Raw genomic sequence first — 112,288 nt, 5'->3', positions numbered from 1 at the left:
CGGGTCACCGCGTCGCGGAGCTGTTCCGTCGACGCGACGTCGTGCGCGTCGTCGGGCAGGGTCCGCACGAGGCGGTCGAGGTCGGGGCGCAGACCCCCGTCGAGCACCTCGCGGCGTGCGTCGAGCTCGAGCTCGGAGAAGGGGCGGTCGTCGACCTGGGCTCGCCAGGCCCCGGAGAGGTGCCGCTCGGCCGAGGGGTCGAGCAGGGTGTGCTCGGTGAGCGTGATGTGCTCGTAGCCGGTCGTCCCGTCCACGGGCCACGACCGCGGGAGATCCTCGCCGGGGGCGAGGATCTTCTCCACGATCAACCACCGGTCCCCGATCCGGTCGCGCAGCCGCTCGAGGTACCCACCGGGATCGGCCAGGCCGTCGACGTGGTCGACGCGCACGCCGGTGAACGCCGGGTGCTCCGTCAGCTCGGCGGGGAGGGTGTCGACGGCGTCGGCGACCTCGGGGTGCTCGACGCGCACCGCCACGAGGTCGTCGATCGTGAAGAACCGGCGCACGTTGCGCCGGGGGTCGCGCCACCACGCCAGCCGGTAGTGCTGGCGGTCGAGCGCCTCGCGCGGGTCGAGGTCCTCGGTCCCCTCCGCCAGGGGGAACCGCAGGGGGCCGTAGCGCACCTCCGGTCCGAGGTCGCCCGTCCCGATCTCGATGCCTCCCGCGTCGAGCACGTCGTCGAGGGGCGAGCCGAGCTTCGGGACGATCACCCGTCCGTCGGCGGCGTCCCAGTCGATGTCGAACCAGCGGGCGGCCGGCGACGCGGCTCCGTCGCGCAGGGTCTCCCACCAGGGGGCGTTGAGCTCGGCGCGCTCGACCGAGGCGTGGTTCGGGACGTGATCGATCACCACGCCGAGGCGGTTCTCGTGCGCGGCGTCGAGCAGGCGTCCCAGCCCGTCCCTCCCGCCGAGCTCGGCGCGCACCCGGGTGTGGTCGACGACGTCGTAGCCGTGTCGGCTCCCCGGGACCGCCTCGGCGATCGGCGAGAGGTAGAGGTCGGAGACCCCGAGTCGCACGAGCACGTCGAGGATCCCGATCACGTCGTCGAAGCCGAGATCGGGGGTGAGCTGGATGCGGTGGGTGGCGATGCGCGTCATGGGTTCCGTCCTGCCGGGGGGTGCCCGGTCATCATCTCCCCCGGCACGGCCCATGACACCTGGCCCGGGGAAGTCGGTCGGGGACGAGTCGGCTCGGGGAGCGGCGGGGGCCACCGGCAGGGAACGGCCGGGTGGAGAGGCCAGATCGGCCGACGACGCCGGGCGGTCCCGGCGAATGGCGCGGGCGGGGGAGGGGTACGTGCTGTCGGGCCGGCGCGGCGGAACGGCGCGGATCTCCGAGGCCCACGGCTGGAGGAACACACATGAGCATCCCGACGACGACGTCGGCGACGCGGCCCGAGGCGGCCCGACGCCCGGCGCGCCCGCCCACCGGGACCCGCACCGGTCGCGACCGCGCTGCGCAGCCCACGACGGGCGGGCGGCCGTTGGTCGGTGACGCACGGGCCGGGGTGACGATCGAGGTGCTCGAGGCTCGAGGGATCTGGCTGGCGCTGCACGGCGCCCTCGTCGATGGCGGGTGCGCACGGGTCGACGACCGCTTCGCCCGCCTCGAGCGCCTCGGCTTCGAGGTCGTCGTGGTGGACCTCACCGCGATGGAGGACGCCGACCGGCGGGGCCGGTCGCTGCTGGGCCGCTTCGTCGAGGGCGTCTCCGGGACCGGAGGCCGGGTGATCGCCGTCGACCCGCTCGGGTACCTCGCGTCGTGGAGCCCGCGACCGCCTGACCTCGCGCTCGAGATCATCGGCTCGCGCCCGACCGGGACGTCGTGGCTCAGCTCGAACTGAGCGGCGCGCACGGCCCGAATGGACGTGCGCGCCCGTGGGTACCTGCCGATGTGGACGCTCGGAGTACCCTCGGCCGCGATGGGCGGACCCGTGCGATGAGGTGGGGTCCTTCTGCGCCCCTGACGGTCCGCTGCCGCTTCGGCGGGAGCGATCCGTCGCTGCAGCGCCGGGTCGTCATGGCCACGGTCGACCAGCTCTGCGCCGCGACCGACATCGGCATCGACGTGCTCGAGAGCCTCGAGATCCCCCTCGGCGAGGTGATGACGACGCTGTGGCCGTACGGGATCGAGAGCGTGGTCGTGGCCGTGACGGGCGGTGACCTCCACCTGACGATCGAGCTGCGCACCGAACCCGCGCTCCACGACCGGGCGCTCTTCGCCGACGTCGACGGAGTGGTCGAGGCCTTCTTCGACGTCGAGAGCGGGTCGAGCGCGTCCGAGATCGAGCTCGTCGGCTCCCTCCGGTGAGCGGCCCGGTGCGCTCGATCCCCGCAGCCGCCGGCGGTTCCGCAGCCGACGAGGACCCGGACCCCGAGGTCGAGCGTCGCTTCGAGCGCCACCTCGATCTCGCCGACCGCCTGGCCAGGCGCTACAGCCACGGCGGCATCGTCGACGACGACCTCCGTCAGGTCGCCCGTCTGGGTCTGCTCCTCGCCAGTCGCCGGTTCGATCCGGAGCTGGGCCACTTCGTGCGGTTCGCGAGCGTGACGATCATCGGAGAGCTGAAGAAGCACCTGCGGTCCCACGGGTGGGCGGTGCGCGTGCCGCGCGCGCTCCAGGAGGACTCGATCACGGTCGCCGCCGCGAGCGAGCGGCTGACGTCGAGCCTCGGTCGAGCTCCGTCCGTCGGTGAGGTCGCCGACCACGTCGGCTTCGAGCGCGAGCGGGTGGCGGACGCGGTGCGCGTCCGTGAGGCCCGGTTCGGGTCACCGGGCGACCACCTCGAGCAGACCGTCCTCGGCACCGACGACCCGGCGGCGAGCGCGATGCTGTCGACGGCGCTGTCGCACCTCACCGAGGACGAGCGTGCGCTGATCGAGTACCGCTTCCGCGACGGGCTCACCCAGGCCGAGATCGGCGAGCGCATCGGGATCTCGCAACCGCAGGTCCACCGGCGGCTGGCAGCCGTCGTCGACCGACTCCGCGACGAACTCCACGAGCACCAGGGGGCACCATGACACGCACGGCTGCACGACCCGAGCCGATCGTCGCCGACGGCGACGACGACGACTGGTTCTGCCTCGAGCTGCCGCCCTTGGCGGTGGCCGCGACCGTCGCGCGCTCGGCGATCCGGCGCGTCTTCACCTTCGACGACCCCGATCGCGAGAGCTCGTTCCTGGTGGCGCTGACCGAGATCGTGACCAACGCGATCGACGAGCACCGGGTGCACGCTCCCGACCGCGCGGTCGTGGTCGAGGTCGGTCTGGGCCGGTTCCCCGAGGTGCGCGTCATCGACGAGGGACGAGGTCTGGACCTGACCGACACCGACGACGTCGCCGGCGAGGGCCCCGCCCCGACCGATCAGACCGGACGAGGCTTGGCGCTCGCGCGGGCGTTCGTCCCGAGCCTCTCGTTCGTCACGTCGCCGAACGGGACGACCGCGATCCTGCCGCTCGACGGCTTCGGTTCGCCGCGCTGACGCGCCCGCTCCTGGCCGAGCGGGCGCCGCCGGTCGGCCCGGGACGGGTCCCGCCCCGGGCGCCGGTCAGTCCGAGCCCTCCTCGGGCTTCGACCTCTCGTCGTCGGGGACCTCGTTGTCGGCGCGCTGCTTCGGGGGTGGGGTGTCGTCGTCGGGCTGGTCGCCCGGCATGTTGCGGTTCGTGTCGTTCAACGACCCGGGCATCGTCTCGTAGTCGTCGTCGGAATCGTTGCGCGGGTCCATCGAGTCGTCGCCGAGCTCCTCCTTGGGGTCCGGCATCAGGTTCCCTCGGTCCCGCGCCCGGTGGCCTCCTGCAGGCGCTCGATCTCCTGCGAGGCCTGGGCCTTGGTCAGGTTCGAGTCGAACTCCTCGCCCGCCTCGCGAGCGAGCGTCTCGAGGTAGGACGCCTGGGGTCCGGTCATCGTCTCGTCACCGGTGACCCAGTCGTCGGGGTCCTTCTCGACCCCGGGGAGGCCCTGGTCGGCGGGCGCCGCCGAGCCGTCGGGATCCTGCGCAGCGTCCGACACGATCAGTCGACCTCGAAGGCGACCTCGACGGTCACCTGCCAGCGGTCGACGCCGCCGCTCTCGTCGATGTTCGCCCGCAGGTCGGAGATGTGCGCCCACGACTGCCCGTGGACGTTCTCCGCCGAGGTCTTCAGCGCCTCACGCACCGCCGACTCGATCCCGTCGGGCGATTCCCCGACCAGCTTCTCCATCTTGAACGTCGTGTTGGCCACGTGGACTCCTTCGTCTCGTGAGTGGTGCCAGCGGATACCCGATCCGGGAGAGGCCAAACGGCGTCCGCCGTCGGGTCAGCCCGGATCTCCGTCGGGTCCGTGCTCGTCGACCCACGCACCCAGGTCGCCCTTGCGGTTCAGCGCGGCACGGGTGAACGGGCGCAGCTTGCCGGACACGTCGCGCTCCTGGAACCCCTGGTCGTGGAGGCCGAAGCACCACCCGACGTTGGCGAACGAGCTCTCGTCGCGACCGTCGAGGAACCACCGGTTGTTGATCTCGAGGAGGGTGCGGTGGGCGTGGCGCGGGGTGTTCGTCCACCGGACGAACTGCTTGCCCCAGTACATCCGCAGCTGGTTGTGGACCCATCCCCGCTCGCGGATCTCGTGCATGATCGCGTTCCACACCTCGTCGTCGGTCTCGCCGCGCTCGAGCTCGCCCGCCGTGTAGACGTCGTCGCGCTCGTCGTCGCGGTGGGCCTCGAGGGAGTCGCGCGCCCACTCGGGCAGTCCCGCCCAGGAGTCGTAGTCCGCGCAGTGCTCGACGTAGTTCTTCGCGAGCTCGCGACGCACGATCAGCTCCTCCAGGTAGGGCTCCGCGCGTTCACCGGCGCGGTCGAGCACCTCGAGCGCGATCGCGACCGGGGAGATCTGACCGAAGTGCAGGTACGGCGACATGAACGAGATCCCCTCCTCGTCGGTGTACCGGTTCCGCCGGTCGTCGTAGTCGCCGACGGCGTCGAGGAAGTCGTCGAGGCGGGCGTGGGCGCCGGCGGTTCCCGGGGTGATCCAGTCGACCGGTCGCGGTTGGCCGTCGCCGTCGCCGTCGAGGCCGAGGTCCGCGAGCAGGGCCTCGACGTCGTCGAAGGCGTCGAGGTGGATGTCCGCGCTCGGCCCGTCGACGGCGTCGGTGCGGTCGAGCGACGTCGTGCCCAGGTCGACGAGGAAGCGGTCGCGGTGCTCGGCGATCTTCGGCCGGATCGTCCGGGCGGCGTGCTCGCGGTGGTCGGACACGACGTCGACCGGGACGACGACGTCGCCCTCGACCTCGGTCACGGCGCGCCCGGCGCGCTCGGCCAGTTCGCGGCGCCAGCGCTTCTGGTGGCGCAGGTAGCCGCGGTCGCAGACGACCTCGACGGCGTCGTCGCACAAGCCGACGATCGACTCGACCGGGTCGCCCGAGCGGACCACGACGGTCGCGCCGCGACGCTCGACGGCGCGCAGGGCTTGGCCGAGGCCACCGAGCATGAAGGCGAAGTGGCGCGCCGATGCCTCCGGGTAGTCGGCGATCACGACCGCCGCCACCACCAGCGCGACGTCGTGGTCGTTCGCCCGCTGGATCGCGAGCTCCAGCGCCGGGTTGTGCTCGGCACGCTGCGACGACTGCATCCAGTGCAGCACGTAGCGACCGTCGGGGTGGGGGTCGTCGTCGTTCAACGACCGGATCCGCTCCGGCTCGATCTGGGTCGTGGACATGGTGCGGATCGTGCCCTGGCGACCGACGCGGTGAAACGGACGGGTGCGCCCGCTCGCGTCGACGAGCGAGCACCTCGGACCCGTGGGTCCGTCCGGGGCGGGCGGGGTACGTTGCGGTCGTGACCGCTCCCGCCACGTTCGAGTTGGACGCGGTCGTCGCCGGTCCCGCCGACGCCCCGATCCTGGCGGGCCTCGACCTCTCGATCCCCTGCGACGGCATCCTGGCGGTCGCCGGCCCCTCCGGGGCGGGCAAGTCGACCCTGCTCCGCCTGCTCAACCGCCTCGACGATCCGACGTCGGGCACGATCAGCTGGGACGGGCGTCCGCTCGGGGAGTGGGATCCGCGCGAGCTGCGGCGCAAGGTCGCGATGATCTTCCAGTCGGCGCCGATCTTCCCCGGGACGGTGATGGAGAACCTCGAGGTCGCCGACCCAGGGATCGGCGTCGAGCGGGCCCGGCACCTGCTGGACCACGTGGGGGTGCCGCGTGAGCTGCTCGAGCGGGACGCGAGCCGCCTCAGCGGCGGGGAGGCGCAGCGGATGTGCATCGCCCGAGCCCTCGCCACCCGTCCGTCGGTGCTGCTCGCCGACGAGCCCACCGCATCGCTCGACACGGCCAGCCGGCGGACCATCGAGGAGCTGGGCCGCGAGATCGCCGACTCCGGTGTCCCGATCGTGTGGATCACCCACGACACCGCTCAGCTCCGTCGCCTCGCCGATCACGTCGTCGTCCTGGTCGGCGGCCGGATCGCGGCGTTCGGCCACCTCACGGAGCTCGACGAGCACCCCGACCCGGTGGTGCGCGAGCTCGTCGGAGCCGGTGCACCTCCCACGGGGTCGAGCGGGTGAACCGCGCCGACATCGGGACCGCCGGCCTGGCCGCGTCGAGCATCCTGATCGCCGTCGCGCTCGCCATCTCGCTGTGGCGCCAGCTCGGGCTCGAGCGCGACCTGGTGTGGTCGGCGCTGCGTGCCCTCGTGCAGCTGCTGATCGTCGGGTTCGCCCTGCAGCTCGTCGTCGACGAGGACGACCCCCTCTGGCGCTCGTCGGTGTGGCTGGTGGTGATGCACGTGTTCGCGGCCTACACGACCTGGCGGCGAGCGCGCGACGTGCCGGCGGTGTTCCCGCTGTCGCTCGCGGCGTACGCCTGCTCGGCCGTGGTCACCCTCGGGGTGCTCTTCGGTTTCGGGGTGTACGAGCTGGAGGGGCGCACGATCGTCCCGCTGGCCGGGATCGTGGTGGGCAACTCGCTGTCGGCGACCGTGCTCGTGTCGCGCCGGCTGTTCGACGCGGCCGTCGAGCGGCGCGCCGAGATCGAGGGGCGCCTCGCGCTGGGCCTGTCCGCGCGCGAGGCGTTCCGGCCGATCCTGCGCGCGTCGCTGCGCACCGCGCTCGTGCCGCAGATCGAGACGACCAAGGCCGTGGGGATCATCGCGCTCCCCGGGGCGATGGTCGGACTGATCCTCGCCGGGACCGATCCGGGTGACGCGGTGCGGGTCCAGGTGTCGGTCATGTACCTGGTGCTCGGCAGCGTGGCCACGACGACCGCGGTGATGAGCCTGGGGATCTCGACCAAGCTGTTCACCCGCGCCGACCAGCTCATCCGGACCTGACGCCGGTCGGGCGCGCCCGGCGTCGGTGGTGCGCGGGGTCTAGGTTCGGCGCGTGCGTCGCTTCCTCCCGTCCGACATCGACCCGATCGACTCCTACAAGTTGATGACCGGGTTGATCGTCCCCCGCCCGATCGGGTGGATCGGCACCCGGTCGTCGGACGGTGTGGGCAACCTGGCTCCGTACTCCTTCTTCAACGGGGTGGCGGCGACCCCGCCCACCGTCATGTTCGCGCCGACGGGCCAGCCGGGTGCCCGCAAGGACACCCTCGCGAACGTCCGCGAGACCGGGGTGTTCACCGTGAACATCGTCAACTTCGCGCTGGCGGAGGCGATGAACGCCACCTCGGGCAGCCATCCCCCGGAGGTCGACGAGTTCGAGGTCGCCGGGTTGACCGTCGCCGAGGCCGGATCGATCGACGCGCCGACGGTCGCCGAGGCTCCCGCGACCTTCGAGTGCCGGGTCGTGACGATCGTGGAGATCGGCACCGCCCCGATGGGCAGCGAGGTCGTCTTCGGTGAGGTCGTCGCGTTCAACGTGTCCGACGACCTGCTCGACGGCACCCGGGTCGACCAGATCGGGCTCGACGCGATCGGCCGTCACGCGGGCGACGCGTACTCGAGGGCGCGCGAGCTGTTCGAGCTCGAGCGCCCGGGGTGACGAAGCGCACACGGCTGAGCACGTGCGTGCTCCGGCTCACGTCGGGGGCCTAGCCTGAGGGGAGGATGATCCCGACCCCCACCTCCCAGGTGGCGAGCCCGCCTCGGGTGACGCTGGCCAACGACGTCGAGCTCGTGATCGTCGGGTTGCGTGAGATGCTGAGCCCGTACGCGGATCGCATCTCGCTGATCGAGGGCGTCGACCGCGACATGCCCACCGAGGGGTGCGACATCGTCCTCTTCGACGCGACCACGGCCGACGAGTCGTCCCTGGAGCGCCTCGAGAGGATGATCGCCGACCCGTCGTTGGGCAAGGTCGTCATCTACACGTGGGACGTCGACGGGTGGTTCGCCGAGCAGGGGCGCGTCGCCGGGGTCGACGCGGTCGTCTCGAAGTCCGCCACCGCCGCCGAGCTCGTCGAGCTGCTCGAGCAGGTGCACGTCGGTGAGTGGACGGTCGTCGTCGACGATGAGCGGCCGCGGCTCGACGATCCGATCGCCACGTTGACCGGGCGCGAGCAGCAGGTGCTGGGGATCCTCGCGGCCGGCCGGTCGAACAAGGAGATCGCCGACGATCTGTTCGTCTCCCCCGAGACCGTCAAGTCCCACGTGCGGAGCATCCTCGTGAAGCTGGGCGCACGGAACCGCACCGAGGCGGCACGGATGGCCCTGCAGCGCGCGCGGTGACGCAGCGCGTGCGGTGACGGCGCTCAGCCGGTGTCGCCGAAGGCGTCGCTGAGCTGGTCGACGGCGGAGTCCGACATCGAGGTGTAGAGCAGGCGGGCGCCCTGGAAGCGCTCGGCCTCGTCCGCGAGGGCGCGGACGTGGACGTGCTCGGCGAGGATCACGATGGTCGAGGTGCTCGGGCTGACGGCGTCCTCGAACCAGGCGACCCACTCGTCGGGGATCCCGAGGTCGATGACCTTCGCGGCCACGGCCCCGGCTCCGGCGCCGATGCCGATCCCCGCGAGCCAACCGACCGGGCCACCGACGAAGAGGCCGAGCAGACCGATCCACATGCCCCCCGAGAGGGCCGCACGCCCCGGGGTCGGATCGATCGTCTCGGTGACGTTCACCCCACCGTCGGCGTCCTTGGTGACGGTGACCGCGTCCTTCAGGTCGAGCGCACCGTCGGAACGGAGTCGCGACATCGCGAGCAGGTACTCCTGGGCCTTCAGCGGGCTGTCGAACGAGACGCCGATGATCACGGGGGCATCCGGATCGGACACGGCGCGCGACGAGTCGTCGAGGCCGATCCGCAGCGACGGGTCGGGAGGATCGAACGCCGACGAGGACGACGGGTCGCCCGATCCCGTCGGCGCATCGGGGGTCGGGACGGATCCCTCGGAGGTCATGGCCCGACCGTGCCCGTCGCGCCCGGCGGCGAACCCTCGTCACCCGGGTCGGTCGGGTCGGTCGACCGTGTCGCCCACACGGCGTACAGCGGGTCCCCGACCGCTCCCGGCTCGCGGATCTGCACCACCGGCTCGTCGAAGCCCGCCGTGGCGTCGAAGTAGGCCGCGACGATCGCGCACCGACCGCGATCGTCCGTGCCGAGCCAGCCGCGGATCGCCTTGGTCGGGAAGCACCGGTTCGAGAAGGTGCACACGAAGAGCCCGCCGGGGCGCAGGGTGCGTGCGACCTCGGCGAAGACCTCGAGCGGCTTCGTGAGGTAGTCGACCGAGACCGCGCAGGTCACGAAGTCGGCCGACGCGTCGGCCGACGGCAGGGTCGGCGACGCGTTGAGGTCGGCGACGATGCGCTCGTCGGCCATCGGGTTCGAGGCGAGCTCGGCGCTGTTCATCCCGATCACGGTGAGGTGGCGGGGTCGGCGGGGGAGGTGCGAGATCCACGACGAGCAGATGTCGACGACGTCACCGGAGACGTCGAGCTCGTCGTACAGCGCGCTGATGCCGCGGAGGGCCCGGTCGTCGACGTGGGCGACGAAGCGGTCGACGGAGTAGAACTCGGCGTCGTCGCGCTCGTCGGCGCGCTCGAAGAAGCCCGGCGGGAAGGTGCCCGGGGAGCTCACCGGGCGTGCGCGCCGTCGCCGGCCGCCTCGTTCAGCGACGTGACGCCGAGGCGAACCGAGGTGCGGACGTCGCCGTGGGACCGGCCGGTGATCGACGAGATCTCCTCGACGCCGAGGTCGAGGACCAGCCAGAGCAGGACGGCCTCGGCCTGGACGGGTGGGAGCGTCGACAGCGTCCGGATCGCCTGGTCGATCGAGTCCTCGTCGTCGACGTCGGACGGACCGTCGCTTGCGTCCGCGACGCCCGGTGCGTCGGCGGCGTCGTCGTCCGCGGGGTCGCCGGAGGGGCGATGGCTCGAGGGGCCCGGCCGGTCGAACGGGGTGGGTCGGCGGTCTCCCTCGTGCCGGGCCGAGCCGCCCTGGTCGGGCTCGACGGCCCGGCGCTCCGCGGCGGAGCCCAGTCGACTGGCCGCCCTCAGGATCCGACGGCGCAGGTCCCGCCCGTCACCGGAGAAGTCGGCCATGGACCGTCCGACCTGCTCCCAGACGCGTCGCGCGACGATGTCGACCGAGTCGACGCGACGGGCGCGCAGCAGTCGCACCACCTGCGGGTGGTGGATCTCCCAGATCGTGGCCAGCGCGTCCTCGTCGCCCGCTCGTGCTCGCACGATGGTCTCGCTGGCCGCGAACCCGCGATCGGGTTCGACCGGTCGGGCCACCTCGTCGGTCGTCGGCCCGTCGGACTCGGCCGGGGACGGGGTCGCCGTCATCCGTCGCGCGAGGCCGCCCGGCCGGACTTCCCGGCCTTCCCGGATCGGCCGGGGCCGTCCTCGCCCGCCGGTCCCGCGCGTCCGGCCCGGGCAGCGTCGCGCTCCGCCTTCTCGGCGGCCTTGCGCGCATCTCGCGTCGCCTTCTCGGCGGCCTTGCGCTCGTCGCGGGCTGCCTTCTCGGCGGCCTTGCGTGCCTTGCGGTCGGCCGTCGCCGCCTGCTCGCGGGCTCGCTCGGCCGCCCGCTCCTGCGCGGCGCGCTGCGCCGAGGCCCGCGCGGCGGCGGCCCGCTGCTCGGCAGCCCGCTCGGCGGCCGTGCGCGCCTCTCGTTCCACCCGCTCGGCGGCCTGGCGTGCGTCTCGCTGCGCCCGCTCGGCGGCCTGGCGTGCGTCTCGCTCCGCCCGCTCGGCGGCCTGGCGTGCGTCTCGCTCCGCCCGCTCGGCGGCCTTGCGCGCATCGTCGGCGGCCTTGCGTGCGGCGCGCTCGGCCGCTGCGCGCTCGGCGGCGTCGGATCCTCGCCCGCCTCCGTCGTTCGAGGGTGCGGCGGGACGACCGGGGGCCGGGGTGGGTCGTGACGGTGCGGGTGCGGGTCGTGACGGTGCGGGTGCGGGTCGTGACGGTGCGGGTGCGGGTCGTGACGGTGCGGGTGCGGCGGGACGACCGGGGGCCGGGGTGGGTCGCGACGGTGCGGGGGTGGGTCGCGACGGTGCGGGTGCGGGTCGCGACGGCGCCGGGCGCGACGGTGCCGGGCGCGAGGGCGCCGGACGTGAGGGTGCCGGGCGCGACGGTGCCGGGGTGGTGGGTGCCGGCCGCGAGGGTGCGGGCGCCGACGGGGAGGCCGGACGGGGAGGCGCCACCGTCGGGCGGGGATCCGGAGCGGCCGGGCGAGGGGCGGCCGGGGCCGGGGACGGCCTCGCCGTGGCTCCTCCGGGACGCTGCGCGGGCGGCGTGGCCTCGCCGGGGGCGGGCGACCTCGGACCGCCGGCGTCGGTCGGCGAGCGATCGGCCGCGTCGTCGCCGGCCGAGGTGGGCGTGCGCGGGGTGGCCGAGCCGGCGCGCGATCCGGGTGCGGTGTCGACGGTGCCACCCGCCGACGCGGATCGGTCGTCCGTCGAGCGGTCGCCCGTGGTGACCACGGCTCCCCCGTCTCCGTCACCCGAGGCACCGTCCCCGTCGGCCGCTTCGGGGAACGGGGGCTCGCCCAGGCTCGACGAGTCGCCGTCGCGATCGGCCGAGTCGAGGTCTCCGGTGGAGACGAAGTCGTCGCCGGCGTCCACCGCGACGTCGCCGTCCTTGCCGCGCTCGACGAAGACCACCGCCGCCGTCGCCAGCATCCCGCCGGTCAGCAGCACGGCCGCCGCGATCGCTCCGACGCGCCGCCGACCGTCGGGGGCCGCCACGGGCGTGGTCCCGACACCGGAGCGCAGGGCCCCGATGTAGGTCGCTCCGCCGGCCAGCTCGGACCGGGTCGCCGGCTGCCGGAGCGCAGCCACCAGATCGCGGGTCGACGCCCCGACGGCTGGGGAGTCGGGGCCCAGGTCGGTCGGACCGGAGCGCGCCTCACCCGGGGTCGGCGGTCGCAGCGGTGAGTCCATCTCCCGCACGGTATGGCCGTTCGCCCGCGACCGCAAGGTGTGCGCCCGTCTGGTCGGCGGTCGCGGACGACTCGCCTCGTTCAGTCGGTGCCCTGGGTCCCGACCTTGAGCTCCTTGAACGGGACGCCCTTGTCGACCGCGGGCTCGCGGGGGAGGCCGAGGACGCGGTCGCCGATGATGTTCCGCTGGATCTCGTCGGTCCCGCCCGCGATCGACGACTGGAAGCTGTTCAGCACGATGCGCTGGCGGTCGGCGCCGGACTCGTCGTCGGGGTCCCAGGCGATCGACGACGGTCCCGCGATCTCGAGGGCGAAGTCGCGCATCCGCCACGCGATCTGGGACCCGAACAGCTTGCCGAGCGACCCGGCGGGACCGGGCGTCTTGCCCGCCTTCTGCTCGGCGCGGTTGCGCATCGCCACCATCGCCTTGCACGTCTCCATCGACCAGATCTCCGCCAGCTGCTGGCGCACGACCGGGTCGGAGAGCTTGCCGGTCTCCTCCGCCGCGCTGCGCAGCAGCTTGAACGTCGGCTGGTTGATCTTGCCGGCGCCGGCCGAGCCGATCGCGACGCGCTCGTACATCAGCATCGCCGTCGCCAGTCGCCACCCGGCGTTGTACTCGCCGAGGAGGTGGTCCTTCGGGATCCGGACGTCGGTGAAGAACACCTCGTTGAAGTGCGACCCGCCGTCGATCTGGTGGATCGGGCGGATCTCGACGCCGGGGGCGTTCATGTCGAGGATGAACATCGACAGGCCGGCGTGCTTGACCTGCTCGGGGTCGGTGCGCGCGACGACGATGCCGTAGTCGGACTTGTGCGCCAACGTCGTCCACACCTTCTGGCCGTTGAGGACCCACTCGTCACCGTCGAGCTCGGCGCGCGACTGCAGGCTGGCGACGTCGGAGCCGGCGCCCGGCTCGGAGAACATCTGGCACCACATCGTCTTGCCCGAGATCGCGTCGGCCATGTAGCGCTCGCGCTGCTCGTCGGAGCCGTACTCGGCGAGCATCGGCAGGCACATCCCGTGGCTGATGACGAACTCGTTGTCCATCATCCGGTAGTCGCCCTTGACCTCGCGCCAGATCTTCTCGTGGGCGAGGGTCAGCCCGCTGCCCCCGAACTCCTCGGCGTACGGGAGCCCGGCGAGGCCGGCGTCGGCGGCCGCGGCGAGGAACGCCTTCTGGTCGTCGAGCGTCGGAGCGCCGCTGCCGGACCTCCCGGCGAACTGCTCCATGAAGTCGACGCACTTCTGGCGGAACTCGGCCGCCTCGGCGTCGCTCAGCCCGTCTCGGGTGGTCGTCGTGTCGGTCATCGGAGACTCCTCGTGGATGTCGGTGTGCGGATGTCGGTGTGCGGATGTCGGTGTGCGGTGGGTGTCGGTGCGGGTGAGGGCGTCGTGGGTGCGGGCGCCGTGGTGGGCCGTTCGCGAGACGTGGTGGGGCGATCTCGGGCGCAGCGAATTGCGACATACTGTATGTCGCCGTACAATCGCTGTCCAGCCGGCGGGCACGACGGGAGCCCGTCCGGCGCCACCTCCCGATGAGCAGCCTCACCAACAACGAGCTCGACGCACCGCCGTGGCTGCGCGTGGAGTCGACGTTGATGGCCACCGCCCGCCTGCTGCGCGACGCGTTCGACGCCCGCCTCGCCGAGCTGGGGCTGAACCTCACCCAGGCGAGCCTGCTCGGCTACGTCGACGAGTTCGGTTCGTCCACGCAGAAGCGGCTCGGAGACCGGCTCGGGATCGGGCGCGCCGCGATCGGCTCGGTCGTCGACCGGCTCGAGCGCCTCGGTCTCGTCGAGCGCCACCCCGATCCGGGCGACCGCCGGGTCTGGCTGGTCGACGTCACCGATGCCGGGCGCGAGATCGCTCGCCGGGTGACCGAGATCGACGAGATCCTGCGCGGCGAGCTCCGCCACGGGATCGGTCGCGAGGAGCGCCAGGCGCTGAGCTGGGTGCTGACCCGGCTGCAGGTCAACCTGACCGCCGCCATCGCACGCACCGATCCCGCCACCGACGCGGTCGACGACCACCCCGCGGTCGCGACCCCCGGCGCTCGCGCCGTCCGACCCACCCCCCATCCCCACATCCCAGGAGAACCCACATGACCGAAGCAGTGATCATCGACGCCGTGCGCACCCCCGGCGGCAAGCGCAACGGGCAGCTGAAGGACCAGCACCCCGCCGCCCTGGCCGCCCACGTCCTCAAGGCGCTCGAGGAGCGCAACGGCCTCGATCCGTCGATGGTCGACGACGTGATCATGGGCTGCGTGATGCAGGTCGGCGAGCAGTCGCTGAACATCGGCCGCAACGCCGTGCTCGCCGCCGGCTGGCCCGAGGAGGTCCCCTCCACCACGGTCGATCGCCAGTGCGGCTCCTCGCAGCAGTCGATGCACTTCGCCGCGCAGGGCGTCATCGCCGGTGCGTACGACGTCGTCGTCGCCGCGGGCGTCGAGGTCATGACGCGCACCCCGATGGGGTCGTCCATCGTGCAGGGGATGGGCTTCCCCTTCCCCCAGGAGCAGCAGGACCGCTACGCCGAGACCGGGCTGCCGCCCCAGGGCATCGGTGCCGACATGATCGCCGACGAGTACGGCCTCACGCGAGAGGACCTCGACGCCCTCGGAGCCCAGAGCCAGCAGCGCGCCGCGGTGGCGCGCGACGAGGGCCGCTTCGAGAACGAGATCGTCCCCGTCGAGGTCGACCTCGACGGCGAGACGGTGACCGTCACGAACGACGAGGGGATCCGCGAGGGCACGACGTCCGAGACGCTCGGCAAGCTGAAGCCCGCCTTCGCCGAAGACGGCAAGATCACCGCCGGCAACTCCTCGCAGATCTCCGACGGTGCGTCGGCCGTGCTGATCATGAGCGCCGAGAAGGCGGCCGAGCTCGGGATGAAGCCCCGCGCCCGGTTCCACTCGTTCGCGCTCGCCGGCACCGATCCCGTGACGATGCTCAAGGGGCCGATCCCGGCGACGAAGAAGATCCTCGACAAGACGGGTCTGTCGATCGACGACATCGACGTCTTCGAGGTGAACGAGGCCTTCGCCTCGGTCGTGCTCGCGTGGCAGAAGGAGACCGGCGCCGACATGAGCAAGGTCAACGTGAACGGCGGCGCGATCGCCCTCGGGCACCCGCTCGGCGCATCGGGCACGAAGCTGATGGCGACCCTGCTGAACGAGCTCGAGCGCACCGGCGGCCGCTACGGCCTGCAGGTCATGTGCGAGGGCGGCGGCATGGCCAACGCCACCATCATCGAGCGCCTCGACTGATCTCGGCGCTCGCGGTGCGACCGGCCCCGCCCGCCCCGTCCCGGGGAGGGCGGGGCCGGTGCGCGTCCGGTGGCCGGAGCGGAGGCGGCTCGGGTCCCGGCGGCACGGGGTTCAGAGCGGTTCGGGACGATCCCCGAACGCCGGCGCTTCCTCACGGGTCTTCTTGAGCTCGTAGAAGCCGTCGATGCCCATCATCGTCACCAGGGCGTCCCACATCGCGAGGCTCTGCTCGGTCGGCGGTGTCTTCGTGATCACCGGTCCGAAGTACCCCGACCGGATGCCGTCGGCGTCCTCGACCGCGATGATCGGGGTGCCGACGTCTTCACCGACGAGGCGGAGCCCCGCGTCCATCGACGCCCGGATGACGCGATCCCACGCGTCGTCGTCGGCGGCCTGCGCGTGCGACGTGTCGAGCCCAACGGCGTCGAGCGCGTCGGCGACGTCGAACTCGGTGTCGCCGTCGTGGTGGATGCGCGACCCCAGCTCCCAGTAGAGCTTGGCGACGTCGTCGTTGCCCTGGTGCTCGTCCTCGGCCGCGGCGCGGACCTGCTCGACGACGCGCAGCATCCGGTGGCTCCTCGTCACCGGGCCGTGGTGGTCGGAGCCCTCCTCGGGCTGGTTCTTGAACAGCAGGCTGATCGGACGCCACGTCACGCGGACGTCACGGTTGGGCAGCACCTCGTCGACGACCCACCGGGCCGTCTGCCAGCAGAAGGGTCAAATCGGGTCGAACCAGAACTCGATGTCGGTCCGCTCGTCGTGATCGCTCATGCAGCCGAGCCTTCCCGCTCGACGGCCCGGCAACCCCTCGCCGGGAGGACCCGGAGGGGCTCAGTCGCGGGCGGCGGAGCGGCGACGGCGGTGGCTGGCGGTGTGGGTGCGGCTGGCGCAGCGGGGGTCGGCGCAGAACCGCTTCGAGCGGTTCCGGGTCGAGTCGTAGAAGAGGTGATCGCACCCGCTCGCGTCGCAGGTGCCGAAGCGGATCGTGCCGTTGTCGCAGATCTCCTGGGCGAGGGCCATCATCACGTCGGCCATCATCTGGTCGTCGAAGCGGGCCGTCGGCGGCGTCCAGTGGATGTGCGGCCCGATGTCGCCGTGGTCGACGATCGACGGGTTGATCGGCAGCTCCGTGAGCTCCTCGGTGACGCGCGACGCCGCGGCGGTGGCCTCGGTCGTCGGCAGATCGGCGAGGAAGGGCGACAGCGCCGCCATGCGCTCGACGACGCGCTGCATCGAGGCCACCGACGCGTCGCCGGCCCGGCTGAAGCCCGCGTCGACGAGCAGCGCACGGACGTCGAGGTCGTCGTCGCCGAGGGCGTTCACGATGTCGACCATCACGTCGAGGGTGATGCGGTGGTCGTCGTGGGCGGCGGAGGTGACGTACACGACACCGACCCTATCGACGGTGCACGTTGCGTCAGGAGCGACCGGGTGTTAGACCCTTACACCCTTGTCAGGACCGAATCAGCCGGACGGTCCTGACACAACATGTGATCGCCGTCCCACGCGATCGCCGAGTCGTCCGAGGAGGCGAAGAACGTGACCGCAGCTCTGGTGTCCACCGCGATCGTGATCGCCAACGTGCTCGGAGCGTCGATGGCGCTCCCGCAGACGCTTCGCCTGGTGCGGACCCGCGACACCCACGGGGTGTCCTCCGCCTGGGCGGGGGTGAGCATCTCGATGAACGGGTGGTGGCTCGCCTACGGGCTCACCAACGACCTGTGGGGCCTGGTGCCGGTGTCGGCCGTGGCCGCCGCGCTGTACGCGATCATCGCGGTCGTGCTCGTGCGCGTCGGCGGGCGAACGGCCCTGCGGTCGCTGTCCGCGGGCGCGGTGGGGATCGGCGTCGTGCCGGCGGCGTTCCTCGCCGTCGGCGGGTGGTCGGTGGCCGGGGTGGCGATCGGGGTCTGCTACGGCCTGCAGCTCGCGCCGGCGGTCGTCGCGACGTGCCGCACCGCAGACCTCGGCGGGGTCGCGCCGGCCACCTGGGTGCTCGCCTGGGCCGAATCGGTGATCTGGCTCGCGTACGGGGTGTTCGTCGTCGACGCCGCACTCGTCGTCGGCGGGGTCAGCGGAGCGCTGATGGCGACCGTCATCCTCGTGCGCCTCGCCGTGACGGGGCACCGTCCGCTCGAGCTCTGTCGCCCCTCGCCGCGCCACGTGTGAACCGGGGCGTGGACCAGCGGGTGGACCGGGCGGGTGCAGGCGCGCAGGCCTCCGCGGGGACCGATTCGAGTGGCATCGGCCTACACTGGACGCGTACACCGGGAGTCATCATGAGGCTCTGCAGATCACAAGGAGCCGACATGGCGACAGGCATCGTGAAGTTCTTCAACGACGAGAAGGGCTTCGGTTTCATCACTCCCGACGAAGGCGGCAACGACGTCTTCGTGCACTACTCCAACATCGTCGGCACGGGCCGCCGTTCGCTCAACAACGATGCGAAGGTCGAGTTCGAGGTCGCTCCGGGCCGCAAGGGTCCCGAAGCCGTCGACGTCAAGGAGATCTGAGCCGGAGAACCGTTCCGTGCCAGCAACTCGAGAGGAGGCGGTTCTGCATGGCATCGAGCCCGCAGAGTTACCAGAAGAGGCAACGTGAGCTCCGCAAGAAGGAGCGCAAGGCCGAGAAGCAGGCGATCCGCCACGGGCGGAGCGCCGCGAAGAAGGAAGACGACGGCGAGGGCCCCGACGAGGACGCCCTGCTCGAGGAGTTCCGGATCCTGAACGAGAAGTTCGCCGCGGGGGAGGTCGAGGAGGGGGACTTCGAGTTCCGCAAGGCCGAGATCTTCCACCAGATGGGTCTGGGCGAGGCGCCCGAGCCGCGCGAGGACACCGAGGAGCCGGTCGAAGCCGGATCCTGATCAGCACCACGTTCGTGGATCGATGCCCCCGGCGCCCCGCCGGGGGCATCGTGCGTTCCGGGGTCGCTCAGGCGCGGCGGGCGGTGACCCAGAACCCGGTCCCGGCGCGGGCGGTCCGCGCGACCCACGGCCCGGGGAGGGCGTCGAGGACGTCGAACGGGGGGAGGTGGATCGGCGTCCGGTCGCCGAGGGTGTTGACCCACACCACCTGGCCGTCGCGCGCGAGCACCCGATCGACCTCGTCGGGGAACAGCAGCACGTTGATCATCAGCACGACGTCGACCGAGCCGTCCGCGATCGGGAGCCGTGAGGCGTCCGCACGCACCCGTGGCGAGATGTCGGGGGCGTTGCGGAGCATCTGCTCGGACAGGTCGAGGCACACGAGCGACCCGGCGTGGTCGGACACGACCCGGGCGCCCGCCCCCGTGCCCGAGCCGATCTCCAGCCACCGGGCCGCAGCGGGGAGCTGCCCCCGCTCGAGCGCGTCGACGACGGCTGCGGCCTCGATCGCGTCCACGTGCTCCTCGCTCCAGCTCGGCGCCAACCCGTCGAACAGGTCGCGGACGCGCTCGGACCGCTCGGCGGTCCACTCCTCACCGAGCGCGACCGCGGGTCAGCCGACGCATCGGGTGGTCGGGGCCGGCGAAGGGCTCGGGGTCGACGACGCTCGGGTGATCGGCAAGCTCCTGGATGCGGTCGTCCATCGTCGAGCTCAGCTCCCCGCTGCCGTGCGGGTGTCGACCGAGCGCGCCGCGCCGCTCGCCGGTCGCGCCGTGGCGGCGAAGGCGATCGCCGCGGCGTGGCCGACGTTGAGCGAGTCCACCGCCGGGTCGATCGGGATGCGCACCCGCCGCGAGGCCCGGCGCATCGTGTCGCGATCGAGTCCCGGACCCTCGGCGCCGAGCACCAGGGCGAGGCGGCCGGGGACGCCCTCGGCCGTGATCGACCACACGTCGACGGCGTCGGGGGCCGGCGTCATCGCCCACGACTCGAACCCGGCGGCGTGCAGCACGTCGAGGTCGTCGGGCCACGTGGCGGCGCGCGCCACCGGGAGGTGGAGCACCTCGCCCATGCTCACGCGAACGGTCCGGCGTGAGTACGGGTCGGTGCAGCGTGGATCGAGCACGACGGCATCGACGCCCAGGGCTCGAGCCGAGCGCGCGATGACGCCGACGTTCTCGGCGTCGTTGAGCCCGACGAGCACGGCGACCCGTCGTGCGGCCGAGGCGGCGACCTCGGCGACGTCGAGCACCCGTCGCCGCTCGGCGGACGCGACGACGCCGCGGTGGAGGTCGAAGCCGACCGCCGAGCCCAGCGCGCCGCGCTCCATCACGTAGACGGGGACGTCGTCGAGCTCGATCGACGGGTTGCGGCGCAGCAGCCGCTCGACGCGCGACGGCGTCACCAGCACCGACCGCAACCGGTGCCCCGAGTCGATCACCCGGTCGATCGAGACGTAGCCCTCGGCGATGAAGAACTCGTCACCCTCCCGGTCGCGACGTGCCGCCTGGTCGTCGAGCAGGCAGTAGTCGTCGAGGCGGTCGTCGTCGGGATCGTCGATCGCGACGATCATCGGGTCACGACAGATCGGTGATCGTCGAGCGCAGCACGTCGATCCCGTGGTCGAGGTCCTCCTCGACGATGTCGAGCATCGGCGCGAGGCGGATGACGTTGCCGTACAACCCGCCCTTGCCGACCAGCAGCCCGCCCGCCTTGCACCCCTCGAGGACGGCCGCGGTGCGGTCCCTGTCCGGCTCGAGGGTGCCCGGGTGGCAGATCTCGAACGCCCACATCAACCCCCGCCCGCGCATCTCGGCGATCCACGGGGTGTCCGCCACGACGGGGGTGAGCGCCTCGGCGAAGCGGGCCCCCATCGCCTTCGCGTTCGCCTGCAGGTCGTTGTCGAGCACGTAGCCCAGCGTCGCCGCACCGGCTGCGGCCGACAGCGGGTTGCCGCCGAAGGTGGAGAAGTTGAGCACGTCGATCGTGTCCATGATCTCGGCGCGCGCTACGCACCCGGCGAGGGTGATGCCGTTGCCGACGCCCTTGGCGAAGGTGAGGATGTCGGGGACGATCCCGTGCGCCTGGTAGCCCCAGAAGTGGTCGCCCGTCCGCCCCCACCCGGTCTGCACCTCGTCGGAGACGAACAGGATGCCGCGGTTGTCGAGCTCCTTCTTCAGCGCGCCGAAGAACCCGTCGGGCGGCACGGTGAACCCGCCGACGCCCTGGATCGGCTCGGCGATCAGGCACGCGACGTCGCCGGCCGACGTCATGTCGAGGAGCTGGACGAGGTCGCGGGCGCACGCGTCCGTGAACCCCTCGTCGTCGAGGTCGGCGAAGGGGGAGCGCAGCTTGTAGCCGCCCTGGACGAAGCCGACCTGCAGGCCCGACAGCGAGGTCGACGACCACGACGCGTGCGAGGTGATCGCCTGCGCGGTGAACGACCGGCCGTGGTAGCTGTTGCGCATCGCGAGCACCTGGTTCGACCTGCGGTAGCTCGTCGCGAGGAGCAGCGCGGTGTCGTTGGCCTCGGTCCCCGACGTGGTGAAGAAGACCCGTGCGTCGGGGATCCCCGAGAGCTCGGCGATCTGCTCGGCGAGGTCGAGCATCGGCGCCGAGAGGTAGAGCGTCGACGTGTGCAGGGTCTTGCCGGCCTGCTCGCGGATCGCCTCGGTCACGGCCGGGTTGGCGTGGCCCACCATCGTGGTCAGCACGCCGCCGAAGAAGTCGAGGTAGCGCTCGCCCTCGGTGTCGAACACCCAGCTCCCCTCCCCGCGCTCGATCGAGATCGGCTCGTCGAAGTACGGCGACAGGAACGACGGGAGCACCCGCCGGTACTTCTCGAGCAGTTCGGCGCTGGAGGTCATCACGCGACGATACGTCACCGTGCCGATGCGCCGGCGACGTCGATCCGTCGATGTCGTCGCCGAGGGCCCGGACGCCGTCGCCGCCCCACGGTACGGTCCGGGCGATGGGCGACGGGAGCACGAACGAGCCGGCGGATCCGCCCGTGGGAGCGGCGCCGGGCCCGGCAGCGCCAGGCCCGGCGACCCGGGTCGGCGAGGCGGCGGCACCCGTGCGGATCGACGTCGACGCCGAGGTGGCGCGGATCGCGTCGACCGTGCCCGGCGACGCGCCCCTGGGGTCGGTCGAGGTGGACGGTCACGGCGGCATCGCGTCCGCGTACGACGTCAGCGGTCTGCTCGTCTCCGCGGCGGCCCACCTGGCCGTGGCGGCCGACGACCTCGCCCGGGTGCGCGGGATCTCGACGCCGCCGCGCCGCCTCGATGCCGACCACGTCCGCTCCTACGCGACCAGCCACGTCGAGGTCGACGGTCGCCCGATCCCGGCGTGGGCCGATCTGTCGGGCGTCTACGAGGCGCGCGACGGTCGGCACCTGCAGCTCCACTGCAACTTCGAGCACCACGCGGCCGGGATCGTGCGGCTCCTCGGCTGCGAGCCGGACCGCGAGTCGCTGGCCGGCGCGGTCGGGCGCCACGACGCGCACGAGCTGGAGGCTCGGTCGATCGCGGAGGGGATGATCGCGGCCGTCGTGCGCACCACCGCCGAGTGGGACGATCACCCCCACGCCGCGGCCACCCGCGACCTCCCCCTCGTGTCGGTCGAACGGATCGGTGACGCGGCACCCCTCGACGATCGTGAGCACGAGCCGCTCGACGCCCCCGGCCCGCTCGACGCGCTGTCGGGGCTGCGCGTCCTCGACTGCTCGCGCGTCATCGCCGGCCCGGTGGCGGGCCAGTTGCTGGCGGCGCTCGGCGCCGACGTGCTGCGCGTGGGGGCCGACCACCTGCCCAGCGTCGACGTCGGCGTGCTCTCGACCGGCTCCGGCAAGCGGAGCACCTCGATCGACCTGCGCACGGTCGACGGGCGATCCGCGATGGGCGACCTGCTCGGCGGAGCCGACGTGTGGATCGACGCCTACCGGCCCGGAGCGCTCGCCGGCCACGGGTTCACCCCCGAAGGGGCGGCGAGGGGGCGTCCGGGGATCGTCATCGTCCAGATCAGCGCCTTCGACGTGGTGGGTCCGTGGGCCGGCCGACGCGGCTTCGACTCGATCGTCCAGTCCACGACCGGGATCCGTCTCGCGGGTGGTGAGCACGCTCGGGACGCGGACGGAGCCGCGACGGGTTCGGGTCCGCTCGGGCTGCCGGTCCAGGCCCTCGACCACGCGACCGGGACGCTCGCGGCGGGCGTCGCCGCTCAGCTCCTCGCGCACCAGCGTCGAGCCGGTGGCTCGTGGCTCGCCCGGCTGTCGCTGCTGCGCACGCGCGACGAGCTGGTGCGCCGGGGTGCCCCCCGTCCGTACGTGCCGAGCGGCGTGGAGGTGGATCGGCGCGTGACGACCACCTGCGCGAGCGAGTTCGGCGAGGTGACGACGGTCGATCCGTTCGTGGGCGCGTGGCGATCCGCTCCCCGCCGGCTGGGCACGTCGCCACCGCGGTGGGCCCGATGACCGACGGGGGGCGGGTGCTGTGCATCGGCGACCTCGTGGCGGACGTGACGGTCACCTCCCGCGGGCCGATCGTCGCGGGGTCGGACACGCCGGGGGTGGTCGAGCTGTCGTGCGGGGGGTCGGCGGCGAACGTCGCGGTGTGGGTCGCCACCTGCGGCGGCACCGCCCGCTTCGTCGGCGTCGTGGGCGACGATCGCCTCGGTGAGCACCTCGTCGGCGAGATCGGCGACCACGGTGTGCACCTCGACGTCCTGCGCCGCCGGGGCGCGCGCACCCGAGCGATCGCGGCGCTCGTCACCGCGCCGGACCGCGAGCCGGACCGCCCTGGCGCCGATGATGGGGCCGGCGCCGGCGCCTCTGGAGAGGCGGCCGCCGCCGGCGAGGCAGGGGATCGCTCGATGGTGTCGGCGATCGACGCCGCGACGGACCTGCGCGTCGCGGAGGTGTCGGAGGACTGGTTCGACGGCGTCGACCGGCTCCACCTCACGGCCTACACGTGGTTCCGCGCCGACGGCCCGGCGCTGTGGGATCGGCTCACCTCGATCGCTCGTGAGCGGTCGATCCCGTGGTCGGTCGACCCGTCCTCGGCCGAGATGATCCGCCGGACGGGTCGCGTCGAGGAGCTGGCGGCGGCGATGTCGGGAGCGGACGTGGTGTTCGCGAACCGCGACGAGGCGGCGGTGCTCACCGGCGCGCTCGACCCGGCGATCGCCGCCGGTCGACTGGCCCGGGGCGAGACGACGGGCGTCGTGACCGTCGGCGCCGCCGGGGTGCACGTCGCTCCTGCCGGCTCCGCGGCGTTCCACCTGCCGGCCGGCCCCGCCGAGGTGGTCAACACCCTCGGGTGCGGCGACGCGTTCGCCGCCGGGTTCCTCACCGCTCGATCGCGCGGAGCGTGCGTGCGCGCGAGCGCCCGGCTCGCGATCGAGACGGCGGCGCGCGCCGCCGAGCTGGCATCGGCCGTCCCGACCCCTCCCGGGCGCGGGCGGCCCCACGCCGGCTGAGGTCGCCGTCTCGTCGACGGTCCGTCCGGCGACCGGACGGGTCGGAGGGGGTACGGTCCGCGGATGGACTACGTGCGTCTCGGTCGGAGCGGTCTGCAGGTGTCGGAGCTGTGCCTGGGGTGCATGAGCTTCGGGTCGTCGTCGTGGCGGTCGTGGGTGCTCGACGCGGACGACGCGGAGCCGTTCTTCCGACGGGCGCTCGACGCCGGGATCAACTTCTTCGACACCGCGGACATCTACTCGATGGGCGCGAGCGAGGAGGTGACGGGCAGGCTGCTGCGCGAGCACGGCGACCGCGACGAGCTCGTCATCGCGACGAAGGTCCACCTGCCGATGGGTGACGGACCCAACATGGGCGGGCTGTCGCGCAAGCACATCGAGCAGGCCTGCGAGGCGAGCCTGCGACGGCTCGGCGTCGACGTGATCGACCTCTACCAGATCCACCGGCTCGACGCCGAGACCCCGCCCGAGGAGATCCTGGCCGCGCTCGACTCGCTGGTGCAGAAGGGCAAGGTGCGCTACCTCGGCGCCAGCTCGATGTACGCGTGGGAGTTCGCGACGCTGCTGTCGACGAGCGAGCGCGAGGGGTGGGCGAGGATGGTGTCGATGCAGGACCACTACAACCTGCTCGCACGCGAGTCCGAGGTCGAGATGCACCCGCTGTGCGCCTACGAGGGGATCGGCGTGATCCCGTGGTCACCGCTCGCGCGCGGCCACCTCGCCGGCACCCGCAAGGGCGTCGGTGACGAGTCGAACGAGACGACGCGGGGCCGGACCGACGGGCTGGATCGCCGCCTGTACACCGACGACAGCGACACCGCGATCATCGACGCCGTGCGCGCCGTGGCCGACCGGCACGGGCGCCCGATGGCGCAGATCGCGCTCGCCTGGGTCGCGGCGAGCGAGGTCGTCACCGCCCCGATCGTCGGGGTCACGAAGCTGGAGCAGCTCGACGACGCGATCGCCGCGACGGAGATCGAGCTCACCGACGACGACCGCTCGGAGCTGGAGGCGCCCTACGTGCCCCGCCGCTCCACCGAGCTCGGTCGCCCCTCGCTGCGCTGAGCGCGCCGGGGCGGGGACGCTGCCCGTCCGCCCCGCTCAGAAGTGCGGCTCGAGGCGGCACGCGACGGTGAGGCGTGCCACCGATGCGCTGTTCGGCAGAGCCACGACCGTCGAGACGACCTCGGCGAGATCGTCGGGGTCGATCATCGTGGCGGGGTCCTCGCCGAAGCCGGCCGTCATGTCGGTCGCGACGAAGCCGGGGCACACCGCGGTGACGCGGATCCCGTCGTCCCACGTCGCCTGCTTCGTCGCCTCGGACAGGGCGATCACGGCGTGCTTGGTCATCGCGTAGCCCGGGGCGAAGGTGCCCTTGACCCGCAGCCCCGACAGCGACGCGACGTTGACGATCCGCCCCGTGCCGCTCGCTCGCAGCTGCGGCAGGGCGTCGCGCACGAGGCGCAGCGGCGCCTTCACGTTGACCTCCCACATCGAGTCGAGCGCGTCGTCGGTGAGATCCTCCAGCGACGAATCGTCGAGGGTGCCGGCGTTGTTGACCACGACGTCGATCGACCCGAACCGCTCGGTCGTCGCGCCAACCCACTCCGCCCCGCTGCCGGCGTCGGCCGCGTCGAACCGGTGGGCGAGGACGCGGTCCGCGTCGAGGCCGTCCATCGCCGTGCGCAGCGCCGCGAGGTCGCGACCGCCGACGCTGACCCGGTACCCGTCGGCGTGGAAGCGGCGCGCGAGCGCCCGGCCCATCCCGCGGTTCGCCCCCGAGACCATCACCGTGCGCCCGTCCGGATCGATCACGAGCGCGCCGACGGCCCCGGCTCCTGCCCCGTGAGGGGCGCCCGACCGGTCATCCGCCCGAGTCCACGTTCACCGAGTTCGCGGCGGCGGTGAGCGCACGGTCGGTCTGCGGTCCGACCACGCCGTCGACGAACAGGGCGTAGTCGGTCTGGAAGCGGCGGACCGCGGCGTCGGTCGCCGCGTCGAAGACCCCGCTGTCGGTTCCGACCGGGAGGTAGCCGAGGACGCCCAGCTTGAGCTGGACGACGGCCACCCGCGACCCCTGGTCGCCCTCGCGCATCCGCACGAACTCGACGACGGTGGTGCTGGTGGTGGTGGTCGTCGTGCTCGTCGGAGGAGCCGTCGTGGTCGCGCCGCCCCCCTCGCCCGTCTCGGCACCGGTGCCCCGTGGGGGGACGGGATCGGTGGTCGTCGGACCCGAGCCCGGGTCGCCCGTCCCGCCCGATCCGGTCGCGCCCGTGCTCGCACCGACCGTGCCGCCTCCGGCGGTCGCGGTCGTCGCGTCGTCGCCGACCGTCGGGACCCGGACCGCGTCGTCCGACCCCGAGCTGCACGCGGCGAGCGTGGCGATCGCGGTCGCCACGACGGCTCCCGTGCGCGCGGCGCGACGTGCGGCGGCCGTGCGGAGCGGGGTCGGGGTCGGGGTCGTCATGGGGGATCGCGGGCGCGGCCGGTGCGACCGGGCGTGGAGCCGATGGTGCCACACGAGGGCCTCGTCGAGGTGGCATCGTCGCGACCGGTCGTGCGTGGGACGTGGCACGGGAGCGCACGCCCCCCTCCGTTCGACCGTGCGAGGATGGGGCTTGACGGGGGCGGCTCCCGTTCGCGAGGATCGAACACGTGTTCCGCCAGGCGTCGCTCTTCGGGTCGGAGGACCCCTCCTACGACGACACGTTCGCGGGCTCGGCGCGCAGCGCGCTGAGCGGCGCGTCGTGGATCGAGCACGTGCCGGCCTGGCTGTCGGGGTCCGATGCCCTGTTCGACGACCTGATGGACGTGCTCGACTTCCGCCAGCGCACCGCGATTCCGATGTACGACCGCCTCGTCGACGAGCCGCGCCTGACCTGCTGGTGGAACGAGTCGGAGTCCTCGCGGGTCCCGGTGCCGATCCTCGACGACGTGCGCTGGGAGCTGGGGGAGCGCTACCGCTGCCACTTCGACTCGATCGGGTTCAACCTGTACCGCGACCAGTCCGACTCGGTCGCCTGGCACGCCGATCGGCACCGCCGGGTGGTGACCGATCCGGTGGTCGCGATCCTCAGCGTCGGTGAGAGCCGTCCCTTCCAGATGCGTCGCTCCGACGACGGCGACGGTCACGGGGCGTCGCTCACGTGGGGTCTCGGGCACGGCGACCTCTTCGTGATGGGCGGCGCCTGCCAGCACGAGTGGCAGCACCGGGTCCCGAAGCGCCGTCGCCCCACCGGGCCCCGCCTGTCGATCACCTTCCGCCACGACGCCCGCTGACCGTCGATCGACGCACCTCTCAGACGGCGAAGACCTGGCCGTCGTCGGCGAACGCCTTGAACTCGAGCGCGTTGCCCGCCGGGTCGCGCAGGAACATCGTCGACTGCTCGCCCGGCTGCCCCACGAACCGCGTGCGCGGCTCGACGACGAAGTCCGTCCCGGCGGCGACCAGTCGATCCGCGAGCGCGCGCCAGCGGCCCGGGTCGAGGAGGACGCCGAAGTGGGGGATCGGCACCTCGTCGCCGTCGACCGGGTTCGACGTGCGGTCGCGCGCACCCGAGGATCCGTGCGACGAGCTGCCGAGGTGGGCGACGAGCTGGTGGCCGTAGAGGTCGAAGTCCACCCACCGCTCGGAGCTGCGGCCCTCGGCGCACCCGAGCACCCGGCCGTAGAACCACCGGGCGGCCGCGAGGTCGTCGACCTCGACGGCGAGGTGGAAGCGGGGACGCGGTGCGGAGTGCACGGCGGTCAGCGAGGGGCGGGCATGACGTAGGTGCCCTGCCCGATCGAGGTCGGCTTCCGCTCGCCGTCGTCGCACCAGGCGTGGACCGTGCCGACGATGTTGCGGCGCCCGGCCGCCTCGACGGTGGCCCGCGCCCACAGCACCTCACCCCGGGCGGGCCGCAGGAAGCGCATCGACAGCTCCGACGTCATCGCCATCGGCTCGATCCGCCCGGTGGCCACGAACACCACGTACCAGAGCGCGGCGTCGGCGAGGGCGAACTGGGTCGGGCCGGACACGAACCCGCCGGGCCGCAGCGAGTCGCTCGCCGTCGGACGACGGGCGATCGCGTAGTCGGAGCCGATCTCGGCGCACGAGTTGCCGCTGCCCGGGAACTCGCGGCCGATCATCTCGTTGATCTCGTCGACGCCGAGAGGGGTCGGCGCGTCGGCGCTGTCGGGACGGTCGGGACGGTCGGGCACGCCTCGACGCTAGCGAGCACACTGTCGGGGTGCTGGAGCTCATCGCGCAGGACGAGATCCGCTCGACGCCGCGCTGGCTGGTGATCGTGCTCTACGTCGCGGCGGTCGCGTTCTTCGTCGTGCGCGTCGTTCGCCACCGGCGGCGGTGATCGATCGGCTCGGCGCCGATCGGGTGTGCCAACCTCGGAGCGCATGGAACTCGACCGCGTCGTCGTCGTCGGAGCATCGCTGGCCGGTTTGCGCGCGGCCGAGGCGCTGCGCACCGAGGGGTTCGCCGGCGAGGTGGTGGTGATCGGGGCCGAGGAGCACCGGCCCTACGACCGGCCGCCCCTGTCGAAGAAGCTCCTCGCCGGCGAGTGGGAGGCCGACCGGATCCAGCTGCGTCGCCCCGACTCCTTCGACGAGCTCGACGTGGAGTGGCGCCTCGGGCGCACCGCGGTGGCGATGGATCTCGAGCGCCGGGCGATCACGCTCGACGACGGCACCACGGTCGGGTTCGACGGGTGCGTGGTGGCGACCGGGGCGCGGTGCCGTCGCCTCGCCGACCAGGAGCGCCACCGCCACGTCCACGAGCTGCGCTCGCTCGACGACGCCACGGCGCTGCGCGCGCAGATCGCGAGCGGTGACCGCCACGTCGTCGTGATCGGCGCCGGGTTCATCGGCCTCGAGGTCGCCGCCACCGCGCGCGCCCTCGGCAACCGCGTCACGGTGCTCGAGGGCGGGCCGGCACCCCTGGTGCGCGGCCTGGGGGCCGAGATGGGCGCCGTCGTCGGACGGGCGCACGCCGCGGAGGGCGTCGACGTCCGTTGCGACGTCACCGTCGAGCGCCTCGATAAGCGCGGGGTGCTCCTCGACGGCGGCGAGCTGATCGAGTCGGACGTCGTCGTCGTCGGCATCGGGGTCGAGCCGAACACCGGCTGGCTCGAGGGCAGCGGCGTGCGCACCCGCGACGGCGTCGTGTGCGACGAGACGTTGCGCGCCCTGTCCGACGACGGCACGCCGATCGAGGGTCTCTACGCGGCGGGTGACGTCCTGCGCTGGCCCAACCCCCTGTTCGACGAGGAGATGCGCCTCGAGCACTGGACGAACGCGGCCGAGCAGGGTGCGGCGGCGGCGCGGAACCTGCTGGCGGTCGCGGCCGATGCCGAGCCGGAGCCCTACGCCCCCGTCCCGTTCTTCTGGAGCGACCAGTTCGCCCACCGGATCCAGTTCCTGGGCAGGTCGTCACCCGACGACGAGGTCGTCGTCGCTGCCGGATCCGTCGACGACGGCAAGTTCCTCGCCCTGTACCGCTCCGGCGACCGGCTGCACGGCGCGTTCGGGTTCAACGCACCGAGGTGGGTGATGAAGATGCGCTCCTCGCTCGCCGATCGAGCCTCGTGGGACGAGGCCCTGGGCGTGGCGGGAGGGTTCTCGTAGTCCGTGAGCAGGGTATTCCCGATCGCCCTGTGAATCTTGAGCGGATGCGACTCATCTTTCGTGCCATAGCATGTGAGGCATGACCGACGAGTCCGGCTCCACCTCGACCCTCGACACCTCGACCCTCGACACCCGCCTGCGCCTGCCCCTCGCCCACCTGCCGAGCACCGTCCTCCCCGGCGCCACGATCACCCTGACCGTGCTCACCGACGAGATCCGCGGCGCGATCGACGCGGCGATCGCCGGCACCCGTGGTCGCATCGCGCTCACCGGGGGCGCCGAGCGCGAGCTCGCCGTGATCGCCCGGGTCCCGAACGTGGCCGACCTCCCCGGCGGGGAGATCGCGGCGATCGTCCAGGCCGAGCGTCGGGCGCGCATCGTGTCGGATCCCGAGTCCGCCGACGGGATCGGTGCGCCGCCGCGCGGTGAGGCCGCCGACGGGTCCCGACCGGACGATCCCGCCGGGGTCCGGTTCGCGCTCGTGGAGCCGATCGTGGACCCGCCGGTCTCGCCGCGGGTCGAGGCGGCGACGCGCGAGCTGCGCGCCACCCTCGAGCTGATCGCGCCGCTGCGCGGCTCGCGACGTCTGCCCCAGCTGCTGCGCAGCGTCACCGCCCCCGGCGACCTCGCCGACGCGGTCGCCCTGTGGGCCGAGTTCGGCGACGAGGACCGCCTCCGCGTGCTGCAGGCCGTCGACGTGGGCGACCGGGTCGACGCGCTGCGTTCCTGGGCGCGCTCCCACCTCAACGAGCTGCAGGTCGCCGAGACGATCCGCAACGACGTCAGCGAGGGGATGGACCGCCAGCAGCGTGAGTTCCTGCTCCGCCAGCAGCTCGCCGCGATCCGCAAGGAGCTCGGTGAGGGCGACGACGACGTCACCGACGACTACCGCGCACGCCTCGCGACGCTCGACGCCCCCGCCGGGGTGCTCGCCTCCGTCGCGAAGGAGATCGACCGCTTCGAACGGATGAGCGCGCAGTCACCGGAGCACTCGTGGGTGCGCACGTGGCTGGACCGGATCTTCGAGACGCCGTGGGGGCGCCGCAGCGACGACACCCTCGACCTCGCCGCGGCGCAGGGGATCCTCGACGCGGACCACCACGGACTCGACGACGTCAAGGACCGCATCGTCGAGTTCCTCGCCGCCCGCAAGCTGCGCCACGACCGAGGTCTCGACGTGTCCGACGACGCGCGGCGCGGCGACGGCTCGGTCGTCACCCTGATCGGTCCGCCCGGGGTCGGCAAGACGTCGCTCGGCGAGTCCATCGCCCGAGCGATGGGTCGCGAGTTCGTGCGCGTCGCGCTGGGGGGCGTGCGCGACGAGGCGGAGATCCGTGGCCATCGCCGGACCTACGTCGGCTCCCAGCCCGGTCGGATCGTGAAGGCGATCCAGGAGGCCGGGACGATGAACCCCGTCGTGCTGCTCGACGAGATCGACAAGCTGACCGCGGGCGGCTGGTCGGGCGATCCGACCGCCGCCCTGCTCGAGGTCCTCGATCCGGCGCAGAACCACACCTTCCGTGACCACTACCTCGAGGTCGACCTCGACCTGTCCGACGTCGTGTTCATCGCGACGGCCAACGTCGCCGACACGATCCCCGGCCCCCTGCTCGACCGGATGGATCTGATCCGCCTCGACGGCTACACCGAGGACGAGAAGGTGCACATCGCGCGCACGTACCTTCTGCCGCGCCAGATCGAGCGGGCCGGTCTCACCGACGGCGAGCTCGTCGTCGGCGACGACGTGATCGCCGCGATCGTGCGCGGGTGGACGCGTGAGGCCGGGGTGCGCTCGCTCGAGCGCGAGCTCGCACGGCTGGTGCGCAAGGTCACCGCCGAGGTCGCGACCGGCACGACCACCCCCGTGACCATCGATCGTGACGAGCTCGACGACCGGTTGGGCCGGCCGAAGGTCGACGACGAGATCCCCGAGCGGACGGCGGCGGCGGGCGTCGCGACGGGCCTCGCCGTGACCGGCGCGGGCGGCGACGTGCTGTTCGTCGAGACCACCGCGTTCCCGACCGGGCCCGACGCCGAACCCGGCCTGACCCTCACCGGCCAGCTCGGCGACGTGATGAAGGAGTCGGCGCAGATCGCGCTGAACTACGTGCGCAGCCACGCGGACGCGCTCGGCCTCGACGAGTCGGCGCTGCGTCGTCGCTTCCACGTCCACGTCCCCGCCGGCGCCGTGCCGAAGGACGGGCCCTCGGCCGGGATCACGATGACGACGGCGCTGGTCTCGCTGCTGACCGATCGGCCGGTGCGCTCCGAGGTCGGGATGACCGGCGAGATCACGCTCCAGGGCCAGGTGCTGCCGATCGGCGGGGTGAAGCAGAAGGTGCTCGCCGCGCACCGGATGGGTCTGACCGAGGTCGTGCTGCCGAAGCGCAACGGCCCGGATCTCGACGACGTCCCCGACGACGTCCGCGACGCGATGACGTTCCACCTCGCCGCCGACTACGCGGACGTGATGGCCGTGGCCTTCGCCTGACCCCCGCCCGCGTCCGCTCGCGCCGGGTCGGCGTCGGGTCGGGTCGGAGCGGACCGGGAGGGGGACGACCGACGGGTGGGGCCGGTGTGCGTAGGCTCGTGCGATGACCGGAGCTGGAGCACACCTGTCGGGCGTCTGGTCGCAGGTCACCGACATCCAGGTCGAGCGCGGCGTCGGGTGCCGCGTGATCGACGTCCACGGCCACGAGTACCTCGACTTCACCGGGGGGATCGCAGCCGCGTCGACCGGCTTCTCGCACCCCCGCGTCGTCCAGGCGATCGCCGATCAGGCGGCGAGGATCATCCACAGCCAGATCAACGTCTACCGCCACGACAAGCTCGCGGTCCTCGCGTCGAAGCTGGCCGAGATCACCCCCGCCGGGATCGACACCTTCTACTTCGGCAGCACCAGCGAGGAGGTGCTCGAGTCCGCGGTCAAGCTCGCCAAGCACGCCACCGGTCGCCGCAACGTGGTGGTGTTCGACGGTGCGTTCCACGGTCGGACCCACTACACGCTGGCGATGTCGTCGAGCCGCTCGATCGACCGCGACGGCTACGGCCCGCTGCCGGCCGGGGTGTTCATCTCCGCCTTCCCCGGACCGCACGCGTCCGACCAGGAGGCCGAGGTGAGCCGGGCGCTGTGGGCCCTCGACCGGATGTTCGCCACCCAGGTCGAGCCGTCCGAGGTCGCGGCGATCGTGATCGAGCCGGTGATCGGCGAGCGCGGCTACATCCCCACCCCGCCGGACTTCATCGCGGGCCTCGCGGCGCGCTGCCGCGAGCACGGGATCATGTTCGTCGCCGACGAGACGCAGAGCGGCTTCGGTCGCACGGGGCGGATGTTCGCGGTCGACGCGCTCGACGTCGAGCCCGACATCGTGTGCATGGCCAAGGGGCTCGCGTCGGGGTTCCCGTTCGCTGCGCTCGGCACCCGGCGCGAGATCGACGACCGGTGGCGGCCGGGGAGCCACAGCGGCTCGTCGAACGGCAACCCGATCGGGTGCGCGGCCGCCCTCGCGACGATCGAGGTGCTGACCAGCCCCGGGTTCCTCGACAACGTGAAGGCGCGCGGCGACCAGCTGATCGACTCGCTGCGCGAGATGCAGCAGCTCGACCAGGCGCTCGCGCACGTGCGCGGGCGGGGGCTGATGGTCGCCACCGAGTTCGACTCCTCCGAACGGGCCGTCGCCGTCGTCGATCACTGCCTGCGCGAGAGCGACCTGATCCTGATGGTCGCGGGGACGCGCAACCGCACCATCCGGTGGAGCCCTCCGCTGGTCGTCACCGCGGAGGAGATCTCCGAGGCGACGACGGCGTTCGCCGCCGCGATCCGGGCGACCGGCTGACGATCGGGACCGGTCGCGTGCCCCGACTCGACAACGTCCGGGTGGGGGCCTGGCGCGACCTGCAGGCGGTCGTGCGCGAGGTGGAGCGCCGCATCGACGACGAGCTGCGCGCCCACTGGGACATCTCGATCGCCTGGTTCGACGTGCTGACGACGCTGCAGCGCCTCGGGGGCTCCGCCCGCCCCCACGACCTCTCCGAGGAGCTGCGGCTGCCGGCGTCGAGCATCAGCCGACGCCTCGACCGGTTGGAGGAGGAGGGGTGGGTGGCGCGGCACCGCCACGTGATCCCCGACCGTCGCGCCGTCGAGGTCGAGCTCACCCGGTCGGGCCGTCGACTGTGGCGGGAGATGAACACCAGCTACCGGCGGGCGGTGCAGGACACGTTCGCCGCCCGGCTGGACGACGACGACGTCGCGGCGTTGCGACGCGTGATCTCGATGTTCGACGACCGATCGACGCCGACGTCCCGAGGGGGCGGGGAGGCGACCGGCGCCTAGGCGTACATCGCCTCGATGTCGTCGTGGTAGTGCTCGTCGACGCCGCGCCGCTTGAGCTTGGAGGTCGGGGTGAGCATGTCGGAGTCGGGGACCCACTCCTCGCCGACGAGGGTGAACCTCTTGATCTGCTCGACCCGGGCGAACTTCTCGTTCGCGGTGTCGACCCCGCTCTGGACCTCGGCGATCACGTCGGGGTCCTCGGCGAGCTCGGTGAGCGACATCTCGCCCTTGCCGTTCGCCTCGGCCCACATCGGGGCGGCCTCGGGGTCGAGCACGAGGATCGCGGAGACGAACTTGCGCCCGTCGCCGATCGCGGCGGCCTGGCCGATCAGGTCGATCGTCTTGAGCTCGGCCTCGAGGTTCGCGGGGCTGATGTTCTTGCCGCCGGCGGTGATGATCAGCTCCTTCTTGCGGTCGACGATGCGGTAGTACCCCTCGTCGTCCACCTCGGCGATGTCACCGGTGTGCAGCCACCCGTCGACGATCGTCTCGTCGGTCTTGTCGGGTTGGCCGCGGTAGCCCTCGAACACGTTGCCGCCCCGGCACACGAGCTCTCCGTCGTCCGCGATCCGCACCTCCATGCCGTTGCACGCCCGGCCGACCGAGCCGACCTTGTTGCGCTCGGGTGACCAGGTGAGCGGGCCGGTGGACTCCGACATCCCGTAGATCTCGGTCAGGTTGACGCCGATCGCGTGGAACCACTCGAGGATGGACGACGGGATCGGCGCCGCGCCGGTGACCCCGACGCGCAGCTCGTCGAGGCCGACGAGCCCGCGCACGTTCGCGAACGCGACCTCGTCGAGGAAGTCGAGCGTCTGGCGCTCCTCGTCGGTGAGGTCGCGCCCGAACGCATCGTCGTGGATCTTCTTCGCGGCATCGACGGCCTCGTCGAACTTCTGCTTCCTCTCCGGGTCGGCGCCCAGCGCCGCGTTGACGCCCGAGTGCAGCTTCTCCCACACGCGCGGCACCCCGAACAGGATCTGCGGGTGCACCTCCCTGAGGTAGGCGCTGAGCTCGGCGGGGTCGGGGCAGCAGTGGACGTCGTAGCCGAGGATCGCGGCCGAGTAGTGGCTCATCGCCCGCTCCGCGATGTGCGCCATCGGCAGGTAGGAGACGGTGGTCAGGCCGACGAACTCGTCGAAGGTGCGCTCCATCGACGAGCGGAGGATCTCGATCGCGTACACGACGTTGTACTGGCTGATCATCACGCCCTTCGGCGGGCCGGTGGTCCCCGAGGTGTAGATCAACGTGGCGAGGTCGTCGGGCTCGGTCGCCGCGGCCAGCTCGTCGAGGTCGACCTCGCCGTGTTCGAACAGCTCGCTCGCCGGGAACACGCCGTCGGGGAGGTCGCCCTCCGGCGGGTGCAGCACGAAGATCCTCTCCAGGTTCGGCAGGTCGTCGCGGACCTTCAGCACCTCGCCGAGGAAGTGCTCGTCCTCGAGGACGGCGATCTCGGCCTCGGCGTGACCGGACAGGTACCGGATCTCGTCGGCGGACGAGGAGTTGTAGATGCTGACCGGTGTGGCGCGCAGGAACTGCGCGGCGGTGTCGAACCAGTGGAAGTCCGGGATGTTGCGCATCATGATCAGCATCCGGTCACCGGCGTCGAGGCCGGCCGCGCGCAGACCGGCAGCGGCGTGGGCGACCTTGTCGGCGTACTCGGCGAAGGTCGTGTCGACCCATCCGCCGTCGCCGTCCATCGCGTGCAGCGCCGGCGCGGTCGGGTGGTCGGCCACCGTCGTGCAGAACCGCTTCGGGACCGTCTGGCCCGAGACCGCCCGGTCGATGTCGTCGATGGATGTGATCTCGCGGAGCCCCGTCATGGGTCACATCTTCGCGCGCTGCCCCGTGGGGCTCCGCATCACCACCGGGGGTCGGCCGTGGACCGCGGACTCGGCCGACGGCGTCCGGCGCGGCCCGGTTTGTCGGCGGGGGGAGCTCGCGTCCAGACTGGCCGGACGGGATCGGGGGATCCGTGACGACGAGCAGCGAGGCGGCCAGGATGCAGCGACCCATGCGCGACGCGGTCGTCGTCGACGCGATCCGGACCCCGTTCGGTCGCCGATCGGGTTCGCTGGCGCACTGGCACCCGGTCGACCTGGTCGCCTCGACCCTGACGGCGGTCGTCGAGCGGGCGGGCATCTCGCCCGACGTCGTCGACGACGTGATCATGGGTTGCGTCATGCAGGTCGGCGAGCAGGGGACGAACATCGCCCGCAACGCGGTGCTCGCGGCGGGATGGCCCGACACGGTGCCGGGCACCACCGTCGACCGCCAGTGCGGATCGAGCCAGCAGGCCGTGCACTTCGCGGCCCAGGGGGTCATGTCGGGCGCGTACGACGTCGTGATCGCGTCGGGCGTCGAGGTGATGACCCGCATCCCGATGGGTGCGACCACCGCGGATGGTCGCTACGGCTTCCCGTTCGGTCCCAGCGTCAGCGCCCGCTACGCCGACTCCGGCGGCCTCGTGCCCCAGGGCGAGTCGGCCGAGCGGATCGCCGAGCGGTGGGGGTTCGATCGCTCCGAGCTCGACGAGTTCGGGCTGCGCAGCCAGACCCGCGCGATGCGCGCGATGCGTACGGGGCGCTTCGACGCCGAGATCGTCGCGGTCACCGACGAGGACGGCCGACCCGTGACCACCGACGGCGGGGTGCGCGAGACCTCGCTCGACGCGCTGGCCGAGCTGCCGCCGGCGTTCCGGCAGGCCGACGGTCGCTGCACGGCGGGCAACTCGTCGCAGATCACCGACGGCGCGGCGACCGCGCTGATCATGTCGGCGGAGCGGGCGCGCGAGCTCGGTGTGCGGCCCCGGGCGCGCTTCGTCGAGTTCGCGGTCGTCGGTGACGACCCCCAGCTGATGCTGACCGCGAACATCCCGGCCACCCGGCGGGTGCTCGAGCGCGCCGGGTTGGCGATGGACGACATCGACCGCTTCGAGGTGAACGAGGCGTTCTCGGCGGCGGTCCTCGCGTGGCTCCGCGAGCTCGGCCCCGACGACCCCGAGCTGATCGAGCGGGTGAACGTGAACGGCGGAGCGATCGCGCTCGGGCACCCGCTGGGCGCCTCGGGGGCGCGGCTGCTCGCGACGCTGGTCAACGAGCTCGAGCGGATCGAGGGGCGCTACGGCCTGCAGGTCATGTGCGAGGGCGGGGGGATGGCCAACGCCCTGGTGATCGAGCGCTGCACGCAGTGAGCCCGCGACCGGCCGGCGCGAGCGGGCACGTGACGCCGCGTCGATAGGATCGAGGTGTGCTCCCCGAGTTCTCCACCGTGATCTGGGTGGGCTCGGGGCTCCTGCTCGGGTGGCTCGTGTGGAAGACCGGGATCGGGATGCTGCGGAGCTTCACCCAGCTCCCGCCCGACCCCCCTCCGTCGGGTGAGCTGCGCAAGGTGAAGCGCAACTTCCGCTGCGACGTGTGCGGCGTCGAGCTCCGGATGACGATGGCGCCCGACGAGGACCCGCCGCCGCCGAAGCACTGCCTGGAGGAGATGACCGAGGTCGCTCCGCTCTACGACTGAGGGCGGTCGCCGCGCGACGCGCCGCTCACCGTGCGCGGGCGGTGATGCGCCCTCGGCGATGATCCACATTCTGTGGACAAGGTGTGTGGACGAGGGTCGGACACGCCGTGCCGGTCGTCTCGCCCCGACGGTCGCGTCGGGCGCGTCCTCCCACGCCTACTCCCACTTGGTGGCGGCGAACAGGCCGCCCATGATCATCGCCAGACCGATCAGGGTCGGGATGTTCGACGAGCTCCACACGAGGTAGCGGGCCATGATCACGAGCCCGCCGCCGACGAGGAGCACGAGCATGATCACCGGGATCCAGTTGGGGGGCACGAGCTGGCGACGGCTCCGGCGCGGGGTGTAGCGAGACGAGGCAGCCGGCGAGGTCCGCGACGCGGGCTCGTCGCTCGACGACGACGGCCCCGCGGCCCGCTCACCCGGGCGCGTGCCCTTCGGGGTGACGCGTCCGCCGCCGGTCTTTCGCTTCGGGGGTGCCATCGGTTCGAGAGTGTAGGTGATGGCGAACCGCGGGGGTGACCGAGGTCCCGATGCGCCACACTGGGGTCGTGCGGGTCCTCGTCATCGATTCCTACGACAGCTTCGTCTACAACCTCGTCCAGTACCTCGGCGAGCTCGGTGCCGAACCGATCGTCGTCCGCAACGACGCCGTCACCGTCGACGAGGCGTGCGCGCTCGAGCCCGACGGGGTGCTGCTGTCGCCGGGCCCGGGACGTCCGGAGGGCAGCGGGATCATCTGCGCCGCCGTCGAGGCGTTCGCGCACCGCTCGGTGCCGGTGCTCGGGGTGTGCCTCGGGCACCAGGCGATCGGCCACGTCTACGGCGCGCGCGTCGTGGGCGCGCCCGCGCTGATGCACGGCAAGACGTCGACGATCGAGCACTCGGGCGGCGGGATCTTCGCCGGGACGCCGTCCCCGCTGACGGCGACGCGCTACCACTCGCTGACGCTCGACCCCGACTCCATCCCCGACGTGCTCGAGGTCACGGCTCGGTCACCCGGCGACGGCGTCGTGATGGGGGTGCGCCACCGCGAGCTCGACGTCGAGGGCGTCCAGTTCCACCCCGAGAGCATCCTCACCGACGCCGGGCACGACCTGATGCGGACCTGGCTCGCCCGGCTCGCTCCCGCCGCCGCGCCCGCGAGCTGACGTCGAGCGGGTCGGAGAGCCGGCCGTCGCACGCAGGTGTGCCCGTGTCTCGGGCCGCCGCCCGTCGTCGCTCGTGGTCGCTCGCCCGCCCGGTCAGGGCGCGGCCGTCGTCGGCGGCGCGGTCGTCGGCGGCGCGGTCGACGGCGCGACGGTGGTCGGGCGGGCCGTGGTCGGCGCCGCGGTCGTCGGCGCCGCCGTGGTGGGCGCAGCCGTGCTCGGAGGCGGGGGCGGAGGTGGCGGGGGCGGTGGCACGGTCGTCGTCGCCCGCCCGACCACGATCGTCACCGTCGCTCCCCGCTCGACCTGGGTCCCCGCGCCGGGGTCCTGGGTGCGCACCCGGCCGTCGTCCCGGCTCCCGGGGTCGACCTCGCTGAACTCGACCTCGACCACCAGGCCGAGGCCGCGCAGCTTGTTCGTCGCGTTGCCCTGGGTGTCGCCCTCGACCACCGGCATCGTCACCGGCGCCGGTCCGCTCGACACGGTGATCGTCACCGGCCCGCCACGTTCGACCAGGTCGCCGCGGGCGGGGTCGACCGAGACGACCTGGCCCTCGGGCACGGTCTCGTTGGTCGCCCGCTCGACCGACACGGAGAACTCGTAGGGCGGCCCCGACAGCAGCTCGATGGCCTGGTCCTCGGTGAAGCTGACGACGCCGGGCACCGCGATCGCGGTGCTGGGCGCAGCGATCGTGAGGCTCACGACCGTGTCCTGCGGGACGGCGGTGCCGGCCTCGGGCTCGCTCGCCAGCACCTGGCCCTCCGGACGGTCGCTGGTGTCGTCGGGGATCTCGGCGCCGACGCGGAACCCGAGCGAGGTGAGCAGGTCGCGCGCGGCGTCGACCTGCAGCCCGATCACCTGGGGGACGTTGCGCAGCTGCTCGTCGGGGTTGTAGAAGACCTGGATCGTCTGGTTCTCGAGGACGACGGCGCCGGCGATCGGGTCGGTGCGGTGGACGAAGCCGGGCGGGACCGACGCGTTCGGCTCGGCGACCGGGACGTAGTCCAGGCCGCGCTCGAGCAGCTCGGCGCTGACGACCGACAGCTCGGTGCCCGAGTAGTCGTCGAGGACGAACGTGGTCGGCTCGGCGCTCGCCTCCTCGCCCGCGAGCGACTGGTACAGCAGGACGCCGCCGACCACCAGGCCGACCAGCGCGATGAACGCGACGAGCGCGTACCAGCCGGTGCGCGACCCGCTCGTGTCGTAGTAGGCGGCCTCGGCCGACGCGCCGGTCGGGTACCCGGCCTCGTACATCCCCGACGAGGGCACCCCCGACGACTGGGCGCGGCGCGGCGGCGCGGTGGCCGCCGTGGCGGCCGCCATCGCCGTCGTCGCCGGGGCGCCGTCGGCCCCGTTGCGCTGGTTCGCCGCCGCGACGAGCGCCTGGACGGGCTCGCCGTTCTTGAACCGCCGCAGGTCGTCGCGCAGCGCGGTGGCGCTCGGGTAGCGGACCTTGGGGTCCTTGGCGAGCAGCTTGGCGACCATCGCCTCGTAGCCCTTGGGCACGTCGGCCACGATCTGGACGAGGGGGCGCGGCGCGTCGTGGACCTGCTTGTAGGCGATGCTGACGGGGTTGTCGCCGGTGAACGGGGCGCGGCCGGCCACCATCTCGTACATCACGATGCCGAGCGAGTACAGGTCGCTGCGCGGGTCGGGCTGGGCTCCCTGGGCCTGCTCGGGGGAGAAGTAGGTCGCGGTCCCCATCACCGAGCCGACCTGGGTGAGGTTCGCCTCGGTGGGCGCGTTCATCGCCCGTGCGATCCCGAAGTCGGCGACCTTCACCTGCCCGTTGGTGCCGATCAGGATGTTCGCCGGCTTGATGTCGCGGTGGGCGGTGCCCTTCTCGTGGGCGAAGCCCAGGGCCCCGGCGACCTCGCTCGCGATCTCGGTCGCCTGCTTGGAGGTGAGCGGACCGTTCGTCGAGAGGATGTCGGCGAGGGTGCGGCCCTGGACCTCCTCCATCGCGATGAAGTAGGTGCCCTCGTACTTGCCCCAGTCGTAGACGTTGACGATGTTGGGGTGGCTCAGGTTCGCGGCCGACTGCGCCTCGCGCCGGAACCGCTCGACGAAGTTGTCGTCGGTCGCGAACTCGGGGAACAGCACCTTGATCGCGACCTGGCGGTCGAGGAGCAGGTCACGGGCCGAGAAGACATCGGCCATGCCGCCGCGACCGATGCGCTTGTGCACCTCGTATCGGTCGTTGATGACCGTGGCGTCGGTGTGGTTCGTCACTGTTCAGAAGCTCCCGGCCCGCTGCGCGAACCGTCGCACGAGGATATCGGCCATCGTCGACCCGTCGCCCTCACCGTGTCACGCCCACCCGACGGCGCACGGAGCCCCAGGGGGTGGTGCTCAGGGTCCGGCACCGGGGCCGGTGAGCAGGAAGTCGAGCACGGACTTGACCACCGGCCCGGCGACGCGGCCGCCGGTCGCGGCGTCGGCCTGGGTGGACGTCAGGTCGGTCAGCACCGCCGCCACCGCGTAGCGCGGCTGCTCGAGCGGGGCGAACGCGATCATCCACGCGTGGACGCGGTCGGGGTCGCCGATGAGGCCGAGCTCGGCCGTGCCGGTCTTCGCCGCGAAGCGCACCCCGCCGTCGAGCGAGACGCTCGCCGCCGTGCCGCCCTCGCCCTCGGTCACCCCCGTCATCAGCTCGGTCATCAGCGCGGCGGTCGAGGCCGAGATCGGCTCCTTCCACACCTCGGGGTCGGTCTCGACGAGGGTGCGCCCCTGGTGGTCGAGCGTCCGATCGACCACGTGCGGCACCATCATCCGCCCCCCGTTGGCGACCGTGGCCGCGACCATCGCCATGTGCAGCGGGACCATCTGGACCTCGTTCTGCCCGAACCCGCGGATCGCGAGCAGGGGGAGGCGCTGGTCGAGGTCATCGGTGTCGCCGAACGTGCTCGCCGCCGGCCGGGGCAGGGGGATCGGCAGGGCCTCGCCGATGCCCCACTCCCGCAGCCCCGCCTCCATCCGCTGCGGCCCGAGCTCCACCGCGGTCTGTGCGAAGGGGATGTTGCAGCTCCGCCGGAACACCTCCGGGAGGGCTCCGCCGCACACCGAGCCGCGGTAGTTCTCGATCGGGTCGTCGGTCTGCGGGGGGACCCACTCGCTCTCGCGGGCGAACTCGCGGCCCACGTCGAGCACCCCGGCCTCGAGGCCGATGCCGGTGGTGATCACCTTGAACGTCGAGCCGGGCATGAACCGCTCCTGGTAGCCGCCGGCGAGGAGGGGGTTGCCCGGAGCGTCCTGCAGCGCGACGATCGCCGCCTGCGCCTCGTCGAAGGGCTGCCCGACGAAGGTCGACGGGTCGTAGGCGGGGTTCGAGAACATCGCCTCGACGGCCCCGGTCCGCACGTCGATCACGACGACCGAGCCGGTCTGGCCGCCGAGCGCGAAGCGCGCCACCTGCTGGAGGTCGTGGCGGAGGGTGAGCTGCACCGTCCCGGAGTTGTCGACCTCCCCCGACAGCAGGTCGCCGAGCGCACGCACCTGCTGCTCGGCCGTCTCCCCGGTCAGCACGTCGCCGTACTCGCGCTCGACCTGGGTGGAGCCGAAGCTGAGGGTGAAGTAACCGGTGACGTCGGAGAACAGGCTCCCGGTCGGGTATCTGCGGACGCGGTCGAACGCGGCGTCGGGGTCGGTGGTGTCGACGGACTCGGCGACGACGACCCCGTCGGCGGTGACGATCGGCCCGCGGGGCTTGTCGAACTCGCGACGCACGGCCCGGGTGTTCTCGAGGTTCGCGTTGAGCTGCTCCTCCTGGCCGACCTGCCAGTAGTTGAGGGTCGCGAACAGCACGACGTAGCAGAGCATGAGCCCGCCCGCGAGCTGGCGGATCTGCCGGTTCACGCAGCCGCCCCGCGGCTCTTCTCGCGCCGTGCGTCGCGCTTGAGGTCGCGCTTGATCCCCCGGCGGAGCCGCCACGCGGTCCACCGCTCGCCGGTGGTCGGCTCGTCGGGCATCTCACCGAGGCGGCGCGCCGAGGAGTCCGAGACCCGCATCAGCAGCGCGAGCAGGATGTAGTTGGACACCAGCGACGATCCGCCGTAGCTCACGAACGGGAGGGTGATCCCGGTGAGGGGGACGACCTTGATGACCCCACCGACGATGATGAAGGCCTGCACGCCGACGATCGTCGTGAGGCCGACGGCGAGCAGCTTCTCGAAGTCGCGATCGGTCCGCAGCGCGGTGCGCAGGCCAGCGCCGACCAGCAGCAGGTACGACATCAGGATCGCGGTCGCGCCGATCAGGCCGAGCTCCTCGCCGATCGAGGCGAAGATGAAGTCGTTCTGCGCCTCGGGCACCTGGTTCGGGTCGCCCCGGCCGAGGCCGGTGCCGGTGATCCCTCCGTCGGCGAGGCCGAACAGCGATTGCACGATCTGGTAGCCGCGATCGAGCGAGTCGGACCACGGGTCGATCCAGATGTCGACGCGGGTCTGCACGTGGGAGAACCGCGTCCAGGAGAAGTACGCGGCCCCGGCGAAGAGCAGGACCCCGAGCAGCAGGTAGGCCACGCGCTCGGTCGCGACCCAGATCATCACCACGAACAGGGTGAAGAACAGCAGCGACGAACCGAGGTCGCGCTCGCCGACCATGACGACCACGGCGAAGCCCCAGGCGACCGCGACCGGGAGGATGAAGCGCGGCTCGGGGAGACGGACCGGGCCGACCTTCCAGGTGCGCGCCGCGATCAGCTCGCGGTTGTCGGCGAGGTACGCGGCGAAGAAGACGGCGAGCGCGACCTTGGCGAACTCGCCGGGCTGGAAGTTGATCGGTCCGACGCTCACCCAGATCCGCGCTCCGCCGATGTTGGTGCCGATGCCGGGGACGAGCGGGAGCAGCAGGGCGCCGGCGCCGCCGAAGAACAGCAGCCAGCGGTAGCGGGCGAGGTCGCCGATCCGCTGGACGACGAGGAGGGTGGCGATGAAGGTGAGGATCGCGACCAGGCTCCACACCGACTGCAGACCGGCGAGGCGCTCGTCGAGGCGGGTGATCATCACGAACCCGACGCCGTGGAGCAGCGCGGCGAGGGGGAGCAGGGTCGAGTCCGCCCCGCGGGCGACCTTGCGCACGACGAGGTGGGCGGCGAGCAGCAGCCCGAGGAGGAAGCCGACGAACACGACGAAGCCGGCGGGGATCTCGGCGTTGGTGCCCAGCGAGGCGACGATGTACGCCGACGCGGTGACGACGGCGACCATCACGATCAGGGTCAGCTCGGCGTTGCGGCGGCGGTAGGCGAGCGGGGCGAGCGCCTTGCGGTCGCGGCGCGACAGCCGGTCGGGCTCGAGATCCGACTCGAGCGTCCCGGTCATGGAGCCGACGTGGACGGCGACGGTGGCGCCGTCGTCGGGAGGTCGGGATCGGCCTCGGTCGGGTCCGCGCCGATGCGGTCGAGCTCGCGCACGAAGAGCGTCGCGTCCGCGACGCTGTCGAACGTCGGGCGGTCCTCGACGGCCTCGGCGGCGTCGCCGGACAGCTCGTCGCGATCGAGGCCGCCGGCGGTCTGCGCCGTGGGGTCGAACCACAGCAGCCCGCCGGGGCGGCCCTGGTAGACGACGACCTGGTCGTCGTCGTCGAAGTCGACGAAGTAGCCCCGGCGCGCCCACGCGGCGAGGGCGACGAACCCGGCGACGAGGAGGGCGAGCACGACGAACGCGGCGATCGCACGCACGAGCGTGGGCCGTCGAGCGTCGTCGGATGTCGCGTCGTCGCCGTCGTCCCCGGCGCCGTCGGTCGTGGACTCCGTCGCTCCGGGGCCCGACGGATCGATCGAGCCGTCCGAGATCCGGTCGCGGAGGGGCGTGGAGACGTCGTGGGATCCCGCCGTCGCGACCGCGCCGGCCGCGGCGACGTCACCGGCGCCTCCCGACACGGTGGTGCGGCGCCGGCCGCCGCGCCGTCGTCGGAACCGTCGCCGTCGACGTCCGCCGCCGTCGCTCGCGGAGCCGTCGGAGCGTGCGTCGGCCGCGATCGGATCGCTGTCGACCTCGGCGCCCGCGCCGATGGCCGGGTCGTCGGGGTCGCCCTCGCCGGCCCAGGTGGGCACGACGTCGAGCTCCTGGGTGGGGTCCGGCGGATCGTCGCCGTCGAGGACGTCGAGCACGATGATCGTCACGTTGTCGCGCCCGCCCGCCGTGTTCGCCTGCTCGATGAGCGAGTCGACGGCCGCCTGCGGGTCGGACTCTCCCTCGAGGGTCGCGGCGATCGCGACGTCGTCGACCTCGTCGACCAGGCCGTCGCTGCACAGCAGGAACCGGTCGCCGCGCACGAGCGGGAGCGTCCACCAGTCGACCTTCACGTCGGGCTCGATGCCCAGCGCGCGGGTGATGATGTTGCGTCGCGGGTGGGTGCGCGCCTCGTCGTCGGTGATGTGCCCGGTCGTCACGAGCTCCTGGACGTAGCTGTGGTCGACGGTGGCACGGCGCAGCCGACCGTGGCGGTAGAGGTAGGTGCGCGAGTCGCCGACGTTCGCCAGCACGAGCGCCTCGGGCTGCTCGCGGGGCACGACCGGGGTGACGCGCGGGGACCCGTCGGGAGCCTTCTCGACCGGGTCGTTGTCGTCGATGTTGGGCTCGCCGCGCCCGGCCATCGGGTCGGCGACGACGGCGATGACGGTGACGGTCGTGCCCATCCCGGCCTGAGCGGGGGTCGCGATCGCAGCGCGGAAGATGTCGCCGTTGGCGCGCGTGATGGCGTCGACGACGCGCTCGGCGGTGGGGGCGCCGTCGCCGTCGTCGGTCAGCGCCTCGCGGATGCGCTCGACGGCGAGCGCGCTGGCGACCTCGCCGGCCTCGTGGCCGCCCATCCCGTCGGCGACGACGTAGACGCCGTGGGAGGCGTGGAGGTCGTCCTCGTTGTCGGGCCGGATCTGTCCGGGGTGGGTGCTCGCGCCCCAGGCGAGCTCAGCCACGGTGCGCTCCGGTGCCCGCGATCGCGCACACCTCTGCTCGTGCGTCGTCGCCGGCGGGGGCGCGCCGCAGGGCGGTGGTGAGGGCGGCGGCGGTCACTGGGCCTCGATGACGGTGGTGCCGACCTGGATGCGGTCGCCGGGCTGGAGGAGCTTGGTGCCGCGCAGCTTGCCGCCGTTGTGGAAGGTGCCGTTGGTCGAGCCGAGGTCCTCGACCATCGGCTGGCCGTCGTAGTCGTAGACGCGCAGGTGGAGGGTGGAGACGAAGGCGTCGTCCTGGATCGAGATGGTGCACTCGGCGCCGCGCCCGAGGGTGATCTCGCGGTCGAGCGCGACGGTGGTGCCGCGGCGGTGGGCGGGCTCGAGGACCATCAGCCGCTCGGCGCGCGCCGACGTCTGCGGACGCCGACGGGCGCCGCGGGCCGGGGTGGGCTGCGGTGTCGGGACCGCTCGCGGCTGATCGATCGGCGACCGGTCCCGCACGACGACGCGGGTCGGGCGGACCTCGCTCCACACGGCCCACAGGACGCGCGCGAAGAACAGGTAGATCAGCCCGAGCAGGCCGAGCTTCAAGATGTTGAGGACCTGGTCGCTCATGTCGCGGCGCCGCAGCGCTGGGTCACGATGCCTCGAAGCGGACGTGGGTCGAACCGAAGCTGACGATGTCGCCGTCCGCGAGTCGGTGGGCGCCGGTGATGCGCACCCCGTTGACGAGCGTGCCGTTGGTGGACCCGAGGTCGGCGACGACGTAGCCGTTGGGGCCGGGGGAGATGGTGGCGTGCTCACGGCTGACGTTGCCGTCCTCGATGGTCACGTCGCTCTCGGGGAGCCGGCCGACCGTGCTGACGTGCTCGCCGAGGCTGATGCGCTCACCGGAGGGGAGCACGACCGAGCCGGCGCCGATCCCGCTGGGCGACTGCTTGAGCTGGGAGACGATCCCGAAACGGCCGGTGCGCAGGTCGTTGTCGACCTCGAGCGCGACGTTCACGGGTCCGATGAAGTGGTACGCCTCCTCACGGGCGTACTCGCGGGCTGCTTCCTCGAGCTCGGTGGTGAGCGCGGCCTCGATGTCGTCGAACCCGGTGAGGTCGGCCGGGCTGAGCATGATCGTGAAGTCGTTCGGGACCATCCGGCGGCCCTTGACGTCGACCGTGCGGTTGTCGTCCATCTCCCGGACGAGCCGACGGCCGAGCTCGATGGGTCGGATCGACCCGCGGGAACGACGGAACACGCCCTCGACCATACGCTCCAGACGGCGCTCCAGTGACTGCAATCCCATAGCTGGCTGACCAGGCTACTGACCCCTCCCCACCACCCCCCGCCACCCCGCCCGCAAGTACCGTTCCCGTCAGACGCCAGAGGTACTCGAGTGTCGTTCGCGTCAGACGCCAGAGGTACTCGGACGCCAGTTGCACTCGAGTGCAGGGGGACGCGTGGTGGGTCGGGCTGTGGGCAACGGGACGGGGTGGCGCTAGCGTTCGTGATCCACTCGCGCGAGTGGCGGAATTGGCAGACGCGCTGGCTTCAGGTGCCAGTGTCCTAACGGACGTGGGGGTTCAAGTCCCCCCTCGCGCACTGTGGCGAGCCCCTCGCACGGCGGGGGGTTCGTTCGCGTCGGGGGTCAGGTCGATCTTGCGAGGAGGGCGTCGTAGACGGCGACGTACTCGCGGATCATGCGGGCGACGTCGAAGCGCTCGACCGCCGTGGAGCGGATCGTCGAGCGGTCGAGGCGGCCGACGGAGGCCACCGCCTCGACCGCCTCGTCGAGGGAGGTGACCAGCGCACCGGTGGTACCGTCGTCGACGATCTCGGGCATCGACCCGCGCGACGTCGCGATCACCGGGGTGCCGCACGCCATCGCCTCCACCACGCTGTAGCCGAACGGCTCGTCGAAGTCGATCAGGTGCAGCAGGGCGTGCGCGCCGCCGAGCACGGCCGAGCGATCCTCGGCGGTGACCGCGCCCAGGTAGCGGACGCTCACGTCGTCGACGTGGGGCTCGACCTCGCGCCGGAAGTAGTCCTCGTCCTGCACGATCCCGCAGATGTCGAGGCGACGACCGGTCCGGCGGGCCACCTCGATCGCGTGGGCGGTGCCCTTGTCGGGGTGGATCCGGCCGAAGTACAGCAGGTGCTCACCCGGAGCGTCGGTGAGGCCGAACGCATCGGTGTCGATGCCGTGGTGCACCGTCGCGACGTAGTCGAGCCGCGGGTGGCGGTCGGAGTCGCTGATCGACACCAGCGCGGTCGTGTCGTCGTAGCGCTCGTACACCGGCACGATCAGCTCGCTCGAGAAGCCGTGGACGGTGGTGACGACCGGCGTGCCGACCAGATCGCTGTACGTGAGCGGGAGGAAGTCGAAGCCGTTGTGGATCACGTCGAACTCGTCGGCTCGTTCGAAGACCGATGCGATGTGGAGGCACTCGGCCACCTTCGGATCGATCGCCGGATCGTCGGACCAGCCGCCGGGCGAGGTGGCGTGCAACGCCGCCGACGTCCGCGAGTCGGCCGTCGCGAACAGCGTGACGTCGTGACCGGCGGCGACGAGACCGTCGGCGAGCAGGGAGGCGAACTGCTCCCACGGGCCGTAGTGGATCGGCGGGGTGCGCCAGGCGATCGGTGCGAGCACCGCCACGCGACGGCGATCGCCGGTGGGAACGCCGTCGGGTCGGATCTCGATCCCCGCAGGCTACCGAACGCCCCGGGACCGGTGCTGCACGCACCCGAACGCCCCGGGACCGAGAGGTTCCGCGCACGGATCACGACCTGTCGCCGACGCGATCCGATCTGCGCCTATACGTTGAGTCCACGCCCCTCAGGTGAGTGCGATCCGCTCGGACCGGACGAGAGGCGGTCAGTCCGGGACGGGCCCGACCACTCGGCCGAGCCGAGCGAGGAGGACTGACCGTGCACCACCCGGAACCAGCTCGAACCACCCCTGCGGGCCGTCCCGGCGCCCCGTCCATCGCGATCGTCACGACCTTCGCCCCGACGTCGTGCGGCATCGCGACGTTCTCGGCGGCGCTCTCGCGCGCCCTCGCCGACGTCGGGGCGTCGGTCTCGATCGTGCGGTGCGAGGCGGCCCCCGACGACGACGACCCGATCGTCCTCGCCTCCCTGTCCGACCCGGCCGACCGGGGTCGGAGCCGAGCGATCGCCGTCCTCGACGCGAGCGACGTGGTGATCGTCCAGCACGAGTACGGGATCTACGACGGCACCGACGGCGAGGCCGTCGTCGAGCTGCTCGACACCATCGCGGCGCCGATCGTCGTCGTCGCCCACACCGTCCTCACCGAGCCGATGCCGAACCAGCGACGCGTGCTCGAGCGGGTCTGCGCGGCCGCCGACGCCGTGGTCGTGATGACCGAGACGGCGCGCGATCGCCTGCGCGACGGCTACGACGTCGACATCGACGCCGTGCGGGTGATCCCCCACGGAGCGGCGACCCCGCCGGCGCTCGCCGTGTCACCGGGCCGTGGTGGCGCGTCCGATCCCGGGTCCGCGGCGGCGACCGGCGGCGAGCCCGCCGATTCGACCGGGACCGCGCACGAGGCAGCGACCGGGTCGCAGCCCGCCCGCCGACCTCGGCTGCTGACCTGGGGCCTGCTCGGTCCCGGCAAGGGGATCGAGTGGGCGATCGACGCGATCGCCGGCCTCGCGGACCTCGATCCGCGACCGGTCTACGTCGTGGCCGGAGCCACCCACCCGAAGGTCGCCGAGCGCGACGGCGAGGAGTACCGCGAGATGCTCCTCGAGCGGGCGGAGGCCGCCGGGGTGGACGTCGTCGCCGACGACACCTACCGCGACCTCGCGTCGCTCACCGACCTCATCCGCTCCGCCGACCTCGTCGTGCTCCCGTACGACTCGCGCGATCAGGTCACCTCCGGCGTCCTCGTCGACGCCGTCGCGGCCGGTCGCCCCGTGGTGTCGACGGCGTTCCCCCACGCGGTCGAGCTGCTGACGGGCGGGGCCGGGATCGTCGTCGGCCAGCGCGACCCCGACGCGCTGGGCGCCGCGATCCGCTCCGTGCTGACCGACGACGACCTCGCCGCCTCGATGGCGGCGGAGGCGCGGCGGCTGGCGCCCGATCTCGCCTGGGGTGCGGTGGCCCGACGCCACCTCGCGCTCGCCGACGAGGTCGCCGCACGTCGACGGGCCGCATCGTGACCCTTCCCTCGTTCGGTCACGTCCTGACCATGTGCGACCGCCACGGCATGTTCGAGCACGCCGAGCACGCCACGCCGCGACCCGAGCACGGCTACTGCACCGACGACGTCGCCCGCCTGCTGATCGTGGCCGTCCGCGAGGGAGACCGGAGCCAGGCGGTGCGCGATCTGCGCCACCTCGCGCTGCGCTTCCTGACCGACGCGCAGGGCGTCACCGGCCGTGTCCGCAACCGCCGAGGCGTGAACGGTCGGTGGCACGGGCGGCGCGGCGTCGAGGACTGCTGGGGCCGCAGCCTGTGGGCGTTCGGCACGGCGGCCGGAGGCGCCGCCGACGAATCCGCACGGTCGACCGCGCTGTCGTACTTCGACCGCGGCGCGACGCAGCGATCGCCGCACCGCAGGGCGATGGCGTTCGCGTCGCTCGGCGCCGCCGAGGTCCTCGCCGTCGACCCCCGACGGCGCTCGGCGCTCGACCTGCTGACCGACGCGGTCGACGTGATCGGACGTCCGTCGCACGACGCGAGCTGGCCGTGGCCCGAGCCGCGCCTGTCGTACGCGAACGCCGCGCTCGCCGATGCCCTCGTCGCGGCCGGGCACGCGCTGGACCGTCCCGAGGTCGTCGACGACGGCCTCGCCCTGCTCGCCTGGCTGCTCGAGCGCGAGACGCTCGACGGCCACCTGTCGCCGACCCCCGTGGGCGGAGCCGGACCGGGCGACGACGTGCCCCGCTTCGACCAGCAGCCGATCGAGGTCGCGGCGCTCGCCGACGCGTGCCACCGCGCCCACGTCGTCACCGGCGACGGCGCGTGGCGAGGTGGCGTCGAGCTGGCGATCGGGTGGTTCGAGGGCCGCAACGACCTCTCGGCGGTGATGTGGGACCCCGTGACCCACGGCGGCTACGACGGCCTCACCCCGAACGGGCCCAACCTCAACCAGGGGGCCGAGTCGACGCTCGCGCTGATCTCGACGATGCAGCACGGCCCGCGTCCGACCGACGAGCGCTCGGAGGAGGTCCGGCTCACCGCTCCGGGTGGCTGAGCCGGTCGAGCACCTCGTCGACCCGGATCGTCGCGATCCGGGCGCCGACGTCCGCGAACCCGTAGGGGACGACGAGGTGGTCGCCGTGGATCAGGCTGCCGCACGAGTAGACGACGTTCGGCACGTAGCCCTCCCGCTCGTCGTCGGTCGGTGCCAGCAGCGGTTCGCGCAGGTGGCCGAGCACCCGCGTCGGGTCGTCGAGGTCGAGCAGGAGCGCACCGAGGGTGTAGCGCCGCATCGGCCCGACGCCGTGGGTGATCACCAGCCACCCGGCCTCGGTCTCCACCGGTGAGCCGCAGTTGCCCAGCTGGACCAGCTCCCAGGGCCGCTTCGGTTCCTGGATCAGGGTCGCCTCGCTCCAGGAGCGCAGCTCGTCGGAGCGCATCACGAAGTTGTTCGTGTTGTCCTGCCGCCCGAGGGCGACGAAGCGTCCGTCGATCCGGCGCGGGAAGATCGCGATGCCCTTGTTGCTCGCTGCCGCGCCCGTCAGCGTCCGGATGCGGAAGTCGGTGAAGTCGAGGGTCTCGATCAGCTGCGGCAGGATCTTGTGACCGTCGAACGCGGTGTAGGTCGCGAGGTAGCGCGCCGATCCGTCGTCGTCGACGAAGCGGACGAAGCGGGCGTCCTCCATCCCCCGGCTCTCGGTCGGTCCGGACGGGAACAGGACCCTCTCGGAGAGGGGTCGCGTCGGCGGGAACGACACGCGGTAGTTCGACGACGCCAACAGGTGGAGGAAGCGGGTGGTCTCGCCTGAGATGGTCCGCTCGATGCCGTCGTCGTCCAGGGAGGCGATCGCGCCCTCGAGCTCCTCCATCGTGAAGCGGTCGTCGAGGCGGGCGAGCACGCGCTCCTCGACGTCGTTGAGCATCTCGACCTCGCCGAGCTTGGTGGTGAAGAACCGCTTGTCGTAGTCGTGCGGAGCGCGCACCCCGGTCTCCGCGTACGGGCTCACGGGATCGAGCTCGAGGGAGCCGTCGGCGCCGACGACCCCGGTGCGGAACTCGATCGACGACAGGTGCCCCTCCCCGATCGCGCGCAGGCTGATGACGACGCGCAGCGACCCGTCCTCGACGTCGGACTGGTCGGGTGCGGCGACGATCGACGGGTTGCCGAGGGCGGCGGCCTCGACGGAGTACTCGTGGGTGCAGTACGCCCCCAAGAGCAGCCGTCGCTCGGCCGAGGTCGGGGCGTCGAGCGCTCCACGAGCCGCCGGGCGGGTCGCGACCAGCGCGTGGTGGCGGGCCAGCACGTCGTCGAAGTCGCGGTGGCGGTCGGCGAAGTCGGAGCGGGTCTCGGCGAGCGCGGAGGCGACCTCGTCGTCGGACATCGCCATGACCCGTGCGAGGACGACGCCGAGCCGCGACGAACCGCTTGCGTCGGGCTCGTCGTTCGGGACGAACGGCTTGGTGATCACCCGGGAGGGATCGGGCACGAGGTGCACCCCGTCCTGCCGTGTCATCCGCAGCGGTCCCATCGTCATCCCCCGCCTGGCTCGTCGATCGGGTCCCGTCACGTCGACGAGGATCGTGGCCACGGTAGCGGGTGCTCCCCGCAGCGGGGTGGGAGGCACCGGACAGGGCGAGGCGCTCGCCGAGGTGCTTCCTCGCCCCGCGGGGTCAGACGTCGTCGTGGGTGCAGGTGATCGAACCGTCGGGTGCGACGTCGATCCACGCGATCGTCTTCGTCGGGGCGCGGCGGCGCTGGGTCGGCGAACCCGGGTTGAGGTGGCGCTGCGTCCGGCCGTCGGCCTCGTGGACCTCGTTCCACGGGAGGTGGGAGTGGCCGAACACGACCACGTCCGCGTCGGGGAACCGGCGTGCCAGGCGGGGACCTCGGCCGGCCGACGGCCCGCTGTCGTGGATCATCGCCACCCGGATCGGGCCGAGCTCGACCGTGAGCTCGGTGGGAACGTCGAGGTCGCGGTCGTTGTTGCCGTCGACGGCGTGGATCGGGGCGAACGCCTCCAGCTCGGCGAGCACCTGGGCGTCGACGACGTCACCGGCGTGCAGGATCACGTCCGCCGCCTCGAGCCGCTCGCGCCCGACGATGTCGACGATGTCGGAGGCCCGATCGGCGCTCAGGTGGGTGTCGGCGACCACGAGGATCCGCACCTCGTCGGCGTGCCCCCGCTCGCGCTCCGGCGCGTCACGACGGTCGGGGTCGGGGTCGGGGGTCGATCTCCGGGGGCGCTTCGTCGAGAGGCCCGTCGCGAACGTGAGTCGCGGCCCCCATCATCACGCGGCGAGGGGGTGCGACGCGAGCGCCGAGACGCCTCGCCGCCAGCGCGGGACCACGGCGCCGGCGAGGCGGCGGTCGACGTACGACTGGGCGCGCATCCCGAGCAGCAGGTTCGTGACCTGGTCGGGCTCGACGGACGGGTACGTCGCGAGGAACTGGCGCTCGGCCATCTCCTCGTGCTCGACGTCGGCCCACACGTGGATCTGGAAGAAGCGCGACACGTCGTCACCCAGGCCCAGCCGCTCGCACGCCGTGAGCATCCGCCCGTTCGGCGACACCGAGTCCATCTCGAACAGCGAGAGCTGCCCGAGCACGACGCCGCGCAGTCGCCGTTGCAGACCGCCGAGCGACACCAGGTTCGACGTCGCGAGCGCCGCGCCGTCGCACCGGTCGACGTGGGCCATCGGCGTCGGATCCAACCCGAGACCCTCCATCGCGTCGGCGAACAGCTCCGCGTGGGATCGGGCGTGACCGATCCCGTACTCGCCGGTCTGGATCTCGATCAGCGTCCGCTTCGTCCCACCCGGCAGGCGCGGGATCGCGAACGTGTGCGGGTCGGCCTCCTTGCCCTGGTACGGGGAACGCAGGATCATCGACTCCGCCAGCTGACCGACGGTCCCCTCGTGCTCGAGGAACGCCGAGACCGACGGCCCGCTCAGGTCGAGCAGACGGCGGGCCTCGGCGACCGGGTCGTCGTGCACCCCGGTGACCGAGTCGCGCAGCGCCGACTCGAACCACTCCGACAGGACGCGCCGCCACCGCTGCGCTCCCGGGCGGCACTCCCACGAGTCGTCGACACCGGGCCACCCGCCGAACGAGAGCTCGTTCAGCACGAACAGCGCCAGCTGGGCGTCGTGGTCGAGGGCATCGTTCGAGGTCGGGTGCGCCACACGCTCGGGTCCGTCGCTCGTGAGCATCGCGATCACCGCGGCCGACAGCGGGCCGACCGGGTGCGGGAGGGGTGCGTTCATGTCCGGCCAGTACCCGATCCGGGCTGCGCGGATGCGAGAGGTGCCGCTCACGGGGGGTGACATCCGACCACCCGGCGTCGGGAATGCGACGTCCCCGCCACCGGTTCGGTGGCGGGGACGTCACACGGAGCGCTGCGCGCGGCGTACGGCGAGCGGATCAGGGGGTCTGGTCGACGGTGGCCTCGCGATCCCAGAAGCGCGCCGCCCGGCACGCCTCGACGAAGGTCGACGCCGACGCCTTCTTGCCGTCGAGCTCGCAGTAGCCGCCGTCCATGTCGTCGGCCGTGATGCCGGCCGCCTCGAACAGGGCGGAGGAGCTCGCCGTGTGCGCCACGAACTTGGCATGGGCGTGGGCGTCGTTCACGAAGTCCTTCGACGTCGCGTCCCGGCTGAGCATCTCGGCGCAGTCCGCGGTGAGCACGACCGCGACCGCGTCGAACAGCACCGACGGACCGCCGTCGATCTTCTCGGCGATCTCGAGCTCGGTGCCGTCGCTGTCGGTGATGCCCATGCGCGTCGGTGCGACGAGCTCGACCATCACCTTCTCCTTCTTGGCGGCGGCCTTGATGGCCTTCAGCGTCTTCGCGTCGCTGCCCTGCGCGACGAGCACGCCGAGCTTGCGACCCGCGAAGCTCGCGAGCGGGGTGGAGCCCACGATCGACAGCGCGGCCGACGGGTCGAGATCCGTCCGGGGTGCCACGGCGGCGGGCAGCGCCGAGGGCACGTCCATCCCGAGTCCCGCCGCCACCGTGGCGGCGAGGTCCTCGTCGACGTTGACGAGGCCGGCGACGAGCCGCTGGCGGATCGCCGGGGTGTCGACCTTCGACAGCTCGAACACGAACGCGTCGGCGATGTGGGTCTGCTCGATCTCGGTCTGCGACGCGTAGAACTGGCGCGCCTGGCTGTAGTGGTCGGCGAACGACTCGGCGCGCACCCGGCGCGCCTGGCCCTCCTCGGCACGGGGGTGGGTGGTGAACCCGGCCCCCGGTGCCTCGCGCGGGTTGCTCTCGGGCCCCCACGAGTTCGGCTCGTAGTTGGCCCGACCGAACGACGGCACGTTCGTCGCCATGTGGCCGTCCTGCTGGAAGTTCATCACCGGGCACCGCGGCGCGTTCACCGGGATGTGGGTGAAGTTCGGCGAGCCGAGCCGCTTGAGCTGCGTGTCGAGGTACGAGAAGTTGCGGCCCTGCAGCAGCGGGTCGTTGGTGAAGTCGATGCCCGGCACGACGTTGGACGTGCAGAACGCGACCTGCTCGGTCTCGGCGAAGAAGTTGTCGACGTTGCGGTTCAACGTCATCTTCCCGATCGGCGTGACGGGGACCTGCTCCTCGGGGATCAGCTTCGTCGAGTCGAGCACGTCGAAGTCGAACGAGTCGGCGAAGTCGTCGTCGAACATCTGCACGCCGAGCTCCCACTCGGGGAAGTCTCCGGAGTCGATCGCGTTCCACAGGTCGCGCCGGTGGAAGTCGGGATCGGCGCCGTTGATCTTCAGCGCCTCGTTCCACACCACCGACTGGAGGCCGGCCACCGGCTTCCAGTGGAACTTCACGTAGGTCGAGGCGCCCTCGGCGGTCACGAACCGGAAGGTGTGGACGCCGAAGCCCTCCATGAACCGGAACGAGCGCGGGATGGTGCGGTCCGACATCTGCCACATCAGCATGTGGGTCGCCTCGGGCATCAGCGAGGCGAAGTCCCAGAAGTTGTCGTGGGCGGACTGGGCCTGGGGGAAGCCGCGATCGGGCTCGGGCTTCACCGAGTGGATGAGGTCGGGGAACTTCATCGCGTCCTGGATGAAGAACACCGGGATGTTGTTGCCGACGAGGTCCCAGTTGCCCTGGTCGGTGTAGAACTTCACCGCGAAGCCGCGCACGTCGCGAGCGAGGTCGGCCGAGCCCTTGTTGCCGGCGACGGTCGAGAACCGGGTGAAGACCTCGGTCTTCTTGCCGGCCTCGCCGAACAGCGATGCGCACGTCGTGCCCTCGAGCGAGTCGTAGCACTCGAAGACGCCCTTCGCGCCGTAGCCGCGAGCGTGGACGACGCGCTCGGGGATGCGCTCGTGGTCGAAGTGGAACATCTTCTCGCGGGCGACGTGGTCCTCCAGCAGCTGCGGGCCGCGCGGGCCGGCGGTCAGCCAGTTCTGGTCGTCGGAGACGGCGACGCCCTGCTGCGTCGTGAGTCGCGGGTGGCCGTCGGTCGCGACCTGGTGGGTCTCGCCGCCGACGCCCCGCTGGACGCTCTGGTCGCCGAGTTCGACCGAGGTGCGCTCCTCGATGCCGACACCGGCGTCGCCTGCGGGCGCCGGTGCGGACCCCGCGCTCCTCGCGGACGACTTCGCGAGCTTCTTCTTCGACGTGGACGCGGAGCGTGCCATGGTTCTCTCCGTTCGACTCCGTGGACGCGGATCGTCCGACGGGAATCCAGCAGTACCCGGCCGGCCCGTCTTCCATGCGTGGACGTCGCCGCCGTCGCGACGCGCTCGTCGGCCGCCTCGGCCCCCGCTCCCGTCGATCAGCGACGGGAGCGCCTGAGCGATCGCACGACCGTCGCGAGGCCGTCGATCTCGGCGCCGTCGCGCCGGAGGCGGTCGAGGTCGGCGAGCGCTCGCCCGCCGTGGCCGCGCCGGTGGCTCGCGGCGGCTCGTTCGAGGACGGCACGCCGACGGATGGCCTCCGCGGTGCGTGGCAGGCGCAGCGCATCGCGGAACGCCGCGGCGGCATCCGCGTCGCGAGCGAGCCCGGTGAGGGCGACGCCACGCTCGATCGCCAGCAGCGCGGTCGTGTCGTCGATCGCACCGACCCCCTCGGTCAGCTCGACGACGTCGTCGTGGTCACCGAGCCGGCGCCGGACCGCGGCGAGGCGGAGGGCGACGTGGGACCAGCGCTCGAGCGGTTCGAGCTCCTCGGCAGCGCCGAGGAGGTCGCCGGCCGCCTCCCGGAGCTCGGCGCGCAGCACGCCGGGTGCCTCGGGTCGCAGACCGCTGCGGGCGAGCACCCCCGGGGCGAGCGACAGCAGCACGCGCACGACGAGGTGGTCGCGCGCGAACGCCACCGCGCCGTCGGTGAGATCGTCGACGCGACGGCGCCGGTCGTCGTCGCCACCGTCACCGCCGTGCGCACCGCCCCCGTCGCGATCCGCGTCGTCGTCGACCCGGCGCCTCCCGCCGCGCTCGTCACCACCGTCGCTCTCGTCGGCGCCGGCGCGTCGATCGTGCGGCCCGGACGCCAGCAGGGAAGCGACGAGGCGCGCGACCGAGGCGAGATCGTCGCCCCCTCCGTCGCTCGCGCCACCGCCGCCGACCGAGGCGAGCACCGCCCGAGGGTCACGGGTCGCGATGGCGTCGAGCAGACGACGTTCGGCGGTGCTCGCCGCGATCGCCGTCGGGATCCGTTCGCGCCCCTGCCGAACCCGACCGGGCGCGCCTGCGGCGCGACGCTGGCGGTCCCGCTCCGAGCGGATCGACGCCGCGGTCTCGACCGTCGCCGACGACGCGCGGCGCGACCACGACAGCACGATCTCACCGTCGACGAGCGCGATCGAGGGATCGACGACCGTGACGCCGACGTCGGGCGCGACCCGCACCGTGGAACCGACCACCGAGACGCTCCCTCCGCCGACGACGGATCCGTCAGCGGACGTGGAAGTCGCCGGGGTCGGGGTCGTGGGTCATCGCCCAGTAGTCGACGAGCCGCCACGGCATGATCGCAACGACCCGGCCGGCCTCGTTGCGGTACCAGTTGCGCATCCCCTCGTGCGTCCAGATCAGCTCGTCGTGGGCCGCGTCGAGGCGGCGGGTGTACTCCCGCGTCGGTCCCTCGCGCACCTCCATCGACCGGACCCCGTCGCGCAGCATGGTCGCCAGGCAGCCCGTGATGTAGCGGGCGTGGCACTCGGCCTGGAAGATCGCGCTGCCGCCGTGGCCGAGCCCGGTCGTCGGGCCCTGCATCAGGAACAGGTTCGGGAACCCGGGCACCGTGATCCCGAGGTGCGCGGTCGGGTCGTCGTCGGCCCACTCGTCGGCCAGGTCGACGCCGCCGCGCCCGACGATCCCGAAGCGCGACAGCATCTGGAACACCTCGAAGCCGGTCGCGTAGACGATCACGTCGACCTCGGTCAGCCGCCCGGTCGAGTCGACGACGCCGGACGGCGCGATCCGCTCGACATCGTCGACGATCAGCTCGACGTCCGGCCTGGTCATCGTCTCGAACCAGCCGCCGTCGAGCAGGATGCGCTTGCCGTACGGCGGGTAGTCCGGCATGCACTTGTCGATCAGCTCGGGATCGTCGCCGATCACCTCGACGATGTGGTCGGCCATCTCCTGGCGGTGGCGGTCGTTGGTCTTGTTGACCGCCCGGTCCGGGTGCGCCCAGTCCGGGTCCTTGCGCAGGTAGGGGAGCAGGCCGTCGCCGTAGCGCCACAGCATCGTGAAGCGGTACCAGGCGGCGTACGGGGCCAGGTTCTCGAACAGCCACTGCGACCCCGCCGGGATCTCGTCGTGGTACCGCGGGATCGGTCGCGCCCACTGCGCGGAGCGCTGGAAGACGGTGAGCTGCTCGACGCGCTCGGCGATCGTGGTGACGATCTGCATCGACGAGGCCCCGGTGCCGACGACCGCGACCCGCCGCCCGGTGACGTCGAGGTCGTCGGGCCAGTGCGAGGAGTGGAACGAGCGGCCCGAGAAGTCGTCCATCCCCGCGATGGTCGGCGGCCGGGGCACGTTGAGCTGACCGATCGCCGAGATCAGCACGCGCACCTCGCGGCGCTCGGTCCCCGACGGGGTCCGCAGCTCGACCGACCACATCGCGCGCTCGTCGTCCCAGCGCGCTCCGGCCAGCTCGGTCTCGAACTCGACGTGGGGGGTCACCTCGCAGTGCTCGGCCGTGCGGCGCAGGTAGTCCTGCAGCTCGGGCTGCGGCGCGAAGAAGCGCGTCCACCGGTTCGGCGGGGCGAAGGAGAACGAGTAGGCGTGGTTGGGGGTGTCGACGCCCGCGCCCGGGTAGCGGTTGTCGCGCCACACCCCGCCCACCGAGCTGCCCTTCTCGACGATGGTGTAGTCGAGGCCCATCCTCGACAGGCGCGCGCCGATCGCGATCCCGCTCGCCCCGGCGCCGACGACGAGGATGCTCAGCTCGCCCGGATCGGCGGCCGGGTCGTCGGGGACCGCGACGTCGCGCGAGGTGAACCCCATCTCCTCGCGCATCATCGGCGCGTACTCCGGGGGGACGTCCTGGCCGAGGCAGACGCCCATCATCTCGACCATCAGCTCGTCGCCGGGATCCTCGATCGCAGGGGGCATCGCGTGGAGCCGGACCGCCGCGTCGCGGATCTCGTCGGCGACGTCGTCGGGGAGCCCGGCGTCCTCGGGCGGCACGAGGCGCACGTCGCGCTCGGGCCGGTACGGCGCACGCAGCCACCTCGGGTCGCCGCTGAGCTGGAACACGCACATCAGCAGGACGCGCAGGTCGGCGTCGCGCACCGCCTCGGCGATCGTCATCTCCGCGGCGTGGGCGCGCTCGGCTCCGTCACCGGCCGTCGCGCCCACCCGATCGTCCACGTCGCTCACCCCCCGAGCTTCGCCGCCCGACGCGCCCCGTGTCGACTCCTCGCCACGCCGACCCCCGCCGCGGCTCGGCCGCTGGTCGCGCCGACCCGCCTCGCCGATCCCCGCGACGACGCGCGGTCGCAGGTCGGCGCGCTCGGCGTCGTACGGTCGTCTCCGTGGGACTCGACCCGGCGCCACGACGCGCCTGCGTCCGCGACGAGGCGCGGCGATGACCGGCAGGCTCGCCGGGCGCGTCGCCGTGGTCGTGGGAGCGGGCCAGACGCCCGGCGCGAACATCGGCAACGGGCGTGCGACGGCGATCACCTTCGCCCGCGAGGGAGCGAGCCTGGTGCTCGTCGACCGCGACGTGGGGCGCGCCGAGGACACCGCAGCAGCGATCGCCGACGAGATCGGGAGCGGATCGGCCGGCCGGGACGCTCGCGCCGCGGTCGCCGTCGGTGTCGACATCACCGACGACGACGGCCCCGATCGCCTCGTCGCGGTCGCGCTCGAGGCGTTCGGTCGGATCGACGTGCTGCACAACAACGTCGGCGTCGGCGTCGGCGCCGGCGACGGCCCTCCCCACCACCTGAGCGACGACGCGTACGACCGGATCATGGACGTCAACCTCCGTTCCATGTGGCGCACCTGCCGGGCGGCCGTCCCGGTGCTGCGCGACTCCGAGCACGGAGCGATCGTCAACGTGTCGTCGCTCGCCGCCGTCGCGTCGGCCGGGAACCTGACGGCGTACAAGCTGTCGAAGGCCGGGGTCAACGCGCTGACGCAGAACCTCGCGCTGACGAACGCGAAGTACGGGGTGCGGGCGAACGCGATCATGCCCGGCTTCGTCGACACGCCGATGGGGGTCGACTCCGCGGCCGAGCAGCTCGGCGTCGACCGCGACGAGTACGCGGATCGGCGCGCCCGGATGGTCCCCCTCGGGCGGCAGGGATCCGCGTGGGACGTGGCGAACGCCGCGCTCTTCCTCGCCTCCGACGACGCGGCGTGGATCACCGGCGTCGTCCTCCCCGTCGACGGCGGGCAATCGTCCAAGCTCGGGTGAGCGGCTCCGCCCGGATCACCCGCGGCCACGGGGGAGCTGCGAGGGTGGCGCGATGGATCTCGAGCTCCACGGTCGCCACGTCCTGATCACCGGGGGGTCCAGGGGGATCGGGCGGGCGTGCGCCGAGGCGTTCGCCGCCGAGGGCTGCTCGCTCGCGCTCGCCGCGCGCACCGCCGCGGATCTCGACGCCGCCGCCGAGGGCCTGCGCGAGCGGCACGGGGTGACGGTCACCACCCACCCGGGGGACCTGTCGTCCCCCGACGACCAGGTCGCGCTCGTGGACGCGGTGGGGTCCGTCGACGTGGTGGTCAACAACGCCGGCGCGATCCCGCCCGGCGACCTCGGCGCGCTCGACGACGAGGCGCTGCGGGAGAGCTGGGAGCTGAAGGTGTTCGGCTACGTCAACCTCTGCCGGTCGATCGTCCCGCGGATGGTCGAGCGGGGCTCCGGTGTGATCGTCAACGTGATCGGGGCGGCGGCGGTGCGACCGCAGCGGTCGTACATCGCCGGCGGGATGGGCAACGCGGCGTTGGTGGCGCTGACCCGGGCGCTCGGTGCCCGTTCGCTGCGCGACGGCGTGCGCGTGGTCGGCGTCAACCCGGGACTCGTCGTCACGGACCGGATGATCGACCTCCTGCGAGCGAGCGCGCAGGAGCGCTTCCGCGACCCCGAGCGGTGGGAGGAGCTCGTGCCGTCCGATCCCGCCCCGGGTCGGCCCGAGCAGATCGCCGACGTCGTCGCGTTCCTCGCCTCGCCGCGCGCCGGGCACGTCAGCGGGACGACGCTCACCCTCGACGGTGGTGCCTCGGCGCGCTGAGCGCCCACCCGTCAACCGCCGGGCGGACCGCCACGGGGTCGATGAGCGCTGCGGACGGTGCTCGGGGGCCGTGAGCGCCGTGAGGAGCGAACGCGCGACGTGGTGCCGTCGCGCGCTCCGAGGAGCGCGAACGCCGGTCGTGGCAGATCTTGTGACCCGGTCGGACCGGGTGTACGTTTCGACGGCGGTCGCCCGGCGGGTGACGAGCGCGCCGGGGTCACGTCTCGACGACGAGTTCACGTCGCGTTCACGAACCCACTCCCCGGGAACGACCGTGCTCCCGCCATCCTCCCTTCGGCCCACATCGCCCCCTTCGACGAGACGAGTCCGCATGCCCCCGACGTCCCCCGCCCGATCGCGATCTCGCATCGCCTCGGCCAGCGCCATCGCCCTCGCCGGCCTCGCCGCGTCGGCCACGGTCCTCGTGCCCGCCTCGGGCGCGTCCGCCGCGTCCGACGACCTGATCATCTCCGAGTACATCGAGGGGTCGTCGTTCAACAAGGCGATCGAGATCTACAACGGCACCGGCGCGCCGGTCGATCTCGGAGCCGGCGGCTACCAGCTCGAGCTGTACAGCAACGGCGCGGCGAGCCCGAACAACACCAACGAGCTGTCCGGCGTCATCGCCGAGGGTGACGTGTACGTGATCGCGAACTCCGGTGCGGGTGCGGCGATCCTGGCCGAGGCCGACGCCACCGGGAGCGCCGTCAACTTCAACGGCGACGACGCGCTCGTGCTGCGCGCCGGTGACGGCTCCGTCGTCGACTCGTTCGGCCAGGTCGGGATCGACCCCGGATCGGAGTGGACCGGCGGCGGCCTCAACGACACCCTGCAGCGGTTCGCCTCCGTGTGCTCCGGCGACACCGACCCGAGCGACGCGTTCGACGCCTCGCTCGAGTGGGCCGTGCTGCCCGAGGACACCTCCAGCGGCCTCGGCTCGCACAGCGCCGACTGCGGTGACGGCACCGGTGGCGGCGGCGGCGACGCCATCGTGCTGATCAACGAGGTCGACGCCGACCAGGACGGCACCGACTCGGCCGAGTTCGTCGAGCTCCACGACGGAGGCGTCGGCGGCACCGACCTGAGCGACACGACCCTCGTCTTCTTCAACGGCAGCAACGACCTCGCCTACGAGGCGTTCGACCTCGACGGTCTCAGCACCGACGCCGACGGCTACTTCGTGCTGTGCGGCGACTCGGCGAACGTCGAGGGCTGCGACCTCGACGTGTCCCCGGACACCAACCTCGTCCAGAACGGAGCGGACGCCGTCGCGCTCTACTCCGGCGACGTCGCCGAGGGCTCGGGCATCACCACCGAGGGCCTCCTCGACGCCGTCGTGTACGACACGAACGACGCCGACGATCCCGAGCTCCTGGTCCTGCTCGACGCCGGGCAGCCGCAGGTGAACGAGGACGCGGGGGGCGACTCCGAGGGGGAGTCGATCCAGCGCTGCCCGAACGGGAGCGGAGGTGCGCGCGTCACCGATACCTACGCCACCTGGGCACCCACGCCCGGCGCCGCCAACACCTGCACCCCGCCCCCGCCCCCGCCGCCGCCCGCGCTGACGTGCGACTCCGACACGGCGATCACGCTCGTGTCCGCCGTGCAGGGCACCGGACCCACGACGCCGCTGGCCGGCCAGACGGTCACCGTGGAGGCCGTCGTCACCGCCGACCTCACCGACGGCCTGAACGGGTTCTACGTCCAGGAGGAGCCCTCCGACAGCGACGGCGACCCCCTCAGCTCCGAAGGCCTGTTCGTGTTCGGCAGCGACCTCCCCGACGGCGTCGTCGTCGGTGACACGGTGCGCGTGCAGGGCACCGCCACCGAGTACACCTCGAGCGGCTCGTCGCTCACCCAGCTCGGCTTCGCCACCGTCGTCGGCTGCGGTCCGTCGGACGAGACGATCACCCCCACCGTCGTGACCCTGCCGCTCGAGAGCGAGGACGCCCTCGAGGCCGTCGAGGGGATGCTCGTGACCCTGCCGCAGGACCTCACCATCGTCGAGTACTTCAACTACGACCGCTTCGGCGAGGTCGTCGTGTCATCGCAGCGCGACCTGACGCCGACGGCGGAGTTCGAGCCCGGACCGGAGGCGATCGCCGCCCTCGAGGCGTACGAGCGTGACCGCATCACGATCGACGACGGCCGCTCGACGCAGAACCCCGACCCGGCCATCCACCCCGGCAACGGCGAGGAGTTCACCCTCGACAACCGCTTCCGCGGCGGCGACCTCATCACCGGGATCACCGGTGTGATCGACGAGACCTTCGGCGCCTACCGGCTGCAGCCGACGGAGTACGGGACCTTCACGGTCACCAACCCCCGTCCCGAGGCACCCGACGACGTCGGGGGCGACATCACGGTGGCCTCGTTCAACGTGTTGAACTACTTCACCACCCTCGACACGGGAGCGGAGATCTGCGGTCCGCAGGTCGACGCCGACTGCCGTGGGGCCGACACCGCCGAGGAGCTCGACCGCCAGCGGGCGAAGATCGTCTCGGCGCTCGTGGCGATCGACGCGGACGTCTTCGGCCTGATCGAGATCGAGAACGACCCCGAGGACGCGGCGGTCGCCGACCTCGTCGCGAGCCTCAACGCCGTCGTGGGCGAGGGCACCTACGCCGCGATCCAGACCGGCACGATCGGGACCGACGCGATCAAGGTGGCGCTCGTCTACGACACGACGACCGTCGCTCCGGTCGGCGAGCCCGCGATCCTCGACCAGTCGGTCGACCCCCGCTTCCTCGACGAGAAGAACCGGCCCGCCCTCGCGCAGACGTTCGAGGACCTGTCGACCGGCGGTGTCGTGACGGTCACCGTCAACCACCTGAAGTCGAAGGGCTCGAGCTGCGACGACGTCGGCGACCCCGACTCCGGTGACGGCAGCGGCAACTGCGACGGCGTGCGCACCGCGGCCGCCGAGGCGCTCGTCGACTGGCTCGCGACCGATCCGACCGGCAGCGGCGACCCGGACCACCTGATCATCGGCGACCTCAACGCCTACGACCAGGAGGATCCGATCGACGCGATCCGCGAAGGCGCCGACGACGTCCTCGGCACCGACGACGACTACGTCGACCTGGTCCGCCTGTTCGAGGGGGAGGACGCCTACTCGTACGTGTTCGACGGCCTCATCGGCTACCTCGACCACGCGCTGGCGAACCTGTCGCTCGTCGACCAGGTGACGGGCACGACGGTGTGGCACATCAACGCCGACGAGCCCGACATCTTGGACTACGACACCTCGTTCAAGCGCGACGCGCAGGACGCGCTCTTCGAGCCGAACCCGTACCGCTCGTCGGATCACGACCCGGTCATCGTCGGGCTCGACCTGTGCGATTCGATCGCGCCGACGTTCGACGAGCTGTCGGTGACGCCGTCGGTGCTGGGCCCGCCGAACGGCAAGTACGTCGACGTGCAGGCGACCGTGGTGGTCAGCGACGACTCCGACCCGGCTCCGGTGCTCGAGCTGGTGTCCGTCGAGTCGAGCGACGCCGACGACGGGCGCGGCGACGGCGCCACCGCCGACGACATCGTGATCGTCGACGACACGACGTTCCGCCTCCGGGCGGAGCGCTCGGGCGGCTCCGACGGCCGGACGTACACGATCACCTACGTGGTGACCGACTCGTGCGGCAACTCCGCCACGGCCTCGACCACGGTCGAGGTGGAGCCGAACCGGGGCAACCCGAACCCGGGCAGGCCGAACCGGTGAGCCATCCGACGGCCCGCTGACCGCCGTCCACCCGGTCGGACCCCGACCTCTCGACGACGCCCCGGTGCGATCCGCGCCGGGGCGTCGTCGCGCCCGGGCGTCCGTCGCCGTGAGCCGTGCGGACGGCCCGCGGGGTGTCAGGATCGACGCTCCCGTGGTGTTGTGGAGATGATGGACCCGCTCCCCGACGATCGCTTCGCCGAGCTCTTCCGGGGCCACCACGCGCGCCTGGTCGCGCTCGCCCGGCGCGTGCTCGGGGATCTCGACGAGGCGCAGGACGCCGCTCAGGAGGCCCTGCTCGCGCTGCGGACCGATCCCGTCGCGTCGCGCGGCGACGACGACGTCGCCGCGTGGCTCTCGCGCGTCGTGACCAACGGATCCCTCAACCGGTTGCGGACCCGTCGCCGGGCCGACGCGCGAGCCCAGATCGTCGGCGCGCGCGATCGTGCTCTCCCGCTCGACGCCACCGCGGACGCCGTGGTCGGCGCCGACGAGCGCGAGCGGGTCCGAGCGAGCCTCGCTTCCCTCCCCGAACGCCAGGCGGCGGCCCTGCTCCTGCGCCACACGGGCCACTCCTACCGGGAGATCGCGGGAGCCCTCGGCGTGGCCGAGGGGTCGGTCGGCGTGCTGCTCGCGCGTGGGGAGCGAGCGTTCCGGGGCGCCTACGAGGAGATGGACCGATGATCGACTGCGCGGACTCGACGATGCTGCGGACCCACCTCGACCACCCCGACGAGCGGGTCGAGGCGCACCTCGACGGGTGCGCGACGTGCAGCGGGCTGATGCGCTCGGTCGCCGCGGACTCCGGCGTCGCGCACCGGGCGATCGCGATGCTCGACCACGAACGCGCGCAGGCGAGCGATGCGCCGTCGTCGGGAGGTGCGCGGGTGGACACCGAGGCGGCGCTCGCGACCGCGCTCGCGACGGTGGGCGGTCGCGATCGCGGACGCTCCCGCCCGCCGGGCGACGGTGCCCTCTCGGCGGCGCGGCGACACCGTGCGCGCCGCTCGGCGCGACGTGCGGTGGTGGTGGCCGCCGCTGCGGTCGTCGCGTTCGCCGCGGCCGCGACGCCGATCGGCCGTGACCTCGCCGCGGAGGCGCTCGACGGGTTCCGCGGCGACCGCATCGAGGTGATCGCCGTCGACGCGGATGCGTGGGCGGAGCTGCTCGGTGACGCCGGCTCGGACGGGACGCTCGCCGAGCTCGGTGAGATCGACGTCGGCGGTCTCGGCGAGCCGCGCCGCGTCGCCGACCTCGCCGCCGCCGCCGCCGTGGCCGGGATCGCCCCGCCGCGGCTCTCCGTCGTGCCCGAGGTCGTCCGGGCGGCGCCGCCGGGCACCGCCCGGCTGATCCTCGACGCCGCCGGCGGAGCAGGGGTGCCCGACGAGCTCGACGGCGCCGCCCTCGTCGTCGACGTCCCCGGTGTGATCGTCAGCACCGTGGCGGTTCCCGACGCGACGTCGACCACCCGCACGCCGGTGGTCGTCGCGCGTGCCGGGCGGGTCGAGGCCCGCGCGGAGGGGGCGGAGCTCGGCGACCTGCGCGACTTCCTGCTCGGGCGCGACGAGCTCCCCCCGGCCCTGCGCGCGCAGCTGGCCGACATCGACGACTGGCGGGCGACCCTTCCGCTGCCCGTGCCCGCGGACGCCGTGGGGTGGGAGGAGGTGCGCGTCGGGGGCCGCCGGGCGATCGCGTTCGGCGACGACACCGGACTGGGCGCGCTCGTCGTGCGCGAGGATCCCGACGGCGTGACGGTCGTGGGCGGCCCGATCGCGGTCGGCGCCGCCCTCGATCTGGCGGCGCGGCTGTGACGGGGCGTGCGCCGTCCGCATCGCCCGTGCGGCCGGGGCGCGACGTGGCGGTCGATCCGGTCGTGGTCACCGGGCTGGGCAAGGCCTACGGGCGACGCGTCGCGCTCGACGGGGTCGACCTGCACGTCGGCCCCGGCGAGGTCGTCGGCCTGCTCGGCCCCAACGGAGCCGGCAAGACCACCCTCGTGTCGACGCTGCTCGGCCTCGTCCACCACGACGTCGGGACGGCTCGCGTGCTCGGACGACCGGCGGGGGACCCGACGGCGCGCCGGGCGGTCGGCTACCTGCCGGAGCGCTTCGAGCACCCGGGGTGGCTCGAGGGACGTCAGGTCCTCGTCACCCACGCCCGGTTGCTCGGCCTGGCGAACGACGGCCGCGCCGCGGCCGCCGACGACGCGCTGCGGCGGGTCGGGCTCGCCGGGCGGGGCGACGAGCGGGTGGAGGGGTACTCGAAGGGGATGCAGCAGCGCCTCGGGCTCGCCGCGGCGGTGCTCGGACGGCCCGAGCTGGTGGTGCTCGACGAGCCGACCTCGGCGCTCGACCCGATCGGCCGACGCGAGGTGCGCGACGTCATCCGTGGGCTGCGCGATCGGGGGACGGCCGTGCTGCTCAACTCCCACCTGCTCGGCGAGGTCGAGCAGGTGTGCGACCGGGTGGTCATCATCGACCGAGGGCGCGTCGTGCGATCGGGCACCATCGCCGACCTGGCCTCCGGGGCCGAGGTGCGCCTCACCCTCGACCACCTCGACGAGGACGCCGTCGCGGTGCTCCAGGGCTTCGGGCGGATCACGGCGCACGACGGCGACACCGTCCTGCTCAGCCTCGACGACGTGGCCGGGTCCTCGGCGCTGGTGACGGCGCTCGTGCGGCGCGGCCACGGGGTCCGGGCGCTCGTGCCGCTGCAGCGGAGCCTGGAAGACGTCTTCGTCGACCTCGTGGCGGCGTCGGGTGAGAGCGCGGACGCTCCGTGACGATCGTCCTGCTCACGCTGCGCGAGGCGGCGAACCGACGGGTGCTGCTCGTCGGATCGGTCATCAGCGCCGCGTTCCTCGCGCTCTTCTGGATCGGGTTCTCGGTCGGCTTCACCTCCACGGTCGAGGACCCGGCCGACCCGACGTCGCCCGAGGCGGCCGCGACGATCATGACCGTCCTCGGGCTCTACGCCGTCCAGTTCCTCGCCGCGTTCACGGCGATCCTGCTCGCGAGCGGGGCGGTCGCCCCCGAGATCGAGAGCGGGCGCCTCCACGCGATCCTCGCGCGCCCGATCTCGCGGACGTCGTGGCTGGCGCAGCGGGCGGGGACGTTCGCCGCCGTCTCGGCGACCTACGTCGTCGTGATGTCGACGGCCGTGCTGGCGATCGCCTCGATGGTGGCCGGCTACTCGCCGGTCGGCCCCGGGCGCGGGTTGGCGCTCCTCGCGCTCGAGGTCGTCGTGCTCGTCGCCCTCGGCACGGCGCTGTCCGTGCGGTTGTCGGCGCTCGCCGCCGGGATCGTCGTGGTCGCGATGCACGCAGCGGCGTGGATCGGCGGGATCATGGAGCTCGTCGGGGGTGTGCTCGACAACGCCGTGCTGGAGCGCATCGGGGTCGCGGTCAGCCTCGTCATCCCGTCCGACGCCCTGTGGCGCGCGGGGTCGTACCACCTCCAGTCCCCGGCGTTCCTCGCCGCGTCGAGCGTGCAGGAGGACGTCGCCAACCCCTTCGGCGGCTCGGTGCCGCCCAGCGTGGCGTTCGTGCTGTGGTCGCTCGCGTACGTCGGCGTCTGGGCGGTGCTGGCCGACCGTTGGTTCCGACGTCGCGACCTGTGAGCCCGACGCGCCGGAGCCGCCGGTGCGCGCCCGCCGCGTCAGGGGCGGCGGCGGTGACCGAGCACGGCCATCGTGGTGGCGACGGCGAGCATCGCGAGCGATGCCACGAGACCGACCGTGGTCACCGCGTGGGGCATCGTGTCCGAGGTGCCGATGTTGCCGACGCCGATCCCGACCGGTACGTCGCCGGCGCGCGCGAACGTCGTCGCCCACAGCCACAGCGCGATCCCCAGGCCGCCGGCGGCGAGGCCGAGCCCGTAGGTGCGCACGGACAGGAACCCGGCGATCCCGGCCATCGCGATCGCTCCGAGCTGGACCAGGCGCGCCACGAAGAACTCACGTGGCAGCACCCCGGTGCCCAGGTTGACGTCGACGGGCGCCCCGCCGAGCGGGATCAGCGGACCGGCCGCCACCAGCGCGGTCGACAGCGCCCCGATCGCCGCGATCCACGGGTTCAGCCCGCCGCGGCCGCCGGTCCCCGCCATCCGCAGCGACGCGAGGAAGACGACGACGCCGACCACTCCGATGCCGGCGACGAGGAACCACCCGATGTCCCGGGTGATCGAGAGGGTGAAGCCGCTCACGTCGATGCCGGCCGTGCGCGTGATGCGTCGGGCTCCGTCGATCGGGACCTCGGCGAGGCCGAGCGCCACGGCGGCCCACCCGAACGTCGCGAGGCCGCTGCCGCCGGCGATCCCGGCTCCCCAGCGGAACCCGAAGCAGCTGGCCAGCCCGCCCGCCAGCATCAGCGTCGTCCCGACGACCCCGGCGAGGGCCAGGTTGGAGCCGATGTCGTCGATCGAGCGGAGCCCGACCGAGATGCCGTCGACGGGTCGGCTGGTGCGGATGTCGAACACGTCGGCTGCGATCAGCATCACCGACGCGACGAGGGCGAGGAGCGCGAGGACGAACGACGCCCGGAGTCGGAACCCCTCGCGTGCCGGGGGCGCGTGCTGCCCGACCTCGTGGGCGCCGTCGAACACCGCGGCGGGCATCTGCGACGTGGTGTCGTCGTCGCCGGTGCGCGACATCTGACCGGTCGCCGCCGCGCCGGTCGCCGGGGACGTGACGTCGGTGCCGGTGCCGGTGCCGGTGTCGGTGCCGGTGTCGGTGGTCGGGCGGGCGGCGGCGTGCCCGGGCGGGAGGGTGGCCGGTCCCGTCGCGAGGGCGATGAGGTCGTCGCGCGCGACGATCGTGCTCCGGCGGTCGATCGCCCCCGGCTCGGGGGACGGGTCGGCACCATCGGAGGTCGCCTCCCCCGGCTCGGGGGACGGAGCGGCACCATCGGAGGTCGCCTCCCCCGGCGCCGGGTCGACCACGTCGTCGTCGTCGGTGGACTCGTCCCCGACGGTGGAGGTGCCCTCGTCGTCGGGGTCGATCGCGTCGAGGGGGAGCGTCGGGTCGGTCACCCCGCGCAGCGACTCGCCGCACTCGTGGCAGAACCGCTGGCCCTCGCCGACCGCGACGTTGCAGACGTGGCACCGCATGTCGGCATGGTACGAGGTCGATGTCGGCCCGACGTGCCGTCGTGATCACGGCCGCTCGGACCGGCCGGGCGTCGGTGGCGGGCCGCCCGACGAGCCGTCGGAGGGCCCGTGTCGGCGCGGGCGTCGGCCGTCACCGCCCAGTGCGCAACCGCCGGAGCTGGGCCTCGAGGTAGGGCCGTGCGCGTCGCTGACCGCCCCGTTCCGCGATCCGGTCGGTCAACGACTCGAGCACCCGCACCAGCCGGTCGCGATCGGGCTCCCAGCCGAGCCCGTCGCACTCGTCCGCCCACGAGCTCGGGCTGCGGTGCCCCCGTCGCGAGTTGCAGCGGCGGCACGCCGCCACCTCGTTCTCGATCCAGCTCGGACCTCCCTTGATGCGCGGCACCACGTGCTCGGTCGTCGCCTCGACGAGCCCGACCCCCACCTCGCGTCGGCACCACACGCAGGTCGCCCCGTCGCGCTCGAGGATGACCTCCATGCGCGAGCGGCGATCGAGCGAGCCGGTGGGCCCGATCGGCGGGCTGGTGCGCGGTCGGCGGGCTCGTGGACGTCGCCGTCGCCGTTGTCGACCGTGGTCGTGCACAGGAGAATGGTCACATGACCGGTCGGTTCGCGCCATCTCCGACCGGGCCGTTGCACCTCGGCAACCTGCGCACGGCGACGATCGCGTGGTTGGCGGCACGAGCCGACGGGGGACGGTTCATCGTGCGGATGGAGGATCTCGACCGCGTCCAGTCGGCGCCCGAGCACGAACGTCGCCAGCTCGACGACCTGGCGGCTCTCGGGCTCGTCCACGACGGGGAGGTCGTCCGCCAGAGCGAGCGCTTCGAGATGTACCACGACGCGCTCGCGGACCTGCGGCGGGCCGGGCTCGTCTACGAGTGCTTCTGCTCGCGGCGCGAGGTGCGCGCGGAGATCGCCGACTCGCCGAACGCCCCCCACCTCCCTCCCGGCTCCTACCCCGGCACGTGCCGTCGGCTCGACTCGCGGCGTCGCTCGGAGCTCGTCGCACGGGGTCGCCCACCGGCGCTGCGACTCCGGGCCACCGAGTCGCTCGGCGCCGATCCCGAGGTCGGCGAGCTGATCGAGTTCGACGACCTGGTCTCGGGCACCTCCCGCGGCGGTGTCGACGACGTCGTGCTGCGCCGCAACGACGGCGTGCCCGCCTACAACCTCGCCGTGGTCGTCGACGACGCGGCCCAGGACGTGACCCAGGTCGTGCGGGGCGACGACCTGCTCACCTCGACCCCACGCCAGATCCACCTCCAGCACCTGCTCGGGCTCGCGACCCCGACCTACGCGCACGTGCCCCTGGTCGTGGGCGAGGACGGTGAGCGGCTCGCCAAGCGCGACGGCCCGATCACCCTCGGAGAACTGGGCGCCGAGGGCGTCACCGCCTCGCAGGTGCTCGTCGAGATCCTGCGCTCGATCGAGCCCACGGCGCGCTCGGTCGACGCCGTCGAGCCGGGCGCGGTGGTCGACGAGGTCCTCGCGGCGGCGCTCGACCGCTTCGACCTCGGCGCGATCGGTCGCGACGAGATCGTCCTCACGCACGGCTCCGGGTCCGGACGCTCGACGGTCGCGCTGCGTCCCGCCTCCGACGGTCAGGGGTGACGACACCGCGGGCGGTCCCACCCACCCGTCGACACCGCGGTCGGTGCGCGGTGCGCCACCGACCGAAGCGCTCGGGGCGATAGCATCACCGTCCGTGGCGGACGAGCGTCGACGGGCGATGATCGGGAGCGGGATCGTGTTCGGCCTCGCCGCGCTCGTCGGGTGCTCCTCGGCGATGACCGGGGGGAACGCCGCGCTGCGCGCCGCCGCGACGACCACCACGACGGTCGCCGCGACCACCACCGCGGCGCCGACCACGACCAGCACCACCACCACGACGACGTCCACGACGACCACCACCACGACGACCACGACGGTCCCGGCCACCACGACGACCGTCGCGCAGGTCGCTCCCGTGGACCCGCCGCTCGGGGCGATCGGCGGATCGAGCGGGGAGGAGGCGGCGCGCCTGCAGCGTCGCCTGCTCGAGCTCGGCTTCTGGCCGGGCGAGCCCGACGGGCAGTTCGGGCTGACGACCACGCAGGCGGTGATGGCGTTCCAGAAGTACGTGGGCTTCGGTGACCCGGACGGACGCGTCGACGAGGCCACCGCGCAGGCGCTGACGGCCGAGACGGTGCGGCCGCGGGCCCGCGCCGACTCGGGCACCCTGATCGAGATCGACAAGGCCAAGCAGCTCCTGTTCTTCGTCGTCGACGGGCGCACCGAGTGGATCCTGAACACCTCGACGGGGAACGGCGAGGAGTACACCGAACCCGACCAGAACACCCCCGGTGAGATCATCGAGGGCGTCTCGCTCACCCCGAGCGGGCTGCACGAGGTGAACAGGGAGCGAGCGGACGGCTGGTGGGAGGGCGACCTCGGCCAGATCTACCGGCCGAAGTACTTCGTCGGCGGCGTCGCCGTCCACGGATCGAGCAGCATCCCGAACTACCCCGCCTCGCACGGGTGCGTGCGCGTCAGCGTCCCGGCGATGGACTGGATCTGGGACTCGGGGATCCTCCCGGTCGGCACCCCGGTCTGGGTCCACGACGGCGCCTGACGCGGGGCGCGCCAGCGCACCCCACCCCGTCAGCCGCCGGTGCGCGACGCCGCGACGACCCCGAGCGCTCCCTGCTGGTCGTTCAGCTCGTCGATGCGGTCTCCGATCCACTCCAGCACGCTCGCCTGCGCGATCACCTGGAACACGAAGTACGCGACGAGCAGGACGATCGCGATGATCGCGGCCCGCTTCGCCCAGCGGGTGAGCTGGCTCGCGTAGTCCGAGATCAGGGGAGTCGCGCTGCGCATCGCGGTCGTCGCCCGGTTGCTGAACTCCTGGGCGGCCCGGTTCATCTCGTCGCGCGCGACCTCGCGGACCTCGGCGATCACGCTCTGCACCTCCCGGCGCCCCATCCCCGGCCCGCCCGCCATCCCCGCCTGGTCCCGGGCGGTCGCGACGAGGTCGTTGCCCTCGAAGAACGCCCGGTTCTCCTCCGCGGCGATCAGCTCGGCCTCGCTCGGCGGCGCACGCCGGATGTCGGTCCAGTCGAGTCCGTCCCACCACCGCAGCCGCTGGCGGTGCTCGGGGTCCGGGTACCACCCCGCCGTCGGAGCGTCGAGCTTGCGCACGACTCAGCGGTCCCGGTGGTCGTCGCGGTTCGGCTGGGGCAGCTCGACGCGCTCGTCGTCGTCGGGGATCGGCAGGCCGTCCTTCGGGCGGACCTCGTCGTCGGCGTCGTCGGGGCGGATCGTCTCGGCGAACGCCGCGACCGTGCCGAGCAACCCGGAGAACTCCGCGGGGATCACCAGCTTGGTGGCGCGCCCGTCGCCGATCCGCTCCAGCGCGGAGAGGTACTCGACGGTGAGCACGTTGTGGTCGGTGCCCGCCTCCTTGATCCCGGTGAGGCGCGCCTTGGCCGCCGACCCCTCGCCCTCGCCGAGGAGCTGCAGGCGCAGCTTGTTGGCGTTCGCACGCAGCTCGATCGCCTCGGCGTCGCCCTGGGCGTCGAGGATCGCGGCCTGCTTGCGGCCCTGGGCGGAGAGCACGGCGGCCTGCTGCTCGCCGTCGGCGCGTGCGATCGCCGCCTCCTGGTAGCCCTTCGCCTCGGTGACGGTCGCGCGGCGGTCGCGCTCGGCGCGCATCTGGGCGTGCATCGCGGAGACGATGTCCGGCGGCGGGTCGATGCGCTGGATCTCGACGCGCACCACGCGCACGCCCCACTTGTCGGTCGCGTCGTCGAGCACCTCGCGCAGCTGGGTGTTGATCGTGTCGCGCGACGTCAGCGCCCGGTCGAGCTCCATGTCGCCGATCAGGTTGCGCAGGTTCGTCTGGGCGAGCTTGGTGATCGCGGTGAAGAAGTCGGCGACGTTGTAGACCAGTCGCTGGGGGTCGGTCGCCTCGTAGTAGACGACGGCGTCGACGGAGACCACCACGTTGTCCTCGGTGATGACCTCCTGGGGCGGGACGTCGACCACCTGCTCGCGCATGTCGATGAGCTGCATCGTCTCGATGAACGGCACGATCAGGCGCAGCCCGGGTTCCTCGGTCGCCTTGTACTTGCCGAGGCGCTCGACGAGGCCGCGCTGGTACGGGCGCACGATCTTGACCATCGCGACGAGCACGACGATCCCGAGCACCGCGATGACGATGACGACGATGGCGAGTGGGTTCATGGGTCCCTCCGGGACTCTGCGGGGTCGGACGGGCCCGGGCCGGGCTCCGCCCACTTCGAGGTGTCGGCACCACCGGGAGGCGATGCCGGGGGCGGGGCGATCGGCGGCCCGGTGGGCGGCTCGGTCGGCTCGGTGGTGGCGATCGGCTCGACTACGACGCGGGTCCCGTTCATCGACGCGATGCGGACCTTGGACCCCGCCGGGAGGGGGCGGCCGGCGTCGGTGAGGGCGCCCCAGTCCTCGCCGACCACCTTCACCCGGCCGCGCCGGTCGGTGTCGTCGGGGTCGATCGTGGCCACCACGATCGCGGTCATCCCGACGAGGCGGTCCGCGCCGACGCCCTCCGGCATCACGTTGCGATCGGAGAAGTCCCGTGCGTAGCGCCAGAAGGCGTAGAACAGGACGGCGCCGCCGCCGAGGAAGATCGCCCACTGGAGCTCGACCGACGCGTCGTAGAAGCCGGCGAGCGCGGCGACGAACGCGGAGATCGCGAACGGCAGGAGGACGAAGAACCCGGCGAGGAGGGTGAGCTCGACGAGGGCGAACACGACGCCGACGGCCAACCAGACCCAGGGCCACACGTCCAGGTCGATCCCGAGATCGAGCACCGCAGCCATGTGGTCAACCTACTGCGCCCCGGGTGCGCCACGCCCCGCGAAGCCCCGAGCACGGGCGACTCAGGCGCGACGGATCCGCAACGGGTGCCCGGCGCTGGTGAGGCACGCGCCGGTCTCGCAGTCGAAGCGCCACCCGTGCAGGGTGCACACGAACTCGTCGCCGTCGATCTCGCCGAACGCCTCGAGGTCGGCGTCGCGGTGGGGGCAGCGGCGTTGGACGACGTAGTCGCCGATGCGCACGTCGTCCTCGTCCGCCATCGCCTCGGCGTCGGGCGGCGCGACCTTGCGGACCGCTTCGGCCTCGGCGCGCCGCACCCGCTCGCGCGACAGCGACTTGAAGAAGTTGTAGACGTACTCGTTGAACTCGCCCTCGCGCCACGCCACGAACCGGCACGACAGCAGCAGCGAGTTGCTCCAGTCGACGGCGCGCCGGGCGGCGACCGTCTCGACGAGGCGGCGATCGATGTCGAAGCGGAACGCGTACGGCTCGTCGCGGTGTGCGCGCACCTCGCCGGCGACGAAGTCGATGACGACGTCGAGCCGTTCGCCTCCGGCGGCATCCGACACCGCGTCGGTGGTGCCGTCGAGCGACGTCGCGGGCAGGGCGCGCAGCACGACGTTCGACCCGATCTGGGACCGCAGCGTGGGCGCCATCGCGAGCAGCGGCTCCCACCACTCCCGGAGGCTCGCGACCAGGTCCGTCGACGGCGCCGCCCACCCCGACCGCTCCGCGTCGATCCACCCGATCCAGTCGGACTGGTAGCGGCGCAGGTACGACTCCTTGTCGGAGAAGATCGCCTCGATCTCGCCGATCGGTGCCGGGTGCTCGACGCGGATCCGCCCGTCGCCGTCGGGGGCGGCGCCGGCGACCACCTCGATCTCGGTGCCGGGGACGTTCATCACACCGTCGCGGTCGGCGTCGGCGAGCATCGCGAGGAAGCGGGTCTGGTCGGGGAAGATGCTCGCCTCCGTGCCGTCGATCACGTTCAGGTGGAACAGATCGGGATCGAGGAAGCACGGCGGCCCGGCGCTCGGCACGACGGCGCGCGCGTCGATCTTCTCGACGTAGCGCATCGCCCGTGCGAACTGGGCCTCGACCTTCGCGTCGCAGGCGGCCTTCTTCGCCCCGGGGTCCATCTCGTAGACCATCGGGTACCAGATGGCGCCGGAGTACTGCAGCCAGTGCAGGTCGACGGGTCCGTGGGAGCGCAGCTGGCCGAGGTCGGTGGTGCGGCAGTCGTTCTGGTTCACCACGATCGCGTCGTCGGCGATCACGACGAGCGCGGAGTCGCCTCCGGGACCGTCGGTGATCGACGACTCGACGTGGATCGCGACGCTCAGCCCGGGCGCGATCTCGGTCTCCACGGTGTCCTCGGTGCGGAGGAACTCGTCGAAGCCGAGCTCGGCGAGGGTGCGCCGCTGCTCGCGGGTCGGGTAGTCCGGCAGCAGGACCGGGATGTCGCGCCGGAGGTGGTCACGCAGCCAGGCGGTGTCGTGGTGGTCACCGTGGAGGTGGGAGACGTACAGGAAGTCGGCCGCCTCGATCCGCTCCAGGAGATCGCCGGAGAGGCGGTCGTTGCGGGGGAACGGGAACCACGACGCGAAGAACGCCGGCTCGAACCACGGATCGCACAGGATCGAGCCGCCCGAGGTCTCGACGAGCATCCCGGCGTGGCCGATCGAGGTCACCTTCATGCCGCACCAGGCTAGGCACGCTCACGCCGTCACGGGCCACGTCGCGTCGGGTCCGACCCGTCGTGCCACCGTGAGGTTCAGGCGACGGGCGGGTCGGTGTACTGCTGGCCGGCGCGGCTGACGTGCTCGGTCCACGCGCTGCCGTCCCAGTAGCGCAGCTCGAAGCGCCCGGACGGATCGGCGTACCAGCCGGCGGGGACCCCCGACGGTTCCTGCGCGCCGGTGTCCTGCGCGCCGGTGTCCTGGGTCGCCGTGCCCTGGGTCCCGGTGTCCTCGGTGGCGGTCGTGCCCGACGCCTGGGCCGTGCTCCCGGTGCCGACCGCCGACTCGGCGGAGGGAGCGTCGTCGGTGCTGTCGGTGCTGTCGGTGCTGTCGGTGGGACCGGGGGTGGAGGGCGGCGAGGACCCGCTGGGGTCACCGTCGGCCTGCTCGCCGATGCCCCCGAGGACGCTGCTCGCGCCCGATCCCGCGTCGTCGCTCGGGGTGGAGGCGTCGCCGGGAGACGCGGCGTGCCCGACCGAGGCCGGGGATCCGATGCCGCCACCGATCGCGGCGGTGGCATCGCCGATCTCGGGCTCGTCCGAACCGGGATCGGAGTCGGCCGGCGCCGCACCCCACCCGGCGGGCTCACCCGACGCCTCGACGGCCGCGACGGCCTCGGGTGAGGAGGTGGTCGTCGACGCGGGCGAGCTCTGCTCGTCGCCGGGCAGCGACGGCGAGATCGGCGTCGCCTCGGCGGCGACCGCATCGGAGTCGTCGGAGTCGGACCAGTCGTCCTGTCCGACGGGGAGGACGGCGGCGGCGTCGCCGGCCGGTTCCGAGGCGGCCGGTTCGTCGGTCGTCTGCAGCGCCGTCGACGAGCCGGCGGCGGAGGACGACGTGTCGGTGCCGCCGGCGGAGCCGACCGAGGACGTCGGGCCGCCTCGTCGGAGGTAGGCGATGACGTTCGTCCCGGCGGTCACGATCCCGATGACCTCCCACCCCTCGCCGGCCTTCTCGGTGAGCATGGGTGCGAGCGCTTCGGCGTCGTACGAGGAAGCGGTGACCGATGAGAACTCCTGCATGAGCGGGAGGATACCCGACACGCAACGGGAGTTCCGCGACGCGCAGGGTGCCCACGGCCCCGGTCGCGATGCGCGTGCGTCGGGCCACGAACGGTCGGCGACGAGCGCCGGAGGGCCCCTCGCGGACGGCACCGTCGCCTCTCGGTCGGATGGGCGTCCCCGGGCGGATCGACGCCCCGGCCGGCGGGGAGCCCCGGTCGGTGCGCGCCGCGGACGGCGGGCGTCGCCGGGAGCGCGCCTCAGCCGCCCCCGTCGGACGTCTCGACGTCTCCGCCGTCGCGATCGGGCGGATCGGCGGCGCCGGCGGCGAGGGCGTCGGTGTCCGCCTCGGCCGGGTCCCCGTCGAAGGCGACCTTCCCGTCGGCGAGCGCGATCAGCCGCTCGCCGGACGCGACGCTCGCCAGCTCGTGGGTCGCGACGACGACGGTCGCGCCGTCCTCGTGGGCCCAGCCGATCAGGTCGAGCAGGGCGGCGCGCCCCACCTGGTCCAGCCCGACGAAGGGCTCGTCGATCACCATCACCTCGAAGGGTCGGACGAAGGCGATCGCGATCGAGGCCTTCTGCTTGAGCCCACGGCTGAACGTCGCCGGGAGGTCGTCGGCGCGGTCGGCGAGCCCGACGACCTCGAGCAGCTCCTCGGCGTGCTCCGCCCAACCCTCGGTGCGGTGGAGGCGGGCCACGTACTCGAGGTGCTGGCGCACGGAGAGGTCGTCGTAGAACACCGGCCGGTCGGAGAGGTACGACAGCGCCGCCCGAGCCTCGCTCGATCCGGCCGGCCGACCGGCGACGGAGGCGGTCCCGTCGCTGGGTTCGAGCATCCCGGCGAGCATCCGCAGGAGGGTGGTCTTGCCGCTTCCGTTGTGCCCGATCAACGAGGCGCGCTGGCCGGCCGGCACGACGAGGTCGAGCGGTTCGAGGGCGACGTGGTCGCCGTAGCGCTTCGCGAGGCCGATCGTCTCGATCGCCGCCGTCACGGCGCGCTCCCCGCCGCCTCGGCCCGCCCGGCGGCGAAGAACCGCCGCACGGACACCGCCCACCGGTCGCGCCGCACGATCCACCAGACGAGCATCGCGAGGGCGAGCGCCGCCCCGATCCACGAGCGCACGATCGTCGACGACGACGCGTCGAGGCGCATCGTGAGCACGGGCAGGGCGGCCGTCGCGCTGAGCACGATCGGCACGGCGCCGGTCACGGCGTTCGACATCCCGGCGAACTCGGGCGGCGCGAGCGAGGTCTCGGCGCCGCGCTCGGCTCCCATCAGGTTGGTCGACGACACGGCGAGCGGTTCGGGTGCGTCGCGGACGGTGGTGACGACCGAGCCGATGGCCCCCGTCCACGCGACGGGGATCGCGAGCGCGAACGCCCCGGCAGCGTGCGACGGGTGGACCGCCGCTGCGGCGACCGCCCCGACGAGACCGGCGAGCGCGACGAGGGCGGCCGGTGCGACGAGGTGGTGGGCGAACAACCACCCCCTGTCGATCGGCAGGGCTTCGGCGAGATCGGGCCGATCGACCTCCTGCGCCAGGGGTTCGGCGGCCTCGAGCCCGACGAGGAACGCGGCGCCGACCACCACCACGGCGAGCAGCGCGGACTCCGACACGGCGAGCGAGGCCGCGGCGCCGCCGATCGCGGCGATCGCGCCGATCCGCACGAGCCGCCCGAGCGGCAGTCGGGCGATCGACGTCGCGCCGCGCCTCCAGACCACGGCGGGAGCCACGGCGGACGTCGACGTCCGCGTCCGGCGGACGGCTCGGGGCCGAGCGTCGGCGGATCGGGTCCGGTGCGGAGGCGACGCGCCGCCCGCGCGCCGAGCGCCGTCGGCGAGCCCGATGCCGAACCACGGTCGTCGGCGGACCGACTCGGCGCTGAGCTGGCGGCGCAGCGCGACGACGGTGCGGATGTCCTGCACGGTCGCGGCGAACCGCAGCTGCGAGACGAGCTGGCCACGGCGCTCGAGGGGTTCGAGGCGCAGTCGTCCGGCCAGCGCGAGCGCCACGCCGACGACGGCCACGATCGCACCCAGGGCGACGACGTCGAGGGCGCGTTGGCGGATCCCCCAGAACAGCACGCTGCCGACCAGGTCGGTGGGCCCGGCACCCTCGATGCCCCGGGCGTCGCCGGTCCACGTTCGCCACGCGACCGCCGCCTGCCACGCCACGACGACCCCTCCGCTCGCGGTGGCGGCGGCTCGTGGGAGTCGCAGGGCGTGGGCGACCACGGCCGAGCCGACGAACATCGCGCCGAGGACCGCCCCGAACAGCGCCCCGCTCGCTGCCCAGGCGGCGCGCGACCCCGCGATCTCGCGTGCGACGAACTGGGCGACGACCGCGATCGCGAGGCCGAGCGCGAACGAGATCGAACGCATCCGCTGCACCAGCGGTCGCGCCATCACCCGCCGCCGGTCGAGGGGCGACAGCAGGAGGTGGTCGATGTCGGCGGCCTCGATCGAGATCGGCCCGCCGTCCGCTCCGCTGCGCAGCCCGGTCGCGAGCGCGACGGCGGCGACGACGCCGGCGATCGTCGGACCGCGCCCGACGACGTCGGCGGTCGCGAGCTCGTCGTCGAGGACCCCCGCGATCGCGTCGGACGCGTAGACGACGGCCACCGAGCCGACGAGCGCGAACAGGTACACCCGGTACAGCACGTCGAACCACTCGGTGTCGCCCAGTCGGCGCTCCCGACGGGTCCGTCGCAGCTCGGCGAGCGTCGCCGCGTCGGAGGTGGCATCGGAGGTGGCATCGGAGACGCCGTCGGCGGGGTCGACGGGGTCGGCGGGGTCGTCGGTCGCGCCCGCCTCCGTCGCGGCGCCACGGTCGGAGATCGGCGCACCAGCCATCAGCCCGTGAAGGTACCCGCCGGCGGGAGTCGAGGGTGCTCGTCGACGCGCGCCATGTGGAGCGGCGTCGGACGCGCCAGACTCGATCCGGTGACGACACCCTCCCGTTCCTCCCGCACCCGGGTCGCGGCCGGTCTCGCCGCGCTGGCGCTCTGCGTCGGCGCGTGCGGCTCCGACGACACCTCGTCCGCGACGACCGACGGCGACGCCAGCGCGGCCGCCGAGGTCGCCGGGACCGCCGCCACGGTCGCTCCCGACACCTCGGAGCAGGCGTCGTCCGGCGAGCCGCAGCAGACCTCGACGATCACGGTCTCGGGCGAGCCGCTCGCGACGTTCGACGACGGGCCCGCGGACGCGGCGGTCGGCACCTCCGCCCCGATCGTCGAGGGGGAGAGCTTCGACGGGACGCCGGTGACGATCGGCGGCGCCACGGGATCGGCCACGATGGTGGTGTTCCTCGCCCACTGGTGCCCCCACTGCAACGACGAGGTCCCGGTGCTGGTCGAGATGTCCGACTCGGGGACGTTCCCCGACGACGTCGACGTGGTCGCGGTGAGCACCGCCGTCGACCCGTCGCAGCCGAACTTCCCGCCGTCGGAGTGGCTGGACTCCGAGGGGTGGCCGTGGCGGGTCGTGGCCGACGACACCGAGCTCTCCGCGCTGCGCGCGTTCGGAGCGGCGTCGTTCCCGTTCACCGTCGTGCTCGACGCGGAGGGCACCGTGCTCGCACGCCGCGCCGGGGAGGCGACGGCGGAGCAGACGACCGCGTTCCTCGACGACGCCCTCGCGTCGGCCGGCTCGGCGTGAGCGCGGGCGTCGACGCGGAGCCGGGCCCGTCACGGCGGATCGGCTTCTTCGGCCCGTTCGGCACCTTCACCCAGCAGGCGCTGAAGACGATCGGCGCCTCGAGCGGCGCGGAGCACGTCCCGTACCGCACGGTGCCCGACGTGCTCGACGCGGTCACGGCCGGGGAGGTCACCTCCGGTTTCGTCCCCATCGAGAACTCGATCGAGGGGATGGTGAACTTCACCCAGGACGCGCTCGCGTTCGACTACGACCTGATCATCACGGCCGAGGTCGTGATCGACATCGAGCACTGCCTGCTCGTGCCGATCGGGGTGTCGCTCGACGAGGTCACCCAGGTCCTGTCGATCCCGGTGGCGACCGCGCAGTGCCACCGGTACCTGCGTGAGCAGCTCGGGGAGATCGAGGTGACGGCCGCGAACTCGACCGCCGACGCGGCCCGCCGGGTGAGCGAGTCGTCGGATCGGTCGCTCGCCGCCCTCGCGCCGCGGATCGCCGCCGAGGTCTACGGCCTCGAGGTGGCCGCCGCCGACATCGCCGACCACGACGGCAACCAGACCCGCTTCGTGATGGTGGCACGCTCGGGCGTGCCGGCGGCGACCGGTCACGACCGCACGGCGCTCGTCGTGCACCAGCGCGCCGACGCGCCCGGCAGCCTGATCTCGATCCTCCAGGAGTTCGCCGCCCGCCGGATCAACCTGTCCAACCTGTTCAGCCGGCCGACGAAGGTCGGGGGCCTCGGCGACTACTGCTTCATCATGTACGCCGACGGTCACGTGTCCGACGAGCTCCTCGCCGACGCGATGCGCTCGCTGCACGCGAAGCAGGGCGGGGTGAAGTTCCTCGGCTCCTACCCGGCGACGGGGGAGGCGGCCGAGACCGTGCGCCAGCACGCCGACGGACGCTGGCGCGACGCCGACGACTGGCTGGCCGACATCCGCGCCGACGTGGGCGGCTGACGGCGCGGGCGGCCGGGGTCGCTCGACGGCGACGGCCGACCCCGGGCGGTGCGATCGCGCCGTCCTACGCTGACGCGGTGCCCGACGCCGAGATCACCTCTCCCGACCCCGATCAGCCCGTGACCGTCGTGACCGGAGCGAACTCCGGCATCGGTCGGGCGACGGCGATCCACCTCGCCTCGGTCGGCCACCACGTCGTCGGCACCGTCCGTGCGCTCGAGAAGGCGGAGAAGCTGATGGCGATGGCCGACGGCGCCGGGGTCGCGATCGAGCTCGCGGTCGCCGACGTCGCGGACGACGAGTCGGTGGCGCGGGGCTTCGAGGAGATCCTCGGGCGCGCCGGCCGGATCGACCACCTCGTGAACAACGCGGGCGTCGGCGGCAACGCGGTGGTCGAGGAGTCGACGTCGCAGATGTTCCTCGACGTGATGAACGTCAACCTGTGCGGCGCCACCCGGTGCAGCGCCGCGGTGCTCCCCCAGATGCGCGAGCGCGGCAGCGGCACGATCGTCAACGTCACGTCGGTCGCCGGTCGCATCGGCGCCCCCGCCCAGGCGCCCTACGTGGCGTCGAAGTGGGCGCTCGAGGGCGCGAGCGAGCAGCTCGCGCTCGAGGTCGCGCCGTTCGGGATCCGAGTGGCGATCATCGAGCCCGGCGTCACCAGATCGGCGATCTTCGCGAAGAACGTCGACGCACCGAACTCGACCGGCGCCTACGACGACGCGTACCGCCACATGTTCCAGTTCTACGCAGCCGGGATGGAGCAGGCGACGGACCCCGTCGAGGTCGGGCGCCTCGTCGAGCACGCGACCACCACCGACGACCCGAAGCTGCGCTACGCGGTGAGCTGGGGCGGACCGGAGATGTCGAACCAGCACGACCGGATCGATCCCGCCGACTGGTTCGCGCTCGGCGCGGCGACCGACGACGAGGAGTACGCACGGCGCTTCCGCGAGATCTTCGATCTCGACATCACGACCTGACACCCGGCCGGGGTCGTCGGATCGAGGCCGTCGTCGCCCGACGGCCGGGCGCGCTCAGACGCGGACGACGTCGACGCCGTCCATGCGGTGGGCCTCACCGCAGCGCGCTCGGTCGGTCACGACCAGCTCGCGCACGTCGGCCACCTCGGCGAGCCCCGTCGAGGTCGCGAGACCGAGCGCCTCCGAGGTCGCGGGCGAGAGGGCGACCCGGCGCGGCGGGATCACGACGACGCCCCGATGGTCGTGCGGTGGAGCAGTCGATCGTGTCCGTCGTAGCCGCCCGTCGCGCGGTGCAGGACCGAGCGGTTGTCCCACATCACGAGCATGTCGGCCTCCCACTCGTGGCGGTAGCGGAAGTCGTCGCGCGTCTGCCAGGCGTACCACTCGCCGAGCAGCTCTCGCTCGGCGTCGCCGTCGAGGCCGTCGATCCCGATCACGTAGCCGATGCAGCCGAACAGGCCGGGTCGGCCGGTCTCGGGGTGGTCGCGCACGATCGGGTGGAGCTGGGTCGCCTCGGCCTCGGCGGACGGCCGGATCGACATGCTGCGGTCGGTGGCCGAGTCGGCGTCGCCGTACATCCCGCTCGGGGCGTAGCCGCCGCGCGCCGAGTGGATCGCGCGCCGACCCTCGAGTCGCTCGCGCAGCTCGTCGGGCATCGCGTCGAGCGCAGCGTGCTGGTCGGCGAAGAGGGTGTCGCCGCCGGTGGGAGGGATGGTGATCCCGTAGAGGCACGTCCCGGCCGGGGGGTGCTCCTGGAAGCTCCAGTCGGTGTGCCAGTTCTCGGCGAACAGCGGGGCGGTCTCGTCGGCCGTCCGCTGGATGGCGATGACGTGGTCACGTCCGTCGATCGGGGCGATGAACGGGTCGTCGCCGAAGGGACCGAACGCGAGGGTGAACCGCTCGAGGTCGTCGTCGGTGAGGCGTTGCTGCGGGAACGCGAGGACGTGGTGCTCGAGCCACGCGGAACGGATCTCGGCGATCGTCGCGTCGTCGAGGGGCTGGCTCAGGTCGGGTCCGGTGACGGTCGCGCCGCACACCTGGCCCGATGGTCGCACGTCGATGGCCATGGGCGGACGGTACGCCACGCCCCGGATCGGCGGCGAGCGGTGAGGCGCGCCGATCCGCCGCCGGCTCGCTCCAGCGAGTAGGACGGTCACGCGGGCCCGGTCGGGTCGCCGCACCGATCGGACGTCCAGGAGCAGCCCGATGAGATCAGCCCGATGAACGACACCGCCGCCGCCGACCTCGCGCTCGCCGTGTTCCGCTGCGGCATCGGCGCGGTCATGTTCGCTCACGGGTGGAACCACATCTGGGGCGGAGGGAAGATCTCCGGCACGGCCGGGTGGTTCGGGTCGATGGGGATGCGCCCAGCGCTGGTCCAGGCGTGGCTGGCGAGCGTCACCGAGATGGCCGCCGGGGTCGCGCTCGTGCTGGGCCTGCTGACCCCGCTCGGCGGCGCCGGCGTGGTCGGCACGATGGCCGTGGCGTTCGTCATCAACCACCGTGGCAACGGCTTCTTCATCTTCCGCCCGGGTGAGGGGTGGGAGTACGTGATGACCCTCGCGCTGTGCGGGATGGTGCTCGGAGCGATCGGCGCGGGGGGCTGGTCGCTGGACCGGGCCCTGGGGATCGACGACGACCTCGACGGCTGGACCGGCCTCGCGCTCTCGGTCGGCGCGGGCGGGGTCGGTGCGGCCGTGCTGCTGGCGACCTGCTGGCGACCCCCGCCCGCCGAGTAGGGTGTCAGCCGTCGTCGTCGGGGTCCGGCGCCGACCCGCCGTCGTCCGCCGACCCGCCGTCGTCCGTGTCCATCTCGTCCGTGTCCATCTCGTCCATGTCCATCTCGTCCGTGTCCATCTCGTCCATGTCCGTCCCGGCCATCCCCTCGAGCTGGGATTCGTCGAAGGCCGGACCCGACTCGATGGCGGCGGCCACGGCGTCGGGGTCGTCGGCGGCGAAGTCGACGCAGGCGATCTTGTTGTCGATGAACTCGACCGGGTGGACGACGAAGGCGACCGCGTCGTCGCCCGCCACCGCGTCGTTCTCCGCGGTCATGAAGCCCTCCCCCTGACCGTCGCTCGTGAACAGCAGGTGGATCTCGTTCGGCGGGACCTCGACGTCACCGTCGACGAACTGGAAGTGGTCGCCGCCGCTGTCGGAGCACGGGTCCTCGTGGAGGTGGCTGACGTAGTCGACGTTCGGCAGCAGGCCCGTCAGCCGGGTGGTGACGGTGGTCCCGGCGTCGGACCGGGCGATGACGGCGCTTCCCGCGACGTCGTCGTACCCGCTCGGGCGCGAGTCGAGCAGCTCGAACTCGCCGCACGCGAGCGCGGCGCCGTCGACGTCGCTCGCAGGGGTCGCGGACGCGTCGCCCATGTCCATCGCCGACATGTCCATTTCCATCGCGTCGTCGTCCATCGCGTCGTCGTCCATCGCGTCGTCGTCCATCGCGCCGTCGGTCGTGTCCGTCATCGCGTCGTCGTCCATCGCGTCGTCGGACATCGCCGCGGTGGATCCGGTGGCGGCCGCTGGCGTCGGTGCCTCGATCGCGTCGGCGCAGCTCGACGCGGGGGCGCTGTCGGGCCCGCCTCCGTCGGAGGCGGCGTCGTCGGAGCCGCACGCGGCGACGGCGAGCGTCGCAGCGAGGCCGAGCGCGCCCAGGCGGTGCGCGGATGTGGTGGTGTGCACGGTGTTCTCCTCGGTTCGTGGTCTTCGCGGGCTGATCGGGTGGGATCGATCAGCGCGGCGGACCACGCAGCCGCGGCTCCCCGCTGCCCTGGCCCCGCACGAGGACGGAGACGGGTGCGAGCGCCGGGGGGAGGACGGACCCGGCGATGCGGTGGCGACCGTCGCGCCAGGCCTCGACGAGCGAGCGACCGACGCGCAGGAGCTGCAGGGCGATGGCGGCGACGAGCGGCTGGAGCAGCAGGCCGGCGACGACGGGGCCGGAGACGGACGGGTCGACCGATCCCGCCACGAGGCGTTCGCCCGCCTCCATCGAGACGAAGGCCGACATCTGCAGGAGGGCCAGCGTCGACAGCGAGGGGAGGCGGCGGGGGTCGTGACGCAGCACCCGCACCGCGGCGCACCACGCCGCAGCGCACGTCGCGAGGACGACGAGGGGGCCGACGACGCCGAGGTAGGCGTGCGACACCGAGGCGCCGTCCCCCACCAGGTACCCGACCTCGTGGGCGACGAGGACGCCGGACGCAGCGAGCGCGCCGACACCGGCGCGGTCCACGCCGCCGCTGCGCTCGGTGCTCACCCGATCACGCTACCGGTGCCGTCACGGGGTGGGATCGGGGGCCACGACGAACCCGCCCCGCCGACACCGGGTTCGACGTGCGGCGAGAGCCCGCCGGCGGCGGGCCCCGACCCACGCGGCACCGAGCGGAGCGCGTCCGGAACGTCGCTACGGTCGAGGCGTGTCGCGGCGATCGGTTCGGTTTCGGTGTCGGAGCTGATCGATCGATCCGATCCGCCCGGGTGGGTCGATCGCACCGTGCGGGTGGGCTGGCTGTCGCGCGGCGTGATCTACGTCGTCGTCGGCCTGCTGACGGTCTCGGTGGCGTTCGACGAGGCCCCGTCGGGCGACGACGCCTCGCCCACCGGTGCCCTCACGCGGGTGGCGTCGTTCCCCGGCGGGCGGCTGGTCCTCGCGCTGCTCGTCGTCGGGATGGTCCTGTACATCGCCTTCCAGGCGCTGAGCCTCGTGTTCATCCGGGGGTCCACCATCTTCCACTGGTGGCGCCGAGCGGGGCACGTGGCCGCGACGATCACCTACTCGGCCTTCGCGTGGAGCGCCGGACGGATCGCGTGGTCGGGCACGCAGCGGGAGGGGGAGAGCCTGATCGAGCGGGCGAGCCGGGCGACGCTCGACAACTCGATCGGGCGCTGGGCGGTCGGGCTCGCCGGCGCCACGACGACGGTCGTCGCGCTCTACTTCGCGTACCGCCACGCCGTCGAGCGCGGCTTCGTCGAGGGGCTCACCGACACCGACGAGTCGTCCGACGAGTCGAGCGACGGGCCGACGCGCAGCCAGGTCCTGATCGTCGTCGGGGTCGTCGGGTGGGTGGGGCGCGCGACCGTGATCGCGCTGATCGGGTTCTTCCTCGTCCGGGCCGCCTGGACCTTCGACGCCTCCGAGGCGCGGGGGTTCGATCGGGCGCTGCGCGAGGCGTCGACCTCGACGACGGGGTCCGCGCTCGTCCTCGCGTGCGGTGTCGGCCTCGTCGCGTACGGGACGCTGTGCATCGCGAGCCACCGCCGACGGACGATCCGCGACAACGAGTCCGACGACTGAGCGGGGACGCCCGGGCGGGCTCAGCCGGGTTCGTGGTGCGGTCGACAGATGCGGATCGCACCCGGGAGGCACGTGATGTCGAACCGGTCGGCGCGGTCTCGGCCACCGCCGTCGACCTGCCAGGGGAGGGTCCGATCGAGCTCGATCACGATGCGCTCCCCGGTGGTCACGTGCACGAACGGGGACCGATCGACCCGGCGGGTGTAGACGGCGGCGAACAGCCGGATCCAGTCGAGCCCGCCGCGCACCTCGATCACGCCGACCTCGAAGCGCCCGTCGGTCGGATCGGCGGCCGGGAACGCCGGCACGCCACCGATGAGGCGACCCACGTTGCCGACGATCACGGAGGAGGCGGCGCCGGTGCGCCACGGCGACCCGTCGACGGTGACGATCGCCTGCGCCGAGCTCACGTGGCGTCGGCGCACCCCGGCCCACACGTACCCGAGCCGCCCGAGGCGGTCCTTCAGGCCGTGGTCGGCCTCCTCGATCAGCAGCGCGTCGAAGCCGGTGCCGGCCATCACGACGAAGTGCTGCTGCTCGTCCGCTCCCGCCCCGACGTCGACGACCCCCACGTCGATCGCGGTGGGCACGCCGTGGAGCGCGACGTCGACCGCGGCGCGCAGGTCGATCGGGATGCCGAGGTTGTCGGCGAGCAGGTTGCCCGTGCCGGCCGGGAGGACGCCGATCGTGACGTGGTCGTGGCCGGCGCGCAGCAGGGTGTCGACGCAGCGCCGCACCGTCCCGTCGCCGCCCCACACGAGCAGCCGGTCGACGCCGAGCTCCTCGATCAGCTCGACGACCGCCGGCGGTGCCTTCTTGCTCTTCGACACCTCCCGCCACGGCGGGTCGGGGCGACCCGCGTCGGCCAGGGCGGCGCGCAGGTGCTCCAACCCCTCGCCGGCGACCTGCTTGCCGTCGTTGATCAGCACCCCGATCGTCGGATCAGCCGTCACGGCGCGCACCTCCGGCACCCGGACGCCGGGGAGCGCCGCCGGGATCGACGGCGACCGTGGGGTGGGGACGGCACACGACGACGCGACCGTACCGCGGGGCCGGCGCCGCCGGGGTCTTCCGAGCGGTCCGACGACGCCCGGTGAGGACCGGTCCCGGCTCGCGGAGGTGCGCCCGATCGCCGACGGCGATCGGCGGGGTGAATCGTCCCCCGCCGATCCGGGTAGAGGTGCGACACCGTTCGCCGTGGCGTCGGTGACGATCCCTCTCGGCCGGGTGCGCCGAACCCACCCCCATGCGACGGTTGACGTTCTCGATCACTCCGCCACGACCGGAGGGGTTCGTCGAGTCGCTGCGCGACCGTGAGGCGACGAACCTGCGTTCGTGGACCGACGGCGGCGTCGCCTACATCGACGCCACCGTGCCGAACGACGCCGTCGGTCGGATCCTGCAGGACGCGTCCGACAGCGACGAGCACATCCGGTGCACCTTCTCGTCGCAGGACGCGATCACCATGGACTCGCGCTCGGCGACCACCGAGTCGCTGACCGACCTGTCGCCGCTCAGCCCGGCCGAGGTGTACATGAAGGGGGAGCACTCCACGGGGGCCTGGGCCGGCTTCCTCGGCTACGCGGGCGCCGCCGGCGCCGTGGTGTGGCTCGGGCTGTTCACCGACTCGGTCGCGCTGCAGATCGGCGCGATGCTCATCGCGCCCTTCGGCGGCCCGGCCATGAACGCGGCGATCGCGACGGCGCACGGCGACCGGCCGCACCTGTTCGAGAACCTGCGGCGCTACGTCGCCGCGATCGCGACCACCGTGGTGGTCGCGGGGGTGCTGCACCTCGTGTTCGGGGGTGAGGTGGTGACGTCGGCGATGTCGGCCACGGCGAACCTCTCGCGCGAGGCGGTGCTCCTCCCCCTGATCGGCGGTGCGGCCGGGGCCCTCAACCTCATGCAGTCCGAGCGATCGAGCCTGGTGTCCGCCGCGGCCACCGGGGTGCTGGTGGCGGCGGCGTTGGCTCCGCCGGCGGGCCTCGTCGGGATGGCCGTCGTGCTCGGCGAGTGGGAGATGGCGGTGTCGGGGTTCTTCCTGCTCGGGTTGCAGCTCGCCGGGATCAACCTGGCGGGGGCGCTCGTGTTCGGCCTCTACGGGCTGCGGCCGGAGTGCTCGGGCCTGTCGGACGGTCGATCCGGGGTGCGCTGGGTCAGCCTCGCGCTGGCCGCCCTGGTGGTCGTCGGCCTCGTCGTGCTCCAGCGCACCACGTCGCCGAACCTCGAGCGTGCGACCGTCACCCAGCAGATCGCGTCCACCGTGTCGTCGGTGTTCGAGTCGACGGACGACGTGGACCTGGTCATGGTGGACGCGACGTTCACCCGCCCCGACGATCCCGGACCCGAGACCGTCGTCGTGGACGTGGTGGTCCAGATCCTCCAGGGATCGGCCGCGACGCTCACCGAGGCGGAGATCGGATCCGAGATCGAGGAGGTCGTCGAGGGCTCCTACGACGTGACCGCCCTCGTCACGGTGCGGGCGTTCGCAGGCGGACCGTGACCGTGGCCGGATGCCGTGCCTCGATCAGGTGAGCGAGTCCGAGAAGGGGAGGTCGACGAGCTCGACCTCGCGGTGGCCGTGGGGGGTGTCGACGTCGAACCGCTCGCCGGCATCGCGCTCGGCCGCGACGAGGCACAGCCCGATGACCCGGTCGAACGCCGGCGAGCGACCCGCCGCCCGCAGCTGCTCGACGACGTCGTCGCGAGCGCCGAGGCGCACCGGTCGGATGAGCCCGTCGAGCGGACCGCCCCCGATCGTGCATCCCGTCAGACGGCGCCGGGCGCCCGCGTCGCGGATGCGCACCAGCGCGTCGCGACCGATGAACGGTCCGGAGTCGAGGTCGACGACGTCGCCCAGGCCGAGCTCGAACGGGTCGGCGTCGTAGCCGGAGTCGGTCCCGTAGGACAGCAGCGGCCCGGCCTCCATCCGCTCGACGGGGTCCGGCGTCCCCGGGCCGATGCCGTGGTCGGCCCCGGCGTCGGCGACGGCGTCCCACAGCCGCTCGGCGTGGCGGGGATCGTCGAGGAACAGCTCGAAGCCGTCCTGGCCGCTCCACCCGGTCACGCTGAGCCACACGTCGATGTCGTCGGCGATCGTCGCTCCGCCGACGTGGCGCGACTCGAGCGAGTCGAGGTCGAGGCGGAGCTCCGAGGCCACCGCCGACGCCGACGGACCCTGCACCGCGAGGGTGGCGGTGTCGAGCTCGCGGACCCGGACGTCGAGGCCCCGCTCGGCGGCGATGGCGCGCAGCCACAGCCCGATGTCGCCGTCTGCGATCGACAGGCGCCACGATCCGTCCGGGAGGCGCACCAGCACCGGGTCGTTGATCAGGCGGCCGTCGTGGTCGACCATCGGGGCGTAGGTCGTCGTGCCGGGGTCGACCTCGGTGGCGTCGATCGCGACGACCGCGTCGACGAAGCCGGTCGCGCCGACCCCCGTCACCTCGATGTGGCGCTGGGCCGCGACGTCCCACATCGCGACGGCCGTCGTCAGCCGCTCGTACTCGGCGGACGGGTCGCCGTAGTCCTGCGGGAGCCACATGTGGTTGTACTCGGTGACCCGTGCGAGGCCGGCGGCGACGGTCCGGTCGAAGAACGGCGATGTCCGCGTCCGGGCGTTGAGGGAGGCGAGCAGCTCGGGATCCTGGTGCGTCACGGCGGGCTCGTACCCGCCACGACCGCGTCGAATCGCGCTCGGGCTCCGGCGGGCGTGTCGTGTCGGGTGCTCGGGGTGTCAGCCGGCCGGCTGCCGCGGGGACGGTGCGGCGGTCGGACCGACGCGTTCCTCGACCGACTCGATGATGCGGACCAGCACCTCGATCCGCTCGACGCTCGGGAGCGATGCGCCGCCCGACAGGTTGATCGATCGGTAGGCGTGCCCGCCGAGCAGGTCGGCGGCGAACGTGACCGCAGCCTCGACCCCGTCGGTCACCGGCTGGTCCGAGGCCACGATGGCGGCGGCGAAGCCGTCGGGGAGCACCAGCCCGGGGAACGCCATGAGCGCCTCGGCGGCCCGCCGGGAGGTGATGACGGGGACCGGTGCGGCGAGGGGGAGCTGCGCTCCGCCGCGACGGACCTCGCGAGCGAACGCCTCGAGGTCGACGACCCCGCCGGCGTGGTTGAGCACCCCCATCGTCGCCCCGGCCCGCTCCTTCTCGAGGAGGCGTCCGGGTCGGATCGCCGTCGGGGTCGCCGCCGGGCTCTCGGCCACCGAGACGAGACCGGCGCCGGCCGATGCCGCAAGGGCAGCGATGCGGACGCCGTCGCTCCCGAACCGGACGCTGCCGGGCCGATCGGGGAACCGGGCGCGCGGGTGGTCGCCGGTGACGCAGTGGACCCCGACGGCTCCCGCCTCGACCACGGCGCCCACCTCGTGGGTCGCCTGCTGCGCGGTGCGATCTCGCCCGGTGACCGTGACGAGCGCGCCGAGTCCGATGTCGGCGCAGCGACGCGCGGCGACGGCCGGCGCGATCGAGATCGGCTCGTCCAGGTGCTCGCCGATCAGGACGACCGCGTCGAGGGCGCGCAGGCGATCCGCCCAGGGCTCGAGGCGGGGGAGCGTGTCGTCGATGCGGACGTCGAGCAGCCACCGGGCCGGTGGGGTGATCGAGCTCTCCGTCCGTGCGTCCGGTCCGGCCCAGGCGACGGGGGACGTCGCGTCGGCGAACGGGCACGCGATCCCCTCCACCTCGCACCCCCCGTCGTCACGCACCCCGCCGCACGGCCCGTGGACCATCTCCTTGGGGCACGCGGGATCACCCGAGCCCATCGCCCGGAGCCCGTTCTCGTCGCCGGACGGGAACGGGTCGAAGTGGACCCCGGGAGCGCTGGCGACGGCACTGCACGACACCGTTTCTACCCCCCGCGCCGGTGTGGCGGTCGGGGTGGAGGGGGGACGAGCGGCGACGGCGGGCGACTCGACGGCCGCGGGTTCCGGCGCGTCAGGTCGCCGGGATGTCGGCGGTCATCACCGTCGGTCCCGTCGGGGCGGGATCGCCGTCACCGGGTTCCGCGGTGATCTCCACGGTCGGGTACCTCGCCGGATCGACCGCGGCCGCGAAGGTGACGCGCGACCGTCCGCCGGGGTCGGGATGGAAGGTGCCCGCCGAGATCCGGTTCGGCCGCTCGGGCGTGTCGTCGTCGGCGACGAACCAGACCTCGTAGTACTCCCCGGTCGGGAGGATCTCGAGCGCTCGGGTGTCGAGGTCGACGACGCGGCCGATCCCCGTCTCGACGACGCGGAGCTCGCCGCTGCCGGCCGGTCCGGCGATCGGGCCGGCGTACTCCACGCCGTCCGTCGCGTCACCCTGGCGAGCGATCCGGAGCGCGACCGCTCCACCGACGACCAGGAGGATCGTGGCGGCGACGGCCGTGACCGGGACGAGGCGCCGGCGGCGCCGACGACGGTCGTCGAGGGGCACCGGATCCGAGCTCGGGTGCTCGTCGTCGACCTCCGCGGCGTCGCGACGACCGTCGACGGCGGCTCGCAGCGCGTCGACGCGCCGTTCGTCGACGTCGGGCACCGGTCCGAGGAGGGCGTCGCGGAGAGCGTCGTTCAGCTCGTCGTCACGCATCCTGGGCCTCCCTCATCGCGATCCTCAGTCGCTCGAGCGCACGAGACTGGGCCATGCGCACCGCGCCGGGCCGCTTGTCGAGGATCGCGCCCACCTCGGTGGCGGAGAGCTCGCCGACGACGCGGAGCTCGAGGATCTCCCGATCGGCCTCGTCGAGCTCGTCGAACACCCGGCGCAGCACGCCGCGTTCGTGCTCGCGCTGGAGGTCGTGGTCGGCGTCGTCCGTCGCGAGTCGGCCGTCGGTGCGTGCTGCGCTCGTCTCCCTCTCCTCGAGGGCCCGATCGCGGGCCGCCGAGCGGTTCGACTCGAGCACCACGTTGCGCGTGATGCCGTACATCCATCCCACGAACCCGATCCCCTGCCAGGTGAACCCGTCGATGCCCGCGACCGCCCGGCTGAACGCCTCGCTCACGGCGTCCTCGGCCGAGTGAGCGGAGTCGAGGCGACGATCGGCGTAGGAGATCAGCCGCGGCCGGTAGCGCCGGTACAGCTGCTCCCAGGCGTCCGACGAGTGCTGACGTGCGCGCTCGACCAGTGCTCGCAGCGCGTCCTCGTCGAGAGCGTCGTCCATCCATCCCTCGGTTCATGCACGTGGACGGGGTGCCGTCACGCCGGCCCGAAGATAGCCACGTCGGTCGAGGGTGGGCGCTCGCAGGCGCGAGGTCGATGACGATCTCGCGTACCCCCTGCGGTGAGTGGTTCGACGACCGCGCAGACAGGTGTTTCGCCGAGGTCGGTGACACCGGTCGATCCCTTCGCATGTACGAGGTGCCGGGCAACGTGCCACGGCGTCCACCACGAAGGAGAACCGCCATGAAGAAGAAGATCGCCATCCTCGCCGTCGCCGGCACCTCGATCGGGATGCTCGCCAGCTCCTCGTCCGCCAGCGCGGCTCACTACTGCGTGACCGACGGCCAGGGCCGGATCCACCAGACGAACGGCAACGGCAACCGCGGCGGCACCGACGGTTGGCGCAACGCGTCGCCCGGCCAGGATCGCTCGCCGGCCACCTTCGACTGCGGCGCGGACAACCCGCCCCCCGCTCCGAACAACGGCTGACGTCCCCGGGTCCGCACGGTCCGATGATCGTGCGGACCCGCCGACCGCGCGAGGCGCGATGCTCCCGAGTCGTGTGCGAGTCGGTGAGCTGCGTCGCCGGCCGTTCCGTGGCGCCGGCGCGGTCCGTCGTCGAGTTCGAGATGAGCGGCCATCCTCGGTACCGTGACCGTGGTGAGCGATGACGACGCAGGGCAGGCAGCGGAGCCACGAACCCGCTGCGAGCTCTCCTCTGGTCGAGGTGCTCGAACGCTCCCGCCAGGCCGGCCCGCCCGCCGACCAGGCCGTCATCGCGGACGGACACGGTCCCGTGGCGTCGGAGACCGGCCAGCGTCTGGTCTCGTTGCTCGGCGACGATCGCCGAGCCCTCGACCCGATCGCCGACGCGAGGGAGCGATGCGGACCCCGAGCTCGACCGGGTCCCGGGTCCCCGTCGGCTCCGGGTGCGACACGATCGCTCGACGACGCAGCGACGGGTCGCGCCGACCGACGGCGGGGACGGGATGACGGCGATGCTGCTCGATGGCGCCCCGGTCACGTCGCTCGTCGAGCACGTCGAGCGCGGCGGCGGGACGGGCTGGCAGCGCGCAGCCCACGACGGCGCCGAGCGCGTTCTCGACGAGCTGGAGCGATCGGGGCTGCGCGGTCGCGGCGGTGCCGGCTTCTCCACGGCGACCAAGTGGCGCTCGATCGTCTCCGGGGGCGCCGACGTGGGCGAGCGGTTCGTCGTCGCCAACGGGGCGGAGGGCGAACCCGGCACGTTCAAGGATCGTGCGCTGCTGCGCCACAACCCGTTCCTGCTGCTCGAGGGCGCACTGATCGCAGCGCGCACCGTCGGCGCGCGACGGGTGTTCGTCGCGCTGAAGTCGTCGTTCCAGGTGGAGGCCGACGCCGTCGCGTCCGCCGCTTCGGAGATCGATGCCGCCCGGTGGGCGCCCGACATCGAGATCGCCCTCGTTCGTGGGCCCGACGAGTACCTGTTCGGTGAGGAGAAGGCGCTCCTGGAGGTGATCGAGGGCGAGGAGCCGCTCCCGCGCCTCTTCCCGCCCTACCTCTACGGGTTGTTCACGACGAGCCCGCAGATCGGCTGGTCGGCCGGCCGGTCGCTGCCCGATGATCGTCGCGACGCCTCGAACCCGACCCTGGTCAACAACATCGAGACCCTGTCCGCGATCCCGGCCATCGTGGCGAACGGCGGAGGGTGGTATCGGCGGTTCGGGACGGCGGAATCGCCGGGCACGATGATCTGCACCGTGTCGGGTGACACCGTCCGCCACGGCGTCGGGGAGTACGAGCTCGGCACACCGCTCTCCACCGTCATCGCCGAGCTCGGCGGTGGCGTGGCCGACGGTCGTGCGATCAAGTACGTGCTGTCCGGGATCTCCAACCCGGTCCTGCCCGGTGAGCTCACCGAGACCCCCTTGACGTACGAGCACATGGACGCCGCGGGTGCCGGCCTCGGGACCGGCGGCTTCATCGTCTACGACGATCGCACCGATCCAGCCGAGCTCGCCCACGCCGTCTCGACGTTCCTCGCGGTCGAGTCGTGCGGCCAGTGCTCGGCGTGCAAGCTCGGCTGCCAGCACGTGACCGCATCCTCCGTGGCCTCGACGGAGTCACCGATGGAGCCGTCTACGGCGAGCTCCGCGCCCGTCTCGCGAGCGTGACCGACGCGTCCCGCTGCTTCCTGCCCTCCCAGGAGCAACGCGTCGTCGCGAGCCTCCTCGCCGACATGCACGACTCGTCGGCGCGACGGCCGCCGAGAGGGCTGGAGATCACCAAGATCGTCGATCTCGTCGACGATCGATTCGTGCTCGACCCCACCCAGGCACGCAAGCGCCCCGACTGGACCCACGAGCCGGCCGACCCGTAGTCCGGTGGGACCGACGGGGTCGCCTCGGCAGGCCGACTCGAGCCCGTCGCGACCCCACGTCGCAGCGAGCGCGGCGACCTCGTCCAGCTGCATGTCGGCCCACCGGCCGGCGAGGTGCGTGCTCTGGCCGGCCACGGAGCGGATGTCGAGGACGTCGACACCGGGGTGGTTCGTCCCGAGCGCCGTGGCGACGGGCGTCTCGGGTCTAGCTCGCGGTGGTGCTCAGCTGTCTCGCTGGTCGGAAGAAGATGGTGCGGTCGCGACGTTCGCGCTCGAAGCAGCCGTCGTCGAGCACGGCGTTCTCACCCGAGCCGAGGAGGAGGAAGCCGTCGGAGCGCAGACGAGCGTGGACACCGCGCAGGATCCGTGCCCGCACCGCCGGATCGAAGTAGATCATGACGTTGCGCATCAGCACGCCGTCGACCAGGGCGGTGCGCTGGATGCAGCGATCGTCGGCGAGGTTGCCCTGCTCGAAGCGGACCATCGAGCGGATGTCGTCGGAGATCCGCCACTCGATCCCGTCCCGGCGGAAGTGGCGCGCCAGCATCGCTGCCGGGAGCCCCCGATCGACCTCGAGTTGGCTGAAGCGGCCGGCCGAGGCGTTCGCGATCACGGTCGGAGACAGGTCCGTCCCGACGATGCTCACCGTCCACTCGGCGACGACATCGGCGAAGTGCTCGTGGAGCAGCATCGCGAGCGAGTACGGCTCCTGGCCGCTCGACGACGCCGCGCACCAGAACGTGAGGCGTCGCGCCGACCGTCTCGCCTCGACGAGGGACGGGATGATCTCGTCGCGCAGGGTCGCCCAGGGGTGGGTGTCGCGGAAGAACGAGGTCTCGTTCGTCGTCATCGCGTCGACGACGAGATCGCGCAGGCGCCCCGCTCCCGGGGAGCTCAGCTCCCCGACCAGCTCGGCGTACGTCTCGAGGCCCTCGCGGCGCATCAGTCCGGTGAGGCGGCTCTCGATGAGGTACTCCTTGCCCGGTTCGAGGACGATCGCGGACTCGCGCACGAGCATCGTCGCGAGGAAGTCGAACTCCGAGGGGGTGAGGCTCACGGCGAGGCGAGGGCTGCGCGCTCGGCGACGCGGCCGGTCGTCCCGGCTCGTCGGGTGATGGTCGGATCGATCTCGTCGAGCGCGATCCACGCCGCACCGGGTTCGAGGTCCGCTCCGTCGGCGCCCTCGCGCACCTCGTGCGCGCATGCCCGATCGAGCCGCTCGGTGAGCAGGCGGGTGAACACGGGAGGCATGTGCTGGACGACGACGACCGGCACCGCCAGGTCGCGCTGGAGGCCACCGAGGACCTCCGCGAGGGCGTCGGGGCCGCCCGTCGACGATCCGACCACGACGAGGTCGATCGGTCCCGCCGCCGGCTCCGCCGTGCGCGCCGTCGCCTCCCCGGCCGCGCCGAGCGGCGCGCCAGGAGCGGTGCTCACGCCGAGAGTCCCATCATCTCGAGCTCGCTCCCGATCACGTCGGGAGTCATCGGCTTCATCGCGAACTCGTCGGCCCCCGCCTCGAGCGCCTCGTACACGACCCTCGGGCTGCTCCCGGAGGTGTCGACGAGGACGAGCCCGGGGACGTGCTCGCGCGTCCTCTCGAGCGCTTCGCGGCCGTGCCCCTCCTCGTCGACGTCGGCGTGGCCGAGCCCGACGATCGTTCGGCGCAGGATCGTTCTGGTGGTTCGTGAGTCGTCGACGATCAGGACGCGCATCGAGTCTCCGCTCGGTGTCCGGGTTCCGGGTGGGGCGGCGGGGCGTGGCGGTGGTCAGTAGGTGAACTTGGCGACGAGGCCCTGGAGCTCGGCGGCCATCCGGGCGAGCTCGGTGGCGGCCTGCTGGCTGTCGGCCGCGCCCGACGAGGTGTTCTCGGCCGCTGCGGCGACAGCGCGCATGCTGTCGGTGATCTCGCTCGAGCCGCGGCTGGCGTCGTCGACGGAGCGGGCGATCTCGCTGGTGGTCGCCGCCTGCTCCTCGACCGCCGAGGCGATCGTGCTCTGGTACTCGGAGATCTGGTCGATGATCCCGGCGATGGTGGAGATCGCCTCGACGGATCGGCCGGTGTCGCTCTGGATCGCCTCGATCTTCTGGGAGATGTCCTCGGTGGCCTTCGCGGTCTCCTTGGCGAGCTCCTTGACCTCGTTCGCGACGACGGCGAAGCCCTTGCCGGCCTCGCCGGCGCGGGCGGCCTCGATGGTGGCGTTGAGGGCCAGCAGGTTCGTCTGCTGGGCGATCGAGGTGATCACCTTGACGATCGCGCCGATCTCGCTCGAGCTCTCGCCGAGCTTGCCGATCGTCTGGTTGGTGGTGGTGGCGGCGTCGACGGCCTGCTCGGCGACCTTCGCCGCGTCGGCGGCGTTCTTGGCGATCTCCTTGATCGAGGCGGTCATCTCGCCGGCGCCGGTGGAGACGGTCTCGACGTTGCGGGAGACCTCGACGGAGCCTTCGGTGACGAGACCGACCTGGGTGGAGGTCTCCGCAGCGTTGGAGCCCATCTGCTCGGACACGACCTGGAGCTCCTCGGCTGCGGCGGCGAGGGTCTCGGAGTTGCGCCCGATCGACGCGATGCTCTCGCGCAGGTCGCCCAGCAGCGTGGTGATGCCGTCGGCCATCCGGCCGACGAGGTCGTCGCCGGAGATCGTGATCTCTCCGGTGAGGTCGCCGCCGGCGGCGGCGACGACGACGCCGAGGATCTCCTCGACCCCCGTCTGGAGGCGCCGCCGCGCGTTGACGTCCGCGGTGATGTCGGTGGCGTACTTGACGACCTTGAAGGGTCGACCTGCGGCGTCGAGGATCGGGTTGTAGGTGGCCTGGATCCAGATCTCGCGCCCGCCGGCACCGATGCGCCGGTACTCGCCGGCGTCGAACTCGCCGCGACCGAGCTTGGCCCAGAAGTCGGCGTAGTCGGGCGAGGCGGCTTCCTCCGGCTGGACGAACATGCGGTGGTGCCGCCCGACGATCTCATCGGCGGCGTAGCCGAGCGCGGCGCAGAAGTTGGGGTTGGCGTGGATGATCGTGCCGTCGAGCTCGAACTCGATGACGGCCTGCGACTCGCTGATCGCCCGGAGCTGACCTCGCAGATCGGCCAGTTCGAGCTCGGTGATCTCCGTCGTCCGCGCCGTGTCGTCGACGACGTCGGCGACGCTCAGCGTGGACGACGGGTCGAACGGGTGCTGAGCGACGGCCACGTCGGAGGTCGGGGCGGGAGGGTGGACGTTCGTCGCGGAGGTCATGGGGTGGTCCTTCTGGGGTGCGGCCGTGGCCGGGGGATGGATCGAACCGAACGCCTCGGAGGCGAGCGGGTGGGGGAGCGGAGCGGGTCCGCGGTGGACGGGGCTGTCGACATCGGTCACGGCGTGCGTCCGTCAGGTGGCCACGGGCGACGATGCGGTCGTGGGGGCGGCGAAGGAGGCGAGGTCGAGCAGGCGCTCGGTGTCGAGCACGAGCAGCAGGTGCTCGTCGAGCGCGTACACCCCGCTGACGACGTCGCGGTGCTCGCTGCGGACCGTGGGCGGGAGCGACTCGACCGTGTGATCGGTCGAGTCGAACACGTCGCCGATCTCGTCGACGAGCAGGCTCACGACACCGTCACCGTGGCGCACCACGACGTCGATCGGCTCGCAGTCGTCCGGGCACGGACCCAGGCCGAGGCGTCGGCGCAGGTCGATGGTGGTGACGATGCCGCCGCGCAGGTTGATCAGCCCGTGGATGACCGGGGACGCCAACGGCACCCTCGTGCGCTCCTGGGAGCGCATGACCTCCTGCACGTCCACCACCGAGATGCCGAGGTGCAGGTCGGCGAGCCGGAAGGTGCAGTACCGGGGATCGACGAGCCCGATCACGCCGCCACCACACGGGCGAACAGCTCGGGCACGCACGAGCGCAGGACGGCGTCGACGTCGATGACGTCGGTGACCCGGCCCGCGATGATGGACGAGCTCAGGATCCCCGCTGCGGGGGAGGGTGCCGCGAGGTCGATCTGCTCCTCGACGATGTCGAAAATGTCGTCGACGACGAGCCCGACGTCGTGGCCGTCGGCCGAGCAGACGATCACCTGCAGCGGGTCGTCGGGTTCCCGTGCCGACGGGATGCCGAGGGTGTCGTGGAGGTCGATGAGGTTCATGATCCGATCCCGGTACTGGACCACGTCCCGGGTGACGGTGCGCTCGACGGAGGTGGGATCGAACTCCTCGAGCCGGGAGACGGTCGCGAGCAGCAGTCCGAGCGGTCGGTCGCCGAGGCGGAACATCAGGACGCGCTGGGTCGCAGCGGCCGCCGGGTCGTCCGCGACCTCCAGCGCCGGGCGCCCGGCCGTCGAGCCCATGCCGATCGCGTGCGCGATGCCGAGGACGTCGAGGATCAGCGCGACCCGCCCGTCTCCCATGATGGTCGCACCCGCGAACGCCGAGGCGTCGCGCAGGGTCCGGCCGAGCGGCTTGACGACGATCTCCGCCGTGTCCTCGATGTCGTCGACGACGAGGCCGAACTCGCGGCCGTCGGCGTGGAGCACGACGATGGTGATGCCGGCCTCGGCGACGGCCGTCTCGCCGAGAGGCGGCTGGCCGAACACCGCGCGGAGGTCGACGAGCGGGAGCAGCCGACCGCGCAGGCGGTGCACGGGGGCGCCGTGGACGTGCTCGATGGCGGCGTAGGGGTCGTGCCCGCCGATGCGGACCAGCTCGCGCAGGTTGACCTGGGGGATGGCGAAGCGGTCGCCGTCGCACGTGATCACGAGGGCGGGGATGATCGCGAGCGTGAGGGGGATCTTGATCTTGAAGACCGTGCCCACGCCGACGGAGCTGCTGACGTCGACGGTTCCGCCGATGCTCTCGATGTTGGTCCGAACGACGTCCATGCCCACGCCGCGCCCCGAGATGTTCGTGACCGCGGCGGCGGTGGAGAACCCGGGCTCGAAGATCACGTCGAGGATCTGCTGGTCGCTGCGGTCGGCTGCCTCCTCGGCGCTCGACAGGCCCTTCTCCACGGCGGCGCGACGGATGGCGGCCGGGTCGATGCCGCGACCGTCGTCGCCGATCTCGACGATCACCTGCCCCCCTTCGTGGTAGGCACCGAGCCGGACGATCCCCTCGGCGGCCTTCCCGGCCGCTTCCCGGCCCTCGGGTGACTCGAGGCCGTGGTCGACGCAGTTCCGCACGAGGTGGGTCAGCGGGTCCTTGATCGACTCCAGGAGGGACTTGTCGAGCTCGGTGTGCTTGCCCTCCATCTCGAGGCGGGCCTGCTTGCCGCAGGCAAGGCTGAGGTCGCGCACGACACGGGGGAACTTGTTCCAGACGTTCTCGATGGCCTGCATCCGCGTGCGCATGACGCCGGCCTGGAGCTCGGTCGTGATCAGGTCGAGGCGCTGGGTCGTGGCGACGAACGCCGTGTCCCGGTCGGTCGAGCCGTGCTGGAGGATCTGGTTCCGGGCGAGGACGAGCTCGCCGACGAGGTTCATCAGATCGTCGAGCAGACCGACGTCGACCCGGATGCTCTCCGACGACGAGGTGCGGTCGTCGTGCGGCGCAGCGCCGGGCGCGTCGTGCGGGTGACCGGCGGCGCACATCGGTCCCGGCTCGTCGGCCGCGCTCGCGACGGACCGGGCGGTCGCGTCGCCGTCGGTCGCCGAACCGGTCTCGACGGTCGCCTCGCACGCCACCCGCTCATCGAGAGCGCCGGTCGCCGCGCCGCCGGCCTCGAGCCGGGCGAGGGTGGCGATCAGCGCCCGGTCATCGCGCGTCCCCTCGTCGCCGACGGCCTCGATCGAGTCGAGGATCGACCGCACCGCGTCGACCATCGACAGCAGCGCGGTGGTGATGTCGGTGTCGACCGAGAGCGATCCGTCGCGCAGCCTCGACAGGAGGCTCTCGCCGACGTGGGTGACGGCTTCGAGTCGCGCGTAGCCGAGGAAGCCCGAGGTGCCCTTCACGGTGTGGATCGCGCGGAAGATCCGTGCGAGCTCCTCGTCGCTGGCGTCCTGCTCGAGCGACACGAGGTCGCGATCCAGCTCGTCCATGCCGTCGCGGCTCTCGACGATGAACTCGTGGATGACCTCGACGAGCTCATCGTCCATGTCGTTGCTCCCAGCATGTCGTCGGGGTGAGGGCGCAGCTCGCGCGGCGCTCTCGGAGTGCGAAGGTCAGCAGGTCGTCGACCCGCCGCCACGACTCCACGGTCCGCACGCCCCGACGCAGTGCACGGTGCGTTCCGTGGTTTCACTCCATCGGGTGGCAGCGCCCGTGGCTCGCTGCGGTCCGGGGTCGCGGTGCCGCCGACCGACTGGTCGACCTGCTCCGTCGATCGACCACCACCGGCGGTCAGCTCGATCGAGGAGCCGGTACGTGGACGGATCGGTTCGATCGGACCGCATCACGCACACGTCGCATCACGACCGCCATCGGATCGGCGCAGGCTCGCGGAGGCATCGGACGTCGACTCGCGGCGGTGTCGGGCGTCGTCGTCCAGAGCGATCGCGGCGCCGTATGATCCCACCCACTGAAGGGGAGTATCCCGAGTGGTCCGTCGTCAACACGCTCCCCGGAGCCGGCGCGGCCAGCCCGACCGAAGTGGGTGGAGAGACCTTCAGCGAACGATCCTCCGTGCGCTGAAAGGTTGCCCCATGTCTCTGCGTTCCCCTCGTGTCGAAGTCGGTCCGACGGTCGTCGAGCGATGAACGCATCCCAGGGCGCTCCACCGACGGACGATCGTCCTCCGGTCGAGTGGCACCGGATGGAGACGGCCGACGTCTTGGCGCAGCTCGACGCATCCGAGGCCGGCCTGCGGGAGAGCGACGCCGTCGATCGGCTGGCCGAGCACGGATCGAACGAACTGGTCGACACCGGTTCGAGCAGCCCGTGGCGCCTCGTGTGGGAACAGATCTCGGCGGTCATGGTGCTGATCCTCATCGGTGCCGCGCTGCTGTCGCTGGTGCTCGGCAAGTTCCTCGAAGCGGGTGCGATCGGTGCGATCGTGGTGCTGTTCACGGCGCTCGGCTTCTTCCAGGAGCACCGAGCCGAGCAGGCGATCGCCGCACTGCGCGAAATGGCGGTCCCGATCGTGCGAGTCGTGCGTGACGGCCGCACCACCGAGATCGAAGCCGGAGCGTTGGTGCCCGGTGACGTCGTGCAGCTCGATGCGGGCTCGATCGTTCCCGCCGACGTCAGGCTGATCCAGGCGGTGAACCTGCGGATCGAAGAAGCGGCGCTCACCGGCGAGTCCGAACCGGCCGACAAGCAGGTCGAGGCCGTCGACGAGGGCAGCCTGCCACTCGGCGACCGGCTGTGCATGGCGTACAGCGGTACGCAGGTCACCGCCGGACGCGGCGTGGGTGTCATCACGGCCACGGGCATGTCGACCGAACTCGGTCGCATCGCCACCATGCTCCAGGGCGTCGAGGGGGAGGACACGCCGCTGCAGGCCCGCCTCGACAAGGTGGGCAAGCAACTCGCGCTCGTCGGGGTCGGCGTCGCGGCGCTGGTCGTGCTGATGGGCGCGCTCAGCGGTGAGGGCGCATCCGACCTCGCCCTCACCGCGATCAGCGTCGCCGTGGCGGTCATCCCCGAGGGCCTCCCCGCCGTCGTGACCTTCACCCTGGCGATCGGTTCGCAGCGCATGCTGCGGCGCGACGCCCTGATCCGCAAGTTGCCCGCCGTCGAGACGCTCGGCTCGGTCACGGTGATCTGCTCCGACAAGACGGGCACGCTGACGCAGAACCAGATGACGGTCACGATGCTCGACGTCGCCGACCACGAGATCGACGTCGACGTCGACGCCGCACCCGAGCCGTCGCGACTGCCGTCGACGGCTCGGGCGATGCTGGGAGCGATGGTGCTGTGCAACGACGCGCAGGCCGATGCCGACGACGACGGCGGGCTCTCGCTGCTCGGTGACCCCACGGAGACCGCCCTGCTGCGGTTGGCGGTCGACGCCGGGGTCGACGTCGGCCGGCTCCGCACGGTCTTCGGGCGGGTGGCGGAGAACCCGTTCGATTCGGGCCGCAAGCGGATGAGCACCGTCCACGCTGCCTTGGACGGCCGGGAGCTGCTGTTCGCCGACCTGCCGCAGGATCGGCCGATCGCGTTCGTCAAGGGTGCGATCGACGGGCTGATCGACCGGGCCACGGGCGTGTGGTCGGACGACGGACCCGTCGACATCGACGACGCGTGGCGTCAGCGGGTGCTCGACGCGAACGATCGGCTGGCCGCCGACGGGCGGCGTGTGCTCGGCGTCGCGTACAGCACCTTCGGCGACGGGTCGGCGTCGCGTTCGCACGGAGAACTCGCCGGCGTAGCGGAGGACGAGCTCGTGATCCTCGGTCTGGTCGGCATGATCGACCCGCCGCGCACCGAGGTCCGAGACGCGGTCGCCGTCTGTCGGGCGGCCGGCATCCGACCCGTGATGATCACCGGCGACCACCCCTTGACCGCCAAGGCCATCGCGACGGAGTTGGGCATCACCGGCGACGACCGGGTCCTCACCGGCGTCGACCTCGACCGGATGAGCGATGCCGAGTTCGCCGACGCGGCGGCGACCGTGTCGGTGTTCGCGCGCGTCTCCCCCGAGCACAAGCTGCGCATCGTCGGAGCGCTCCAGGACCAGGACCAGGTGGTCGCCATGACCGGCGACGGGGTCAACGACGCACCGGCGCTCAAGCGCGCCGACATCGGCGTCGCGATGGGCATCACCGGGACCGACGTCTCCAAGGAGGCGTCGGACATGGTGCTGCGCGACGACAACTTCGCCACCATCGTCGCGGCGGTGGAGGAGGGCCGGGTCATCTACGACAACCTGCGCCGGTTCGTCAGCTTCGCCGTCGCCGGCAACCTCGGCAAGATCATCGTGATGCTCGGCTGGCCGATCCCGTTCCTGCTCTCCGGCGACGGCGACGGCAGCGTCGGGTCGGCCATCGCCCTGCTGCCTCTGCAACTGCTCTGGCTCAACCTGATGACCGACGGCCTGCTCGGCCTGTCGATGGGCGTGGAACCCGCGGAGCAGGGCGTGATGCACCGACACCCGCACCGACCCGGAGCGAGCCTGTGGGCCGGCGGCCTCGGATGGCGGACCCTGTGGATCGGTGTGGTCATCGGTGCGGTGTCACTCGGGGTCGGCTTCGCCTACGACGACGCCGACCGGGTCGAGTGGCAGACGATGATCTTCACCACGTTGGCGTTCATGCAGGTCGCGCAGGCGATCGGCACGAGGTCCACCACCGAGTCGCTGCGCTCGATCGGCTTCTTCACCAATCCGGTCCTCCTCGCCATCGCCGGCCTGGTGACCGCGCTCCAACTCGCAGCGATCTACACCCCGCTGCGCACCTTCCTCGACCTCGAGCCCCTCGACGTGGTCGACCTCGCCGTCTGCGCGGGGGCAGGGCTCGGGCTGCTGGTCGTGCTCGAAGTCGTCAAGGCCCGGGCCCGAACGGATCGCACCGGCATCGTCTCGTCGAGCCGCACCGACGATCGGCCGGACGGACCCCGTGTTCCGTCCGCTTCGTCTCGGGCGTCGGCGCCGTGACGGGGTCGCGGACCCACGCTCCGCCGCCCACGATCGCGGGACACGTCTCGATCTAGTGGGTGCTGTCGTGCTGGTCGATGATTCGTCGGGCGACCTGCAGGGTGGTCTGTTCGTCCTCGGGGGCACTCTGGTGAAGGAGCGCGAGAGCTTGCTCGAGGGTGCACTCCTGGGCGCTCACGAGCATGCCGGCGGCGAGCGCGATCTGGGATCGATCGTCGACTTCGCCCTGGGCTGCTTCGACGACCGTGCGGGCGGCAGCGAGCTCCGGTGAGCGGCTGACCGCGATCGAGACCTGCGCAGCGAGCACGCGGCCGACTCGTTCCGCGCTCTCGTCGAACGGGCCGCTGCGACTGTAGAGATTGAGCGTCGCGACCGGGAAGCCGTTCGATGTCGCAGGGAGCGAGAGCACCGCCCGCACGCCCGCACGGCGCGCCGCGGCTGCGAAGTGGGGGAACGCCTCCCCCTGTTCGAGCAGGTCGAGGCGCAGCGTTCTGGCCGTGCGGAAGCTCGTCAGACACGGCCCACCGTCGAGGTCGTACTGGACCAGGTCGAGCTCGAGGGCGATCGTTCCCGACGTCGCAGCCGTGGCGGGCCGCCCGCTGATCGAGATCGCGACCGTCGCCATGTCACAACCCGGGACGGAGATGGTGGCCGTCTCGGCGATGTTCGCCAGGTTCGATCCGAGTGTCCTCTCCACTCCGAGTACGTGCGAGAGGCGTCGCAGGGTGTCGACCAAGTCGTCAAGCATCACTGGCGCACTCCCGAGCGGCATCCCGACTCACGACGTGGACGTTCACGGTCGACGCCTCTGTGCCCGAGCGACCATCTCCATCGCGATGTCCCGGACTTTCCGGTTCTCCTGTTGGGACTGCGTCACCAGGATCTCGAATGCTCGGTCGGGGCTGCAGCCCATGGTGTTCATGATGATGCCTTTGGCGATGTCGATCGGTTCGCGGCTCTCCAGCGCCGATCGCAGTTGCTCGCTGTGCAGGCGCGCCCCCCAGTACGCCTGCGCATTCGACAGCACCACTCCCGCCTGCGCAGCGAACAGCGACCCCGTTTCGACGTCCGTCGCGCCGAACGCGCCCTCCTGGTCGGAGTAGAGGTTGAGCGCGCCGACGGCGCTGTCGCCCGACATCACGGGCAGCGATAGCGTGCTTCGGACCCCGTGCGCCGATGCGGCCTGCGCGAACTCGGGCCAGCGCACGTCGCTCGACAGCGACTCCACGAGGATCGCCGACGCTTCTCGGAAGGCTTCGATGCACGGACCACGGCCGCTGTCGTACTGCGACTGGTCGATCTCAGGTGAAGTCGGATCGGTGAAGGCTTGGGTGGTCACCCGGTCGTCGACGATCATCGTGATCCCGGCGAACCGCGCCGGTAGGACCGACTCGACTGCGAGCTCCGAGACGCGCGTGAGCGTGGCGGAGATGCTCTGGTCACCGATCAAGAAGCGCGACAGCTCGACGAGACCTCGTTGCGAGGGGGTCGGGAGCGGGGCGTCGTGGTGCATCAGGATTCCTCGGCCGTGCAACGCGGTGTGAGCCACTCGCGTCGGTTCGGGGTGGCTCGCTGACATCCATGCCGTCGCGTACCCGCCTCCCCAGCAGAAGATGCGGTGATCGGTCGCGTCGTCGTACGAGTCGACGACGCGACCGACCCGAGAGATCGACGCGACCTCCGACTCGGATCGAACGAGTGGGGTGCACGTCCATCCGTGCACGTGGACGAGGTGAGCAGCTCGCGACCGCGACTCCCTGACGACGGGCTCGAACCTGCACCCGCTGAGCGATGAACCCACCTGCGCGTCGTCATCGTCGGGTCCCTGCGAACGACGCACCTCCACCGAAGGAGCATGCGGAGCCCTGCGACTGGTCCGGGGTCCGGGGACGACCGAGCCCGGCGGGATCCTGGGACCCATTCGGCTGAGAGCACAGCGCGACCCGCAGCGCGACGAGCAGCGGTCCCACCCCCCCGTGCGCACGACGTCACGGCCCGACTTCGCAGCCCGACGGCTCCTCGACCATCGGATCGTGCAGGACCCCCCGACACGTCGGCCAGAGATCGTCAGACCTCAGCACCCTCAGGACCCGATCGACGATCGGACCGGCCGCACCGCGGGCCCGCACCCCACCGCGCCGCTCCACACGTCGGCTCAGGTGATCGAGCAGACGTGTCCCCGCAGCGGTGAACACGGTGACACGACCCAGATCGATCTCGACCACGTCGCACCCGTCGGCGAGATCGAGGCACGAAGCCCGCACGAGCGCCACCGACCCCGCGTCGATCTCTCCGTCGAATCGCAGCGATCCCCAGCTCGGCCCACCGGGCCGCACCCCACGGAGCCTCACCGACCGCCAGGGAAGCGGAGCACCACCGTCGACGCCCTCCGCCGAACGAGACGATCGCATGATCGGGTCGCAACGCACTCTCACCCAGGCACCTCCGAAGAAGGGCCGCCGGGATCAGGAGCGACGAACGATGCGCCTGACGTTCACAAGCGACGAGACCCCATCGTACACGGACTGCGATGGGATGCACGTGAAGGCACTCGTCGGCGACGTCATCCTGACCGGTGACCCCGGATCGAACGCTCCGAGAGGTGCACGCCGGCCGCGATCATCGCCGCGCCGACACCGAGGAACACCAGATCGGCGACCAGCTGGCCCTCGCCTGCTCTGACGTGATGGATCGCGAGGAGGTGGTGGTTGATCACCCCTTCGACGACGTTGAACGATCCCCACCCCACCAGCAGACTGCCGACGAAGAGCCGCCACGGCGGCGGTACCGCCGGACCCCGAGACCAACGGTGCCACGTCCAGATGACGCCGACCAGGAGCGCCAGGTAGGTGAACGCGTGGAACAGTCCGTCCCACAGGGTGTTGACCTCGAGTCCGTCGACCGTCGTGACCGGACGAGCGGCGAGACCGATCCGATCCGAGCCCGTGTTGGACAGCATGTGGTGCCACTGCAGGACCTGGTGGAAGACGATCCCGTCGAAGAAGCCGCCGAACCCGACGCCGCACATGACGATCGGGGCACGCAGCCCCGCCCACCTCGACCTGCCCGGCGTGCTGGGTCCGTTCACGCAGCCGCCTCGAGGCTCGACGGGACCACCGGCTCGATCGGATCCGTCGGTGGTCAGTTCCGAGTGCCGCCGTCGACATCGCCGTCGATCTCGACCTCTTCGCGGCGCACCGTGCCCGACACCTCTTGCTCCTCGACCACGGTTCCGGTCTCGATCGCGACGTTCTCCTTGGCCACGACGTTCTTGTCGACGACCACCTCTTCCTCGCGCAACGTGACCTCCTCGACCACGTCGCCATCGGTGATCGTTCCCGAGGTCGTCCCATCCGCTGGGGTGCGCACGATGCGTGCGACCTGCTTCTCGACGGGGACGGTGACGTTCACGTCCTCGGTGACGACGTACTTGCGCAACCGCACCGAGCCGGCACCGCGCTCGCGCTTGTCGACAGCCAGCTGCTCTTCGGACAACGTCACCTCCGCACCGCCGGACCCGGTACTCGCATCGGCGTGGTCGTCGCCTTCATCGGCGCGTTCCCGATCACCGAACGCCGACTCGTGATCGACGGCATCGTAATCCAAGCCGTAGTGCCCGTACAGCCGCCGTTCGGCATCTGCGTCGAGGTGATCGTCGCCGTCCACGGCGGGAGCATCCTTGATCTGATCGGTCGTGTACGGAACGGCGAGACCACCCTCGTGGCGCGCGGTGCCGGCGATCGGAACGAACTGGGTCGACGTCCCGAACCAACCCGTCGAGACGGTGAACCACTCAGGTCGACCGGACCGGTCGTCGAGGTAGATCTGGTCGATCGACCCGATCTTGCTGCCTGCCGAATCGTACAGATCGGAACCGATCCATTCGTCGTAGGAGGAACGAGAATCGCCTGTGTCGGCCATGGGGAGCGTCCTTCGCTGATGAACCACCCCGTCGATCTGACGAGGTCGACGCGCCGGTACCCCGAGCCCGCCAGGCGCATTCGTCGACACCGTGCGCTCGACCCTCCCCGATCAGCGTCAACGTCGCCGCGCTGCGACCCACAGGAGGTGCGAGCAGCGGTGGCGGCGCTCGGCGTCATCGTGACGTCGCGGCGCCGTTCCACGGCCATGATCCGGTCAGTTCGACTTCGAGGCTGAACGACAGGAACGTGCGGATGACGACGATGGTGGCGAGTACCCCCACCGACTCGAACGTCGGTTCCAAGGCCACGGTGCGAATGATGTCGCCGGCGACCAGAACCTCGAGACCGAGGAGGATCGAGCGACCGATCGAGCGGCGCAGCGAAGCGAAGTCGGCATCCGCCGACGATCGGATCGCTCGCATCGCCTGGGTGGCCAGCGCCCGCGCGACGCCGGCGACGATGATCAGAACGCCGACGACCTCGACCGATTCGCCGAGGTGCTCGACCCATCTCGTGACGTCCACCATCGTCTCCTTCCGTTCTGCGGTTTCGCAGCGAGGTCGCCTGCGGCGTCCGCCGCGTCGCGGGGTTCGAACATTCCACCACGTCGCGGCTCGTCGCGGCGCCACCCGCCCGCCGCACGTCGGAGCAGCCGAACCGCGGTGGCACCGCCGCGGTCTCCGAGGACGAGCCATCGTCCGTCGCCGGCGCACGCGCGACGTCGTGCACGTCGTCTGCCCCGACGGACCTGGAGCAGATCCGACGCAGTCGCGACGACCCGTGACGCGAGACCCTCGAGGCTGCACCGCTTCAGGGACCTCCGACGAACCGATGGCGAGCGAGGGTGCGCGTCGCGTCGTCGCCGCGACGCGATGACCCTGTCGATCGATGCTGGCGCCGCGCCGGTCGCCGGGGGTCCACGGCACGGACGTGCTGAGCGGTTCTGGATCGAGACGGATCGGAGGCGACGTGTCGGGGTACGGGTGTCGAGCGGGCGCGAACGTGGACCAATCGGAAGGAACCGACGAACATGACGAACGAATCGAACGTGGAGGGCGCGACTCCGCTCCGCCCCGACGGTGACGACGGTGGCCGCCCGAAGTGGCTCGTACCTCTTCTCGCGATCGCCGCGATCGCCGTGCTGGTGATCGGCGGCTTCTTCGTCCTCGGAGGAGACGCCGACGTCGAGGTGGATCCCGGTGACATCGAAGCACCCGACGTGGACGTCGACCTCGACGCACCCGATGTGGAGATCACCACGCCCGACGTGGATGTCGATGTCGATCCCGGTGACGTCGACGTCGAGGAGGGCGACGCGGAGGCCGACCTCGACGAGTGACGCCCATCTCGAATCGAGCGTCGACGAACGAATCAGGATCGCACGCTCGGGTACTGGAGCGTGCGCATCCCCGTCACCGCGGGTGACACGGAGGCGTCCCACCACCGCCATGGAGAGAGACATGACTGACAACAGACCCGATACCTCACGCGACGATCAGGAGCAGGCGGCCTCAGCCGTGGCCGGTGACGCGAAGGACAAGGCTGCGGGTGTGCACGGCACGGCCAAGGCCGAAGCGAGGTCGGTGGTGGACGACGCGAGGTCGCAAGCATCCGACGTGCTCGGCACGACGCGCGCCGAGCTGCGAGATCGCGCCGCCGAGCAGACTCGGACGCTGTCGGCGGCGCTCTCGGACGCAGGCCGCCAACTGGGTGGGATGGCCGACGGAGCCGAGGAACCCGAAGCGCAGATCGCTCAGCTCACGAGATCGGCCGCCGACTCGCTCGGTGCACGGGCCCAGCGGCTCGAAGACGGCGGCTTCGACGGTCTCGTCGACGACGTGAAGCGCTTCGCCCGGAACCGACCCGGCGCCTTCCTGCTCGGATCGGTGGCCGCCGGGTTCGCGATCGGGCGTCTCGCCAAGCACGCCGATCTGCAGCGAGCGGGCGAGCGGGCGAAGTCCGAGTTCGACTCCGACGCCGTCACGTCGGGGCAGGATCGGTCCGGCGATCAGGACCGCTCGGTGCCGTCGGCATCGACCGCACCGACCGCACCGACCGCCAGCGTGGACGCCGACGCACCGCTGACCGCTCCGACGACGACGGGAGCGCGAGACCCCCGATGAGAGACGCATCGACGGATGGACGATCGAACCAGGGTGACACGTCCGATCCAACTCAGCCCGCCCGACCCGAGATGTCCCTCGGTGATGTCGTCTCGAAGTTGGGTGACGACCTGTCCGGTCTCCTGACGACCCAGGTCGAGATCGCCAAACTGGAGATCAAGGACGAGGTGTCGAAGGCTGCGCGCGGCGCCGGGATCCTCACCTCGGGTGCGTTCGCCGCCGTCGTCGCGGTCTTCATGCTGTCCGCTGCGCTCGCATGGGCCATCGCGGTTCCCCTGAACGAGTGGGCCGGCTTCTTGATCGTGGGCGCGTTGTGGAGCATCGCCGCCGTCGTGCTCGGGCTCATCGGGAAGAAGCGCCTCGAGGCGGTCGACGCCGTCCCGGAGACGACCAGAGCAGAGCTGGACGCGGACAAGCGCCTCGCCCAGCGACTCCCGTGACCGCCAGCCGATCTCGCCCCACCAACGCCAACACGAAGGACTGATGACCATGTCGAACGAACTCGACCAACTCCGAGACGAAGCCGACCAGCGCCGAGCTGCGATCGCGACCGACGTCGAGCTCGTCACCGATCGCGTCGCACCCGGCCGGATCGCCGACCGCCAGAAGGCCCGCTTCGGCGAGCGCGTCAGCGGGATCCGCGCCAGC

The 112,288-nt window shown here is 72.4% G+C and carries 112 protein-coding genes, 1 tRNA gene and 1 pseudogene (2 of these 114 running past the window's edge); 50 read left to right on the top strand and 64 right to left on the bottom strand.

Going from position 1 to position 112,288, the window contains the following annotated elements; genetic code table 11:
* Positions 1-1,097 carry the beginning of a malto-oligosyltrehalose synthase gene (treY, locus tag ACOOHC_RS18865; RefSeq protein WP_420451908.1) on the bottom strand. It extends 1,309 nt beyond the left edge of the window, so only the first 1,097 of its 2,406 coding nucleotides appear in the window; it begins with the start codon at positions 1,095-1,097; its stop codon lies beyond the left edge, outside the window.
* A 263-nt stretch (positions 1,098-1,360) separates the two neighbouring features.
* Here treY and ACOOHC_RS18860 point away from each other — a divergent pair, with 263 nt between their 5' ends.
* The 4 genes from ACOOHC_RS18860 to ACOOHC_RS18845 all read left to right on the top strand — a co-directional run bounded on the left by ACOOHC_RS18860 (position 1,361) and on the right by ACOOHC_RS18845 (position 3,481).
* On the top strand, positions 1,361-1,843 hold the full coding sequence (locus ACOOHC_RS18860) for a hypothetical protein (RefSeq protein WP_420451907.1): 483 nt from the start codon (positions 1,361-1,363) through the stop codon (positions 1,841-1,843).
* Between the two features lie 95 nt (positions 1,844-1,938).
* The gene (locus tag ACOOHC_RS18855) at positions 1,939-2,310 is read left to right on the top strand and encodes a hypothetical protein (protein ID WP_420451906.1); all 372 of its coding nucleotides are present in this window, start codon (positions 1,939-1,941) and stop codon (positions 2,308-2,310) included.
* Positions 2,307-3,020, top strand: coding sequence for a sigma-70 family RNA polymerase sigma factor (locus ACOOHC_RS18850; RefSeq protein ID WP_420451905.1), 714 nt, complete (start codon positions 2,307-2,309; stop codon positions 3,018-3,020). The genes ACOOHC_RS18855 and ACOOHC_RS18850 overlap by 4 nt, the downstream gene beginning before the upstream one ends.
* On the top strand, positions 3,017-3,481 hold the full coding sequence (locus ACOOHC_RS18845; RefSeq protein ID WP_420451904.1) for an ATP-binding protein: 465 nt from the start codon (positions 3,017-3,019) through the stop codon (positions 3,479-3,481). The genes ACOOHC_RS18850 and ACOOHC_RS18845 overlap by 4 nt, the downstream gene beginning before the upstream one ends.
* Before the next feature lie 66 nt (positions 3,482-3,547).
* On the opposite strand, the gene ACOOHC_RS18840 is transcribed toward ACOOHC_RS18845, so the two are convergent.
* The 4 genes from ACOOHC_RS18840 to ACOOHC_RS18825 form a co-directional block, all read right to left on the bottom strand.
* Positions 3,548-3,760, bottom strand: a complete 213-nt coding sequence (locus ACOOHC_RS18840) for a hypothetical protein (RefSeq protein WP_420451903.1) — start codon at positions 3,758-3,760, stop codon at positions 3,548-3,550.
* A complete protein-coding gene (locus ACOOHC_RS18835; RefSeq protein WP_420451902.1) occupies positions 3,760-4,008 on the bottom strand; it encodes a DUF3072 domain-containing protein in 249 nt (82 codons plus the stop codon). The genes ACOOHC_RS18840 and ACOOHC_RS18835 overlap by 1 nt, the downstream gene beginning before the upstream one ends.
* 2 nt (positions 4,009-4,010) lie before the next feature.
* Positions 4,011-4,220: a dodecin family protein gene (locus ACOOHC_RS18830; RefSeq protein WP_420451901.1), complete on the bottom strand. Its 210-nt coding sequence runs from the start codon at positions 4,218-4,220 to the stop codon at positions 4,011-4,013.
* Positions 4,221-4,295: 75 nt separating this feature from the next.
* The gene (locus ACOOHC_RS18825; RefSeq protein ID WP_420451900.1) at positions 4,296-5,693 is read right to left on the bottom strand and encodes a deoxyribodipyrimidine photo-lyase; all 1,398 of its coding nucleotides are present in this window, start codon (positions 5,691-5,693) and stop codon (positions 4,296-4,298) included.
* Between the two features lie 119 nt (positions 5,694-5,812).
* Between ACOOHC_RS18825 and ACOOHC_RS18820 the strand changes: the two genes are divergently transcribed.
* The 4 genes from ACOOHC_RS18820 to ACOOHC_RS18805 all read left to right on the top strand — a co-directional run bounded on the left by ACOOHC_RS18820 (position 5,813) and on the right by ACOOHC_RS18805 (position 8,649).
* Positions 5,813-6,541 carry an ABC transporter ATP-binding protein gene (locus ACOOHC_RS18820; RefSeq protein ID WP_420451899.1) on the top strand — a complete coding sequence of 243 codons (729 nt, stop codon included), beginning with the start codon at positions 5,813-5,815 and terminating at the stop codon, positions 6,539-6,541.
* Positions 6,538-7,305 (top strand): ABC transporter permease, encoded by a 768-nt coding sequence (locus ACOOHC_RS18815; protein ID WP_420451898.1) that lies wholly within the window; start codon positions 6,538-6,540, stop codon positions 7,303-7,305. Before ACOOHC_RS18820 ends, ACOOHC_RS18815 begins: the two co-directional genes overlap by 4 nt.
* A 52-nt stretch (positions 7,306-7,357) precedes the next feature.
* Positions 7,358-7,963, top strand: a complete 606-nt coding sequence (locus tag ACOOHC_RS18810; protein ID WP_420451897.1) for a flavin reductase family protein — start codon at positions 7,358-7,360, stop codon at positions 7,961-7,963.
* Between the two features lie 65 nt (positions 7,964-8,028).
* Positions 8,029-8,649 (top strand): response regulator transcription factor, encoded by a 621-nt coding sequence (locus tag ACOOHC_RS18805; protein WP_420451896.1) that lies wholly within the window; start codon positions 8,029-8,031, stop codon positions 8,647-8,649.
* Positions 8,650-8,672: 23 nt separating this feature from the next.
* Here ACOOHC_RS18805 and ACOOHC_RS18800 read toward each other — a convergent pair whose 3' ends face one another.
* From ACOOHC_RS18800 to ACOOHC_RS18780, 5 genes are all read right to left on the bottom strand, one after another.
* Positions 8,673-9,317, bottom strand: coding sequence for a DUF1269 domain-containing protein (locus ACOOHC_RS18800; RefSeq protein ID WP_420451895.1), 645 nt, complete (start codon positions 9,315-9,317; stop codon positions 8,673-8,675).
* Positions 9,314-9,994 carry a class I SAM-dependent methyltransferase gene (locus ACOOHC_RS18795; RefSeq protein WP_420451894.1) on the bottom strand — a complete coding sequence of 227 codons (681 nt, stop codon included), beginning with the start codon at positions 9,992-9,994 and terminating at the stop codon, positions 9,314-9,316. Before ACOOHC_RS18795 ends, ACOOHC_RS18800 begins: the two co-directional genes overlap by 4 nt.
* Complete coding sequence (locus tag ACOOHC_RS18790) at positions 9,991-10,704, bottom strand: RNA polymerase sigma factor (protein WP_420451893.1); 714 nt, start codon at positions 10,702-10,704, stop codon at positions 9,991-9,993. The genes ACOOHC_RS18795 and ACOOHC_RS18790 overlap by 4 nt, the downstream gene beginning before the upstream one ends.
* Positions 10,701-12,296, bottom strand: coding sequence for a hypothetical protein (locus ACOOHC_RS18785; protein ID WP_420451892.1), 1,596 nt, complete (start codon positions 12,294-12,296; stop codon positions 10,701-10,703). Before ACOOHC_RS18785 ends, ACOOHC_RS18790 begins: the two co-directional genes overlap by 4 nt.
* A gap of 80 nt (positions 12,297-12,376) precedes the next feature.
* Positions 12,377-13,606, bottom strand: a complete 1,230-nt coding sequence (locus ACOOHC_RS18780) for an acyl-CoA dehydrogenase family protein (RefSeq protein ID WP_420451891.1) — start codon at positions 13,604-13,606, stop codon at positions 12,377-12,379.
* A gap of 227 nt (positions 13,607-13,833) precedes the next feature.
* On the opposite strand from ACOOHC_RS18780, the gene ACOOHC_RS18775 reads away from it, so the two are divergent.
* The gene (locus ACOOHC_RS18775) at positions 13,834-14,403 is read left to right on the top strand and encodes a MarR family winged helix-turn-helix transcriptional regulator (RefSeq protein ID WP_420451890.1); all 570 of its coding nucleotides are present in this window, start codon (positions 13,834-13,836) and stop codon (positions 14,401-14,403) included.
* Positions 14,400-15,566, top strand: coding sequence for a thiolase family protein (locus ACOOHC_RS18770; RefSeq protein ID WP_420451889.1), 1,167 nt, complete (start codon positions 14,400-14,402; stop codon positions 15,564-15,566). The genes ACOOHC_RS18775 and ACOOHC_RS18770 overlap by 4 nt, the downstream gene beginning before the upstream one ends.
* A gap of 111 nt (positions 15,567-15,677) precedes the next feature.
* On the opposite strand, the pseudogene ACOOHC_RS18765 reads toward ACOOHC_RS18770, so the two are convergent.
* Together ACOOHC_RS18765 and ACOOHC_RS18760 are read right to left on the bottom strand one after the other, a co-directional pair.
* Positions 15,678-16,271 (bottom strand): annotated as a pseudogene (locus ACOOHC_RS18765) (disulfide bond formation protein DsbA); the annotation flags it as partial.
* A 126-nt stretch (positions 16,272-16,397) separates the two neighbouring features.
* Entirely contained in the window at positions 16,398-16,952 is a 555-nt protein-coding gene (locus tag ACOOHC_RS18760) for a CGNR zinc finger domain-containing protein (RefSeq protein ID WP_420451888.1), read from the bottom strand.
* 153 nt (positions 16,953-17,105) lie between these two features.
* Here ACOOHC_RS18760 and ACOOHC_RS18755 point away from each other — a divergent pair, with 153 nt between their 5' ends.
* The 3 genes from ACOOHC_RS18755 to ACOOHC_RS18745 all read left to right on the top strand — a co-directional run bounded on the left by ACOOHC_RS18755 (position 17,106) and on the right by ACOOHC_RS18745 (position 18,426).
* Positions 17,106-17,732, top strand: coding sequence for a hypothetical protein (locus ACOOHC_RS18755; protein ID WP_420451887.1), 627 nt, complete (start codon positions 17,106-17,108; stop codon positions 17,730-17,732).
* Positions 17,733-17,872: 140 nt separating this feature from the next.
* Positions 17,873-18,076: a cold-shock protein gene (locus ACOOHC_RS18750; RefSeq protein WP_420451886.1), complete on the top strand. Its 204-nt coding sequence runs from the start codon at positions 17,873-17,875 to the stop codon at positions 18,074-18,076.
* Positions 18,077-18,123: 47 nt separating this feature from the next.
* The gene (locus ACOOHC_RS18745) at positions 18,124-18,426 is read left to right on the top strand and encodes a hypothetical protein (RefSeq protein WP_420451885.1); all 303 of its coding nucleotides are present in this window, start codon (positions 18,124-18,126) and stop codon (positions 18,424-18,426) included.
* Between the two features lie 67 nt (positions 18,427-18,493).
* Here ACOOHC_RS18745 and ACOOHC_RS18740 read toward each other — a convergent pair whose 3' ends face one another.
* The 3 genes from ACOOHC_RS18740 to ACOOHC_RS18730 all read right to left on the bottom strand — a co-directional run bounded on the left by ACOOHC_RS18740 (position 18,494) and on the right by ACOOHC_RS18730 (position 21,293).
* On the bottom strand, positions 18,494-18,943 hold the full coding sequence (locus tag ACOOHC_RS18740) for a class I SAM-dependent methyltransferase (protein WP_420451884.1): 450 nt from the start codon (positions 18,941-18,943) through the stop codon (positions 18,494-18,496).
* Between the two features lie 195 nt (positions 18,944-19,138).
* Positions 19,139-19,999, bottom strand: a complete 861-nt coding sequence (locus tag ACOOHC_RS18735; protein ID WP_420451883.1) for a TrmH family RNA methyltransferase — start codon at positions 19,997-19,999, stop codon at positions 19,139-19,141.
* A gap of 4 nt (positions 20,000-20,003) precedes the next feature.
* Positions 20,004-21,293, bottom strand: coding sequence for an aspartate aminotransferase family protein (locus ACOOHC_RS18730; protein WP_420451882.1), 1,290 nt, complete (start codon positions 21,291-21,293; stop codon positions 20,004-20,006).
* A 104-nt stretch (positions 21,294-21,397) separates the two neighbouring features.
* On the opposite strand from ACOOHC_RS18730, the gene ACOOHC_RS18725 reads away from it, so the two are divergent.
* The 3 genes from ACOOHC_RS18725 to ACOOHC_RS18715 all read left to right on the top strand — a co-directional run bounded on the left by ACOOHC_RS18725 (position 21,398) and on the right by ACOOHC_RS18715 (position 24,969).
* On the top strand, positions 21,398-22,900 hold the full coding sequence (locus ACOOHC_RS18725; RefSeq protein WP_420451881.1) for a CoA transferase: 1,503 nt from the start codon (positions 21,398-21,400) through the stop codon (positions 22,898-22,900).
* Complete coding sequence (locus tag ACOOHC_RS18720) at positions 22,897-23,904, top strand: carbohydrate kinase family protein (protein ID WP_420451880.1); 1,008 nt, start codon at positions 22,897-22,899, stop codon at positions 23,902-23,904. Before ACOOHC_RS18725 ends, ACOOHC_RS18720 begins: the two co-directional genes overlap by 4 nt.
* Before the next feature lie 63 nt (positions 23,905-23,967).
* The gene (locus ACOOHC_RS18715; protein WP_420451879.1) at positions 23,968-24,969 is read left to right on the top strand and encodes an aldo/keto reductase; all 1,002 of its coding nucleotides are present in this window, start codon (positions 23,968-23,970) and stop codon (positions 24,967-24,969) included.
* Positions 24,970-25,005: 36 nt separating this feature from the next.
* On the opposite strand, the gene ACOOHC_RS18710 is transcribed toward ACOOHC_RS18715, so the two are convergent.
* Together ACOOHC_RS18710 and ACOOHC_RS18705 are read right to left on the bottom strand one after the other, a co-directional pair.
* Positions 25,006-25,719, bottom strand: a complete 714-nt coding sequence (locus ACOOHC_RS18710) for an SDR family NAD(P)-dependent oxidoreductase (RefSeq protein WP_420451878.1) — start codon at positions 25,717-25,719, stop codon at positions 25,006-25,008.
* Positions 25,720-25,768: 49 nt separating this feature from the next.
* Entirely contained in the window at positions 25,769-26,371 is a 603-nt protein-coding gene (locus tag ACOOHC_RS18705) for a peptidoglycan-binding domain-containing protein (protein WP_420451877.1), read from the bottom strand.
* Between the two features lie 188 nt (positions 26,372-26,559).
* Between ACOOHC_RS18705 and ACOOHC_RS18700 the strand changes: the two genes are divergently transcribed.
* Positions 26,560-27,183: an alpha-ketoglutarate-dependent dioxygenase AlkB family protein gene (locus tag ACOOHC_RS18700; protein WP_420451876.1), complete on the top strand. Its 624-nt coding sequence runs from the start codon at positions 26,560-26,562 to the stop codon at positions 27,181-27,183.
* Positions 27,184-27,202: 19 nt separating this feature from the next.
* Here the strand turns inward: ACOOHC_RS18700 and ACOOHC_RS18695 are convergent, their stop codons facing one another.
* Together ACOOHC_RS18695 and ACOOHC_RS18690 are read right to left on the bottom strand one after the other, a co-directional pair.
* A complete protein-coding gene (locus tag ACOOHC_RS18695; protein WP_420451875.1) occupies positions 27,203-27,646 on the bottom strand; it encodes a VOC family protein in 444 nt (147 codons plus the stop codon).
* A gap of 5 nt (positions 27,647-27,651) precedes the next feature.
* Complete coding sequence (locus tag ACOOHC_RS18690; protein WP_420451874.1) at positions 27,652-28,107, bottom strand: PaaI family thioesterase; 456 nt, start codon at positions 28,105-28,107, stop codon at positions 27,652-27,654.
* 192 nt (positions 28,108-28,299) lie between these two features.
* Here ACOOHC_RS18690 and ACOOHC_RS18685 point away from each other — a divergent pair, with 192 nt between their 5' ends.
* The 4 genes from ACOOHC_RS18685 (at position 28,300) to ACOOHC_RS18670 (ending at position 33,859) form a co-directional block, all read left to right on the top strand.
* Positions 28,300-29,526 carry an NAD(P)/FAD-dependent oxidoreductase gene (locus ACOOHC_RS18685; RefSeq protein ID WP_420451873.1) on the top strand — a complete coding sequence of 409 codons (1,227 nt, stop codon included), beginning with the start codon at positions 28,300-28,302 and terminating at the stop codon, positions 29,524-29,526.
* A 79-nt stretch (positions 29,527-29,605) separates the two neighbouring features.
* A complete protein-coding gene (gene lon / locus ACOOHC_RS18680) occupies positions 29,606-32,017 on the top strand; it encodes an endopeptidase La (RefSeq protein ID WP_420451872.1) in 2,412 nt (803 codons plus the stop codon).
* Between the two features lie 103 nt (positions 32,018-32,120).
* A complete protein-coding gene (locus tag ACOOHC_RS18675) occupies positions 32,121-33,362 on the top strand; it encodes an aspartate aminotransferase family protein (protein WP_420451871.1) in 1,242 nt (413 codons plus the stop codon).
* Between the two features lie 17 nt (positions 33,363-33,379).
* Entirely contained in the window at positions 33,380-33,859 is a 480-nt protein-coding gene (locus ACOOHC_RS18670) for a MarR family winged helix-turn-helix transcriptional regulator (protein ID WP_420451870.1), read from the top strand.
* On the opposite strand, the gene ACOOHC_RS18665 is transcribed toward ACOOHC_RS18670, so the two are convergent.
* Entirely contained in the window at positions 33,856-35,682 is a 1,827-nt protein-coding gene (locus ACOOHC_RS18665; RefSeq protein ID WP_420451869.1) for an AMP-dependent synthetase/ligase, read from the bottom strand. The genes ACOOHC_RS18670 and ACOOHC_RS18665 overlap by 4 nt on opposite strands.
* A gap of 191 nt (positions 35,683-35,873) precedes the next feature.
* Between ACOOHC_RS18665 and ACOOHC_RS18660 the strand changes: the two genes are divergently transcribed.
* A complete protein-coding gene (locus ACOOHC_RS18660; protein WP_420453829.1) occupies positions 35,874-37,052 on the top strand; it encodes a thiolase family protein in 1,179 nt (392 codons plus the stop codon).
* Positions 37,053-37,108: 56 nt separating this feature from the next.
* On the top strand, positions 37,109-37,378 hold the full coding sequence (locus ACOOHC_RS18655; protein ID WP_420451868.1) for a hypothetical protein: 270 nt from the start codon (positions 37,109-37,111) through the stop codon (positions 37,376-37,378).
* A 156-nt stretch (positions 37,379-37,534) separates the two neighbouring features.
* Here the strand turns inward: ACOOHC_RS18655 and ACOOHC_RS18650 are convergent, their stop codons facing one another.
* Positions 37,535-37,861 (bottom strand): cell division protein CrgA, encoded by a 327-nt coding sequence (locus ACOOHC_RS18650; protein ID WP_420451867.1) that lies wholly within the window; start codon positions 37,859-37,861, stop codon positions 37,535-37,537.
* 68 nt (positions 37,862-37,929) lie between these two features.
* Between ACOOHC_RS18650 and ACOOHC_RS18645 the strand changes: the two genes are divergently transcribed.
* Positions 37,930-38,529 (top strand): anthranilate synthase component II, encoded by a 600-nt coding sequence (locus tag ACOOHC_RS18645; protein WP_420451866.1) that lies wholly within the window; start codon positions 37,930-37,932, stop codon positions 38,527-38,529.
* A gap of 93 nt (positions 38,530-38,622) precedes the next feature.
* Here the strand turns inward: ACOOHC_RS18645 and pknB are convergent, their stop codons facing one another.
* The 6 genes from pknB to ACOOHC_RS18615 all read right to left on the bottom strand — a co-directional run bounded on the left by pknB (position 38,623) and on the right by ACOOHC_RS18615 (position 46,718).
* Complete coding sequence (pknB, locus tag ACOOHC_RS18640) at positions 38,623-40,758, bottom strand: Stk1 family PASTA domain-containing Ser/Thr kinase (protein WP_420451865.1); 2,136 nt, start codon at positions 40,756-40,758, stop codon at positions 38,623-38,625.
* A 120-nt stretch (positions 40,759-40,878) separates the two neighbouring features.
* On the bottom strand, positions 40,879-42,381 hold the full coding sequence (locus ACOOHC_RS18635; RefSeq protein WP_420451864.1) for a peptidoglycan D,D-transpeptidase FtsI family protein: 1,503 nt from the start codon (positions 42,379-42,381) through the stop codon (positions 40,879-40,881).
* Positions 42,378-43,844, bottom strand: a complete 1,467-nt coding sequence (locus ACOOHC_RS18630) for an FtsW/RodA/SpoVE family cell cycle protein (RefSeq protein ID WP_420451863.1) — start codon at positions 43,842-43,844, stop codon at positions 42,378-42,380. The genes ACOOHC_RS18635 and ACOOHC_RS18630 overlap by 4 nt, the downstream gene beginning before the upstream one ends.
* Entirely contained in the window at positions 43,841-45,442 is a 1,602-nt protein-coding gene (locus tag ACOOHC_RS18625; RefSeq protein ID WP_420451862.1) for a protein phosphatase 2C domain-containing protein, read from the bottom strand. The genes ACOOHC_RS18630 and ACOOHC_RS18625 overlap by 4 nt, the downstream gene beginning before the upstream one ends.
* A 93-nt stretch (positions 45,443-45,535) precedes the next feature.
* A complete protein-coding gene (locus tag ACOOHC_RS18620) occupies positions 45,536-46,036 on the bottom strand; it encodes an FHA domain-containing protein (protein WP_420451861.1) in 501 nt (166 codons plus the stop codon).
* Between the two features lie 22 nt (positions 46,037-46,058).
* A complete protein-coding gene (locus ACOOHC_RS18615) occupies positions 46,059-46,718 on the bottom strand; it encodes an FhaA domain-containing protein (protein WP_420451860.1) in 660 nt (219 codons plus the stop codon).
* A gap of 212 nt (positions 46,719-46,930) precedes the next feature.
* Here ACOOHC_RS18615 and ACOOHC_RS18610 point away from each other — a divergent pair.
* Positions 46,931-47,014: transfer RNA gene (locus ACOOHC_RS18610), tRNA-Leu, on the top strand.
* 46 nt (positions 47,015-47,060) lie between these two features.
* On the opposite strand, the gene ACOOHC_RS18605 is transcribed toward ACOOHC_RS18610, so the two are convergent.
* Positions 47,061-48,071: a glycosyltransferase family 4 protein gene (locus tag ACOOHC_RS18605; RefSeq protein WP_420451859.1), complete on the bottom strand. Its 1,011-nt coding sequence runs from the start codon at positions 48,069-48,071 to the stop codon at positions 47,061-47,063.
* A 272-nt stretch (positions 48,072-48,343) separates the two neighbouring features.
* Between ACOOHC_RS18605 and ACOOHC_RS18600 the strand changes: the two genes are divergently transcribed.
* Both ACOOHC_RS18600 and ACOOHC_RS18595 read left to right on the top strand, forming a co-directional pair.
* On the top strand, positions 48,344-49,603 hold the full coding sequence (locus ACOOHC_RS18600) for a glycosyltransferase (protein WP_420451858.1): 1,260 nt from the start codon (positions 48,344-48,346) through the stop codon (positions 49,601-49,603).
* Positions 49,600-50,640 (top strand): glycosyltransferase, encoded by a 1,041-nt coding sequence (locus tag ACOOHC_RS18595; RefSeq protein ID WP_420451857.1) that lies wholly within the window; start codon positions 49,600-49,602, stop codon positions 50,638-50,640. The genes ACOOHC_RS18600 and ACOOHC_RS18595 overlap by 4 nt, the downstream gene beginning before the upstream one ends.
* Here ACOOHC_RS18595 and ACOOHC_RS18590 read toward each other — a convergent pair.
* The 6 genes from ACOOHC_RS18590 to ACOOHC_RS18565 all read right to left on the bottom strand — a co-directional run bounded on the left by ACOOHC_RS18590 (position 50,621) and on the right by ACOOHC_RS18565 (position 59,409).
* Positions 50,621-52,099: a glycoside hydrolase family 130 protein gene (locus tag ACOOHC_RS18590; RefSeq protein ID WP_420451856.1), complete on the bottom strand. Its 1,479-nt coding sequence runs from the start codon at positions 52,097-52,099 to the stop codon at positions 50,621-50,623. The two genes, ACOOHC_RS18595 and ACOOHC_RS18590, sit on opposite strands and share 20 nt — an antisense overlap.
* A gap of 157 nt (positions 52,100-52,256) precedes the next feature.
* Positions 52,257-52,751 (bottom strand): metallophosphoesterase family protein, encoded by a 495-nt coding sequence (locus ACOOHC_RS18585; RefSeq protein WP_420451855.1) that lies wholly within the window; start codon positions 52,749-52,751, stop codon positions 52,257-52,259.
* 123 nt (positions 52,752-52,874) lie between these two features.
* Complete coding sequence (locus ACOOHC_RS18580; RefSeq protein WP_420451854.1) at positions 52,875-53,900, bottom strand: iron-containing redox enzyme family protein; 1,026 nt, start codon at positions 53,898-53,900, stop codon at positions 52,875-52,877.
* Between the two features lie 106 nt (positions 53,901-54,006).
* Positions 54,007-56,220, bottom strand: coding sequence for a catalase (locus tag ACOOHC_RS18575; RefSeq protein WP_420451853.1), 2,214 nt, complete (start codon positions 56,218-56,220; stop codon positions 54,007-54,009).
* Between the two features lie 137 nt (positions 56,221-56,357).
* Positions 56,358-57,443 carry a hypothetical protein gene (locus tag ACOOHC_RS18570; RefSeq protein ID WP_420451852.1) on the bottom strand — a complete coding sequence of 362 codons (1,086 nt, stop codon included), beginning with the start codon at positions 57,441-57,443 and terminating at the stop codon, positions 56,358-56,360.
* Between the two features lie 31 nt (positions 57,444-57,474).
* Positions 57,475-59,409 carry a flavin-containing monooxygenase gene (locus ACOOHC_RS18565; RefSeq protein ID WP_420451851.1) on the bottom strand — a complete coding sequence of 645 codons (1,935 nt, stop codon included), beginning with the start codon at positions 59,407-59,409 and terminating at the stop codon, positions 57,475-57,477.
* Positions 59,410-59,617: 208 nt separating this feature from the next.
* Here ACOOHC_RS18565 and ACOOHC_RS18560 point away from each other — a divergent pair, with 208 nt between their 5' ends.
* From ACOOHC_RS18560 to ACOOHC_RS18530, 7 genes are all read left to right on the top strand, one after another.
* Positions 59,618-60,451 (top strand): SDR family NAD(P)-dependent oxidoreductase, encoded by an 834-nt coding sequence (locus ACOOHC_RS18560; protein ID WP_420451850.1) that lies wholly within the window; start codon positions 59,618-59,620, stop codon positions 60,449-60,451.
* A gap of 52 nt (positions 60,452-60,503) precedes the next feature.
* Positions 60,504-61,268, top strand: a complete 765-nt coding sequence (locus ACOOHC_RS18555; protein ID WP_420451849.1) for a short-chain dehydrogenase/reductase — start codon at positions 60,504-60,506, stop codon at positions 61,266-61,268.
* A gap of 331 nt (positions 61,269-61,599) precedes the next feature.
* Positions 61,600-64,986, top strand: coding sequence for an ExeM/NucH family extracellular endonuclease (locus tag ACOOHC_RS18550; RefSeq protein WP_420451848.1), 3,387 nt, complete (start codon positions 61,600-61,602; stop codon positions 64,984-64,986).
* Positions 64,987-65,154: 168 nt separating this feature from the next.
* A complete protein-coding gene (locus ACOOHC_RS18545; protein WP_420451847.1) occupies positions 65,155-65,670 on the top strand; it encodes a sigma-70 family RNA polymerase sigma factor in 516 nt (171 codons plus the stop codon).
* Positions 65,667-66,797, top strand: coding sequence for a hypothetical protein (locus tag ACOOHC_RS18540; protein ID WP_420451846.1), 1,131 nt, complete (start codon positions 65,667-65,669; stop codon positions 66,795-66,797). The genes ACOOHC_RS18545 and ACOOHC_RS18540 overlap by 4 nt, the downstream gene beginning before the upstream one ends.
* A 44-nt stretch (positions 66,798-66,841) precedes the next feature.
* A complete protein-coding gene (locus ACOOHC_RS18535; protein WP_420451845.1) occupies positions 66,842-67,768 on the top strand; it encodes an ATP-binding cassette domain-containing protein in 927 nt (308 codons plus the stop codon).
* Positions 67,765-68,604, top strand: coding sequence for a hypothetical protein (locus ACOOHC_RS18530; RefSeq protein WP_420451844.1), 840 nt, complete (start codon positions 67,765-67,767; stop codon positions 68,602-68,604). Before ACOOHC_RS18535 ends, ACOOHC_RS18530 begins: the two co-directional genes overlap by 4 nt.
* 38 nt (positions 68,605-68,642) lie before the next feature.
* Here ACOOHC_RS18530 and ACOOHC_RS18525 read toward each other — a convergent pair whose 3' ends face one another.
* The gene (locus tag ACOOHC_RS18525; protein WP_420451843.1) at positions 68,643-70,091 is read right to left on the bottom strand and encodes a hypothetical protein; all 1,449 of its coding nucleotides are present in this window, start codon (positions 70,089-70,091) and stop codon (positions 68,643-68,645) included.
* A 130-nt stretch (positions 70,092-70,221) separates the two neighbouring features.
* Positions 70,222-70,569, bottom strand: coding sequence for an HNH endonuclease (locus ACOOHC_RS18520; protein WP_420451842.1), 348 nt, complete (start codon positions 70,567-70,569; stop codon positions 70,222-70,224).
* A gap of 119 nt (positions 70,570-70,688) precedes the next feature.
* Between ACOOHC_RS18520 and gluQRS the strand changes: the two genes are divergently transcribed.
* Positions 70,689-71,705 carry a tRNA glutamyl-Q(34) synthetase GluQRS gene (gene gluQRS, locus ACOOHC_RS18515; RefSeq protein WP_420451841.1) on the top strand — a complete coding sequence of 339 codons (1,017 nt, stop codon included), beginning with the start codon at positions 70,689-70,691 and terminating at the stop codon, positions 71,703-71,705.
* 94 nt (positions 71,706-71,799) lie between these two features.
* Complete coding sequence (locus ACOOHC_RS18510) at positions 71,800-72,705, top strand: L,D-transpeptidase family protein (RefSeq protein WP_420451840.1); 906 nt, start codon at positions 71,800-71,802, stop codon at positions 72,703-72,705.
* Between the two features lie 29 nt (positions 72,706-72,734).
* On the opposite strand, the gene ACOOHC_RS18505 is transcribed toward ACOOHC_RS18510, so the two are convergent.
* From ACOOHC_RS18505 to ACOOHC_RS18475, 7 genes are all read right to left on the bottom strand, one after another.
* On the bottom strand, positions 72,735-73,274 hold the full coding sequence (locus ACOOHC_RS18505) for a DUF2510 domain-containing protein (RefSeq protein ID WP_420451839.1): 540 nt from the start codon (positions 73,272-73,274) through the stop codon (positions 72,735-72,737).
* A gap of 3 nt (positions 73,275-73,277) precedes the next feature.
* Positions 73,278-74,318, bottom strand: a complete 1,041-nt coding sequence (locus tag ACOOHC_RS18500) for an SPFH domain-containing protein (protein ID WP_420451838.1) — start codon at positions 74,316-74,318, stop codon at positions 73,278-73,280.
* The gene (locus ACOOHC_RS18495; RefSeq protein ID WP_420451837.1) at positions 74,315-74,935 is read right to left on the bottom strand and encodes an NfeD family protein; all 621 of its coding nucleotides are present in this window, start codon (positions 74,933-74,935) and stop codon (positions 74,315-74,317) included. The genes ACOOHC_RS18500 and ACOOHC_RS18495 overlap by 4 nt, the downstream gene beginning before the upstream one ends.
* A 60-nt stretch (positions 74,936-74,995) precedes the next feature.
* Positions 74,996-76,630, bottom strand: a complete 1,635-nt coding sequence (locus tag ACOOHC_RS18490) for a Rieske 2Fe-2S domain-containing protein (protein WP_420451836.1) — start codon at positions 76,628-76,630, stop codon at positions 74,996-74,998.
* A 77-nt stretch (positions 76,631-76,707) separates the two neighbouring features.
* Positions 76,708-77,694 carry a DUF2510 domain-containing protein gene (locus ACOOHC_RS18485; protein WP_420451835.1) on the bottom strand — a complete coding sequence of 329 codons (987 nt, stop codon included), beginning with the start codon at positions 77,692-77,694 and terminating at the stop codon, positions 76,708-76,710.
* A gap of 239 nt (positions 77,695-77,933) precedes the next feature.
* Positions 77,934-78,668, bottom strand: coding sequence for an ABC transporter ATP-binding protein (locus ACOOHC_RS18480; protein ID WP_420451834.1), 735 nt, complete (start codon positions 78,666-78,668; stop codon positions 77,934-77,936).
* Positions 78,665-80,530 (bottom strand): hypothetical protein, encoded by a 1,866-nt coding sequence (locus tag ACOOHC_RS18475; RefSeq protein WP_420451833.1) that lies wholly within the window; start codon positions 80,528-80,530, stop codon positions 78,665-78,667. Before ACOOHC_RS18475 ends, ACOOHC_RS18480 begins: the two co-directional genes overlap by 4 nt.
* Before the next feature lie 90 nt (positions 80,531-80,620).
* Here ACOOHC_RS18475 and ACOOHC_RS18470 point away from each other — a divergent pair, with 90 nt between their 5' ends.
* From ACOOHC_RS18470 to ACOOHC_RS18460, 3 genes are all read left to right on the top strand, one after another.
* A complete protein-coding gene (locus ACOOHC_RS18470; RefSeq protein ID WP_420451832.1) occupies positions 80,621-81,337 on the top strand; it encodes a TlpA family protein disulfide reductase in 717 nt (238 codons plus the stop codon).
* The gene (gene pheA / locus ACOOHC_RS18465) at positions 81,334-82,293 is read left to right on the top strand and encodes a prephenate dehydratase (protein WP_420451831.1); all 960 of its coding nucleotides are present in this window, start codon (positions 81,334-81,336) and stop codon (positions 82,291-82,293) included. The genes ACOOHC_RS18470 and pheA overlap by 4 nt, the downstream gene beginning before the upstream one ends.
* A gap of 77 nt (positions 82,294-82,370) precedes the next feature.
* The gene (locus ACOOHC_RS18460) at positions 82,371-83,276 is read left to right on the top strand and encodes an SDR family oxidoreductase (RefSeq protein WP_420451830.1); all 906 of its coding nucleotides are present in this window, start codon (positions 82,371-82,373) and stop codon (positions 83,274-83,276) included.
* Positions 83,277-83,330: 54 nt separating this feature from the next.
* Here the strand turns inward: ACOOHC_RS18460 and ACOOHC_RS18455 are convergent, their stop codons facing one another.
* Together ACOOHC_RS18455 and ACOOHC_RS18450 are read right to left on the bottom strand one after the other, a co-directional pair.
* Positions 83,331-83,501: a hypothetical protein gene (locus ACOOHC_RS18455; RefSeq protein WP_420451829.1), complete on the bottom strand. Its 171-nt coding sequence runs from the start codon at positions 83,499-83,501 to the stop codon at positions 83,331-83,333.
* Positions 83,498-84,343: a TauD/TfdA dioxygenase family protein gene (locus ACOOHC_RS18450; RefSeq protein ID WP_420451828.1), complete on the bottom strand. Its 846-nt coding sequence runs from the start codon at positions 84,341-84,343 to the stop codon at positions 83,498-83,500. Before ACOOHC_RS18450 ends, ACOOHC_RS18455 begins: the two co-directional genes overlap by 4 nt.
* Positions 84,344-84,496: 153 nt before the next feature.
* Between ACOOHC_RS18450 and ACOOHC_RS18445 the strand changes: the two genes are divergently transcribed.
* Entirely contained in the window at positions 84,497-85,015 is a 519-nt protein-coding gene (locus ACOOHC_RS18445; protein ID WP_420451827.1) for a DoxX family protein, read from the top strand.
* Positions 85,016-85,019: 4 nt separating this feature from the next.
* Here the strand turns inward: ACOOHC_RS18445 and ACOOHC_RS18440 are convergent, their stop codons facing one another.
* Positions 85,020-85,964, bottom strand: coding sequence for a hypothetical protein (locus ACOOHC_RS18440; protein ID WP_420451826.1), 945 nt, complete (start codon positions 85,962-85,964; stop codon positions 85,020-85,022).
* 49 nt (positions 85,965-86,013) lie between these two features.
* On the bottom strand, positions 86,014-86,541 hold the full coding sequence (locus ACOOHC_RS18435; protein ID WP_420451825.1) for a hypothetical protein: 528 nt from the start codon (positions 86,539-86,541) through the stop codon (positions 86,014-86,016).
* 186 nt (positions 86,542-86,727) lie between these two features.
* Here ACOOHC_RS18435 and ACOOHC_RS18430 point away from each other — a divergent pair, with 186 nt between their 5' ends.
* The gene (locus tag ACOOHC_RS18430; RefSeq protein WP_420451824.1) at positions 86,728-87,579 is read left to right on the top strand and encodes a DUF1206 domain-containing protein; all 852 of its coding nucleotides are present in this window, start codon (positions 86,728-86,730) and stop codon (positions 87,577-87,579) included.
* Positions 87,580-87,599: 20 nt separating this feature from the next.
* Here ACOOHC_RS18430 and ACOOHC_RS18425 read toward each other — a convergent pair whose 3' ends face one another.
* Complete coding sequence (locus ACOOHC_RS18425; RefSeq protein ID WP_420451823.1) at positions 87,600-88,532, bottom strand: diacylglycerol/lipid kinase family protein; 933 nt, start codon at positions 88,530-88,532, stop codon at positions 87,600-87,602.
* 302 nt (positions 88,533-88,834) lie between these two features.
* Between ACOOHC_RS18425 and ACOOHC_RS18420 the strand changes: the two genes are divergently transcribed.
* Positions 88,835-90,082, top strand: a complete 1,248-nt coding sequence (locus ACOOHC_RS18420) for a DUF389 domain-containing protein (protein WP_420451822.1) — start codon at positions 88,835-88,837, stop codon at positions 90,080-90,082.
* A 24-nt stretch (positions 90,083-90,106) separates the two neighbouring features.
* Here ACOOHC_RS18420 and ACOOHC_RS18415 read toward each other — a convergent pair whose 3' ends face one another.
* The 4 genes from ACOOHC_RS18415 to ACOOHC_RS18400 all read right to left on the bottom strand — a co-directional run bounded on the left by ACOOHC_RS18415 (position 90,107) and on the right by ACOOHC_RS18400 (position 93,726).
* On the bottom strand, positions 90,107-91,237 hold the full coding sequence (locus tag ACOOHC_RS18415; RefSeq protein ID WP_420451821.1) for a glycine cleavage T C-terminal barrel domain-containing protein: 1,131 nt from the start codon (positions 91,235-91,237) through the stop codon (positions 90,107-90,109).
* 78 nt (positions 91,238-91,315) lie between these two features.
* Positions 91,316-92,431, bottom strand: a complete 1,116-nt coding sequence (locus ACOOHC_RS18410) for a methylenetetrahydrofolate reductase C-terminal domain-containing protein (RefSeq protein WP_420451820.1) — start codon at positions 92,429-92,431, stop codon at positions 91,316-91,318.
* Between the two features lie 91 nt (positions 92,432-92,522).
* Complete coding sequence (locus tag ACOOHC_RS18405) at positions 92,523-93,155, bottom strand: anti-sigma factor (protein WP_420451819.1); 633 nt, start codon at positions 93,153-93,155, stop codon at positions 92,523-92,525.
* Complete coding sequence (locus tag ACOOHC_RS18400) at positions 93,148-93,726, bottom strand: RNA polymerase sigma factor (RefSeq protein ID WP_420451818.1); 579 nt, start codon at positions 93,724-93,726, stop codon at positions 93,148-93,150. Before ACOOHC_RS18400 ends, ACOOHC_RS18405 begins: the two co-directional genes overlap by 8 nt.
* Positions 93,727-93,968: 242 nt before the next feature.
* Here ACOOHC_RS18400 and ACOOHC_RS18395 point away from each other — a divergent pair, with 242 nt between their 5' ends.
* From ACOOHC_RS18395 to ACOOHC_RS18385, 3 genes are all read left to right on the top strand, one after another.
* Positions 93,969-94,214, top strand: a complete 246-nt coding sequence (locus ACOOHC_RS18395; protein WP_420451817.1) for a hypothetical protein — start codon at positions 93,969-93,971, stop codon at positions 94,212-94,214.
* Positions 94,215-94,714: 500 nt separating this feature from the next.
* Positions 94,715-95,878, top strand: coding sequence for a hypothetical protein (locus ACOOHC_RS18390; protein ID WP_420451816.1), 1,164 nt, complete (start codon positions 94,715-94,717; stop codon positions 95,876-95,878).
* Positions 95,875-96,084, top strand: coding sequence for a hypothetical protein (locus tag ACOOHC_RS18385; RefSeq protein WP_420451815.1), 210 nt, complete (start codon positions 95,875-95,877; stop codon positions 96,082-96,084). Before ACOOHC_RS18390 ends, ACOOHC_RS18385 begins: the two co-directional genes overlap by 4 nt.
* A gap of 205 nt (positions 96,085-96,289) precedes the next feature.
* Here ACOOHC_RS18385 and ACOOHC_RS18380 read toward each other — a convergent pair whose 3' ends face one another.
* Genes ACOOHC_RS18380 through ACOOHC_RS18355 form a run of 6 tightly spaced genes read right to left on the bottom strand, consistent with a single transcriptional unit; the run spans position 96,290 to position 102,154 of the window.
* On the bottom strand, positions 96,290-97,141 hold the full coding sequence (locus tag ACOOHC_RS18380) for a CheR family methyltransferase (RefSeq protein ID WP_420451814.1): 852 nt from the start codon (positions 97,139-97,141) through the stop codon (positions 96,290-96,292).
* Positions 97,138-97,521, bottom strand: coding sequence for a chemotaxis protein CheB (locus ACOOHC_RS18375; protein ID WP_420451813.1), 384 nt, complete (start codon positions 97,519-97,521; stop codon positions 97,138-97,140). Before ACOOHC_RS18375 ends, ACOOHC_RS18380 begins: the two co-directional genes overlap by 4 nt.
* Positions 97,518-97,799 carry a hypothetical protein gene (locus tag ACOOHC_RS18370; RefSeq protein ID WP_420451812.1) on the bottom strand — a complete coding sequence of 94 codons (282 nt, stop codon included), beginning with the start codon at positions 97,797-97,799 and terminating at the stop codon, positions 97,518-97,520. The genes ACOOHC_RS18375 and ACOOHC_RS18370 overlap by 4 nt, the downstream gene beginning before the upstream one ends.
* Before the next feature lie 54 nt (positions 97,800-97,853).
* Positions 97,854-99,437 carry a methyl-accepting chemotaxis protein gene (locus ACOOHC_RS18365; protein WP_420451811.1) on the bottom strand — a complete coding sequence of 528 codons (1,584 nt, stop codon included), beginning with the start codon at positions 99,435-99,437 and terminating at the stop codon, positions 97,854-97,856.
* A 12-nt stretch (positions 99,438-99,449) separates the two neighbouring features.
* Positions 99,450-99,926, bottom strand: coding sequence for a chemotaxis protein CheW (locus ACOOHC_RS18360; protein ID WP_420451810.1), 477 nt, complete (start codon positions 99,924-99,926; stop codon positions 99,450-99,452).
* Entirely contained in the window at positions 99,923-102,154 is a 2,232-nt protein-coding gene (locus ACOOHC_RS18355; RefSeq protein ID WP_420451809.1) for a chemotaxis protein CheW, read from the bottom strand. Before ACOOHC_RS18355 ends, ACOOHC_RS18360 begins: the two co-directional genes overlap by 4 nt.
* Before the next feature lie 497 nt (positions 102,155-102,651).
* Here ACOOHC_RS18355 and ACOOHC_RS18350 point away from each other — a divergent pair, with 497 nt between their 5' ends.
* Positions 102,652-105,594, top strand: coding sequence for a cation-translocating P-type ATPase (locus ACOOHC_RS18350; protein ID WP_420451808.1), 2,943 nt, complete (start codon positions 102,652-102,654; stop codon positions 105,592-105,594).
* Positions 105,595-105,646: 52 nt separating this feature from the next.
* Here the strand turns inward: ACOOHC_RS18350 and ACOOHC_RS18345 are convergent, their stop codons facing one another.
* From ACOOHC_RS18345 to ACOOHC_RS18320, 6 genes are all read right to left on the bottom strand, one after another.
* Positions 105,647-106,291, bottom strand: coding sequence for a GAF and ANTAR domain-containing protein (locus ACOOHC_RS18345; RefSeq protein ID WP_420451807.1), 645 nt, complete (start codon positions 106,289-106,291; stop codon positions 105,647-105,649).
* Positions 106,292-106,387: 96 nt separating this feature from the next.
* A complete protein-coding gene (locus ACOOHC_RS18340) occupies positions 106,388-107,044 on the bottom strand; it encodes a GAF and ANTAR domain-containing protein (protein WP_420451806.1) in 657 nt (218 codons plus the stop codon).
* Positions 107,045-107,582: 538 nt separating this feature from the next.
* Positions 107,583-108,005 carry an STAS domain-containing protein gene (locus tag ACOOHC_RS18335; RefSeq protein WP_420451805.1) on the bottom strand — a complete coding sequence of 141 codons (423 nt, stop codon included), beginning with the start codon at positions 108,003-108,005 and terminating at the stop codon, positions 107,583-107,585.
* A gap of 152 nt (positions 108,006-108,157) precedes the next feature.
* Positions 108,158-108,682, bottom strand: a complete 525-nt coding sequence (locus ACOOHC_RS18330; RefSeq protein ID WP_420451804.1) for a DUF2243 domain-containing protein — start codon at positions 108,680-108,682, stop codon at positions 108,158-108,160.
* 53 nt (positions 108,683-108,735) lie between these two features.
* A complete protein-coding gene (locus ACOOHC_RS18325) occupies positions 108,736-109,605 on the bottom strand; it encodes a DUF2382 domain-containing protein (protein WP_420451803.1) in 870 nt (289 codons plus the stop codon).
* Between the two features lie 85 nt (positions 109,606-109,690).
* On the bottom strand, positions 109,691-110,044 hold the full coding sequence (locus ACOOHC_RS18320; protein ID WP_420451802.1) for a DUF1622 domain-containing protein: 354 nt from the start codon (positions 110,042-110,044) through the stop codon (positions 109,691-109,693).
* Between the two features lie 503 nt (positions 110,045-110,547).
* Here ACOOHC_RS18320 and ACOOHC_RS18315 point away from each other — a divergent pair.
* From ACOOHC_RS18315 to ACOOHC_RS18300, 4 genes are all read left to right on the top strand, one after another.
* Positions 110,548-110,856 (top strand): hypothetical protein, encoded by a 309-nt coding sequence (locus ACOOHC_RS18315; protein ID WP_420451801.1) that lies wholly within the window; start codon positions 110,548-110,550, stop codon positions 110,854-110,856.
* Positions 110,857-110,977: 121 nt separating this feature from the next.
* Complete coding sequence (locus ACOOHC_RS18310; RefSeq protein ID WP_420451800.1) at positions 110,978-111,640, top strand: hypothetical protein; 663 nt, start codon at positions 110,978-110,980, stop codon at positions 111,638-111,640.
* 71 nt (positions 111,641-111,711) lie between these two features.
* On the top strand, positions 111,712-112,080 hold the full coding sequence (locus ACOOHC_RS18305; RefSeq protein ID WP_420451799.1) for a phage holin family protein: 369 nt from the start codon (positions 111,712-111,714) through the stop codon (positions 112,078-112,080).
* A gap of 43 nt (positions 112,081-112,123) precedes the next feature.
* Positions 112,124-112,288, top strand: the start of a protein-coding gene (locus tag ACOOHC_RS18300) for a DUF3618 domain-containing protein (RefSeq protein WP_420451798.1). Its footprint extends 453 nt past the window's final position; only the first 165 of its 618 coding nucleotides appear in the window; the start codon lies at positions 112,124-112,126; the stop codon falls past the right edge of the window.

The sequence above is a fragment of the Ilumatobacter sp. genome, from assembly GCF_965215205.1.
Taxonomy (GTDB): Bacteria; Actinomycetota; Acidimicrobiia; order Acidimicrobiales; family Ilumatobacteraceae; genus Ilumatobacter_A.
This window is presented reverse-complemented; position numbering and strand designations above follow the sequence as displayed.

What these genes read in the sequence shown, in the direction of transcription:
- ACOOHC_RS18520 (WP_420451842.1), bottom strand. Translation starts at nt 70,569, where the DNA reads ATGGAGGTCATCCTCGAGCGCGACGGGGCGACCTGCGTGTGGTGCCGA.
- ACOOHC_RS18805 (WP_420451896.1), top strand. Translation starts at nt 8,029, where the DNA reads ATGATCCCGACCCCCACCTCCCAGGTGGCGAGCCCGCCTCGGGTGACG.
- ACOOHC_RS18745 (WP_420451885.1), top strand. Translation starts at nt 18,124, where the DNA reads ATGGCATCGAGCCCGCAGAGTTACCAGAAGAGGCAACGTGAGCTCCGC.
- ACOOHC_RS18495 (WP_420451837.1), bottom strand. Translation starts at nt 74,935, where the DNA reads ATGGCTGCGGTGCTCGATCTCGGGATCGACCTGGACGTGTGGCCCTGG.
- ACOOHC_RS18825 (WP_420451900.1), bottom strand. Translation starts at nt 5,693, where the DNA reads ATGTCCACGACCCAGATCGAGCCGGAGCGGATCCGGTCGTTGAACGAC.
- ACOOHC_RS18650 (WP_420451867.1), bottom strand. Translation starts at nt 37,861, where the DNA reads ATGGCACCCCCGAAGCGAAAGACCGGCGGCGGACGCGTCACCCCGAAG.
- ACOOHC_RS18555 (WP_420451849.1), top strand. Translation starts at nt 60,504, where the DNA reads ATGGATCTCGAGCTCCACGGTCGCCACGTCCTGATCACCGGGGGGTCC.
- ACOOHC_RS18780 (WP_420451891.1), bottom strand. Translation starts at nt 13,606, where the DNA reads ATGACCGACACGACGACCACCCGAGACGGGCTGAGCGACGCCGAGGCG.
- ACOOHC_RS18630 (WP_420451863.1), bottom strand. Translation starts at nt 43,844, where the DNA reads ATGACCGGGACGCTCGAGTCGGATCTCGAGCCCGACCGGCTGTCGCGC.
- ACOOHC_RS18315 (WP_420451801.1), top strand. Translation starts at nt 110,548, where the DNA reads ATGACGAACGAATCGAACGTGGAGGGCGCGACTCCGCTCCGCCCCGAC.
- ACOOHC_RS18500 (WP_420451838.1), bottom strand. Translation starts at nt 74,318, where the DNA reads ATGAACCCACTCGCCATCGTCGTCATCGTCATCGCGGTGCTCGGGATC.
- ACOOHC_RS18855 (WP_420451906.1), top strand. Translation starts at nt 1,939, where the DNA reads ATGAGGTGGGGTCCTTCTGCGCCCCTGACGGTCCGCTGCCGCTTCGGC.
- ACOOHC_RS18310 (WP_420451800.1), top strand. Translation starts at nt 110,978, where the DNA reads ATGACTGACAACAGACCCGATACCTCACGCGACGATCAGGAGCAGGCG.
- ACOOHC_RS18395 (WP_420451817.1), top strand. Translation starts at nt 93,969, where the DNA reads ATGAAGAAGAAGATCGCCATCCTCGCCGTCGCCGGCACCTCGATCGGG.
- ACOOHC_RS18845 (WP_420451904.1), top strand. Translation starts at nt 3,017, where the DNA reads ATGACACGCACGGCTGCACGACCCGAGCCGATCGTCGCCGACGGCGAC.
- ACOOHC_RS18685 (WP_420451873.1), top strand. Translation starts at nt 28,300, where the DNA reads ATGGAACTCGACCGCGTCGTCGTCGTCGGAGCATCGCTGGCCGGTTTG.
- ACOOHC_RS18615 (WP_420451860.1), bottom strand. Translation starts at nt 46,718, where the DNA reads ATGGGATTGCAGTCACTGGAGCGCCGTCTGGAGCGTATGGTCGAGGGC.
- ACOOHC_RS18335 (WP_420451805.1), bottom strand. Translation starts at nt 108,005, where the DNA reads ATGCGATCGTCTCGTTCGGCGGAGGGCGTCGACGGTGGTGCTCCGCTT.
- ACOOHC_RS18485 (WP_420451835.1), bottom strand. Translation starts at nt 77,694, where the DNA reads ATGCAGGAGTTCTCATCGGTCACCGCTTCCTCGTACGACGCCGAAGCG.
- ACOOHC_RS18400 (WP_420451818.1), bottom strand. Translation starts at nt 93,726, where the DNA reads ATGGACGACGCTCTCGACGAGGACGCGCTGCGAGCACTGGTCGAGCGC.
- ACOOHC_RS18550 (WP_420451848.1), top strand. Translation starts at nt 61,600, where the DNA reads ATGCCCCCGACGTCCCCCGCCCGATCGCGATCTCGCATCGCCTCGGCC.
- ACOOHC_RS18450 (WP_420451828.1), bottom strand. Translation starts at nt 84,343, where the DNA reads ATGGCCATCGACGTGCGACCATCGGGCCAGGTGTGCGGCGCGACCGTC.
- ACOOHC_RS18620 (WP_420451861.1), bottom strand. Translation starts at nt 46,036, where the DNA reads ATGAGCGACCAGGTCCTCAACATCTTGAAGCTCGGCCTGCTCGGGCTG.
- ACOOHC_RS18775 (WP_420451890.1), top strand. Translation starts at nt 13,834, where the DNA reads ATGAGCAGCCTCACCAACAACGAGCTCGACGCACCGCCGTGGCTGCGC.
- ACOOHC_RS18840 (WP_420451903.1), bottom strand. Translation starts at nt 3,760, where the DNA reads ATGCCGGACCCCAAGGAGGAGCTCGGCGACGACTCGATGGACCCGCGC.
- ACOOHC_RS18355 (WP_420451809.1), bottom strand. Translation starts at nt 102,154, where the DNA reads ATGGACGATGAGCTCGTCGAGGTCATCCACGAGTTCATCGTCGAGAGC.
- gluQRS (WP_420451841.1), top strand. Translation starts at nt 70,689, where the DNA reads ATGACCGGTCGGTTCGCGCCATCTCCGACCGGGCCGTTGCACCTCGGC.
- ACOOHC_RS18370 (WP_420451812.1), bottom strand. Translation starts at nt 97,799, where the DNA reads ATGCGCGTCCTGATCGTCGACGACTCACGAACCACCAGAACGATCCTG.
- ACOOHC_RS18715 (WP_420451879.1), top strand. Translation starts at nt 23,968, where the DNA reads ATGGACTACGTGCGTCTCGGTCGGAGCGGTCTGCAGGTGTCGGAGCTG.
- ACOOHC_RS18540 (WP_420451846.1), top strand. Translation starts at nt 65,667, where the DNA reads ATGATCGACTGCGCGGACTCGACGATGCTGCGGACCCACCTCGACCAC.
- ACOOHC_RS18305 (WP_420451799.1), top strand. Translation starts at nt 111,712, where the DNA reads ATGTCCCTCGGTGATGTCGTCTCGAAGTTGGGTGACGACCTGTCCGGT.
- ACOOHC_RS18675 (WP_420451871.1), top strand. Translation starts at nt 32,121, where the DNA reads ATGACCGGAGCTGGAGCACACCTGTCGGGCGTCTGGTCGCAGGTCACC.
- ACOOHC_RS18590 (WP_420451856.1), bottom strand. Translation starts at nt 52,099, where the DNA reads ATGACACGGCAGGACGGGGTGCACCTCGTGCCCGATCCCTCCCGGGTG.
- ACOOHC_RS18725 (WP_420451881.1), top strand. Translation starts at nt 21,398, where the DNA reads ATGGGCGACGGGAGCACGAACGAGCCGGCGGATCCGCCCGTGGGAGCG.
- ACOOHC_RS18665 (WP_420451869.1), bottom strand. Translation starts at nt 35,682, where the DNA reads ATGACGGGGCTCCGCGAGATCACATCCATCGACGACATCGACCGGGCG.
- ACOOHC_RS18660 (WP_420453829.1), top strand. Translation starts at nt 35,874, where the DNA reads ATGCGCGACGCGGTCGTCGTCGACGCGATCCGGACCCCGTTCGGTCGC.
- ACOOHC_RS18475 (WP_420451833.1), bottom strand. Translation starts at nt 80,530, where the DNA reads ATGGCTGGTGCGCCGATCTCCGACCGTGGCGCCGCGACGGAGGCGGGC.
- ACOOHC_RS18575 (WP_420451853.1), bottom strand. Translation starts at nt 56,220, where the DNA reads ATGGCACGCTCCGCGTCCACGTCGAAGAAGAAGCTCGCGAAGTCGTCC.
- ACOOHC_RS18405 (WP_420451819.1), bottom strand. Translation starts at nt 93,155, where the DNA reads ATGCGTGACGACGAGCTGAACGACGCTCTCCGCGACGCCCTCCTCGGA.
- ACOOHC_RS18720 (WP_420451880.1), top strand. Translation starts at nt 22,897, where the DNA reads ATGACCGACGGGGGGCGGGTGCTGTGCATCGGCGACCTCGTGGCGGAC.
- ACOOHC_RS18525 (WP_420451843.1), bottom strand. Translation starts at nt 70,091, where the DNA reads ATGCGGTGCCACGTCTGCAACGTCGCGGTCGGCGAGGGCCAGCGGTTC.
- ACOOHC_RS18705 (WP_420451877.1), bottom strand. Translation starts at nt 26,371, where the DNA reads ATGACGACCCCGACCCCGACCCCGCTCCGCACGGCCGCCGCACGTCGC.
- ACOOHC_RS18730 (WP_420451882.1), bottom strand. Translation starts at nt 21,293, where the DNA reads ATGACCTCCAGCGCCGAACTGCTCGAGAAGTACCGGCGGGTGCTCCCG.
- ACOOHC_RS18320 (WP_420451802.1), bottom strand. Translation starts at nt 110,044, where the DNA reads ATGGTGGACGTCACGAGATGGGTCGAGCACCTCGGCGAATCGGTCGAG.
- ACOOHC_RS18790 (WP_420451893.1), bottom strand. Translation starts at nt 10,704, where the DNA reads ATGACGGCGACCCCGTCCCCGGCCGAGTCCGACGGGCCGACGACCGAC.
- ACOOHC_RS18800 (WP_420451895.1), bottom strand. Translation starts at nt 9,317, where the DNA reads ATGACCTCCGAGGGATCCGTCCCGACCCCCGATGCGCCGACGGGATCG.
- ACOOHC_RS18490 (WP_420451836.1), bottom strand. Translation starts at nt 76,630, where the DNA reads ATGAAGGTGACCTCGATCGGCCACGCCGGGATGCTCGTCGAGACCTCG.
- ACOOHC_RS18785 (WP_420451892.1), bottom strand. Translation starts at nt 12,296, where the DNA reads ATGGACTCACCGCTGCGACCGCCGACCCCGGGTGAGGCGCGCTCCGGT.
- lon (WP_420451872.1), top strand. Translation starts at nt 29,606, where the DNA reads ATGACCGACGAGTCCGGCTCCACCTCGACCCTCGACACCTCGACCCTC.
- ACOOHC_RS18860 (WP_420451907.1), top strand. Translation starts at nt 1,361, where the DNA reads ATGAGCATCCCGACGACGACGTCGGCGACGCGGCCCGAGGCGGCCCGA.
- ACOOHC_RS18770 (WP_420451889.1), top strand. Translation starts at nt 14,400, where the DNA reads ATGACCGAAGCAGTGATCATCGACGCCGTGCGCACCCCCGGCGGCAAG.
- ACOOHC_RS18390 (WP_420451816.1), top strand. Translation starts at nt 94,715, where the DNA reads ATGACGGCGATGCTGCTCGATGGCGCCCCGGTCACGTCGCTCGTCGAG.
- ACOOHC_RS18750 (WP_420451886.1), top strand. Translation starts at nt 17,873, where the DNA reads ATGGCGACAGGCATCGTGAAGTTCTTCAACGACGAGAAGGGCTTCGGT.
- ACOOHC_RS18445 (WP_420451827.1), top strand. Translation starts at nt 84,497, where the DNA reads ATGAACGACACCGCCGCCGCCGACCTCGCGCTCGCCGTGTTCCGCTGC.
- ACOOHC_RS18545 (WP_420451847.1), top strand. Translation starts at nt 65,155, where the DNA reads ATGATGGACCCGCTCCCCGACGATCGCTTCGCCGAGCTCTTCCGGGGC.
- ACOOHC_RS18735 (WP_420451883.1), bottom strand. Translation starts at nt 19,999, where the DNA reads ATGATCGTCGCGATCGACGATCCCGACGACGACCGCCTCGACGACTAC.
- ACOOHC_RS18560 (WP_420451850.1), top strand. Translation starts at nt 59,618, where the DNA reads ATGACCGGCAGGCTCGCCGGGCGCGTCGCCGTGGTCGTGGGAGCGGGC.